Raw genomic sequence first — 115343 nt, 5'->3', positions numbered from 1 at the left:
AGATCTGACCGCAGAACAAGCGGCTGAGCGACTGCGTGCGGTCAGCGACATCCATTTTCGCGAATCCGGAGTGTAAATAATGAGTCTGAAAGAAAAAACACAATCTCTGTTTACAGAAACGTTTGGCTACCCTGCCACCCATACTATTCAGGCACCGGGTCGTGTAAACCTGATCGGCGAACATACCGATTATAACGACGGCTTCGTTTTGCCCTGCGCCATCGACTATCAAACCGTCATCAGTTGCGCGGCGCGCGACGATCGAAAAGTACGCGTCATCGCCGCTGATTACGACAATCAGGTTGATGAGTTCTCTCTCGATGCGCCGATTATCGCCCACGATAGCCAGCAGTGGTCAAACTACGTGCGTGGCGTGGTAAAACATCTGCAAAAGCGCAATAACGCCTTTGGCGGCGCGGATCTGGTGATCAGCGGTAACGTCCCGCAGGGTGCAGGCTTAAGCTCTTCTGCCTCACTGGAAGTCGCTGTTGGTACGGTATTCCAGCAGCTCTATCATCTGCCGCTCGACGGCGCGCAGATTGCCCTGAATGGCCAGGAAGCTGAAAACCAGTTTGTCGGTTGTAACTGCGGCATCATGGATCAGCTGATCTCCGCGCTTGGCAAGAAAGATCATGCGCTGCTGATCGACTGCCGTACGCTGGGCACCAAAGCCGTTTCTATGCCTGAGGGCGTAGCGGTGGTGATCATCAACAGCAACTTTAAACGCACGCTGGTCGGTAGCGAATACAACACCCGTCGCGAACAGTGTGAAACCGGCGCGCGTTTCTTCCAGCAGCCAGCGCTGCGTGATGTCAGCCTCGAAGCGTTTAACGCTGTCGCCCACGAGCTGGATCCGATTGTTGCCAAACGCGTGCGCCACGTCATCACGGAAAATGCGCGTACCGTTGAAGCCGCGCAGGCACTGGAAAAAGGCGACCTGCTGCGCATGGGCCAGCTGATGGCGGAATCTCACGCCTCAATGCGCGATGACTTTGAAATCACGGTGCCGCAAATTGATACGCTGGTAGAGATTGTCAAAGCGACCATCGGTGATAAAGGCGGTGTGCGGATGACCGGCGGCGGCTTCGGCGGCTGCATCGTGGCGCTGATCCCGCAAGATTTGGTTCCTGCCGTTCAGCAGGCTGTCGCCGCACAGTACGAGGCAAAAACCGGTATTAAAGAAACATTCTACGTCTGCAAACCTTCACAAGGAGCCGGACAATGTTAAACGAAATCCCCGTGCAGGCTCCGGACGGTCAACCGTTTCGCCTGCTCACCCTGCGCAATGACGCAGGGATGGTAGTCACGCTCATGGACTGGGGGGCTACCCTGCTCTCTGCGCGTATTCCGCTTAGCGATGGTAGCGTGCGCGAAGCATTACTCGGCTGCGCCAGCCCGGAACAATACCCGGAACAGGCTGCATTTCTGGGGGCTTCGATTGGCCGCTACGCGAACCGTATCGCCAACAGCCGCTATACCTTTGCTGGCGAAACCGTTGAATTACTGCCGAGTCAGGGCAATAACCAACTGCACGGCGGGCCGGACGGTTTCGACAAACGTCGCTGGCAGATAGTCAATCAGAATGACCGTCAGGTGCTGTTCGCCTTAACGTCTGACGATGGCGATCAGGGCTTCCCAGGCCATCTTTGCGCCACCGCGCAGTATCGCCTGACTGATGATAATCGTATTTCGATAACTTATCGTGCCACGGTCGATAAACCCTGCCCGGTGAATCTGACGAATCACGTCTATTTTAACCTCGACGGCGATAAAACGGATGTGCGTCAGCATAAGCTGCAAATTCTGGCGGACGAGTACTTACCGGTTGACGAAATGGGTATCCCGCATGATGGACTGAAATCCGTCGCCGGTAGCACGTTCGATTTCCGCACCCCTAAAATCATCAGTAGCGAATTTCTGGCCGATGACGATCAGCGCAAGGTGAAAGGTTACGATCACGCCTTCCTGCTTCAGGCACAGGGCAACGCGCGTACGCCGGTCGCTCAGTTGTGGTCACAGGATGAAAAACTGCAGATGGTGGTCTACACCTCGGCCCCGGCATTGCAGTTTTACTCCGGTAACTTCCTCGGTGGTACGCCTTCCCGCGGGCCAGAGGCCTACGAAGACTGGCAAGGCCTGGCGCTGGAAAGTGAATTTCTGCCGGACAGCCCGAACCACCCTGAGTGGCCACAGGCGGATTGCTTCCTGCGTCCGGGTGAAGAGTATGCCAGCGTGACGGAATATCAGTTTATTCCAGCCTGATGTCGTCCTCAATGTAAAATGCCCGGCGATGTAAACCGCCGGGTAATTCATCACAGATCGCGATAGGTTCCCAGCCGGAATCCCAACTCCACCACTGCACGTTGCAGTGCAGGCGAAGTCAGTACCTCCAGTTCATCCAGTCGCGGAAAACAATAACTGCTGGCCATGCCTGTTTTGTCGATAAAAGCAGGATGACACATCAGCTCGACAGATTGTTCATCACCCAGTGTTGCCCGTCTTAGCGCTTCAAGAACGAAGCGATCAGAGACATTTTCAGCATAAAAATCATTGATAAAGCGTTCAACTCCGCGTACCCCTTGTACCGGGATATTTTGCTGCCGAATCGCCTGCCAGTCGAGGCGTACTGGTACGCCTTTTTTACGAGCAAAATCTGACACATGCTGCCAAACCTGAGGAATAAAATGGACATGATGATGGCTATCAATATGGGTTGGCTGACGCCCAAAAAGCGAGACAAAGCGATCAAACTGCTGGTGTAATTCAGCCACAATATCCTCATCCGCCAGTGAGCCCTGTTTTGCTACCTCCCACACCCATTTCCCTAAATGACCTTCTCTCACCAGGGAAGGCATCGCGGACAGTGGCCTGCCATAACTGAGAACAAAATGTAAACCAACACCTAGCAAGGGATAATCAGCGCTGATCTCCGCCGCATGTTCGATACCCCCGGCATTCATCATTGCTGTCGTTGAGGTAACTAAGCCATGGCGATGTGCCTCAATAATGCCGTAATTTACCCCCGGGCTTAGTCCAAAATCATCGGCATTAACAATCAATAATTTCATCATGTCGCTGGTCCTTTGGTTGATTGTCTGGTTGCAGGAATAAGTGAAAAGCATCAGCAAACTGGGGCAAATACTGTTGATTAGCCAGCAGCATTTCCCGCGCCAAAACTTCAGCGCCCAGGTCTGAATTCACCAATGGATTGAGATTCAACGCCAGCAAAATGTCGTTAAACTGACCGCTCAGGGAAGCATGTGAAGCAGCGATTTCAAACGCTTTTATGGTGTGGATCAACCCCAGTACTTTCTCATCAAAATGCGTAATACGCGGGTGCGGTGTAGCGCCATGCTTACCCAGCAAACAGGTCATTTCTACAGCCCAATCCGCTGGGATATTATCAATATGTCCATGATGCGGTACATTAATATAATGTTCAGTTTGCTTATCGTTATAAATAGCATTAATTACTTCGCAAGCCGCATCTGAATAGTAAGCTCCCCCACGGGCTTCAAGTTCCGCAGGTTTAGTATCCAACTGAGGATTTTTATAGATTTCAAATAGCTGTTTTTCCAACTTCTGAACTATCTGTGCGCGAACGTTACCTTTGTAATACTCACCTATTTCTATCGCCAACATCTCTTTATGTTTGAAATAATAGAGAAGATATGAACACGGTAGTAAATTAAGTGAACGCAACAAACCTTCACTAAACGGTAGACTATAAATATTTTTGACTGAACTGCCGCCAATCGTTCCCGAAGCAACCCGTTCCATTACCTCAGCAAAACGTGATTGCCCATTTACCCAAACATCACGAATGAAAACCAAATGATTCAACCCAAACAGATCAAGAGAAACGTCATCTTGTTTGGTTAACGCCAATAGATCTTCTAACAACATCCGCATTCCTATCGGGACATTGCAGACACCAATAAAACGTTTAAAATCGGTATAGCGATATACAGCTTCTGTTACCATTCCTGCAGGGTTGGTAAAGTTAATAATCCAGGCCTGAGGACAAATATTCTGTACATCTTGCACAATATCTAAAATAACAGGTATTGTACGTAGCCCCTTGAATAGCCCACCGGCACCATTGGTCTCTTGCCCCAGATACCCCTGTGACAACGGTATACGCTCATCCTGTTCACGTGCTTTTAGCTGCCCAACTCGAAATTGTGTAGTAACAAAATCCGCATTATGTAACGCTTCCTGCCGGTTAAGACTTTTATGGATGGTCATCGGCACGCCCGCCTTCGCCACCATACGCTGGCATAACGCGAAAATGATATCGAGTTTGGCTTGACCTTCTTCAACATCCACCAGCCATAACTCGCTGACAGGTAACTCGTGATAGCGCTTAATAAATCCATCGAGCAATTCCGGAGTATAGCTACTGCCTCCCCCAATGGTGACTACTTTTAATTTTTTCATTTCGACTCCTGAAAGCAGTCTCCTGCAATCTGTTGTTATTTACTTAACTCACTAGCGCCTGATACCAAAAGTGCTAATGATTGGTGTTGACCAACTGCCTGCGATAATTACCCGGCGTAAATGATGTCAATTTTTTAAAATTATTAATAAAAATCCCTGGACTACTGAAACCTGCTTCAAAAGCAATATCCGTCACAGAAAAATTAGTTGTCTCCAACTGCTTCTTACAATAATCAATACGAATATCATTAATTATTTGCCCAGGTGTTTTCTGGTAATAACGATTTGTTGCACGCGTAAGATACGATTGGGTTTTTCCGGAGAGTCTGACCATGTTATTTAATGCCTGATCTGCAAACATTGATTTTTTGTGCATTTCTCTTATCAGTTGAGATAACCAGCCGGGCACGGAATCTGACCGTGGATTGTCTTCATAATGCTGTAGCCGATTGACGATATAAAAAGTAAGTAATTTATTGAATTCATCGCACTCGCTCTGATGTACGCCCAACGTTGATAATGTAGATTCTATGCAGGTCAAAAATGCATTTGACATCGTATAACGTTGTGATGCCACAAAACATGAGGGCAGCATATTCAAATAATGTTCATCAAAATAGCACTTACTGACTCCCATATTTAAAATGCGAGTAACACCGTAATCATAAAAAGTTTGATGATATGACCCCACAGGAATAAACACAAAATCACCACGCTCCATTATAACGTGTTTACCATTAATCTCCTGACAACAACTTCCCGTCAGCACAAGGGTAAACTCATAATAATCATGCTGGTGTAATCCACTAATACTCTCCGTTTTATCAAGGATAAAGAAGTAAAAGTCCTTACCCTTTAAAAACTGATTTTCATGAACAGTGTTAATTTCCATGGTAGTTCCTCATTAAAACTTCAAAGCATTAGCGATATCTTCCTCGCTCTCTTCCTCATCAATAACGTTTTGCGCTTTATTAGCAATAACAACAAATGGCAGATAAATTATCGTTGCCATGGCAAGATTCACTAATGCCATAATCAAAGCGGCAACACTACCATTTGAATTGAAAAATGCTCCCAGTCCAGGCGGCATCGTCCACGGTGCAAAGTTTGTGGATGGAGGGATAATACCTAATGAATACACCAGCAGGGTGATTCCCGCCAGGATTGGCTGAATAAGCACAAAGGGGATCATCAACACTGGATTCATAATGATTGGCAAGCCAAACAAAATAGGCTCGTTAATATTAAAGAGTCCCGACGGCAGCGCCATTTTGGCCACCTGACGATAATCCGCACGGCGCGAGGCAATAAAAATGGCAACAATCAGACCAAGCGTCGCTCCCGTTCCCCCAAGGTAAACATACGATTCCAGCATTGGGCCTGTCCAAAAGTGGAAGCTTTTACCCGCGGCCAGTGCTGCATCGACAGAACCAAAATGGGTGTAGGTCTCCATGTTTTCCATTCCCCACGGGCCGAGGATACCGCTATTCAGCGCAGTTAGCGCCAGGCCTCCGTGCACGCCGAAAAACCAGAGTAATGAATTAAATATGACATATGCCCATCCCACAATACTGCCAAGTGACGCCAGTGGAGTGGAGATCGAATTAATAATCACCTGGTGGAAATGGGTACCCGCCAGAGAAAGCCCCCATGACATGAGCCCCATAATTAAAAGAATGATGAAACCGGGGAGCAAAGCAGTAAATGAACGAGAGACTGACTCCGGTACGCTATCGGGTAGCTTGATAACCCATTGACGGCGGATAATAAAAGCAAACATCTCAGCAACGACCAAACCTATTACAATCCCTGAGATAATATTCGCGCCGCCAAGCCAGTTTGCGCCAATGGCACTCGCCTGCTCTACGGTAAATGGTGTTACGGTCATAAAAGACGCGATTGATAATAAGCCAGCGGCCAGAGCATCGACTTTACGCTCTTCAGCAAGTGCCATACCAATAAAAAATGGTGTCATTAATGACATTATCCCCAGCGTGCCGTTATAAACGCTGCCACCAATGACTTTTAATTGTTCCAGAGAAACAATTGTTCCTCCATCCAGTCGCACCCCCATTGACCAGAAGAATGATCCTTCACCAAAATTAAGTAGCACATTGTTAATAAGAACAAACATTGCCCCAACCAGCGTTAAAGGCATTAACCTGATAAAGCCATTTTTAATGGCATTGACATGTACCTGTTTTCCCAGTTTTACGGCAACAGGTAAGATCACCCTTTCCAGAGAGCTTATTGCACCTGACATGATAAATATCCTCAAATATGAAATCTGATAAGGAAATGAATTATTGTGAAATTCTTTGACGGAAAATTAATCGTTCGAACATTTACTCAGAAATTATGAATAGCATACTTGAAGACATTCAAAGGCAGTAATGAGTAAGGTACTTGAATTCCGTTTGATTGACTTTTTGGTATGAGGATTTTCACATTTTGAACAATTTTCAGGCTCTGCATTCACTGAAAATCTCGCCCCTTTTCTCTCAGGTGCTCAGTCACTCACCTTGCTCTCCCTACATAACCTCTCATTTACATGTTTCTTACATTAATGACTAATTTTCGCTATTGTATAAGGATAAGCATTGCCGCTGACGGATTACGGCAATATAATGAGAATTATTATCATTCGATATGATTTATAGGAGTGAATGTATGGCTGTAACTAAGCTGGTTCTGGTACGTCACGGTGAAAGTCAGTGGAACAACGAAAACCGTTTTACCGGTTGGTATGATGTTGATCTGTCCGAGAAAGGCGTGGGCGAAGCAAAAGCGGCAGGAAAACTGCTGAAAGAGGAAGGCTACAGCTTCGATTTTGCTTATACCTCTGTGCTGAAACGTGCCATCCACACCCTGTGGAACGTACTGGACGAACTGGATCAGGCCTGGCTGCCGGTTGAGAAATCCTGGAAACTGAACGAACGCCATTACGGTGCGCTGCAGGGTTTGAACAAAGCAGAAACCGCGGAAAAATACGGTGATGAGCAGGTTAAGCAGTGGCGTCGCGGCTTTGCGGTTACCCCGCCGGAACTGACCAAAGACGACGAGCGTTATCCGGGTCACGATCCGCGTTATGCGAAGCTGACCGACAAAGAGTTACCAGTTACCGAAAGCCTGGCGCTGACTATCGATCGCGTTATCCCTTACTGGAATGAAACCATTCTGCCGCGCATGAAAAGCGGTGAGCGCGTAATTATCGCCGCTCACGGTAACTCTCTGCGTGCGCTGGTTAAATACCTGGATAACATGGGCGAAGATGAGATCCTTGAACTGAACATCCCGACCGGCGTACCGCTGGTGTATGAGTTCGACGAAAACTTCAAGCCGATCAAACACTACTATCTGGGTAACGCTGACGAGATCGCAGCAAAAGCGGCGGCCGTTGCGAACCAGGGTAAAGCGAAGTAATTTTCGCGGTAAGTTAAAGAAAAAGCGTGGATTTCTCCACGCTTTTTTTATTTCGACACGACCAGAAAATGTAGGCCGGATAAGACATCGCCCCATCCGGCAGTCTGCACCGGAATGCCTGATAGCACTACTCTTCTCAGGCCCAGGGGACTTGGTTAACCGCGACGCGCTTTTACCGCATCCGCCAGTTGACGCAACACCGCATCGGTATCTTCCCAACCAATGCATGCGTCGGTGATACTCTTACCGTAGGTCAGCGGCTCACCGCTATCCGGATTCTGATTACCTTCCACCAAATGGCTTTCGATCATCACGCCAATAATTGCTTTTTCGCCACCGGCGACTTGTCCGCAAACATCTTTCGCAACATCCATCTGCTTTTTGAACTGCTTGCTGGAGTTGGCATGGCTGAAGTCGATCATCACTTGCGCAGAGAGTCCTGCTTTGACCAGGCCTTCTTTCACGTCCGCAACGTGCTGGGCGCTGTAGTTCGGCTCTTTGCCACCGCGCAGAATGATATGGCAATCGCCATTACCACTGGTATTCACGATCGCTGAATGACCCCATTTGGTGACAGACAGGAAGCAGTGCGGTGCCCCTGCAGCGTTGATTGCATCAATCGCCACTTTGATGGTGCCATCGGTTCCGTTTTTAAAACCAACCGGGCAGGACAGACCCGATGCCAGCTCGCGGTGCACCTGAGATTCTGTTGTACGTGCCCCAATCGCGCCCCAGCTCATCAGATCGGCGAGATATTGTGGGGTGATCATATCGAGGAATTCACCCGCTGTCGGCAATCCGCTGTCGTTGATATCCAGCAGCAGTTTACGCGCAATGCGCAGCCCATCATTGATCTGGAAGCTGTTGTCCATGTGCGGGTCGTTGATAAGCCCTTTCCAGCCAACGGTGGTACGCGGTTTTTCAAAATAGACGCGCATGACGATTTCAAGCTCACCTTTTAACGCTTCGCGCAGCGCCAGCAGACGAGTGGCATACTCTTTGGCAGCTGCCGGATCATGAATAGAGCATGGCCCAATCACCACCAGAAGGCGATCGTCGCTCCCTTTCAGAATTTTATGAATCGCCTTACGGGCATGAGCCACCGTATTGGCGGCATTTTCAGTAGCGGGGAATTTTTCCAGCAGTGCGACTGGTGGTAATAACTCGTTGATCTCTTTAATGCGTAAATCGTCGTTCTGATAATTCATGATTATTCCAGCGTTGCCATACTTATATAAATGAATGCAATCCCTCCAATCTATATCTTCAGTCATAAAGTGTAAACGGGGTTTTACACTTTGGACGGATTAATCCTGGAATTGGCCAAAAAAACGCAATAAAGTAGCGAAAAACGAGATCCAAACTACAATTTCTAACTGTAACAGCTTTAATTTTCATAGATTTCAAGATTCTATGCTGGTTTTAATTTCCATAGCAAAACGATTAACCACATATTAATGATGTAACTGGCACATGCACTGTTGGAAGACGTTATCCGACATATCGACCTTAACAGGAGCATAATATGCATATGACAAAGCTGGCTTCACTCTTCCTTACCGCTACACTCAGCCTCGCCAGCGGCGCGGCACTGGCTGCTGAAAGCAACGCGCAGTCCAATAACGGTCAGGCAAATTCCTCGGCTGATGCAGGACAAGTCGCCCCAGACGCCCGCGAAAACGTGGCGCCAAATAATGTCGACAACAGTAACGTGAATTCAGGTGGCACAATGCTGCACCCGGACGGTTCATCAATGAACCATGAAGGGATGACCAAAGATGAGATGCACAAAAACACGATGTGTAAGGACGGTCGCTGCCCTGATGTGAATAAGAAGGTTGAGACCGGAAACGGCATCAACAATGATGTTGACACAAAAACTGATGGCACCACGCAGTAACGCTGAAATTAAAGCTAATAACGGGAGAGCAATAGCTCTCCTTTTTAATTTTATCATCCCAAAAACGGTATGATGGCATACAGTAAAGATGAGAATAACAAAGGGATGGCATAATGGCGCACGCACATACTCATACTTCCTCTGAGCAACCCAAGGACAATAATGCCCGCCGACTGATGTTCGCATTCTGCATTACAGCCGGATTTATGTTGGTTGAAGTGGTGGGTGGAATACTTTCTGGTTCACTGGCCTTGCTGGCCGACGCCGGGCATATGCTCACGGATGCTGCGGCGCTGCTTTTCGCGCTGCTGGCCGTCCGGTTTTCCCGTCGCCCGCCCACAATACGACACACCTTCGGCTGGCTGAGGCTCACGACGCTGGCCGCATTTGTTAATGCCATCGCATTGGTCGTTATCACCATTTTAATCGTCTGGGAGGCGATTGAGCGCTTCCAGACGCCTCGACCCGTGGCTGGCGGCATGATGATGGTTATTGCTATCGCGGGTCTACTGGCCAACGTGCTCGCTTTTTGGGTTTTACATCGCGGCAGTGAAGAGAAAAATCTGAACGTCCGCGCCGCGGCGCTGCATGTGATGGGCGATTTACTCGGCTCGGTCGGGGCAATCATCGCTGCGCTGATTATTATCTGGACGGGCTGGACACCCGCGGACCCAATTCTCTCGATTCTGGTTTCCGTGCTGGTGCTGCGTAGCGCCTGGCGATTGCTAAAAGATAGCGTTAATGAATTACTGGAAGGTGCCCCGCTGACGCTGGATATCGCCGCACTGCAGCGCCATCTCAGCCGGGATATCCCTGAAGTCCGCAACGTTCACCATGTCCATGTCTGGATGGTGGGCGAAAAACCGGTAATGACGCTGCATGTTCAGGTGATCCCGCCACACGATCACGATGCGTTGCTGGAGCGTATTCAGCATTTCCTTATCCATCACTACCAGATTGAACACGCCACAATCCAGATGGAGTATCAGCCGTGCAATGGGCCGGACTGTCACCTGTATCAGGGCGTGTCCGGCCATTCACATCATCACCATTAATGAGAAAGCGCGTGGGAACCCCGCTCACGCGCGCTGTTAATCCACATCCTGCTACCGTTCAGGGCGATAACCGTCAGGATCATATATTCCAGCGACATGGCATATACGCCTTGCAGGGCAAAGATCACCACGCTAATGACGTTAATGATCACCCAGAGCAGCCAGTTTTCAACGTATTTGCGCGTCATCAGGATCATCGCTGCAATCGACAGCACCATCATGCAGGAGTCCCAGAACGGGAATGCATCGGGTTGTAGTTCAGGCACAACAACATGTAATCCCAATGCCTGCATAATATTCACCGCAATGCCTGTCAGGAACGCAAAGACCGGATCGATATAGATCGACATCAGGCCGATCGCCACCACGCAAGCCGCCAGCCAGCCGATCGCTTTTGGAAGCGGTAGCCAGCGAATTTTCAGTTCCGCTTCATGCTGGTTGGTTTGCCGGGACCAGGCATACCAGCCGTAGATGTTTGCGGCAAAGAAGAAAACTTGCAGCAACAAGCTGGCATAGAGCTGGATCTGAAAGAAGATAATTGCAAACAGCGTGACGTTTATCAGACCGAAGAAGTAATTGCTGATTTTCTCAAGGCTCGCCAGGCCAATACACAGCAACCCGGCGATCGTTCCCACGGCTTCGATCCACGACAAATCGTAACCACCCGCGCCAATCGGAATATGTACCAGAATGTTCTGCGTGCTAAAAAAGTCCATCTTTTCCCCCAGAGCAAAAATAAATAATTACGCTCGAAGTGTAGCCGCAAATTCCAACATACGGTTTAACGGCAACAGCGCCCCTTCTCTCAGCGAGTCCTCAACATGTATCTCATGAGCCGCGCCGCCATGTTCCAGGCCCTCAGCAATCGCCTTCAGGCCATTCATCGCCATCCACGGACAATGCGCACAGCTGCGACAGGTTGCCCCCTCGCCAGCCGTCGGAGCTTCAAGCAGCTCTTTATCCGGAACGGCCTGCTGCATTTTGTAAAAAATGCCCCGGTCAGTCGCCACAATCAACTGCTTATGCGGTAACGATTTAGCCGCGTTGATGAGCTGGCTGGTTGAGCCAACCGCATCTGCCATATCAACGATAGACTGAGGGGACTCCGGGTGCACCAGCACCGCGGCATCAGGGTAAAGCCCTTTCATGCGTGTTAAAGCCTGGGTTTTAAACTCGTCGTGGACGATACAGGCCCCCTGCCAACAGAGCACGTCTGCGCCGGTCTGTTTTTGCACGTAGTTGCCCAGATGTCTGTCCGGAGCCCAGATGATTTTTTCACCTAAACTATCAAGATGTTCAATAAGTTCAACCGCGATACTGGAAGTCACGACCCAGTCCGCACGTGCTTTAACGGCAGCAGAGGTATTGGCGTAAACCACCACGGTACGATCCGGATGCGCGTCGCAAAATGCGCTGAACGCGTCAATCGGACAGCCCAGATCTAATGAACATTCCGCCTGTAAGGTCGGCATCAGGATGGTCTTTTCCGGGCTGAGAATTTTGGCAGTTTCTCCCATAAACCTCACGCCCGCAACCAGCAGCGTAGAGGCAGAATGCTTTGCACCGAACCGCGCCATCTCCAGAGAATCAGAAATACAGCCCCCGGTCTCTTCCGCTAACTGCTGAATTTCAGGATCGGTGTAATAATGCGCGACCATAACGGCATCACGCTCTTTCAGCAGGCGCTTGATTTTTTCACGATAAAATTGCTTTTCATCCACACTTAGCGGTACTGGCTTCGGCGGAAACGGATAAATTGCTGCTTCTGGATCAAACATCACGCTCATCTTGCTTTCTCGTTTCACTGGCTTAACGAAATAACCGATTAAAAGCGTGACGCACGCCATATTCGGTTTGATTTGTTTTGTATGCTAAACAAGATAGCGGATTGGCGCAGAAAAGTCACAATAATTGCGTGTGATGAATGCCGGATGGCGTCTGACGTCTTATCCGGCCTACAGGAGTAGTGTCGTCTGTAGGCTGAAAAGCAAAGGACATCAGGCAATCTTATAAATCGCAGATAGCAAAAAGGCGCCTTTAGGGCGCCTTTTTACACTGGTGGGGCGTGCAGGATTCGAACCTGCGACCAATTGATTAAAAGTCAACTGCTCTACCAACTGAGCTAACGCCCCCGTATGGGGTTTACTGCTTCAATTATTCAGGATGGTGGGTCGTGCAGGATTCGAACCTGCGACCAATTGATTAAAAGTCAACTGCTCTACCAACTGAGCTAACGACCCGCTCGGATGTCACCTGAAAAATTCTCTACTCGACACCAACATAACAATTGATATGGCGGCGTGCAGGATGACTCGACTTCGTCTCGCCCTAACGGGCCGTTGCTAAAGCAACGTTATCCTTCACGTTTAACACCTAAGTACAATGTTAAAGTTGGTGGGGCGTGCAGGATTCGAACCTGCGACCAATTGATTAAAAGTCAACTGCTCTACCAACTGAGCTAACGCCCCGAGTGGTGGGTGATGACGGGATCGAACCGCCGACCCCCTCCTTGTAAGGGAGGTGCTCTCCCAGCTGAGCTAATCACCCGATACTACGCTGGATACTGCATTAAGTGGTGGGGCGTGCAGGATTCGAACCTGCGACCAATTGATTAAAAGTCAACTGCTCTACCAACTGAGCTAACGCCCCACTTTTTTCGCCGCTTTCGGGCTGTTTGATATCCCTTGGCAACGGCGGCATATATTACTGATTTCAGATTTTAGCGCAACAAAAATTTCGATGTAAATAACTCAACTGCTTAGGAATCACACGACACGACCAGAAATAACACGATTTCTGGTCGCATGGTGGTCATTACATCGCGCCAAGGCGTTTTTGCGCTTGTTTCGCGCCATCAGTGCCAGGATATTTAGTGATAACCTGCTGATAAACCGCTTTAGCTTTTGCTGTGTCACCTTTGTCCTGCATGATGACGCCGACTTTATACATCGCGTCTGCAGCCTTAGGTGATTTTGGGAAGTTTTTAACTACCGAAGCAAAATAGAACGCAGCATCATCTTTTTTACCCTTGTTGTAATTCAACTGACCCAGCCAGTAATTCGCATTGGGCAGGTAAGTCGAGTCCGGGTACTTTTTGATGAAGTTCTGAAATGCTTCAATTGCGTCATCCTGGCGGGATTTATCCTGCACCAGAGCAATCGCTGCATTGTAATCGGTATTCGCATCGCCAGTTTGCACGGGAGCCCCTGACGTTGCTGCAGCTCCCGCATCAGGTGCAGGGGTTGCCGCCCCACTCTGATCGCCACCTGTAGACTGTGCCGCAGGCGCACTACCGCTGCCAAGATTATTCATCTGCAGCAATATCTGCTTCTGTCGCTCAACAACCTGATTCAGCTGATATTGATTTTCCTGAATTTGACCACGCAGTGAATCGATATCGGACTGATTATCGGAGAGTTGTTGCTGGAGTTGGGTTAAAAGCTGACTGTGAGCGTTAGAAATACGCTCGAGTTGAGTGACACGGTCTTCGACCGAGCCTGAGCCGACACTACTGATTGGCGCCTGTGCAAAAGCGGCCCAGGGGGCCGCTATGCCAACCAGTAACGACAGACTCAACAGGTGATGTCTGAAGTTACTGCTCATGCAATTCTCTTAGTAAACCAGTACGGCGCGACGGTTTTTGGCGTAAGCCGCTTCGTCATGACCCAGTACTGCAGGTTTTTCTTTACCGTAAGAAACGATGGAGATCTGGTCAGCAGAAACGCCTTTACCCTGCAGGTACATCTTAACGGCGTTCGCACGACGCTCACCCAGGGAGATGTTGTACTCAGGAGTACCACGTTCGTCCGCATGACCTTCTACGGTGACTTTGTAAGACGGGTTGCTACGCAGGAAGTTAGCGTGAGCATCCAGCATTGCAGCGAAGTCAGAACGGATATCGTACTTGTCGAGATCGAAGTAAACGATGTTGTTCTGCTGCAGCTGTTGCATCTGAAGACGCGCTTGCTCTTCAGAAGACATGTTGCCGCTGCCGTTTGCATCCATACCAGTGCCGGCACCCAGCATGCCTTCGCTGCCGTCATTGCTGGCGTTCTTGTTAGAAGAACACGCTGCAATAGCCATAACAGGCAGAGCAATCATCAGCCCTTTCAGCACTTTGTTCAGTTGCATTTCAATGATTCCTTTATTAATCAATTATTTATTATCACAGATACGGCGACCAGGCAGGGAATTTAACCTGACCATCAGTTGCCGGAAGACGCGCTTTGAAACGCCCATCTGTAGAAACCAAATTCAGCACGGATCCCATCCCCTGAGAAGAGCTGTAGATTACCATAGTGCCGTTAGGTGCCAGACTTGGCGTTTCATCCAGGAACGTTGACGACAGGACTTGTACGCCACCCGCTACCAGATCTTGTTTGGCAATGTGCTGCTGACCATTGGCTGAGCTTACCATTACCATAAACTTACCGTCGCTGCTCACATCCGCATCCTGGTTTTGCGAACCTTCCCAGGTAATACGCTGCGGAGCACCGCCGTTGACGTTAACTTTATATACCTGCGGACGACCGGCCTGGTCAGAGGTAAAGGCCAGGTTTTGGCTGTCCGGGAACCAGGTAGGTTCCGTGTTATTGCTGCGACCATCCGTCACCTGACGGATCTGACCGGAACCAATGTCCATGACATACAGGTTCAGGCTACCGGTTTTAGACAGGGCAAACGCCAGTTTGCTGCCATCCGGAGAAAACGCAGGTGCACCGTTGTGACGTGGGAACGACGCTACCTGACGAACCGCGCCATTAGACAACGTCTGAATAACCAGCGCAGAACGACCGCTTTCGAAAGTGACGTACGCCAGTTTTGAACCGTCCGGAGACCATGCCGGAGACATCAGCGGCTGCGGAGAACGGTGTACCACGAACTGGTTGTAGCCATCATAGTCGGATACACGTAATTCGTACGGGAACTGGCCGCCGTTCGTCTGAACAACATAAGCGATACGGGTACGGAATGCACCTTTAATACCGGTCAGTTTTTCAAACACTTCGTCACTTGCAGTATGGCCCGCGTAACGCAACCACTGCTTGTTCACTTTATAGGTGTTCTGTGCCAGTACGGTACCCGGTGCGCCACCGGTATCTACCAGTTGATAAGCAACGCTGTAGGAACCATCCGGATTAGGCGTAACCTGACCTACTACCACGGCATCAATACCCAGCGCAGACCATGCGGCAGGTTGAACTTCCTGTGCGGTACCCGGCTGCTGCGGCAGGCGAGAACGGTCTAACGGATTAAATTTACCGCTGTTACGCAGGTCAGCGCCTACGATACCACTGATATCTTCAGGTGCAGCACCCGGCCCTGCCCACTGGAAGGGGACAACACCAATCGGGCGTGCCGAGTCCACCCCCTGGGTGATCTCGATACGTACTTCTGCGTGCAGCACCGCTGCCCACAGCATCAGAAAACCAAATGCTACTCGTAATGCCTGCTTCATCATATCTCCCTTATCTGGACGGAAAGCCCACGATAATTTAGCAGAATGTTAACAAACTCAAATACACAAAACTACCAGAACGCTGTCTCAACCTTAGACCGTTTCCCCTGAATTCTCAGGGACGTTATTACAGTTTAAAGTCCAGCTTGGCATCTTTTACTTTTTCATAAACAGCCTGGCTAGGCGGTTTAGGAATTCTGGCTGTTTTCGCAGCCGTCAGCGCAGCCTGACACAATGCCGGATCTCCGCCCTCTTCGGTCACATCCAGTAACAGACCATCGGGTGCTAACTTGATATGTAATACGCAAGATTTACCCGCATACAAATCGGCACCATACAGACGGCTCTGGATCGCATTACGAATTTGAGATGCGTAAGCACTGATATCAGCGCCAGATGCACCGCCATTTGCACCACTTGTACCACTATCTTTCGCCGGTTGACCGTTTCCTTTCGCTCCACCACCCGATTTCGGTGCATTCTTACCGGAGCTTAAGTCGCCCAACAAGTCGTCAACGCCAGAGGCTGCAGCTGCTTTTTCGGCCGCAGCCTTTTTCGCAGCCGCCGCTTTATCTGCCGCAGCTTTCTTATCGGCAGCGGCTTTCTCGGCTGCAGCTTTTTTATCTGCTGCTGCTTTTTCCGCTGCGGCTTTCTTATCAGCCGCAGCCTTTTCAGCAGCGGCAGCTTTCGCGGCAGCGGCTTTTTCTGCTTTCTCTGCAGCAGCTTTCTCGGCTGCTGCTTGCTTAGCGGCTTCAGCCTGAGCTTTCTTCGCAGCGTCTGCGGCAGCCTTAGCAGCTTGTGCTTCGGCAATTTTCTTCGCATCAGCGGCGGCTTTAGCGGCTTCAGCCTCTGCTTTTTTCTGTGCGTCCGCAGCGGCTTTCTTCGCGGCATCTGCCGCTTGTTTCGCCTGAGCATCTGCTTTGGCCTTCGCGTCTGCAGCAGCCTTCGCCGCAGCTTCTTCAGCCTGTTTCTGTTGCTCTTGCGCTTTCGCGGCGGCGGCTTCGGCCTGTTTCTGCTGTTCCGCCTGTTCGCGCACTTTTTCCTGCGCGGCTAAACGTTCTTTTTCAAGTTGCTTCAGTCGCTCTTGCTCGGCCGCCTGCTTCTCGCGAAGCTCTTCAGCTTGCTGCTGCGCCTGTTTTTCACGCTGCTCTTCTGCACGTTTAGCACTTGCCTGCTGTTGCTGCTGCCTGTCGTACTGTTGCACAACGGCGCCAGGATCGACCATAACGGCGTCGATGGACGAACCGCCACCGCCGCCGGCTGAAGCATCAATGTGCTCATCGAACGAACTCCAGATCAGCGCTGCAAATAAAATGACATGCAGCACCGCTGAAATAATTATCGCCCTTTTGAGCTTGTCGTTTTGTTCGGTTGCCTTTGACACTCTCGGTTCCCAAAAAACTGTTCGCCTGTTACGCGCTATCTTTCAAGCCAGCAAAACGCAGTCATCAGATTGGCTGCGTCATCAAGCCAACCGATTTTACGCCTGCACTGTGTAACAAGTTCAGCGCTTTAATTATTTCATCATAAGGCACGTCTTTCGCACCACCGATTAAAAAGACCGTTTTCGGATTGGTCTGCAGGCGACTTTTCGCTTCCGCGATAACCTGCTCCGGCGGCAGTTGATCCATACGATCTTTCTCAACGACCACGCTGTATTGCCCTATCCCGGAAACTTCAATAATGACCGGCGGTTCGTCGTTACTGCTGACAGCTTGCGATTCGGTCGCATCCGGCAGGTCAACTTCCACACTCTGCGTAATAATCGGCGCGGTTGCCATAAAGATCAGCAACAGCACCAGTAGTACGTCGAGCAGCGGTACAATATTGATTTCGGACTTGAGTTCGCGACGACCTCGTCCACGCGTTCTGGCCATGGCTTACCCCTTGTTGCTCTCGCTAACGGTAAACGCCTGGCGGTGCAGAATCGCGGTGAACTCTTCCATAAAGTTGTCGTAATTCAGTTCCAGCTTGTTCACGCGCTGATTCAGTCGGTTGTAAGCCATAACCGCCGGGATTGCCGCAAACAGACCGATAGCCGTTGCAATCAACGCTTCCGCGATACCCGGTGCGACCATTTGCAGCGTTGCCTGTTTTACCGCGCCTAACGCGATAAATGCGTGCATGATCCCCCAAACGGTACCGAACAGACCGATATACGGGCTGATGGAGCCGACGGTGCCAAGGAATGGAATATGCGTTTCCAGCGTTTCCAGTTCACGGTTCATCGAGATACGCATCGCACGGGATGCCCCCTCAACGACCGCTTCCGGCGCATGACTATTCGCCCGATGCAGACGCGCAAACTCTTTGAATCCGCTGTAGAAAATTTGTTCCGAACCCACCAGATTATCACGACGCCCCTGGCTTTCCTGATACAGGCGCGACAATTCAATGCCGGACCAGAACTTGTCTTCAAATGCTTCAGCTTCACGTGAAGCCGCATTAAGAATACGGGTCCGCTGGATAATAATGGCCCAGGATGCGATTGAGAAACCAATCAAAATCAACATGATAAGTTTAACCAGAAGGCTTGCCTTCAGGAACAAATCAAGGATATTCATGTCAGTCACTGCTTAAACTCCGCGACAATAGACTTGGGAAGCGCACGAGGCTTCATTTTGAGTGGATCAACGCAAACAATCAGAACTTCGGCTTCATTCAGCACGGTGTTCTCTGCGTTGACAATGCGTTGCGTGAAAACCAATGAGGTGCCACGCATTGACGTAATTTCGGTTTGGACTTCGAGCATATCGTCGAGCCGGGCAGGCGCAAAATACTCCAGCGTCATCTTGCGCACCACAAAGGCTACACGTTCGGCCAACAGGACCTGCTGACTGAAGTGATGATGACGCAGCATTTCTGTGCGTGCTCTTTCGTAAAAAGCGACGTAGCTGGCGTGGTATACCACCCCACCGGCATCGGTGTCTTCATAGTAGACACGAACCGGCCATCGAAACATATACTTGTTCATTCTTACTGCCTCTTTGTTGGCTTCGCCCACTCACACCGGTCGCTTAACTTTGTAGGCGCCTGGTGACTCGCGTTCTTGCCGCCGCGATGCTTCAAGAATGTCGTTGTATATCGCGCTGTATTCACTTTACATCCCGGTAATGCAATTAAGTTGCGTCCTGATGGTCCAGTGTCGCCACCGCACACAACTCCAGGGCACAACCTTAGGTTAATGCTTTCAAACTTCGCTACTATACGCGCGGGAATGGTGCTTTGGAATGGGGGAAAGTAAACGGAGAGTAAAAATTTATGGGCTTATGCAAGCCCATAAATATTTAAGGATGTTTCTTATTCAAAAGAAGAAGAAAATCAGACCAACAACCAGGACGATATCCGCGATTAGCGGGCAGAAAATGCCCTGCCAGTGTACGGCGCGAGGACGAAAACCAACGCCGTGAATGATGCCTGCGCAGACCGCCCACATCAGCAGGAGACCATGCCAGATTTCCAGCTCACTGGTTTTGGCCGCGAAACGTGACGGATCCCAGAATATGCAGCCAGCCAACACGATTGCCAGCACAAAGGAAAGCGCCCGCAAGGGGCGCTTATCCATCGCGTTATACTGCATCGCGATAATGTTGGTCATCAGCTATCTTCTTGTCCGGCTTTGCCTGATTCAACGTGCTCAAGCGCCAGCGCTGTGATTATCCCAAATGCACAGGCAAGAAGCGTTCCCAAAATCCATGCGAAATACCACATTTTAAGCTCCTTACTTAGTACAGAGAGTGGGTGTTGCTTTCAATATCTTCTTTGGTGATGCGACCGAACATCTTCCAGTAACACCAGCCGGTGTACAGCAGAATGATCGGAACGAACACACAAGCTACATACGTCATCAGATTCAGCGTCAGCTGGCTGGACGTTGCATCCCACATGGTCAGACTTGCGTTCATCATGGTGCTGGATGGCATCACAAACGGGAACATTGCGATACCAGCCGTCAGGATGATGCAGGCTAACGTCAGTGAAGAGAAGACGAACGCCCATGCCCCTTTCTCCATACGAGAAGTCAGGATGGTCAACAGCGGCAGAACCACGCCCAGTGCAGGAACCAGCCACAGGATAGGTGCATTGTTAAAGTTCACCATCCATGCGCCAGCCACGCGAGCCACTTCTTTGGTCAGCGGGTTAGAGGCGGCATGATGATCCAGTGCTGAGGTCACAACATAACCGTCAATACCGTAAATCACCCACACACCAGCCAGCGCGAAGCAGACCATAGTGACCAGTGCCGCAACCTGCGACGTTGCACGCGCACGCAGATGCAGTTCACCTACCGTACGCATCTGCAGATAGGTCGCGCCCTGGGTGATGATCATCCCAACACTCACGACACCCGCCAGCAGACCAAACGGATTCAGCAACTGGAAGAAGTTACCGGTGTAGTACAAACGCATGTAGTCGTCTACGTGGAACGGAACCCCTTGCAGCAGGTTGCCGAACGCCACGCCAATAACCAGCGGTGGAACGAAGCTACCAATGAAGATGCCCCAGTCCCACATGTTGCGCCAGCGCATGTCTTCAATCTTGGAGCGGTAATCAAAACCGACCGGACGGAAGAACAAAGACGCCAGTACCAGGATCATCGCCACATAGAAACCGGAGAACGCAGCGGCATACACCATCGGCCAGGCAGCGAACAGTGCGCCACCCGCGGTGATGAGCCAAACCTGGTTACCGTCCCAGTGCGGGGCGATGGAGTTAATCATAATTCGACGCTCGGTATCATTACGACCGAGGAAACGGGTGAGCATGCCCACCCCCATGTCGAAGCCATCAGTGACCGCGAAACCAATCAGCAGAATGCCAACCAGCAGCCACCAGATAAAACGCAATACTTCATAATCGATCATTTGACGACTCCTGTCTTAGCGTGCCGGCTGAGAAGTCACAGTGGACTGCTCGTAGTGATAACGACCGGTTTTCAGGCTACTCGGCCCAAGGCGTGCGAACTTGAACATCAGATACAGTTCAGCCACCAGGAACAGGGTATACAGGCCGCAAATCAACAGCATCGAGAAGATGAGGTCGCCAGCGGTCAGCGAAGAGTTCGCTACGGCTGTTGGTAACACTTCACCAATCGCCCACGGTTGGCGGCCGTACTCTGCAACAAACCAACCGGATTCAATGGCAATCCACGGCAGAGGAATCGCATACAGCGCGGTGCGCAGCAGCCATTTTTTCTCACCGATACGGTTACGAATCACGGTCCAGAAGGACACTGCGATGATTGCCAGCATCAGAATGCCGCACGCCACCATAATACGGAAAGCGAAGTACAGCGGCGCAACGCGAGGAATAGAATCTTTCGTTGCCTGCTGAATTTGCGCTTCGGTCGCGTCGGTGACGTTATCCGTATAGCGTTTCAGCAGCAGACCATAACCCAGGTCTTTCTTCATGCTGTTGAACTGGTCGCGAACGGCCTGATCGGTAGTACCCGCACGCAGTTCTTCCAGCAGTTGATACGCTTTCATCCCGTTACGGATGCGCTCTTCGTGCTGCACCATCAGGTCTTTCAGACCAATGACCGGTGTATCAACAGAGCGGGTGGCAATGATGCCCAGCGCATAAGGAATTTGAATCGCAAAATGGTTTTCCTGCGCATCCTGGTCCGGAATACCGAACAGGGTAAAGGAAGCCGGTGCAGGCTGCGTTTCCCATTCTGCTTCAATAGCAGCAAGTTTGGTTTTCTGCACGTCGCCCATTTCGTAACCGGATTCATCACCCAGAACGATAACAGACAGAATAGCAGCCATACCAAAGCTGGCGGCGATTGCAAAAGAACGTTTAGCAAACGCGAAGTCACGACCGCGCAGCATATAGTAGGAGCTGATCCCCAGAACGAACATCGCGCCACAAACATAACCAGATGCCACAGTGTGAACAAATTTCACCTGTGCTACCGGGTTGAGCACCAGTTCAGAGAAGCTCAGCATCTCCATGCGCATGGTTTCAAAGTTGAAATCCGCGGCGATTGGGTTTTGCATCCAGCCGTTCGCAACCAGAATCCACAGTGCGGACAGGTTAGAACCCAGGGCCACCAGCCAGGTGACGCACATATGCTGGACTTTACCCAAACGGTCCCAGCCGAAGAAGAACAGACCTACAAAGGTGGATTCGAGGAAGAAGGCCATCAAACCTTCGATCGCCAGCGGCGCACCGAAAATATCCCCTACATAGTGGGAGTAGTAAGACCAGTTAGTCCCGAACTGGAACTCCATGGTCAGACCGGTTGCCACACCCAGAGCGAAGTTGATACCAAACAACTTGCCCCAGAACTTGGTCATATCTTTATAAATCTGTTTGCCGGAAAGGACGTAGACCGTTTCCATGATGGCCAGCAAGAACGCCATACCTAGCGTCAGTGGCACAAACAGGAAGTGGTACATCGCGGTCAAGGCAAACTGTAAGCGCGACAGTTCGACTATATCTAACATCATGACTCCTTGCTCATCGCATGAAGACTCCGAGAGTGAACCCCGTTAGAAAGGGTCACACGCATGCCCCAATACAAATTTATCTGCTTCCCTCCGCCGCTGCTCTTTCTTCTCATTTGAAGAAAGGACAATGATGAAAGGTTACAAACATGTTAATAAAACACTCAAATTGATCCCGCAATTATATTACGCCGTAAAATCCTTACAATAAACAGGTTTTTATCGAGGTAAATTTGCATTTTTCGATAGTGATCAATTTATAGCTAATTTATCACTTTCAGACCAATTTGATCTGCAGCAATTTAACCTCTTTTGAGGTTGTTTACCAAGATTTAAACATTGATTTAAATCAATTTTCAAATTTAATGTTAATAGTGTTTAACAGTCAGGCGACTAGTGAACGCCATGTTAACGGTATGTTTTTCAATGAGTAATTGCCGTTACTACAAATGATAGGATATTTATTTAAATCTACACGATCTTTTAACCCGCCCGACTGACAAAATTGCCAGCAGATAAAGAGTCACTATTGCCGGGTAGCTCACAGTTTTTTGTTTAGCAAGTCATGGAATTGTTATTTCATACAAATTATTCATTTAAATTTTACTTATAATTAACACCAAGATGTAACTATCTCAAATGGAAGCGAAAGCGTCCCTCATTGACAGACGCATTGGGTTTGACGTCCTCAGCACAGCGCAGGCGTTTCGCTTAAAGCATCACTGAAAGTTATCACTCACTTCTCTTTTTCTCTTATGTGGCAACGTTTAAATATGCCACAAACAATTCATTATCATTTTTATCTTAAATTTAACAAAATATAATTATGTCATATAAGATTAAAAAATAAAAAACCGTTATCCCGTTCACAAGTTATTTAGTAAAGGTAATTTTTTAAATTATAAAAAATGACGCATAAATGAGGCGCACAACAAAATAAGATTTCGATCACAAACATGGCAAGTCATTTATTCGTCATTTTCATGGTAAATTAAAAAAAGCCGCAAAAACAACATTCAAACACCTGATAAACAAGGGTTTTTACAAATAAAAAATATAACAATCATTTTGCGCAGGATATTTTGAAAATAGATCAATTGCTTCCTTTTCCGCTTACACAGAAACTCCGACCCTATTAAGAGGTTGTCACAAGCCATGTTCTAAATATTAGAAAATAATTTTCACTTATTGACCATCAGCCCTACAGAGGATTACCCATGAAGAAATCTACACTTGTTATTGGCGTCATCGGTGCTGACTGCCATGCAGTAGGTAATAAAGTTCTGGATCGCGTTTTTACTGCTCATGATTTTCACGTAATCAACCTCGGGGTGATGGTGAGCCAGGATGAATATATTGATGCCGCGATTGAAACAGGCGCCGATGCCATCGTGGTGTCCTCTATCTACGGTCATGGCGACATTGACTGTCTCGGGTTACGTGAGCGCTGCATCGAACGCGGCCTCGGCGACATTCTGCTGTACGTCGGTGGCAACCTGGTAGTTGGTAAACATGACTTCGGCGATGTGGAAGTGAAGTTTAAGGAGATGGGTTTTAACCGCGTCTTCGCACCAAGCCACGACCTGGAAGATGTCTGCGCGCTTATCACCAATGATATTCGCCAACACAATGGCCTCGAGCAGCGTTGCCTGGAAGAGGCTATCTGATGCAAACAGTTTCTGTCGATATCGGCTCGACATGGACCAAGGCTGCCCTCTTCGCCTATGAAGGCGAGGAATTAACCCTGGTAAACCATGTCCTGACCCCAACCACCACACATCATCTGGCAGACGGTTTTTTTGCCAGCCTGAATCAGGTGCTGAACGTTGCCGATGCTCGCCCGTTACTGAAAAGTGGTGAAGTGCAGTTGAAATACTCCTCCTCGGCCAAAGGTGGACTCGCCGTTGCAGCAATGGGGCTGGTGCCTTCCATTACGCTGGAATCAGCAAAAGTTACCGCCCATTCGGCAGGAGCGAAAATCGCGCAATATTATTCGTACAAACTGAACCGGCATGACATCCAGGAGCTGGAATCATCACCGCCAGACATTCTGTTGTTTACCGGCGGTACAGACGGTGGCGAAGAAAGCTACGGCCTGGCGAATGCGCACGCGCTGGCAGGCTCAACGCTTGATTGCGCCATTATCTACGCCGGAAATCGGGACATTCAGGACGAAATACAAACGATTCTGGGACATAAAGATCTGACCACGGTAGACAACATTCTGCCTGATCTCGATCACCCAAATCCGTTTGCCGCGCGCCAGGCGATTTGCGATGTGTTCTTGTCACGCATTGTCAAAGGTAAAGGTCTGGACGTCATCGTCGGCGAAACCGGCGAAGAGCCAATGCCGACGCCATGGACGGTATATGAGTTAGTCAAAGCCATTAGCGATTACGACAGCGCATGGAAGGAATTCATGCTGATTGATATGGGCGGAGCCACCACGGATGTCTATTCGGCCAGCGCGAATACCCTCTCCCCCGATACCGTCCTGCATGGTGTTCCTGAACCGTTCGTCAAACGTACCGTTGAAGGCGACCTGGGAATGCGCGTTTCCGCCGTCGTGGTGGGAGAAAGTACGCAGGATATGGTGAAAGTCATCTTCGCCCAACAACCGCAGCGCGAGGAAGCGTTTTACCGCTACCTACGTCATCTGGTTGGGCAACCGGATTACCTGCCGCTCAGCGAGGAGGAGAAGTATTTCGACACCCTGCTGGCAGGTTTGTGCGTGGGCTATGCCGCTGAGCGCCACGCGGGCACTAAAAAGCAGGTTTGCACCTGCGTGGGTAACGTGGATTTACAGATGGGTCGCGATCTCACCACCGTACGCAAAGTCGTCGGTTCAGGGGGATGGCTCTCTCGCGCCAGCCAGTTCGATATCCATAGCTGGCTCAAATACCGGGAGCTGGACGACCAGGGTAAAAGAATTTTGTTACCGAATCAGTTTGAGTATTACCGCGATTCAAATGGCCTGCTCCCGCTACTGGCAAACGTCGCCAGGCTGTACCCGCAAGCCGCTGCTCGCACCAGCATTCAGTGTTTAACCCTATAAAACTTAAGGCAGCTACGAATGGAACTTCGAAATAAAAAATTGACCCATGACGAATTCATGACCGAAAGGCATCAGGTATTACAAACCTGGGAAACCGGCAAAGACGTTGAGAACTTCGAAGATGGCGTGAAGTACCAGCAATCAATCCCGGATAATAAGCGCTTCTCCCTTGCTCTGCTGAAGGCCGATCAGGAAGGGAAAACCCTGAGCCAGCCGCGCGCAGGCGTAGCATTAATGGATGAGCATATTGCGCTGCTCAAAACATTGCAGGAAGAGTGCGACCTCCTGCCGAGTACTATCGATGCCTATACCCGTCTGAACCGCTATGAAGAAGCCGCCGTCGGGATCCAGAAATCTATCGAAGCAGGTACTTCCAAGCTGAATGGTTTACCGGTCGTCAATCACGGGGTTGCTGCCTGCCGTCGTATGACTGAAGCGCTGGAAAAACCAATCCAGGTTCGTCACGGCACGCCGGATGCGCGCCTGCTGGCAGAAATCGCCATGGCCAGTGGCTTTACCAGCTACGAAGGCGGCGGCATCTCCTACAACATTCCTTACGCTAAACGTGTCACTCTGGAAAAATCCATCCGCGACTGGCAGTACTGCGACCGCCTGATGGGCATGTACGAAGAGAACGGTATTCGTATCAACCGTGAACCGTTTGGCCCACTGACCGGCACCTTGATCCCGCCGTTTATGTCCCACTCGGTGGCGATTATCGAAGGTCTGTTGGCTCTGGAACAAGGCGTGAAGTCAATTACCGTTGGCTACGGCCAGGTCGGTAGCCTGACGCAGGATATTGCAGCGATTCAGGCGCTGCGCGAACTTTCCCACGAATATTTCCATAACCACGGCTTTGACGATTACGAACTGAGTACCGTTTTCCACCAGTGGATGGGCGGATTCCCGGAAGATGAAGCAAAAGCCTTCTCCGTTATCGCCTGGGGCGCAGCGGTTGCCGGTATGTCAGGTGCCACCAAAGTGATCACCAAAAGTCCGCACGAAGCGTTCGGTATCCCAACGGCAGCAGCGAACGCCCAGGGTCTGAAAGCTTCGCGCCAGATGCTCAACATGGTCAGCGACCAGAAATTCCCGCAGTGCGCTGCCGTGGAGCAGGAAGTTGATCTGATTAAGAGCGAAGTCCGCGCGGTGCTGAAGAAAGTCTTCGAACTGGGCAATGGCGACATTGCGCGCGGTACGGTGCTGGCCTTTGAAGCAGGCGTACTGGATGTACCTTTCGCGCCCGCCGCCTGTAACGCCGGTAAGATCCTGCCTGTTCGCGATAACACAGGCGCCATCCGTATTCTCGAAGCCGGCTCCGTTCCGCTGCCGAAAGACATTCTCGCCCTGCACCACGACTACGTCGCAGAGCGCGCGCATTTCGAAGGCCGCAAGCCTTCTTTCCAGATGGTCATTGATGACATCAACGCCGTATCCCACAGTAAATTAATAGGAAGACCATAATGAAAATTAAACAGGCCCTTTTCACAGCTGGCTACTCCTCATTTTATTTTGACGATCAGCAGGCCATCAAAAACGGCGCCGGTCATGACGGGTTTATCTATACCGGCGCTCCGGTAACGCCTGGATTTACGTCTGTTCGTCAGGCGGGTGAATGCGTATCCGTACAGCTGATTCTGGAAAACGGCGCAGTAGCAGTGGGCGATTGTGCAGCGGTGCAATATTCAGGTGCAGGTGGACGCGATCCGCTGTTCCTGGCTGAAAACTTCATTCCGTTCCTTAACGATCACATCAAACCGCTGCTGGAAGGCCGTGACGTTGATTCGTTCCTGACCAACGCCCGTTTCTTTGACGAACTGCGTATTGACGGCCATCTGCTGCATACCGCCGTACGTTATGGTCTGTCTCAGGCGCTGCTCGACGCGGCGGCACTGGCTACCGGTCGTCTGAAAGCAGAAGTGGTTTGTGATGAATGGCAACTGCCGTGCGTCCCGGAAGCCATTCCATTATTTGGCCAGAGCGGCGACGACCGTTATATCGCTGTCGACAAGATGATCCTCAAAGGTGTGGACGTCCTGCCGCATGCGCTGATCAATAACGTAGAAGAGAAGCTGGGCTTCAAAGGCGAAAAACTGCGTGAGTACGTCCGCTGGTTATCAAACCGCATCCTGAGCCTGCGCACCAACGAAACCTATCACCCGACGCTGCATATTGATGTCTACGGCACCATCGGTCTGATCTTCGATATGGATCCGGTGCGTTGCGCCGAATACATCGCCAGCCTGGAAGCCGAAGCTCAAGGCCTGCCGCTGTACATTGAAGGCCCGGTAGATGCCGGTAACAAGCCGGATCAGATCCGCATGCTCACCGAGATCACTCAGGAGCTTACCCGTCTGGGTTCCGGCGTGAAAATTGTTGCGGATGAATGGTGTAACACCTATCAGGATATCGTGGACTTCACCGACGCGGGCAGTTGCCACATGGTGCAGATCAAGACCCCGGATCTGGGCGGTATTCACAACATCGTTGATGCGGTGCTGTATTGCAACAAACACGGAATGGAAGCCTATCAGGGTGGTACCTGTAACGAAACGGAAATCAGTGCGCGTACCTGCGTACACGTCGCGCTGGCTGCGCGTCCAATGCGCATGCTGATCAAGCCGGGTATGGGTTTCGATGAAGGTCTCAACATCGTGTTTAACGAAATGAACCGCACCATCGCGCTGTTGCAAACTAAGGATTAAGAGATGGCACGCACATTTAAGATCTTATCGCCTACGGCTATCCTGGGTTATGGCTTCCCGGAAGAAAGTTTTCGTAAAGCCATGGAAGAGTCACCGGATCTTATTGCTGTTGACGCAGGTTCCTCCGATCCAGGCCCCCACTATCTGGGGGCGGGTAAACCCTTTACCGACCGGGCCGGTGTGAAACGCGATCTGCGCTATATGATCGTGGCAGGCGTGAAGAACAACATCCCGGTAGTGATCGGCACGGCCGGTGGTTCTGGCGCAGCTCCGCATCTGGAGTGGTGTCGCCAGATAATCCATGAGATCGCACAGGAAGAAAAACTGTCCTTCTCAATGGCGTTAATCCCGTCTGATGTCGACAAAGAAATCGTTCATCAGGCGCTGGATAACGGCAAAATCACCGCGCTCGATTTTGTGCCTGAACTGACTCACGATGCAATTGAAGAGAGCACCTACATTGTCGCGCAGATGGGCGTCGAGCCTTTTCAGCGTGCGCTCGAAGCTGGCGCGCAGGTGGTTCTGGGCGGACGTGCCTACGATCCGGCCTGCTTCGCCGCGCTGCCAATAATGCAGGGCTTTGATGAAGGTCTGGCACTTCATTGCGGGAAGATCCTTGAGTGTGCTGCCATTGCTGCCACCCCTGGCTCCGGCTCAGATTGTGCGATGGGGATCATTGATGACAACGGCTTTACGCTGAAGGCGTTCAATCCCAAGCGTAAGTTCACTGAAACTTCCGCTGCGGCGCACACCCTGTATGAGAAGTCCGATCCGTACTTCCTGCCAGGACCAGGCGGCGTGCTGAACCTGAAAGCGTGCACCTTTACCCAGGTTAACGAGGGCGAAGTGTATGTCAGTGGTTCACGTCATGAAGAAACACCGTATGCGTTGAAACTGGAAGGCGCGCGTCAGGTTGGCTTCCGTTGCCTGACCATCGCCGGAACGCGCGACCCAATTATGATTGCCGGGATTGACACCATTCTCGAAGAGGTACAAGCAAGCGTGGCGCGTAACCTCTCACTGAATGACGACAGTATCCGCATGACGTTCCACCTGTATGGTAAGAACGGTGTGATGGGCAACCATGAACCGATGAAAACCGCCGGTCATGAGCTGGGGATTTTACTGGATGTCGTTGCGCCGACGCAGGATATCGCCAACAGCGTTTGCTCGCTGGTACGCTCTACCCTGCTGCACTACGGCTATGAAAATCGCATTGCGACTGCGGGCAACCTCGCCTTCCCGTTCTCGCCATCTGATATTCAAAGTGGACCGGTGTATGAGTTCTCGATCTATCACCTGATTGAAGCGAGCGATGCGCTGCGATTTGATTTCCACATTGAACAGGTGACGCCAGAAGGAGTTCAGGCATGAAACACTCAATTTGTTCACTGGCGCAGGTTATTCGCTCCAAAAACGCCGGACCGTACGAACTGGTTTTAGATATTTTATTTAAAACCAGGGAAGACTATCAGCGGGTAAAAGCCTGCGAGCAATTAACGCCGCAGCTTATTGCCAGTTTATATAATGTTGAACCTGACTTCATTCACAATATCGTGTGGTTCGATCCGGCGAATGCCGTAAAAATCGTCATGCCGCGCGATATTATTTCCGGCAACGTCGGTGACAATGATGTTTATGGTGCTCAGCAACACGCTCCATTATTAAGTATTGAGTTCGACTTGTAACAAAACACACAATAACAACCATTGGAGCACTGAATTCAGCGGTATCACAGTGCTTCGAATTATTCATGCGGTTGGTCACAACAGGCGTGCGTCTGAGCTGCTGTCCAGGCTCAGGCGCACGCCACCCTACACAATTCAAATTACCAGCCTTTATCCGATGGAGTACACATGAAGAAAATAAGTTTAACGAAGATGATCATATTAGGCCTGATACTCGGCATGATTGCCGGGGTGGCCATAAATAATATGGCCGCGGCTGAAACAGCAAAATCCTATGCAGCAGATATTTCTATTTTTACCACCATATTCTTACGCATGGTAAAAATGATTATCGCGCCATTGGTTATTTCAACTCTGGTTGTTGGTATTGCCAAAATGGGCGATGCCAAAACGCTGGGACGTATATTTTCGAAAACCTTCTTCCTGTTTATTTGCGCCTCTCTGGTGTCAATTGCACTGGGTCTGGTTATCGTTAACATCTTCCAGCCAGGCGCGGGGATCAACTTCGTGCCACATGACGTCGGGGCCGTTGCCGCCGTTCAGTCAGAGCCATTCACGCTGAAAGTGTTCATCTCGCACGCGGTACCGACCAGTATTGTCGATGCGATGGCGCGTAACGAAATTCTGCAGATCGTGGTGTTCTCAATTTTCCTCGGTTGCAGCCTGGCCGCAATTGGTGAAAAAGCCGAGCCTATCGTGAAGGTTCTGGATTCACTGGTACACGTGATGCTGAAGCTGACGGGCTACGTCATGCTGTTTGCACCACTGACCGTTTTTGCCGCTATTTCTGGTCTGATTGCCGAACGTGGTCTGGGTGTGATGGTCAGCGCCGGGATCTTCATGGGTGAATTCTATCTGACCCTGGGTATGCTGTGGGCAATCCTGATTGGCCTGTCAACCATGATAGTCGGGCCTTGCATCGCGCGTTTGACCAAATCAATCCTCGAGCCTGCACTGCTGGCCTTTACTACCTCCAGCTCAGAAGCCGCCTTCCCGGGCACCCTGGACAAGCTGGAAAAATTCGGCGTTTCTTCAAAAATCGCCAGCTTCGTTCTGCCTATCGGTTACTCCTTTAACCTGGTCGGCTCCATGGCGTACTGCTCATTTGCCACCGTCTTTATTGCTCAGGCATGCAACATTGAGCTGAGCATGGGCGAGCAAATTACCATGCTGTTAATCCTGATGCTGACCTCTAAAGGGATGGCGGGCGTACCGCGTGCATCAATGGTGGTTATCGCCGCAACCCTGAACCAGTTCAACATTCCTGAAGCTGGTCTGATCCTGTTGATGGGCGTCGATCCGTTCCTCGATATGGGTCGTTCTGCTACCAACGTCATGAGTAACGCAATGGGTGCTGCCATTGTAAGTCGCTGGGAAGGTGAACACTTCGGCCAGGGTTGTCGTGGCACTGCGCCAGTGAAGACCCCGGAACAAGAACGTCCGGTTACCGAAACAGAAGTCGCGTTGTCCTGATACGACGTTATTGCCGGATGGCGCTTGCGCTTATCCGGCCTGCATAACGTTTCACTATCCGTTGGCCGGATAAGGCGGTACACCGCCATCCGGCACCATGATGAGTACACCAACAGGATTGCACCATGACTAAAACTCTTCTCGGCGTGAGTATTTTTTCCTTCAGCGTTTTGTTCAGCGCAACGACTCTCGCGCAAACCACGCCGGATTACGCAAAGCTTATCGACCAGGCACATCAAAAATATAAAAGTAACCACGATGGAAAAGTCGCCGACTACATCCCTGCCCTGGCGACCTACAGCCCGAATAACTTTGCCATTACCATTGCCACGGTGGACGGCAAGATCTACCAGGTTGGCGATGTTAACAAACCCTTCCCCATGGAATCCCTGAGCAAAGTCTTCACCATGGCGCTCGCCATGGAACAGCACGGCCCTCAGGTGGTGCTGGATAAACTCGGGGCCAATGCCACTGGCATGCCCTTCAACTCCGGTTTAGCGGTTGAGCTGACCAAAGGCGCACCTGAGAACCCGCTGGTAAACGCCGGGGCGATGAGCACCGTTAGCCTGATTGAAGCTAAAGACAAAACCGATCGCTGGAACAAAATCCTCGACAACCTGAACGTCTGGGCCGACGCCACGCTCACGGTTAATGAGCCGGTCTTTAAATCCGAGATGGAAACCAACCAGCACAATCAGGCGCTGGCGAAGCTGATGGAATCCTATAACAGCTTCTATGGCAATACCGACGAAGCTGTCGAAATTTATACCCGTCAGTGCTCGGTGGATATCACCGTTGAGCAACTGGCCAAAATGGGGGCGGTACTGGCGAACAAAGGCAAATCTCCATTCAACGGCAAGCAGTTGCTGAATGAAAAATATGTTCCGCAGGTGCTGGCAGAAATGGCGATTGCCGGACTATACGACGGCAGCGGTAAATGGCTCTACACCGTGGGCATCCCGGCAAAAAGCGGCGTCGGCGGCGGAATGGTCGCCGTTGTCCCGGGCGAATATGCGATTGCCGTCTATTCTCCGCCGCTGGATGAAGCCGGTAACAGCGTTCGCGCCCAGAAAACGATCGAATATGTCGCCGAAGCGACAAAAGCCAATGTCTTTTTAGCGCATTAAGCAATTACGGATGGCGTGAGCGCCATCCGACATATTAACTAAAAGGTGAGATGTAAACATGTCTAAACCATTTGTCTGGCAGGAACTCTTTGTTCAGAGTAAAGATAATACCGAATATGAATTACTGAGTAACCAGCACGTTGCGGTAACGGAGTTAGACGGAGAGGAAGTGATTAAGGTTGCGCCAGAAGCGCTAACCTTATTAGCCCAGCAGGCATTTTATGAGGCTTCATTTTTCCTGCGCGCCGGACATTTAAAACAGATAGCCAGCATTCTGCACGATCCGCAGGCCAGCAGTAACGATAAGTACGTCGCATTGCAACTGCTACGCAATGCTGAGGTTTCGGCCAAAGGCGTCCTGCCCAACTGCCAGGATACCGGGACGGCAACCATTGTGGCCTGCAAAGGACAGCATGTCTGGACCGGCGGCGATGACGCAGAAGCATTAAGCAAAGGCGTGTACACCACCTTCACTGAAAACAACCTGCGTTACTCGCAAAATGCCCCGCTGGACATGTATACCGAGGTCAATACCCAGACTAACCTGCCGGCGCAAATCGACATCAGCGCCACGCCGGGTAACGAATACCGTTTCCTGTTCGTCAACAAAGGCGGCGGCTCTGCTAACAAAGCGGCGCTGTTCCAGGAAACCAAATCTATTCTGCAGCCGGAAAAGCTCACCGCGTTTCTGATCGAAAAAATGAAATCACTGGGTACAGCCGCCTGCCCGCCGTATCACATCGCTTTCGTCGTTGGAGGCTTGTCCGCCGACCAGACGCTGAAGGTTGCCAAACTGGCTTCAACTAAATATTACGATAACCTGCCCACCAGCGGGAACGAACTGGGTCAGGCATTCCGCGATACAGCGCTGGAAGCCGAGCTGCTCAACGCCAGCCGCGAGTTTGGCATCGGCGCGCAGTTTGGCGGCAAATACTTTGCCCACGATATCCGGGTGATCCGCCTGCCACGCCACGGCGGCTCCTGCCCTATCGCCATGGCTCTCTCCTGCTCAGCCGACCGCAACATCAAGGCCAAAATCAACAAACACGGAATCTGGCTGGAGAAACTCGAGCATAATCCGGGCAAATTTATTCCCGATTCACAGCGGGTAGAAAATAGCGCCCAGACCGTACAACTGGATCTGAATCGTCCGTTGCGCGAGATCCTGCAAGATCTCACCACTCTGCCAATTGGGACGCGTTTATCGTTAACCGGCCCGATTGTTGTGGCTCGCGATATCGCGCATGCCAAAATCAAAGAGCGCCTGGATAACGGCGAACCAATGCCAGATTACATGAAAAACCATATCGTCTATTACGCGGGCCCGGCTAAAACCCCCAGTAATCTGGCCTGCGGTTCGCTAGGTCCCACAACCGGCGGGCGCATGGACGGTTACGTCGATGCTTTCCAGGCCGCGGGCGGCAGTCTGATCATGTTGTCGAAAGGCAACCGCAGCGCGCAAGTCACGGATGCGTGTCGCAAACATGGTGGTTTTAACCTTGGCAGCATTGGCGGCGCCGCAGCCTTGTTGGCGCAGCAGTACGTGAAGAGCCTGCACTGCCTTGAATATCCCGAGCTGGGAATGGAAGCGGTGTGGATGATGGAAGTTAAAAATATGCCGGCCTTCGTATTAGTGGATGATAAAGGCAATAACTTCTTTAGCCAGTTTGAGCAGCAGCATCGCTGCGCAACCTGTCCGGCAGGACATTAAGGAGTCACCATGGAAGCGCGAGCCAATAATGACAGACACCGCCAGCGTCAGCAGAAACTGAAAGAACAGGTTGATACCCGCGTGGCGGCGGCAACGGAGAAGAAAGGGATCCTGATTGTCTTCACCGGCAACGGTAAAGGAAAATCCACCGCAGCCTTTGGTACGGCAACGCGCGCGGTTGGTCACGGAAAAACCGTTGGCATCGCGCAGTTTATTAAAGGCCAGTGGGATAATGGCGAGTACAACACGCTGCAACCGCTCGGTGTCGAATTTCATATTATGGGCACCGGATTTACCTGGGAAACCCAAAATCGGCAAGCGGATATCGAGGCAGCAACGGTAGTCTGGCAGGAAAGTAAGCGCATGCTGGCTGATCCGCAGTACGATCTGGTGGTGTTGGATGAGCTTACTTACATGCTGGCTTACCACTATCTGGACACCCAGGAGGTTATCAGCGCCATCGAAAATCGCCCTGCGGAACAAAGCGTCATCGTGACCGGGCGCGGATGCCATGCGCTGTTACTGGAACTGGCCGATACGGTCAGTGAAATTCGCCCGGTCAAGCACGCGTTTGACCGCGGGATTCAGGCACAGATTGGAATCGACTGGTAGCCGTTCTTTTGCCGGATAACGATGCTAACGCGTCTTATCCGGCCTACCAATCGTTGTAGGCCTGATAAAGCGCAAACCACCATCAGGCAGCCGACACCACGGACTTACTGAGCAACCAGTTACGAAATGTCTGTAAATGCGCAGACTCCGATTTCTCTTCACGCCACGTCATAATGAAACGGTTTCCGGTGCGCATTGGAACATCGCAAGGAATGACCATATCACCATTATCCAGATCGTGCTGAATGGCAAAACGAGGAAGCAGCGCAACCCCCAGATTAGAACGGACCGCCGCAATCAACATCGACAACAGATCAAATCTCGGGCCTTTATTTACCAGCGGACTGCTGACGTTGGACAGCGCAAACCATTCCTGCCAGCCTTTGATTCGCGTACTCTGGTGCAACAGCGGGTATTCGTTCAGCAGTTCGTGGACTGACAGTTTCCGTTCCGGTTCAGCCAGCAGACAGCGGCTGCATACTGGCAGAATTTCCTCTTCAAACAGGTACTCAACCTCTGACCACGGTGAGTAGAAATCTTCGCGCATAATTGCCGCATCATACTCACGATTAAGAAAATCACCGATATTCGCCAGCGAATGGATGTTCACAATAATATCAGGATTGAGTTTGTTAAACTCGCGCAGGTTGGGGATCAACCAATGCGTACTGAACGTCGGATTTACCGCCAGCTCAATAACCTGTACGGTCGGTTGCCAGGTCATTATTGTGGTCGTATCGCGCTCGAGTTTATTTAACGTTTCTTTAACGATACTTAAATAGTGTTTGCCGGCCGCATTTAAAAAAATGCGTTTTTTGGCATGATTAAATAGCGCGGTATTAAGAAAATCCTCCAGTGCATTCACCTGGCGGAAAACAGCACTTTGTGTTAACGCCAACTCTTCAGCTGCCCTGGTATAACTTTCGTGACGCGCAACCACTTCAAAAGTTACCAGCAACTCCGTCTTGGGTATTTTTCCTCTCATAACCTCTTCCATATGCAGCGTACAAAAATAGTTTAATTTATAAAAAATAATTCAAGGCACCCAGATAAGCACCGAGAGTTATATTTTATTTTCTCCATTGATGTCATTGATCCAATCCATGATTTGCTCACACTGATGGCGGATAAATATTAACCAATAATACTCAAGCACAACAATAAACACAATTTAAATAAGGTTAAACTTAAGTAAATAGTGCCAATAAGTTCTTAATAATTTTTCAAGTCTTCTTGTTTATTGCAGAAAAAACTTTGCGAGATTAATCAATATTATCCACGCGCTAATCCTGGATAATTTCACGTTATAACTTACGGGCAAACGACTGCTTTTAATCATTTATTGATGTCGTTTGTGCCATTTTTTGACAGACGTGATAAAGGACACATTGTGAAAACTTTCGGAAAGGTCTGGCTCGTTGGAGCAGGTCCTGGTGATATTTCATTACTGACCCTCAAAGCAATGATCTGCATTAAACAGGCCGACGTCATTATTTACGATCGGCTGGTCAATCCTAAAATTTTAGAATGGGCATTACCTGACTGCCTGCTTATCAATGTCGGCAAAAATCCAGGATTCCATTGCGTTCCCCAGGATGAAATCAACGCACTGCTGGTCCAGTATGCCCAAACACACCACAACATTGTGCGCCTCAAAGGTGGCGATCCGTATGTATTTGGCCGTGGGGCTGAAGAAGTTGAGGATCTGGTTGAAATGGGCATCCCTTTTGAAGTTGTACCGGGTATTAGTTCTACGATTGGCGGCCTGACCTATGCCGGTATCCCGGTGACGCATCGCGATTTTGCCTCCGGCTTTCACGTGGTGACTGGCCACACGCGGGAAGGCAATCAGCAGCAGGACTGGCGTCAACTGGCGAAACTTAATGGCACGTTGGTCATCGTCATGGGTATCGCCAATCTGGCGTTTATCTGTGAAGAGTTGTTGATGGGCGGGAAATCAGCAGACACGCCCGCCGCACTAATTATGTCCGCGACCCGAGAAAATCAACGCCGCCTGACCTGCACGCTCGGTTCATTATTGAGCAAGGCGCAGGAAGCGAATATTGTTCCACCGGCGCTGATTGTAATCGGAGATGTGGTGACCCTGAGCGATCGACTCTCTTTTATACCTGAAGCCATCACGCTGCCAGACAATCTTTACTGCGAAAGTCTGGCGTGACGAAAAGACTGGGGCGACGTTTGATGCGCCGCCCGGAAAACGCGGCAAAAGTAACTGGTTTGCGCGTATTGCAATTTCCTGGCAATACTGTCTATGGAATGAACCGGATCGTGTAATAACTCCCCTGCTTTTTGCATTTTTTTCTGACTCACCCAGGTTTTAAAATTAACACCCTGGCGTTTCTTGAAAAACCGGCTGAAATAGTTCGCGCTTAAGCACACATGAGCCGCGACAGATTCCAAAGACAATTCACCATACAAATTCTCGTCAATATAACGCAGCGCCGCCATAAGTTTTTTCTCGTGACGTGAAGGCTCAGTGAAATAATGATGAGCGTAACGGGTTGCCGGAACAACAATCTTCTCAGAGATCAATTGTTCTTTCTCAAAATTATCAACAATAAAACTTAACAAATTTGCTGACGCCACCAGTACATTATTATCCACCATCGCAGACTGGCCCCACTCAGCTTTAATTTCGGGGTTATTAATCCATGAGTTTTTGTTATCAATAGCGATAGTTTTATATTCCTGATACTTTACCCGCACCTGCCCGCAGATAATAAAACCGTAAAGGTTTCCCTCATGAATTAATGGCATCGAGAACAGGCTTAGCCCTGCATGACAGGTGAGTATTCTGGGTTTAAGCTGTTTTAATGCCTCAAAAGCACAGTACTTGTCGCACTTTTGGCAACCTGCTCGATAGCGCTCATCCGCACGCATTAATGTGCAAAACGAATTAAAATTATGACATTCAGACAACGCTATACCGTTAATATCAACGACGACTGTGGCTAACCCAGTGGCTCGGGAGAAGAGTTCTGCGATAGAGAAAAAACGGTGTAAATAGTCATCCTGGATTTTCAGCGGCACGTTATCCTCCGGCATTAACAATATTAAGGCCGCTAATATGCAAAAATTAGCCTCAGGAAAGAATGATGCTTACCGCAAAAAATAATCTCATTTGTGCAGATGATTATGATCAATTGGCAAGAAAATTATAGCGACCACGATAATACTCTGCAGCACACCGCGACTTCGCTTTCTCAAAGATTAACGAATCTTCACACTCTCTTGTGAGACTCTTTTCGCAACACTCAACACCTAACTTCATTATTTTCAATAAATTACCCGTTTTTAATCTGAATTGATGATGTGCTTATTTGTGATAATCATCATGTGAATGTGAAAGGCCCTCCTGAATAATATGTTCAATTAGCAAACAATCTGAACGGAGTTGATCCATGGCCGTCACCACAGGCGTTATCGCCGACGATTTTACCGGCGCAACGGACATTGCAAGCTTTATGGCGCAGCAGGGGTGGCGCGTCGCGCTTCTGCCCGGTATGCCCGATACCGCGCAATGCTGGAATGAAGAGGTTGACGCTATCGTCATCTCGCTGAAAAGCCGCTCATTACCCGCAGAACAGGCCGTCGCCCAATCCCTGTCCTGTGCCCGCTGGCTGAAACAAAATGCAGGTGTCCGCCAGATTTATTTTAAATATTGTTCGACGTTTGACTCCACGCCAACAGGCAATATTGGCCCGGTCAGCGATGCATTGATGAACGACCTGCAGGTTCCGCTGATCGTCCACTGCCCTGCTCTGCCGCAAAACGGACGCACGGTGGTGCATGGTCATCTTTTTGTACACGGCATACTGCTTAACGAATCCGGGATGGAAAAGCATCCGCTCAATCCAATGAACGATGCCAGCCTGCCGCGTCTGCTGAGCGCGCAAACGCCAGGCGCGGTTGGTTGCATCAACCTCACGACCCTGCGTCAAGGTGTGGAAGCGGTCACTTACGCCCTGGCCCAACTTCAGGCTGAAGGTACGCGTCACGTTATCGTCGATACGCTGGATGAAGCAGATCTCAACACGCTGGCGCAAGCTCTCCATGCCAGCCCTCTGTTAGCCGGAGGCTCCGGGCTCGGCGGCGCGCTGGCCGCCTGCACCGGAGGCCAGCAATCCATGCCGCCGGACTCTTTTCCACTGCCTGCCAAAACGGTGGTGTTCTCCGGTAGCTGTTCGGCAATGAGCAATCGTCAGGTTAATCGCTACAAGGCCGCGGCAGCGTCTCATTTGCTTGATGTGTCCCGCTGCCTGTCTGATGCCGAACGCTACACCGATGAACTGAGCGCCTGGGCGATGACGCATATCAGCGACCCATTAGCGCCATTGATATACGCCACCCAGCCGCCAGACGTACTCAAACGTATTCAACAGGAGCACGGCGAACAGGCCGCCAGCCAGGCAATCGAACACGCTTTTGCCCGGCTGAGTTCAAAGCTACGAACTGCGGGTGTAAACACCTTTATCGTCGCGGGCGGAGAAACCTCCGGCACCGTTGTGGAAGCCTTGCAGGTGAAGCGTCTGTCCGTCGGCAAAGCCATTGCGCCAGGCGTACCGTGGGTATTTTCCTCCGGTCTGGCGCTGGCGCTGAAGTCAGGCAACTTTGGTGACGACGATTTCTTTTTTACTGCCCAGGAGTACGCATTATGAATTCGGTGAGTGAACACCAACTGCGCGAACTACTCGTCCACTATGGCCGTTCCCTGTTTATGCGCGGTTACAGCAGCGGCGGTTCCGGCAATCTTAGCGTCAAAATGCCGGATGGCGGCTATCTGGTGACCCCGACCAACTCTTGTCTGGGCGAGCTTGATCCTGCCACGCTAAGTCGGCTGGATGCCAACGGCGTTCATCTTAGCGGCGACAAACCCTCAAAAGAGGTGCCCATGCATCTGGCGTGGTATCGACATCGGCCATCCTGCGGCGCGGTCGTGCACCTGCATTCTCCATGGCTGACCGCGCTCTCCTGCCTGCCGTGCACCACGCCGAAAAACTGCCTGCCGCCGTTAACACCGTACTATGTGATGCGTGTCGGGCAGTTACCGCTGCTGCCCTATTTCAAGCCTGGCCATGAAGGCATTGCCAGCGCACTGAGTGAAATCGCGGCAGACCATACGGCCGCGCTGCTGGCCAATCACGGGCCGGTAGTAAGCGGTCGCTCGCTGCGTGAGGCGGTGTTTAACGCCGAAGAACTGGAAGACAGCGCCCGCATCTGGCTGACGTTAAAACCGCTTGGCTATGTTCCGCTCTCAGAAGAAGCGGTGGCCGAACTTGAACATTCCCGGCAAGCGTGAGGTGACATAATGATCCCCGAGCAACGACGTGATTTTATCTACCGCTACGTGCACGAAAAAAATGCCGCCTCATTTAATGAACTGGCAGATTTGATGAGCGTGTCGCATATGACCGTGCGTCGCGACATCCAGTTGCTGGAAGAAGAAGGCAAAGTTATTGCCATTAACGGCGGAGTGAAGCTCAATAACCTGCTGAAATCCGAGCTGCCATGGCGGGAAAAAGCCGAGTTGAATCATGACGTGAAACGTAAAATGGGCCAGCTCGCCGCCATGCTCATTGAGCCCGGACAAACGCTGTATCTGGATGCCGGAACGTCGTTGTTTGAAGTGGCGAAAGCGGTCGCCGCCAGCCACTGTTTCAATCTGACGGTAGTAACCAACGATTTTTCCATCAGCCACTATCTGATGGATATGCCGCACATAACGCTCTATCACACCGGTGGTCTGGTGGATCAGCGTAACCGCTCATGCCTTGGAAAAAGCGCCGCCAGTTTTCTGCGCACCATTAATATTGACGTGGCGTTTCTGAGCTCCTCATCGTGGGATACCGAACGCGGCATGTCGACGCCGAGCGAAGGGAAAGCTTCGGTTAAAGAAGCGGTACTCACCGTTTCCCGGCGTCGGGTGCTGGTCTGCGACAGCAGTAAGTTTGGCAAATACGGCATGTTCCATATCTGTGGGCTGGAACAGTTAACCGACATTATTTCTGATAACCGGTTACCGGAAAACGCCCAGCAAACTCTTGCCAGCCAGGGCGTTAAGCTGCATCTGGTTGATAACCGGGAGGGTGCGCGCCATGCTGAAGTTAGCGGCTAACCTCGACTGGTTGTTTACAGATTTACCGATAGCGGCGCGATTTGCGGCGGCGCAGGCGGCTGGTTTTCGCGGCGTTGAAGGGCTATTTCTCTGGCAGCACCCGCTGGCGCATTTGCACGCTGCACAGCGGGAAACATCCCTGCCGGTGGTGCTGATGAACGCACCGGCGGGTAACTGGGCACAAGGTGAGCGGGGACTAGCCGCACAGCCCGGTCGAGACCAGGAATTTCACCATAGCCTGAACGTGGCGCGTGATTACGCCACGGCGCTGGGCTGTCGTCGGGTTCACGTTATGGCCGGTTCGCGCTGCGACGATCTGACGCTTCACGCTCAGCGCACTCTCCTGGCCAACCGGCTGCGTATCGCCTGCGATATGATGGCTGAAGCGGAAATCGATGTGCTGATTGAACCGTTAAATTCGCAGGATATGCCCGGTTATTTTATTGACAGCTTTCCGTTGGCCGAATCTATTATTCAAGAGGTTGGCAAAAAAAATATCGGTTTACAGTTTGATATTTACCACTGTCAGAAAATTCATGGCAATGTGGCAAAAAATATTGAACGCTACTTCACCTTAATTAAACATTTTCAAATTGCTTCTGTCCCCTATCGCCATGAACCGGGAACAGGTGAATTAAATGAAACATGGCTATTCGATTTTATTAGAAAAATGAATTACCAGGGCTGGATTGGCTGTGAATATCAACCATCAACATCAGGGCCCGACTCATTAAACTGGATAACGCCTTACCTATAATTTAAATATCTCTGTACCGGAGGGAAATATGTCGGATACTGTTATTATTTCGCTGGCACCCGTTGCCGCGGATTGCCCCAGAGTTATACCCGCAGAACTGGCGCAGGAAATACTCGCCAGCGTAGAGCATGGCGCGTCCATCGTGCATTTACACGTTCGCGATAAACAGGGTCGCCTGACGCCGGATACCACCGATTTTCAGGCGACCATTGATAGCGTCATGCGCCATTCAGACCTGATTATTCAGGCATCTACCGGCGGCGTCTCTTCAATGTCCATCGCCGAACGCTGCGCGCCACTCTCCTGCCCCGGCGTAGAGATGGCTTCGCTGAACGTCGGTTCCGTCAACCTCGGAGATGCGGTGTACTTTAATCCCGGTCCGGACGTGGAATATTGCTCCCGGCAAATAGTCGAGCGCAATATTATTCCCGAGTTTGAAGTTTTTGAAATTGGCATGATTAATAACATCCTGAACCTTGAAGATAAAATAAAATTCCAAAAACCCATGCTCTTTAATATCGTCCTCGGCCATCGCGGCAGTACGCCAGCAACCATTGACGCTTTAATTGCTCTGCGTAGCATGATCCCGCGCGATGCCTTATGGGGTATTACTCATTTTGGCAGAAAGAATTTCGATATTATTGCCGCCGCCGTCGGCATGGGAGCCAGTGAAGTACGAATCGGCTTTGAGGATAGCTATTATTTAAGCGCTGAAGAAAAAGCACAGCATAATTACCAGCAGGTTGCCAAACTCGCCACGCTCATTCGCAGCATGGATAAAAAAGTCGCCACGCCAGAAATTGCGCGGCACATGTTATCTATTCCATCCCGGCAGCAATAACAACAGCAAGGACATTTCAACATGACTATGACCACTGTTATTCACAAAACCGGACTCGGTATCAGCGTTGCGGGCGCGGCGCTGGCGATTATCGGTGCGCTAATCCAGTCCGCGGCGCTCTGGCAGCCCGGGCTGGTGATGTTCACCGCCGGATTCGCCGCCGGTGCAGGCTACTGGCCGGGTCTACGCAGCTATCAATTTACGCTATGGATCATCGCCGGATTTGTCGCCGCCATGACCTGGTCTACGGATCTGATCGTCTGGGGCGGTTTCAATATCACCCATAAATGGATCGTGTTCCTCGTCATTCAGGCCACCATGTTTAGCATGGGCACTAAGCTAACGATCCAGGATTTTATTGACGTCGCCAAAATGCCGTGGGCGGTGTTTATTGGCACCTTCTGCCACTTCGTCATCATGCCTCTGCTCGGCCTGAGCATTACGCTTATCTTTAACTTTCCGCCTGAGGTGGCGGTCGGGATTCTGCTGATTGGCGCCTGCCCAAGCGGACTCTCCTCTACCGTCATGGTCTATATCGCGAACGCCAACCTGGCGCTGGCGGTCTCGATCGCCGCAGTCTCAACGCTGGCGGCGACGGTGATGACGCCGCTGTGGGTTAATCTGCTGGCGGGGTCGATGATCGATATCCAGCTCACCGCAATGGTAATGGATGTGGTGAAAATCGTATTGATCCCCATCGGCGCGGCAATTCTGCATGACTATCTGAAAACCTATGCGGGCGTGCGCGGACGCCGTGTCGTCCAGATGCTGGCCGGGATCGGCGCTCTTTGGCTGCTGTATATGATTGCTGGCGGCTGGGACGCGCTGTTTGGTCACGCCAGCGCCGACGCGCAAATGTACGCGGTGGTGCTCAACTTCGTGGCAGGCGGTCTCGTCTGGGCATTGTTCTACAACTGGCTGTATGGCCGCGTGGCGGGCGTGAAGAAAATCATGCCGACCATCTCAATGATGGGGATCATTTTCTTTACGACCACCGCAGCCGCAGCCGGGCGCGAGAACCTGGTGCAGGTCGGCTTCCTGCTCTGCTTCGCCATGTTGATGCATAACCTCGGCGGCTTCCTGATTGGCTATCTGATGAGCCGCTGGATCTTCCGCATGGACGTACAGTCTGCCCGCACCGTAGCCTTTGAAGTCGGCCTGCAAAACGGCGGCATGGCGTCCGGGCTTGCCGCAGCGATGGGCAAACTGGCAACGGTTGGCCTGGCCTCGGCGGTGATGACTCCACTTGGCAACGTCAGCGGCTCGCTGCTCGCGAACTACTGGCGCAAGAAAGACGCCAGACAGGCGCAGGCCGCCGCAGCCAAAGATCCCGTTCAACCCGCTTGCGAAAATCTGTCAAAAGGATAATCACGATGACAACTCTCACTCTGGGGCATGCCCTGCGCGCCGTGGCCTCTGCGCTCGACCTCGCCGAAACATGTTACGCAAAACGCCCGTTAAGCGTGGCCGTATGCGATGCCAATGGCGAACTACTCAGCTTTGCGCGGATGGATAACGCCAAACTGTTAACCATCGAGTTAACCCAGCGCAAAGCACGCACCAGTAGCCGCCTGGGCTGTACCACACAGGCATTTTTACAGCGACTGCAGAAAGAGCAACTGGATATTGGTTATTTTGCCGACCCGCTGTTTACGGCGCTGCCGGGCGGGATCCCGATTCTGCACCAAGGAAAATGCCTTGGGGCCGTCGCGGTAGGCGGTTTATCCGCGCAGGAAGATCATGATGCGGCGCTGGCCGTCGCGGAAACGTTACTTAAGGAGATTGCCCAATGAAAAAGGTCGCCATGCTGCATACCAGTGCCGCCACGCTTACGATGATGCAACAACTGATTACCGACATCATGCCGGATGTGGAAGTCATGCACCTGGTGGAAGAATCCATGATCAAGCAGGTAATGAAGGCCCAGGGCGTGACGCCCAATATTGCCGCCCGCATCGCCGACTATGTGCATATTGCCGAAAAGGCGGACTGCGATATCTTTATTACCGCCTGCTCCTCAATTGGTACTGCGGTGGAGCAATGCCAGTTTATGACCCCACTGCAGCTCGCGCGCATTGACTGCGCAATGGTGGAAGAGGCGATTGAAAAAGGTGAGCGGATCGCCGTACTGGCGACCGTGGCAACCACGCTGAAGCCAACGCTGGATTACGTACAGCGCAAAGTGCAGCAGAGCGGTAAATCGCGAACCATCACGCCTATATTAATGGAGGAGGCATTCCACGCGCTGCTGGCGGGAGACATGGATACTCATGACCGTATCGTCAGTGAAGGGTTACAGAGCGCCTTTACCCAGGCGGATGTTGTGATGCTGGCGCAAGCCTCGATGGCGCGCGTTTTACAGCAGCTCCCTTCCCCGCCGGTGCCGGTAATGACCTCGCCGGAAAGCGGAATTCGCTGGTTGAAAACACTGGCATCATCCTGATAGCGGCCGGTCAGCGCCAGCATAAGATTGCTGGCGCTGACTCATCACTTCTTTCAGGCCAGTTTCAGACTAAACGTCCGCGACTGCCCTGGCCGAAACACGCCGTTAATTCCCTTCGTATCGCTCTGCTCGCCAGCGGGTATTTCATCCATCCCGGTTTCGCGGCAATGCATTACGCTTTGGCTAAACGACACGGCGGCATCGCAGCTGACGCTGTCAGAGGGATTAAATAAACGCAGGATGATTTCATCTCTGTCCTCTGCTTTTTTTAACGCGCTAAGCTGACAGCCGACCGGTGACATACTCAACAGGCTGTAGCTATCGGGAACAGTAAACGCTGCTTTGTTGAGCTTCATCGCATCCCACGGGATTTTGTTATAACACTGGACAGGCGTCAGCCAGGCACGCGCCTGCTGAGCCAGGCCAACGTTAAGCGGCGTCCCGCTATAACTAAACAGGCAAAAGCGCCCGTGCAGCACGCCGCGCATCTGGGAATCCGGTACCGCCATTTTTATGCCTGACGGCCTGCCGGGACGCAATAAGAGATCCTCTTTTCCGAGTAAGCCGACGCCACGGAGCAGCGTGAGGGCAAACGTTTTTTTCTCCTCACCCACTACCTCAAATTCACGCAATCCTTCGCTAAACACCGCGAGTCCATGACGCCCCTCCTGCAGCGCGGCGTAGTTGAGCAGATTCCAGACCGGCACCGGCGCTTCTTTCCATCCCTCAGCCTGCCAGTTGGCCATCGCTTCATCGTGAACAGGCCGTAGCAGTGAACCAAACTGGGTATCAGCCAACACGTCATTAGTGTGAAATGGCGTGGGGATAAGCACCCGAATTCGGTGATCGTCAGCCTGATTGTCAATGCGAATATCAACCTCAATCCGCCGGCTGTTATGGCTCAGCGTAACACCTATTTCGATGCTAACTTCACCATTGCGCTGACGTGACGCGCGCGCCTCCAGATCCGCCGGAACCGCCATCCGATAGCGAATGATTGCCCGGTCTTGCCATCCCTCGCGGATAATTTCATGCTCAAACGCAACGCCCGCAGACGTGAGGCGCCAATCCTCGCGCGAGGGGGAGTAATCGTACTCATCCCCGTCGTCGGCGCTTTCTTCAATCTCCAGTACGCGTTGATAAACAATCCCTGAGTCCTTATCGCGTAGCTGTAGCGTTCCATCGTCATTGAGATCGATCAGCCAGAACGCGTTCTCCAACAGTGCCTGGGTCGCCGGAGCGGGTATCGCCTGACGGCCAGCAACGTGCGGTTCGATATACAGCGTGCAGTACCCCATCGAAGGTAGAATCTGGTTGAGCTGAATATCAAACTCCATAAACGGCTCGTAGTTGCCGTAATGGACGATTTGCCGGTCGATAAGACCAGGATCAAGCTCGTGCACGCCACGAATAAAATAAGGGATTTCATTTCCTCTGCCATCAAGCAGGCGGAACTGGCTGGCGCGAAGACGTACGGTCGTATTGATCACCGCCTCACGCGGCCAGGGCATCAGGTTGAACATCACCAGCTTGTCTTCTTCACTGTGCGCCATGTTGTCAGTGATTTTACGCAGGTAAAAACGAATCAAATTGTCGGCCATATCTTCGGCCAGCACGAAGCGTGAAACGATTTCACGATGCACTTTATCGCTACAACAACAGCCGATGCTGTCGTGGGCATGATTCTTTAAAATCTCTTTCCACATTTTCTCCAGCAGACCGTGGTGATATTCAAAACCTAAACTCCAGGCCAGCGTGGCGAGCGGTTCCAGCAGGTTAACGATTTTATTCTCAATACGCGCATGGATAATTTTGATATCCATTCGTGTGGAGCCAATCGTACGATGCACGCGCATATATTTACCGTCGATAAACTCGCCGTGCAGGGTAGCCAACGTCTCCCGATGCGCTTCGATATGAGCAAAAACCTCCTCGAAGCGGCTCATGACAAATTTTCGCTGCGGGTAGATTTCACGCAGTTTATCCATCACCGCAAAGATGTTTTGCTGTAACGGCATCTGGTCATGCCCGTTGGGTAATAGGATTTCTTTAGTCACCGAGGCGTTCTCCAGCACCTCGAAGTAGCCGTCAAGTCGCTTCCGCAGCCCGGCCTCATCCTCGGGTAAGTACTTACCAATCGCATAGCCCAGCGGCAACACCTGTGTCGTGACCTGGCTACCGTCAGCGCTTTGCCATAAAAATTCGGTTTTATCGGTGCCATGACGTTCAGAGCACCCACGCCAGAACAGAGCCCGGTTGATACCAAAACCATTATAAATATGCGGCATCTGCCCGGACATCCCAAATGAATCAGGTAGATAACCTATTTTCATCGGTTCGCCAAAGGCCATACAATCGCGGATGCCGTACATCAGATTGCGGACAATTGACTCACCGGAAACGAGGGTCGTATCCGTTTGCGTGTACCAGGGGCCGATAATAAGCTTCCCGGCCTGCACCAGCGCTTTAACCCGCTGCCGGTTTTCAGGTTTCACCGCAAAATAGTCTTCCAGCACCGCCGTTTGACCATCCAGCACGTAATATTTGTACTCTGCATCCTGCTCAAGGCGAGTCAGGATCTCTTCCATATTGTTAACCAGCAAAATACGCGACTCTTCGGTGGTGAAGTACCACTCACGGTCCCAGTGCATATGCGGCGTAATGTGAACGCGAGATACTGCTTTCATCGTCATTTCCTGTTGAGTAAGTGCTTACGGCATCACGCTATCGGTGACGTATTTCCCCTGTTTAACCGCTTGACGACGCCAGAGCAGTAAAATCGCCGTGGAGATAATCGTTCCAATCAGCGCAGCGCCAAACCAGCCCGCGGCGGCCATCACCGCGCTTAGGTCTGCGGGGATAAGTAAAAAGAGCGAGAAAATCCCGGCACCTGGGGTCGAAAGCCCAATCCCCATGGCCCCAACGATGGCTCCGGTCGCCATCGACCCCATCACTAAAGAGCCAATCACCCGAATCGGGTCCTCAATCGCCAGCGGAATCGCGCCTTCGGTAATCCCGGCAAGGCCGAGCAGCCAGGTGGATTTACCGGTCTCAATCTCAAACTGTTTGAACAGGCGTGGCGCCAGCATGGTTGAGGCGGTGACGGTAAAAGCAGAAACCATTTTTACCGAAGCGAAAATGGCGTAGGGACCGAATACGCCGTTGGCCATCGCGCCCAGACAAAAGGCATACGCCGCTTTATTGACCGGACCGCCAAGATCAAACGAACACATAAAGCCCAGGATCATACCGAGCAGTAGCGCGTTGGTGCCTGATAACCCATTTAGCCAGGCCGTCAGCGAGGTATTGATCCAGGCGACAGGCTCGCCAATCACAAACAACATCAGGCTACCCGCGCCCAACGTGCCAATCACCGGATAGAGGTAGAACGTTAAAAAGCCATTGAATTTGCTGCTTAAACGCAGATGCTGTTTCACCCAACGCATGAGATAACCGGCAATCAGGCCACCGGCAACACCGCCAAGAAAACCCGAGCCGATTAAGTTCGCCGCCAGACCCGCCGCAAAGCCTGGAGCCAGCGCTGGTTTATCCGCCAGCGAATACGCGGTATAGGCCGACAGTACCGGAACCATCAGCGTGCCCAGCATCCCGCCGCCGAGTTGGCGATACATCCACAGCCAGGACTTCTCTAAGCTGTACACATCCTGTAGGCCGAAAATCTGTGCAATCAATACCGCCACCGCCAGTACCGTCCCTCCGGCGACGATTAACGGCACGGCAAACGAAATTCCGCTCAGCAGTGCTTGTTTCAGGTCGGTTTTCAGCCCCTTTTTCACCTCTGTCTGTGGCTGAGAAACACGCTGGCTTTGCAGAGGCTCCAGCGCTAACGCCTGTTCAATCAGCGCTTTTGCGTGGCGCAACGGTTCGGCAACCGGAACGGAGATCGCCGGGATACCGTTGAAACGTTCACTTTCTTTAATAGCGACCTCTGCGGCGAAAATGCAGGCGCGCGCATCATTCAGTTGTTGAGCCGTTAAGCGGTCTTCAATGCCATTGGCCCCCTGTTTTTCCACCACCACGTTAACGCCCATTTGCCGACCGGCTTTCTCCAGATACTCAGCCGCCATATAGGTATGCGCAATCCCCGCCGGACATGCGGTAACGCAAACAATCGTTGGCGCATCCGCCGTCGCCACTGCGGCCTGCGGCGGTGTTTCGACCACTAACGCCGCCAGCACCGCTTCGGCGCTGGTCGCCGCCATCACGCGAGCACGCAGACCCTCATCCGCAAGGCAGGTGGTCAGTTCGGTCAGGATTTGGATATGAGTTGAACCGGCTTCATCTGGCGGGATCGCCAGCAAAAAAATAAGTTCAACAGACTCCGGGCCATCAATACCTTCCCAGTCCATCGGTTCACTCAGCGTCGCCACCGCGAAAGCCGCCTCTTTCACGGCCGACGATTTACCGTGCGGTACCGCCAATCCTTCGCCAAGCGCCGTAGGTCCCAGCGATTCGCGGTGAAAAACTTCCGCCAGATAAGCGTCGGCATCGGTGATTTTGCCTAATTCGGTCAGCCGCTGCGTAAGTTGGCGAATGGCATCGTCACGATCGGTAAATCTCGCCTGCACACAGACTGCGCGAGGGTGGGACAGTATTGTCAAATTCATCATGGTCCTCAGAGGATTGTCATTATTATGTGCCGCGATTGTCGCAGACAAAACAATACCTTTACGTGATCAATTTCACTAACGAGACAATATTTGTATTTAATTTGTATTATTTACTATTGATAAAATGTACGCATAATTTGTCTTGAATATCTGACTTTATTGCCGACAAAAGCGAAAAGAGATGAGCAAAAAACCGATGTACCGCCAGATAGCCGACGTTCTGCGCGAACAAGTTGCAAAAGGTGAATTAAAACCAGGTGATGCACTTCCCACAGAATCTACGCTACAGAGCCGTTTCGAGGTCAGCCGCGTGACCATCAGGCAAGCACTCAAGCTGCTGACGGAACAGAATATTATCGAGAGCATTCAGGGCAGCGGTTGGTATGTGAAAGAGGAGCGCGTCAATTACGACATTTATCAGCTCACCAGTTTTTATGAGAAGCTTGCCGACCGTCAGGTTGAAACGCACAGCGAAGTGAAGGTCTTTGAGGTCATTCCAGCAGGAGAGATGCTGGCCGAGTGGCTACAGCTGGCGGCTGAAGATAAAGTCTGGCATGTAAAACGGGTTCGTTTTATTAAGCAGAAAGCCGTTACCCTCGAAGAGACATGGATGCCGCTCGCCCTCTTTCCCGATCTCACCTGGGAGGTGATGGAAAATTCTAAATATCACTATATAGAACAGATCAAAAAGATGGTTATCGATCGCAGCGAGCAGGAACTGATCCCGGTTATTCCGGATGAGGATACTGTAGAAATGCTGGGCATGCCGCAGGGGAAACCGGTGCTGGAGAAAATCTCTCGCGGGTTTCTGCTCGATGGACGCGTTTTTGAATACAGCCGCAACACCTTCAAAAGCGACGATTATAAATTTACGCTGGTGGCAAAACGACGCCATTAAAAAAGGCCATCATCAGATGGCCAACCATGTCGAAACGGGACCAGCCCTTGACTATGCAGAGAGTCAGGGCTGTTTTTTTCTTACTTAATCACTGTTTTCAGCGCTTCGCCGATATCGGCCAGGCTACGAACGGTTTTCACGCCAGCGGCTTCCAGCGCAGCGAATTTCTCATCCGCCGTACCTTTACCACCTGCGATGATCGCACCAGCATGACCCATACGTTTACCTTTCGGCGCAGTCACACCCGCGATGTAACCCACAACCGGCTTGGTCACATGATCTTTAATGTACGCCGCCGCTTCTTCTTCCGCGCTACCGCCGATCTCACCGATCATGACGATCGCTTCGGTCTGCGGATCTTCCTGGAACAGCTTCAGGATATCGATGAAGTTAGAGCCTGGGATCGGGTCGCCGCCGATACCCACACAGGTAGACTGACCAAAACCGTAGTCGGTGGTCTGCTTAACCGCTTCATAGGTCAGCGTACCGGAACGAGAAACGATACCGACTTTACCAGGCTTGTGAATATGGCCCGGCATGATGCCGATTTTACATTCGCCAGGGGTGATAACACCTGGGCAGTTCGGGCCAATCATGCGTACGCCAGCTTCATCCAGCTTCACTTTCACAGTCAGCATATCCAGCGTTGGGATACCTTCGGTGATGGTGATGATAAGCTTGATGCCAGCATCAATAGCTTCCAGGATGGAGTCTTTGCAGAACGGAGCCGGAACGTAGATAACGGTGGCGGTTGCGCCGGTCGCTTCTACTGCTTCACGTACGGTGTTGAACACCGGCAGACCCAGATGCGTGGTGCCGCCTTTGCCCGGCGTAACACCGCCGACCATTTGCGTACCGTAAGCAATCGCTTGTTCAGAGTGGAATGTCCCCTGGCTACCGGTGAAGCCCTGGCAGATAACCTTGGTATCTTTATTAATTAAAACTGACATTATTTCCCCTCCACTGCGGCAACAACCTGCTGAGCTGCATCCGTCAGACTTTTCGCTGCAATAATATTCAGGCCGCTATCAGCCAATTTTTTCGCGCCGAGTTCAGCGTTGTTACCTTCAAGACGTACCACGACCGGAACGTTAACGCCCACTTCTGCTACCGCGCCGATGATACCGTCCGCGATCAGGTCGCAGCGTACGATACCGCCGAAGATGTTAACCAGTACGGCTTTAACATTGTCGTCAGAGAGGATAATTTTGAACGCTTCGGTTACACGCTCTTTGGTCGCACCGCCGCCAACGTCAAGGAAGTTAGCCGGTTCGCCGCCGTGCAGTTTAACGATGTCCATGGTGCCCATTGCCAGGCCCGCGCCGTTAACCATACAACCGATGTTGCCGTCCAGAGCGACGTAGTTCAGTTCCCACTGTGCGGCCTGTGCTTCACGCGGATCTTCCTGAGACTGATCGCGCATTTCACGCAAGTCAGCCTGGCGGAACAGCGCGTTGCCGTCAGCGCCCAGTTTGCCGTCGAGGCAGATCAGATCACCCTGCTTGGTCACCACCAGCGGGTTGATTTCGATCAGCGCCAGATCGCGCTCAAGGAAGATAGTCGCCAGACCCATGAAGATCTTGGTGAACTGCTGAACCTGTTTTCCTTCCAGACCCAGTTTGAACGCCAGTTCACGACCCTGATAAGGCATCGGACCGGCCAGCGGATCGAGCGCTACTTTGTGGATCAGGTGCGGCGTTTCTTCCGCCACTTTTTCAATTTCCACGCCGCCTTCGGTAGAGGCCATGAAGACCACGCGACGGGAACTACGGTCAACAACTGCGCCGAGGTAAAGTTCTTTACCAATGTCGGTCGCTGCTTCAACCAGAATCTGATTTACCGGTTGACCATGGGCGTCTGTCTGGTAAGTGACCAGACGTTTACCCAGCCAGTGTTCAGCAAAAGCGCGAATGTCTTCTTTGCTGTTCACAACCTTCACACCGCCCGCTTTACCACGGCCACCAGCGTGAACCTGACATTTCACTACCCACGGGCCTGCGCCGATTTTAGATGCAGCTTCTTCAGCTTCACGCGGAGTAGTACAGGCATAACCCACCGGTGCCGGTAAGCCATAGCGGGCAAAAAGTTGTTTTGCCTGATATTCATGTAAGTTCATGTGTTCTGTCCATCCTTCAGGTAATCGTTATCTTTTACCCGTAGGCCTGATAAGCCTCCAGACCTACGGGGCAGGTGATACTCTTATTTACTACACGTCCAGCAGCAGACGCGTCGGATCTTCCAGCAACTCTTTAATGGTTACCAGGAAGCCTACTGACTCACGACCATCGATCAAACGGTGGTCATAAGACAGCGCCAGATACATCATCGGCAGGATTTCAACCTTGCCGTCTACGGCCATCGGACGATCTTTGATGGCATGCATACCCAGGATGGCGCTCTGCGGTGGGTTGATGATCGGGGTAGACATCAGGGAACCGAACACGCCACCGTTAGTGATGGTGAAGTTACCGCCCGTCAGATCGTCGACCGTCAGCTTGCCGTCGCGACCTTTAACTGCCAGCTCTTTAATATTTTTCTCGATGTCAGCCATACCCAGCAGATCCACATCACGCAGGACCGGCGTGACCAGGCCACGCGGCGTGGAGACCGCCATGCTGACATCAAAGTAGTTGTGGTACACCACGTCATCACCGTCGATGGACGCGTTCACTTCCGGATAGCGTTTCAGCGCTTCAACAACCGCTTTCACGTAGAAAGACATAAAGCCCAGACGGATACCGTGACGTTTCTCGAACGCGTCACCGTACTGCTTACGCAGATCCATGATTGGCTTCATGTTGACTTCGTTGAACGTGGTCAGCATGGCGGTGGAGTTTTTCGCTTCCAGCAGACGCTCAGCTACGCGTTTGCGTAGACGGGTCATCGGAACACGTTTTTCGCCACGAGCGCCCAGTTGAGCCTGTGGTGCAGGCGCGGCGGCCGGCGCTTTGGCTTCTGCTTTCGCAGCCGGTGCTTTGGCCAGATGCTTTTCAACATCTTCACGCGTGATACGACCACCGACGCCGGTGCCATTGATGGCGCTGGCTTCGAGATTATGCTCACCCAGCAGGCGACGGATCGCCGGGCTCAGGGCATCGTTGTTCTGTTCAGCAAGAGATGCCTGCTGGCGTTGTGCCGGAGTAGAATCTTTCTCTTCAGACTTGGCGCTGGTCTCTTTGCCAGAGCTGTTGCCTTCACGCAGGCGACCGAGGATCTGGCGAGAAGTGACGGTTGTCCCTTCATCTTCCAGAACCGCATCAAGAATACCGTCCGCTGATGCCGGTACTTCCAGTACCACTTTGTCAGTTTCGATTTCTACCAGTACTTCATCACGACGTACTGCATCGCCCGGTTTTTTGTGCCAGGTTGCAACCGTTGCATCCGCTACGGATTCAGGCAGGTCGGGAACAAGAATATCTACGCTACTCATTATTTATCCTTTATTTAATCGACGTTCAGCGCGTCATTAACCAGATCTTGTTGCTGCTTCTGGTGAACGGACATATATCCTACTGCCGGAGAGGCAGAGGCCGGGCGACCTGCATAACGCAGAGCTGACCCAAATGGAATTACTTCACGGAAATGATGCTGGCTGCAGTACCATGCGCCCTGGTTGAGCGGCTCTTCCTGGCACCAGACAAAATCATGTACATGAGCAAACGGTTTCAGCGCTTCCTGCACCGCTTTATGCGGGAACGGATAGAGCTGTTCGATACGCACAATGGCGACATCTTTTTGGTCGTTCTTGCGGCGTTGCTCCAGCAGGTCGTAATAAACCTTACCAGAACACATCACGACACGCTTCACGCCTTTAGGATCAAGTTCATCTACTTCGCCAATGGCTGGCAGGAAGGTGCCATTTGCCAGTTCGTCCAGCGTGGACACCGCCAGCGGATGACGCAGCAGCGACTTCGGTGACATCACTACCAGCGGACGACGCATTCCGCGCAGCGCCTGACGACGCAGCATGTGGTAAACCTGTGCCGGGGTAGACGGGACGCAAACCTGCATGTTTTGCTCAGCGCAAAGTTGCAGATAACGTTCCAGACGCGCGGAGGAGTGCTCCGGGCCCTGACCTTCATAGCCGTGTGGCAGCAGCATAACCAGACCGCACATACGGCCCCATTTCTGCTCGCCGGAAGAGATGAACTGGTCGATAACCACCTGCGCACCGTTGGCGAAGTCACCGAACTGCGCTTCCCAGATAGTCAGGGTGCGCGGTTCTGCCGTGGCATAACCGTACTCGAATGCCAGCACCGCTTCTTCAGACAGCACGGAGTCCCATACGCGGAACGTGCCCTGGCCGTTATGCACATGCTGCAGCGGAGTGTACGTTGAACCATTCGCCTGGTTATGAATCACCGCATGACGGTGGAAGAAGGTTCCGCGGCCAGAGTCTTCACCCGACAGACGTACCGGAATACCTTCATCAACCAGCGTGGCGTAAGCCAGATTCTCTGCGCCACCCCAGTCGAACAGCTTCTCGCCTGCGGCCATGGCCTGACGGTCGCCGTAAATCTTGGCAACACGCGACTGCATTTCCACCGCTTCAGGCACGGTGCTGATGCGTTTTGCCAGCTCCTGCAGACGCTTCATCTCAACTTTGTTCGGGTAGTTTTCATCCCATTCGTGGTTGAGGTACGGCGACCAGGTGAAGGAGTGCATATTCATTGGACGCCACTCTTTCACCACGCATTCGCCTGCGTCCAGCGCGTCACGATACAGATTGACCATTTCGGTCGCATCTTCCAGCGTAGCGACGTTGTCCGCTTCCAGCTTGTCAGCGTAGATTTTGCGCGGGGTCGGATGCTTTTTGATTTTCTGATACATCAGCGGCTGGGTTGCGCTTGGCTCGTCGGCTTCGTTGTGGCCGTGACGGCGGTAGCACACCAGATCGATAAAGACATCGCGTTTAAAGGTATTACGGAAATCCAGTGCCAGACGCGTTACGAAAGCGACCGCTTCCGGGTCATCCGCGTTCACGTGGAAAATCGGCGCCTGAACCATCTTACCGATGTCGGTGCAGTATGGTGTAGAACGTGCATCTAGCGGGTTAGAGGTGGTGAAGCCCACCTGGTTGTTGATAACGATGCGAACGGTACCGCCCACTTCGTAACCACGCGCTTTCGACATGTTCAGGGTTTCCTGAACCACGCCTTGCCCGGTTACTGCCGCATCACCATGAATAGTGATTGGCAGCACTTTATTGCTGCTCGGCTCGTCCAGACGATCCAAGCGTGCACGTACGGAACCGATAACCACCGGGCTAACGATTTCCAGGTGCGACGGGTTAAACGCCAGCGCCAGATGCACCAGACCGCCTTCGGTTTCGATATCTGATGAGAAGCCCATGTGGTACTTCACGTCACCGGTACCGAGGTGTTCTTTATGTTTGCCCGCAAATTCGTCGAATAGATCCTGCGGCTTTTTACCCAGCACGTTAACCAGGACGTTCAGACGACCACGGTGCGCCATACCCAGTACCACTTCACGGGTACCGCTGTTACCGGCGTGGCGGATCATCTCTTTGAGCATTGGGATTAACGCATCACCGCCTTCCAGTGAGAAGCGTTTCGCGCCCGGGAACTTCGCGCCCAGGTAGCGTTCCAGACCTTCCGCTGCGGTCAGTTCGCTGAGGAAGCGTTTCTTCTCTTCACTACTGAACGCAGTACGACCAGACTCGATACGCTGCTGAAGCCAGCGTTTTTCTTCGGTGCTGGTGATGTGCATATACTCGGCGCCAATCGGGCCGCAGTAGGTTTGTTTCAGCGCGACAACCAGGTCGCTCAGCTTCATCGTGTCTTTGCCACCGGCAAAAGAACCCACGTTAAAGCTTTCCTGGAAATCCGCATCGGTCAGATCGTGGAAGGAGGGATCCAGATCGGCCACATTTTCTTGCTGCCACAGTCCCAGCGGATCGAGATTCGCATGCTGATGACCGCGGAAACGATAGGCGTTAATGAGCTGCAGGACTTTAACCTGCTTCACATTGGCATCAGGGTCGGAAATAGAAGAAGAGTAACGTGGGGTAATCAACGCCTGTCGACGGAAATAATCACGTGTTTTTGAGTGGAGTTGATCCGGTTTGACTCCGGTACCAGGTAACTGCTGGAACGTCGAACGCCAGTTAGCATCTACCGAGTCAGGGTCGGTTAAGAAGTCTTCATAGAGCTGTTCTATCCAGCTCTGGTTAGAACCAGAGAGGTAAGAAGAGTCCAACCAGGCTTTCAAAGCGCTGTTCTGCATCGTGATCCCTTAAGCATTTGTATGCTTATTTCGCCGTGGATACTACCACGCACACCGATGTGCGTGCCGGGGTTCACTTGTTGCGGACTGTCGTGTCATCTGCGTCCGCTAAGGAACCTTTAAAAACTGTCTAATAATCGTCGTCGTTCAGGCTGCGATTATTGCTATCAATGTGGCAGTTTTTAGAGGTTTCCCTGCACGGCCGGGGAATCTCTTCCCCGGCAACTACAACTACTTATGCACTACGTTTGAGCAGCATCGACTTAATATGACCGATGGCGCGCGTCGGGTTCAGCCCTTTAGGACATACGCTGACGCAGTTCATGATGCTATGACAGCGGAATACGCTGAAAGCGTCACTTAAACCTTCCAGACGGCTGTCGGTCTCGGTATCGCGGCTATCAATTAAGAAGCGATACGCGGCCAACAGGCCTGCCGGGCCAATAAACTTGTCCGGGTTCCACCAGAATGATGGGCAGGACGTTGAGCAGCATGCACACAAAATACATTCATACAGCCCATCGAGCTTCTCACGCTGCTCTGGCATTTGTAAATGCTCACGAGCCGGAGGATTTTTCCCATTATTCAACAAGTAAGGCTTAATCTTCTCATACTGTGCGTAGAATTGCCCCATGTCTACCACCAAATCGCGCACAACCGGTAAACCTGGCAGCGGGCGAATGACAATTTTCTTGCCCGGCTGATTTAGCGCAGAAATAGGTGTGATACAGGCCAGTCCATTTTTGCCGTTCATGTTCAGACCGTCGGAGCCGCAGACCCCTTCACGGCATGAGCGACGAAACGACAACGACGGATCTTTTTCTTTCAGCTGCATCAACGCATCCAGCAGCATCATGTCGCGCCCTTCTTCCGCCTCCAGGGTGTAATCCTGCATGCGCGGAGCGTCGTCAACATCCGGGTTATAGCGATAAACTGAAAACTCGAGTTTCATTGTCCTGTCTCCGCATTAATAAGTACGAATCTTCGGCGGGAATGCCGGGCGCAGCTTCGGTTCCATATTGACTTGACGTCGCGTCATGGATTCCGACTCTGGCAGGTACAGGGAATGGCACAGCCAGTTTTCGTCATCACGTTCCGGGAAGTCGAAGCGGCTATGCGCGCCACGGCTTTCGGTACGGAAGTTTGCAGATACTGCAGTGGCGTACGCGGTCTCCATCAGGTTATCCAGCTCCAGACACTCAACGCGCTGGGTGTTGAACTCGCTGGAGGTATCGTCCAGACGGGCATTTTTCAGGCGTTCGCGAATCGCTTTCAGCTCTTCCAGGCCCTTCGCCATCGCATCGCCTTCGCGGAATACCGAGAAGTTATGCTGCATACATTCTTGCAGCGCTTTACGAATTGCCACCGGGTCTTCACCGTTACGGTTACCGTTCCAGCGATTCAGACGCGCCAGAGAAGCGTCGATTTCATCTTCGGTTGCATCCAGCAGGTCACCCTGCTCTGCGATAGATTCCTGCAGATGCAGACCCACGGCACGACCAAATACCACCAGGTCAAGCAGAGAGTTGCCGCCCAAACGGTTAGCACCGTGAACCGATACGCAGGCGATTTCACCGACGGCAAACAGCCCTGGGATCACCACATCTTCGCCCTGCTCATTCACGGTCAGCGCCTGGCCGGTGACTTTGGTCGGAATACCGCCCATCATATAGTGGCAGGTTGGGATAACCGGGATCGGCTCTTTCACCGGGTCAACGTGAGCAAAGGTACGGGACAGTTCGAGAATACCCGGCAGACGGGACTCCAGCACTTCTTTACCCAGGTGGTCGAGTTTCAGTTTGGCGTGCGGCCCCCACGGACCGTCGCAGCCGCGACCTTCGCGGATTTCGATCATGATGGAACGCGCCACCACGTCACGACCCGCCAGGTCTTTCGCATTCGGGGCATAACGCTCCATGAAGCGCTCACCGTGTTTGTTCAGCAGGTAGCCACCTTCACCACGACAGCCTTCTGTTACCAGAACACCCGCGCCAGCGATACCGGTTGGGTGGAACTGCCACATCTCCATATCCTGCACCGGCACGCCAGCGCGGATAGCCATACCGACGCCGTCACCGGTGTTGATGTGGGCGTTGGTGGTGGACTGATAAATACGGCCAGCACCGCCGGTCGCCAGCACGGTTGCGCGGGCTTTGAAGTAAACCACTTCACCGGTTTCAATACACAGCGCGGTACAACCAACAATCGCGCCATCGGCATTTTTGACCAGATCCAGCGCATACCATTCGGAGAAGATGGTGGTGTGGTTTTTCAGGTTCTGCTGATACAGCGTGTGCAACAGCGCATGGCCGGTACGGTCTGCCGCTGCCGCGGTACGTGCCGCCTGCTCGCCGCCGAAATTCTTCGACTGGCCGCCAAACGGACGTTGATAAATTGTGCCATTATCGAGGCGAGAGAACGGCAGCCCCATGTGGTCCAGCTCCAGAATCGCTTCCGGACCGGTTTTACACATATATTCAATAGCGTCCTGGTCACCAATGTAGTCCGACCCTTTGACGGTGTCATACATGTGCCATTCCCAGTTATCCTCATGGGTATTACCGAGCGCAACGGTGATGCCACCTTGCGCAGATACGGTATGGGAACGGGTTGGGAACACTTTGGAGAGCAGCGCACAGGTCTGACCGCTCTGGGAAATTTGCAGCGCCGCGCGCATACCTGCGCCGCCGGCACCAATCACAACAGCATCAAATTCTCTGACTGGCAGTTTCATTACACACCCCACACCACAACAAATCCATAAATGACGTAAACCACCAGCGCAACGACGATAGCCAGTTGCAGAATCAGGCGCACGGCCAGCGGTTTAACGTAGTCGGTCAACACCTGCCACATGCCGATCCAGGCATGAATCAAGATGGAGAAAAGAGCCAGCAGGGTGAAGACTTTGGTGAATGCCGATGAGAAGAAACCGGTCCAGACTTCAAACGTCAGTTCGCCGCTGGTGGCGAAGAAGCCGACCATATAGATGATGTATAACGTCAGAACGATAGCGGTAGCACGGACCAGAATGAAGTCATGTACGCCGTTGCGTCCTAATGCGGAGGCGTTGCTTACCATACGAGGACTCCTGCGAGAAGTGAAAGCACGACAATGATAACGAAACAAATTTTGGCGGAACGTGTCCCTGCTTCGAGGGTTTCTTCGATATAGCCAAAATCCATCAACAGATGGCGAATGCCCATTACGGCGTGATATGCCAGCGCAATCAGGATCCCCCACAGAATTAACTCCACAAAGAAGTTATTCATAATGGATGACGCCGCGAGGAAACCTTCAGGGGAGGAAAGGCTGGTACCCAATAACCACAACAGAATCCCGACCGCCACGAAGGTGATCACTCCGGATACGCGATGGAGAATGGACGCTATCGCCGTGATTGGGAACCGGATCGTTTGTAGATCCAGATTGACAGGTCTTTGTTTTTTCACATTTCTTATCATGAATAACGCCCACATGCTGTTCTTATTATTCCCTTTGGACTTCGGGTACAGAAGATGAAGACACCTGTAGCCTGAAAGACGACGGGATTTCCTTCCTCCGGTCTGCGTGCGGGTCAGACAGCGTCCTTACTATAACTACGCGTCATATAAAACACTGCTTCCAGATGCTAAAACGACACGTTACAACGCTGGTTGGCTCGGGATTGCAGGGTATTCCGGAGACCTGGCGGCAGTATAGGACGTTCACAAAATCATTACAATTAACCTACATATAGTTTGTCGGGTTTTATCCCGAACAGTGACATAGGTCACGATAACAACATTATTTTAATTTTTAACCATCTAATTTGACAATCATTAAACAAAGTTGTTACAAACGACACCAGAAAAAGCATATAATGCGTAAAAGTTATGGGGTCACTCTTTCACCGGACATTTAGTTATGTAACAGTGTGGAAGTATTGACCAATACAGTCAGGACAGTTATTAGTGATAGACAGGTTTAATAATTCGGATTGCTAAGTTCTTGATTTGCAGTTTATTCGCCATGAAAAGACCGTTTTACCTGCAAGCGCCCATAGCTCTGTACCCAGGTTATCCCCTCTTTCGCAGAGCGGCGAGCCAAATAACAAACTGGTAACGGTTCATTGATGTACGAAGGCAAATGTGAGTTCCAGCAGTCTTAAGCAATAAGGCGCTAAGGAGACCGTAAATGGCTGATACTAAAGCAAAAATCACTCTAAATGGTGACTCTGCTATTGAACTGGATGTGCTGAAAGGTACGCTCGGTCAAGATGTTATTGATATTCGTAGTCTTGGCTCAAAAGGGATGTTTACTTTTGACCCAGGTTTCACCTCTACCGCATCCTGCGAATCCAAAATTACTTTCATCGACGGTGACGAAGGTATTTTGCTGCATCGCGGCTTCCCGATTGATCAGTTGGCGACCGAGTCGAACTATCTGGAAGTGTGTTATATCCTGCTGTACGGCGAAAAACCGACGCAGGAGGAGTACGACGAGTTCAAAACCACAGTCACTCGCCATACCATGATCCACGAACAGATCACCCGCCTGTTCCACGGTTTCCGCCGCGACTCTCACCCGATGGCCGTTATGTGTGGTGTTACCGGGGCGCTGGCTGCGTTCTACCACGACTCGCTGGATGTGAATAATCCGCGTCACCGTGAAATCGCCGCCTTCCGTCTGCTGTCCAAAATGCCGACCATGGCAGCGATGTGCTACAAATATTCCATCGGACAGCCGTTCGTGTACCCGCGTAATGACCTCTCCTACGCCGGTAACTTCCTGAACATGATGTTCTCCACGCCGTGCGAAAAATACGAAGTGAATCCGATTCTGGAACGCGCAATGGACCGTATCTTGATCCTGCACGCTGACCACGAACAGAACGCCTCAACCTCTACCGTTCGTACCGCCGGTTCTTCTGGCGCTAACCCGTTTGCCTGCATCGCGGCCGGTATTGCTTCCCTGTGGGGACCCGCACACGGCGGCGCAAACGAAGCTGCGCTGAAAATGCTGGAAGAAATCAGCTCTGTTAAACACATTCCGGAATTTGTTCGCCGCGCGAAAGACAAGAATGATTCCTTCCGCCTGATGGGCTTTGGTCACCGTGTTTATAAAAACTATGACCCGCGCGCCACCGTCATGCGTGAAACCTGCCATGAAGTACTGAAAGAACTGGGCACCAAAGATGATCTGCTGGAAGTGGCGATGGAACTTGAACACATTGCGCTCAACGACCCGTACTTCATCGAGAAGAAACTCTACCCGAACGTAGATTTCTACTCCGGCATTATCCTGAAGGCGATGGGTATTCCGTCTTCCATGTTCACCGTTATCTTCGCCATGGCGCGTACCGTGGGCTGGATTGCACACTGGAACGAAATGCACACCGACGGCATGAAAATCGCTCGTCCGCGTCAGTTGTACACCGGCTACGACAAGCGCGATTTTAAGTCTGATATTAAGCGTTAATTGTCTGCCGGATGGCGCCAGCGCCTGTCCGGCTTACAGCCATTAATTCTCCCGGGTCGGACAAGGCATTGAAGCCACAATCCGACCTTTTTTTTGATGCATATTATTTTATTCTCATCATGCTTTCTCTATGATTTACTGAGATTTCCGTCATTTCACTCAGGAGCATGGGATGCCTGTTTTGCAGTGGAGCCTGTTGTTTCTGCTATCGCTCCTTCTTTCCCTGTTCTTTTTGTTTATACACCTTCCAGGACCGCTGCTGCTCGGTTCGATGATCGTCGGCATCATATTCAGTATGCGCGGCATCTCACTGCACCCTCCCCGCTGCACATTTCTTGGCGCGCAGGCGATTCTCGGCTGCATGATTGCCCAAAACCTGACTGGCTCAATCTTGACGACCCTTACGGCCCACTGGCCGATGGTGATTATCATCCTGCTGGCGACCCTTATCAGCAGCGCGGTAATCGGCTGGCTGCTGGTTCGCTACAGTAACCTACCGGGAAACACCGGTGCATGGGGCTCGTCACCTGGCGGTGCGGCGGCAATGGTGGCGATGGCGCAGGAATATGGTGCCGACATCCGGCTGGTGGCGTTTATGCAGTATCTGCGCGTACTGTTAGTGGTTGGTGCGGCGGCACTGGTCACCCGAGTGATGATGGGCGACCAGGCCCAAACGGTCAGTGAGCAAATCGTCTGGTTTCCGCCGCTGAGCAGCAATCTGTTCAGTACCCTGGCGCTGGCCGCCGTTGCCGGTACGGCCGGGCGTCTATTGCGTATTCCCTCTGGCGTCATGTTGCTACCGATGTTGGCAGGCGCATTGCTGAATGCTGGTGGCGTGATGGCGATCGAACTGCCGGAATGGTTGCTGGCGATTGCCTATATGGCCATCGGCTGGCAAATCGGCCTGGGTTTTGACAAGCAGATCTTTTTAATGGCGTTGCGCCCCTTACCGCAAATCCTCTTGTCCATTTTTTCACTGATGGCGATCTGCGCCGCTATGGCCTGGGGACTGGCGCATTACATGCAGATAGATTTTCTTACCGCCTATCTGGCGACCAGTCCAGGCGGCGTAGATTCTGTTGCGGTGATTGCCGCGGGGAGTCACGCCGATATGGCGCTGATCATGGCGATGCAAACCCTGCGGCTATTCAGTATTTTATTGACTGGCCCGGCGGTGGCGCGGTTTATTTCGCTACACGCGCCAAAGCATCCCGCTTAGTGCTGACATCCCGGACACCAGTAAAAGGGTCGTGAAGAGAGCGTCGTTTTTTCGATGATTCCGCCACAGCGCTCACAGGCTTCACCATCCCGGTGAAAGACCTTAAAGCGAAACAGCGCACCGTGATGTTTGTTCTCATCCACCAGCCCGCGGGTGTTATAGGACAAACGAGGAATATCAAGCAGCGCATGCGCCAGCGCATCCAACTGCTCATCTCCGAGCATCGACGCTTTATGCTGCCCGGTCAGCCCTACCTGCCAGAGAATCTCTACCCGCAGGTAGTTACCTAATCCCGCCAGAAACGCCTGGTCCAACAGCAGGCCAGAAAACTGGCGATTGCGAAAACGCGGGGATAGCAGACGCGCTTTCACGTCATCGGGCGTTAAACGTAAATCCAGGACGTCCGGCCCAACCCGTTGCAGGAACGGGTGGGTAGCGAGCTGTTCCGGCGTCAGCATGTCGATATCAGAGGCGCTATAGAGCAGAATAGTTTTGTCATGTGTTTGCAACCTGACACGCAGTACCCGCGAAGTCTGCGGTATTTTTCCGGTATCCACTACTCGCCACACGCCATAGAGCTGATTGTGGCTGTACAGCGTCAATCCATTAGAAAAATGGGTCAGCAATGCTTTACCCCGCGTTTCAAGCTGGGTAACACTCTGCCCAATCAGTTGAGATTGATACGGTTTTAGCTGCTCAAAGGCAAACCAGACATCGGTCAGGGGTTTGCCTTTGACTGCCGCCTCCAGGTTATCCGCCGCGCGGCGGATCTCCGGGCCTTCAGGCATAATACTGTCCTTTTTTAATGTGTTGCACCGCCCGTCACTGCGATATCACTCTCCACCTGCAACGCGGTGGCAATCGCAACTTCCAGCGCCCGGCGCACCGTGTCCGCTGCCATACTTGGCGCCCCGGGGTGCTGTGCAGCCTGTTGCGGCAAATAAGGGATATGAATAAATCCTCCCTTCACCGCCGGAACGTCACGTAGTTTATGCAGTAGGCCATACATCACGTGGTTACAAACGAAAGTGCCCGCGGTCTGGGAAACCGAAGCCGGAATTCCCGCGTTGCGCATGGCAACAACCATCGCTTTGATCGGCAACGAACTAAACCACGCCGCCGGACCATCGGCCACAATCGGCACATCTACCGGCTGTTGACCCTGATTATCCGCAATACGCGCATCGTCAACGTTGATCGCCACGCGCTCCACGGTGATATCCGTGCGCCCACCCGCCTGCCCCACCGCCAGCACCAGTGATGGCGACAGCGCGTCAATCGCACCATTGAGTACGGCAAGAGACTCGCCAAAGACGCACGGCAGTTGGCGGGCAACGACGCGGCATCCGCCGATGATAGCATTGTCGAGGCCCGAGACCACTTCCCAGGAAGGGTTAACTGACTCGCCGCCAAAGGGTTCAAATCCCGTGATGAGTACTGTTTTCATCCTGTCTCCTTACAAGAACATCAGGAAATACATCAGGAACACGTTGACCAGCAACAGCAGTATGCCGGTTGGCACCTGCGCTTTAATCACCGCGTTTTTATCCGGCAGCTCCAGCAGCGCTGCAGGAACAATGTTAAAGTTTGCCGCCATCGGCGTCATTAACGTCCCGCAATAGCCAGAGAACATACCAATTGCCGCCATTACTGCCGGATTGCCGCCGTGCTGCAGCACGAGGATCGGAATACCAATTCCAGCGGTCACGATCGGGAAAGCGGCAAACGCATTGCCCATGACCATCGTCAGCAATGCCATGCCGAGGGTGTACACCGCCACTGCGATAAAGCGGCTATCCACCGCCAGGTATTCTTGCGTTAGCCAGGAAATACCGCTGCCTACGCCCGCTGCCGTAAACAACAGCCCGAGCGTGGCCAAAATCTGCGGCAGGATGAACGCCCAGCCGATGGAGTCCAGCAGACGGCGCGCCTCCTGAATCGGTTGGTGAACCCGCTCATGGGTCATTTTTATCGCCATCGCCAGACCAATCAACGAGCCTGCGGTCATGGAAAAGAGCGTCACCAGCGTGGCGTGATTACCCGGCCCAAACAGCGCATCCTGTAAGCCCGGAATATGGTTGAACATCAGCACGCCAATAACCGTTACCACCGGAATTGCCAGCGCCGGGAAAAACAGGCGATTACCCAGACGACTGGCGCTTTCTTCGCGCTGTTGCTGCGTTCGTTGATGGTAGCTTCCAAGCTTCACGCCGCCAAAACCGGCGATCAGGGCCAGCACGACCACCGCAACGCCAACGGCAATATGCACCGTGCGTTTGTCGCCAAACAGCGAATATGTCCAGTCGCCAAGCAGAAACAGTACGCCGTATATGCCCCAAAACAGGCCGGTGGTGAAGCGACGCGGGTTCGCTTTGTCCTGCCAGGACATCAGCGCCACAATCAGTAATACCGCTCCCGCCAGCCAGTAGAGATAGCTTTGTTGAAAATTCATTTCGCTTCCCCTTTCGCTGCGGCATTCGCTTTCGCCACCTCACGTTGCAAATAGCTATCCAGACGCCACAGACGCGTACCGTGGATCAGGAATGCACAAATTGCCGTAGGGATCCCCCACAAGGCAATATGCAGCGGTTCGGTCTGGATCCCACCAGACTCCAGCATAAAGTTGTGCATAAAAATGATGGCGCCGAAGGCAACAAAGATATCTTCACCGAAGAACAGTCCGACGTTATCGGTCGCAGCTGACATGGCGCGCAGACGATAGCGTACCGCCCCAGGTATCTCGCCGTGATTTTTCTCTGCGGCCCCTTCCGCCATCGGCGCCAGCAGCGGACGCACCATCTGCGGATGCCCCCCCAGACTGGTCAACCCTAACGCAGCGGTCGCTTCGCGAATGAACAGATAGACAATAAGCAGACGGCCACTGGTGGCGCTGCGGATTTTTGCAATCCACGCCTGAGCACGCTCTTTGAGTCCGTGGCGTTCCAGCAGGCCAATCACCGCCAGCGGGATCAGCAGGATAAATGGCAGGTTGCGGGTGTTAAGAAAACCTTCACCCAGCTTCTCAAGGATAGTGGCGATCGGCATATGCGCCGCCAGCCCCGTGACGATCCCGGCAATAATGACCACCAAGACCGGGTTAAAACGTAAAAGAAATCCGACCACGATGACGGCGATCCCCGTCAATGGCCAGAGAGAAATTACCTCTCCCATAATTCAGACCTGTATATGTTGTTGTGTAATATATTATTGTTTTATATGAATAAATTTATGCGCTAATTTGAATATTGCATGCATTGAATGCGGCTCGCAAGCGACGGGCAAAAGCGAGTGCGTGCTCACCATCCCCGTGAATGCATACCGTCTGGGCTGTCACGCTCGCCCACGTTCCACTCTGGCTTTTTACTCTGCCGGATTGCACCATTTCTAGCGTTTGCGCCAGCGCCTGCTCTTCATCCTCAATCAATGCGCCCGGTTGGCTGCGCGGCACCAGACTGCCATCCGCCTGATAACCCCGATCGGCAAAAACCTCCTGACGTGTTACCAGACCATAGCGTTCTCCGGCACGAATCAGTTCGCTTCCCGCCAGCCCTACCAGAACCAGCGACGGATCGCAGGCATACACCGCTTGAGCAATAGCATCCGCCAACTGAGGATCTTTCGCCGCCTGGTTATAAAGCATACCGTGCGGTTTAACATGACGCATTACGCCGCCCTGCGCACGCGTGATGGCAGCCAGCGCACCAATTTGATACAGCGTCTGCGCATACACCGTTTCCACAGGCAGGGTCATGGCGCTACGGCCAAAATTTTCCCGATCCGGAAAACTCGGATGCGCGCCTATCGCTACACCATTTTTAAGCGCTTCGCGCACGCTTAAAAGCATCGTCTGCGCATCACCGGCGTGAAACCCACAGGCGATGTTGGCTGATGACACCAGTTGCAGCAGCGCTGCATCGTTAGGGCATCCCTCACCGAGGTCTGCGTTGAGATCAATTTTCATTGTTAAGTCGCCATGTTAACTGTTCCAGATAACGCTGCCGATCCTGGCGCGCCTTAAGCGCTTCCTCCAGCGAACACTGCACAAAATGAATCGGCTGGCCGAGCGGGATCTGCGCCAGATGATACATATCTGCTTCGATGATACAGGCGATACGCGGATAGCCGCCCGTCGTCTGAGCATCGTTCATCAGCACGATGGGCTGACCATTATGCGGAACCTGCACTACGCCAGGGAGCAAACCATGCGACAATAGCTCGCGATCGGTCGTGCGCGTCAGCGACTGCCCCTGCAAGCGATACCCCATACGGTTGCTTTGCGGACTCAGCTGCCACGGGGAGCGCCAGAAAGAAGCCTGCGATACTTCGTCAAACTCCTGGTATTCAGGCCCGGGGAGCGCACGAATGTGGTTGCCCCACATCAGCTGTTTTACGCCCTGCGGCCCGCTGAATTGCCGGGTCGATGCGCCAATTGGCAGCCGATCGCCATCGCGCAGCAGACGCCCTTCCAGCCCGCCAATTCCGACTTTGAGATCGGTACTGCGCGACCCCATTACTTCGGGCACATCAAAACCGCCCGCTACCGCCAGATAGCTGCGCATGCCGTGATGTGGACGTTTTAGCGTCAGACGCTGCCCGGCTTTCACCGGCAGCCGCCATCCGCTCCATACGGGAGTACGATCCAGGTGCGCTTCACATCCCGCTCCGGTCAGGGCAAACCAGCCATCGGTTTCAAATTCCACCACCAGTTGCCCCAGTGTGATTTCCAGCGCAGCGGCATTCGCATCATTACCCACCAGCAGATTAGCAACGTTCAGCGCCGGTTTATCCAGCGCGCCACAGTGACTGATTCCGGATTGACGAAAACTATGGCGTCCCCCGTCCTGTACTGAGGTGTACATGCCAGCGCGAATGATGTTTAACATATCCCCTCCTTCTGCGGGACAAAACGCACGGTATCGCCAGCCCGTAACAGAATCGGCTCCTGCCGTTTTGGATCAAATAACGCAACGGAGGTACGGCCAATCAATTGCCATCCACCTGGCGTGGAAAGCGGATAGACCCCCGTTTGGGATCCGCCAATACCCACAGAACCTGCCGGAACAAGCAGACGCGGTTCCGCACGCCTCGGAGTATGGAGCGGTTCAGGTAAGCTCCCGAGATAGGGAAATCCCGGCTGAAAACCGATAAACCACACCACATAATCAACCGACGCATGAAGTTCGACGACCTGCTTGTCGCTTAATCCACTGTGCCGGGCGACCTCAGCCAGATCGGGGCCGAACTCACCGCCATAGGTCACGGGAATTTCAATAAAGCGCGAGTCCGGCTCCAGCGCCTCACTCTCTTCCCACCAGCGCTGCAGGCGTTCAATCGCATCCAGCGCCAGCGTTTTCGGGTCGCGCAGGGTAACCGTGATATTGTTCATTCCCGGAATAGCTTCCAGCACATTCGGGGCATCAACCAGACGCTGGGCCAGACGCCAGATGCGTTTCTGAGTCGCCAGCGTAATGGGAGGTTCCAGCTCAAGAACCACCGCACTTTCACCTAACAGATAACAACGCGCTCGCTGCACTTTCGTCCCTCTTTATTACGCTGGATTAGGAATATCGATAAAGGTTACGTCCAGATCGGTATTTTCATTCAGCCATTCGCTCAATGCGCGAATGCCGCCGCGTTCGGTCGCATGGTGACCAGCAGCATAAAAATGCAACCCCTGCTCGCGGGCTGAGTGAATGGTTTGCTCTGAAACTTCACCGGTGATAAAGGCATCGACACCAAACCGGGCTGCGCTATCAATGAAACTCTGACCGCCCCCTGTACACCAGGCGACGCGCTGAACTTTTTCCGGCCCGGTATCACCGCACCATAACGGTTTACGGCCTAAACGCGCTTCAATCCACGATGCCAGCTCCAGCCCCGGAACCGGCATGGAGAGTTCTCCCCATGGCACCAGCGGCTCGATTTCACCCATGACGGTGATCCCCAACAGCGCTGCCAGCTGCGCGTTATTACCCAGTTCCGGGTGAGCATCCAGCGGCAGGTGCCAGCCATACAGGTTGATATCATTTTCCAACAGCGTTTTCAGACGATGGCGCTTCATACCGCGAATAACCGGAGATTCGCCTTTCCAGAAATAACCGTGATGAACGATGACCGCATCCGCCTGCAGGCGTACCGCCTCGTCCAGTAACGCCTGACTTGCGGTCACGCCGGTCACGATTTTATGCACCGTCTCTTTGCCCTCAACCTGCAAACCATTCGGCGCATAGTCGCTAATGGCGGCGCTGTTCAGTTTGTCGTTGATCAGTTGTTCCAGTTCGGTGTTTTTCATCATCGTCCTCGTAGTCATAAATTCTGCCTGCCCAATCAGCAACACAGCTTAGGTTAAAATAGCGTCCCGGCTTGCGTTCGTCGATAGACATTTCACTGACACATCAAGAAACAATCACACCCGATTTGAACGCAATTTGCTTACCCCCACGCGATCTAATTCATGTATATTTATGCAATCAGACAGCATATTGCAAAAATAATCAGATCTGTATCAAAGTTAAAACTTTAAGGAAACACACTCGCGCAGCACGTTCAGCCTGTCGCGAGGCATTTACTTCGAGAAAATAATGAATAAACAAGCATCTCAACCACGGGCGATTTATTACGTCGTTGCGCTACAAATTTGGGAATACTTCAGTTTTTACGGCATGCGTGCATTGCTGATCCTGTATCTCACTAACCAGCTTAAGTACGACGATAATCACGCATATGAACTGTTCAGCGCCTACTGCTCGCTGGTCTACGTCACGCCCATACTTGGGGGATACCTGGCAGATAAAGTGCTCGGCAATCGAATGGCGGTGATGATCGGCGCATTTTTAATGGCAGTGGGGCATCTGGTATTGGGCGCCAGCGAAATGGCCCCGGCGTTCCTTTATTTGTCGCTAGCGATTATTGTCTGTGGCTACGGTCTGTTTAAATCCAACATCAGTTGCCTGTTAGGCGAGTTGTATCAGCCTGAAGACCCTCGCCGTGACGGTGGATTCTCTCTGCTCTACGCTGCCGGTAATATTGGTTCAATCATCGCGCCCATTGCCTGCGGCTACGTGCAGGAAGAGTACAGCTGGGCGATGGGCTTTGCGCTGGCGGCGATTGGCATGCTGGCGGGGCTGGTGATTTTCGTATGCGGTAATCGCCATTTCGCCCATACCACCGGCGTCAACAAGGCCGTCTTGTGTGCGAAAAAATATATGCTGCCAAACTGGGCCTGGTTGTTAGTTCTGCTGGTTGCAGCACCGCTGCTGATTACCGTTCTGTTCTGGAAAGAGTGGTCCGTTTACGCACTGATCGTTGCTACTGTTATTGGTCTGGCGGTTCTGGCGAAGATTTACCGCCAGGCGCAGACCCAGAAACAGCGCAAAGAGCTGGGGCTTATCGTTACATTGACCTTCTTCAGTCTGTTGTTCTGGGCCTTTGCTCAACAGGGCGGCAGTTCGATTAGCCTGTATATCGACCGCTTCGTTAACCGAGATATTCTGGGATATTCCGTCCCTACCGCGATGTTCCAGTCGGTTAACGCCTTTGCCGTTATGCTGTGCGGTATCGTGCTGGCCTGGGTGGTCAAAGAAAGCGTTAGCGGTAATCGTACCGTACGTATCTGGGGTAAATTTGCCCTTGGCCTCGGTTTAATGAGCGCCGGATTCTGTATTCTGACCTTGAGCGCCCGCTGGTCTTCGGCTTACGGTCACTCTTCCATGCCGCTGATGGTATTGGGGCTGGCGGTCATGGGCTTTGCCGAGCTGTTTATCGATCCGGTGGCTATGTCTCAGATTACACGTATCGAGATCCCAGGAGTGACCGGCGTATTAACGGGTATTTACATGCTGCTTTCCGGGGCCATCGCCAACTACCTGGCCGGCGTTATCGCCGATCAAACCTCACAAGGTTCGTTTGACTCAGCGGGCGCTATCAACTATTCCATCAATGCATATATTGATGTCTTTAGCGAAATAACCTGGGGCGCGCTGGCCTGTGTGGTGCTGGTACTGCTGATTTGGCTGTACCAGTCGCTGAAGTTCAGAAATCGTTCGCTGGCGGTAGAGTCCTGAGTTTACAGGCCCGATGATGTAATAAGATTCGGGCCTGTTTTTCTGGAGATTATGCATGGTTTACAGCCAAATCCGCTTCTGAAACACCGGTCACCAGTTTTACCATTTCGCGTTCTATTCCCTGTTCCAACATGGTTTGCGCTATACGTAATGCCGCTTCTTGTTTTCCTTGTTGTAGCCCTTGTTGTAGACCTTCCTGTAATCCATCTAACCGTAACCGCTCTGCAATAGTCATCAGCCTCTCCTTGTGTTGGGGGATCCGTTGTGCCATCTCTTGCATAAACTCATTAAAGCGAGATTCATCGCCAGATTGTAGAATGTAATTAAACATCGCCTGTAATTGCGTGTCATTAGCGCATCCAGTAAGTAGCAGCGTGGTCAGTTGCTCTACCAGCCCCATCAAATCCCGCCGACGGATATGTTTTTGCATTAATTCCAGCAGCGCCATTCGCCTGTGAGCCATGATCTCATCATCGGGTACTACCGTTATGTCCACCAACGGAAATGCGCTGGAATAAAGTTGTCTTGCCGCCACGGAGTCGGCAAAGGCATCCAGCCAGCACAACGAGTACGGATAGGGGCTTCGGCAGCCATGATAAAACAGCATCGGTATCACCAGCGGCAGTTCCTTATGCCCTGCGTCCAGATGGCGCTGCATCGCCGCCATCGCATAACGCAACAGACGAAAAGCCATATGCGGCTCGGCTGAACTTTGATGCTCTAAAACCACATAGACATAACCGTCGCCGTCGCGAGTGTGCAAAGACCAGAGCACGTCGGAGTAGCGCGAACGTAAATCCGCTTCAATAAAGCTTTCTGACTCCAGCTTCAGCGAATTCAAATCGCAAAGCGTCCGCAGTTCAGCTGGCAGGTGAATGTCGAGAAAATCCCGCGCAGTTTCGGGATGATGTAAAAACGTTTTAAACACCGCATCGTGCGGTGTGGATGTCGTTGGCGTTGTCATTAATTTCCGTCATCTGAATGAAGATGACGGAAATTTACTGCTGAGGGAAAACTTATGCAGCAGGGTATTCACGGTACTGAGAGCACGTTTCAGCGCTAATAACTCCCGACTGCAACATGTTCATTCTGCTGGAAGGCATTACGCAGAAATCCGTCACATACTTATCCCTTGCGCGCCACCTCATAGGCCGCCAGCGTCGCCAGTCTTGCTTGTTTATGATCGACAATCGGACGAGGATAGTTAAGCGTAACCTGCGCTTTTTCAGCCCACGTCCACGGATCATGAATGGCTTTACCCGGCACATCGCGCAGTTCCGGCAGCCACTGGCGGATAAACTCGCCGTCGCGATCAAATTTTTCGCCCTGAGTCGTGGGGTTAAAGATACGGAAATACGGTGCGGCGTCGGTCCCGGTTGAGGCCGCCCACTGCCAGCCGCCGTTATTGGCCGCCAGATCGCCATCGATCAGTTGCGACATAAAATATTGCTCGCCTTTACGCCAGTCGATCAGTAGATCTTTCACTAAAAAACTGGCCGTAATCATGCGTAATCGATTATGCATCCAGCCCGTGGCGTTGAGCTGACGCATCGCCGCATCAACAATCGGGTATCCCGTGTTCCCTGTTTGCCAGGCTTGCAAATGTGCAGGATTATTCTGCCATTGCACGCGATCGGTCCAACGGATAAACGGTTGATGCCGACACAGCGCCGGATGGTAAGTCATCAGATGACGATAAAATTCACGCCAGATAAGTTCGTTCAGCCAGACGCTGCCTTCCCCTCCTTCAAGCGCCTGCGGCTGCTCCGCGAGCAGTCGATTCAGGCACTGGCGCGGCGACAATCCCCCTGTCGCCAGGCTCGCGGATAATCGACTGGTACCGTCAACCGCGGGGAAATCACGCCGTTGCTCATATTCTCTCGCGGCCTGCTGGCAAAACTGGCGTAATTGCGCGATAGCCAGTTTTTCTTCTGCCACAAACCGCTGCGTATCAAAATCTTGCTGCGGATAGCTCAGCGTTATTGATGTTAACGGAGCGTCAAGAGCGCCGCTTTCTCTCACCTTCGGCGCACTAACGCATTCTGGAACACCCTCTTTAATCCGCTTCAGCCAGGCATTTTTAAACGGTGTAAAGACTTTATACATTTCGTGATTGCCGGTCATGACCGCCCCCGGAGGCAAGATCACGCTATCGTCAAACCCTTCACACACCACATGGGGTAGTACCTTCTCAACGGCGACATCACGCTGACGTTCGTTTATTTCGTATTGATAGTTATAAAACAATCGGCTGACGCTATGCTGTGCGCAGACGTTTTTGACGGTTTCCACGCTGGCCGCAAAATCTGCGACTTCATCAAACAGAAGCGGGATGCCTTTTTCCGCCAGCGCCGTCTGCAACGCATTCAACTGCGCACTCACAAATGCCGCCTGACGTGGGGCCATTTCGTGCGCCTTCCACTGCTCAGGAGTAGAGATATATAGCGCGATGACCTGCGCAGTACGATCCCGACAAGCCGCCGCCAGCGCGAGGTTGTCATGCAGACGTAAATCACGTCGAAACCAGACCAGATGGGTGGTCATAATACTCCCGGATATAAATTAATCATTGCCACTCGTTATCTATTACACCGACAAGTGTAGACGTCGGCGCATAAAAAAAACCGCCACATTACTGTGAGCGGTTTTCTTGAGCAAGAACGATAACTTAGTAGAAATCGCAGGTGGCTTTTTCAGCCTGCTCCATCCACACCGGTTTATCACTGGTTTTAGACCAGACGCGGTGCAGGTAGCTGTAAAAACGAGCGCGGTCTTTCCAGAACAGCATGACCGGTAGCGCCAGCACGCCCGCCACTACGGCAAAGGTACGGCGCAAGAAAACAATGTGTGCTGGATATTCTTTATAAAAGTCCATAATCCTCTCCCATATATCTGTTCGGTGAATAGCACCGGAAAAATAAACTTGGTTAACTGATGAAAATAATACCGCCTTGTGTGTAATTTTGCTACTCATCCGACCACTTATTTTTATCTATTGATGCTCCGTTTAGCTTAAAACTGTAATTAAGTTACATAAAAGTTAAATTAATACTAACCATTAGTTAAATAATGGTTTTTGCCATTTTTATACTTTTTTTACACCCCACCCGCTGATTTTTGCGAAATCTTTGCAAGCAAAAACCTACGCTCTGGTTATCACATTTATGCCACTGGAGGTGCACTGTGAGTGCAGGCGTGATAACCGGCATTGTGCTGGTCTTTTTATTATTAGGTTACCTGGTCTATGCCCTGATCAATGCGGAGGCGTTCTGATGGCGGCCCAAGGATTTTTACTCATTGCCAGTTTCTTGCTGGTGCTATTTGTCATCGCCAGACCGTTGGGATTTGGGCTGGCTCGACTGATCAACAATACGCCCCTGCCGGGTCTGGTTGGCGCGGAGCATTTACTCTGGCGCGGTCTGGGCATCTCGCAGCAGGAGATGAACTGGCGGCAGTATCTGCTGGCTATCCTTGCTCTCAATGCGCTGGGCCTGCTGGTCCTGTTTTCGATGCTGATGGCGCAAAACCTGCTACCGTTAAATCCCCAACAACTGCCAGGGCTTTCGTGGGATCTGGCGCTCAACACGGCGGTGAGTTTTGTCACTAATACCAACTGGCAATCCTATGCTGGCGAAACCACCTTAAGCTATTTCAGCCAGATGGCCGGGTTGACCGTGCAGAATTTCCTGTCTGCGGCGACCGGAATTGCGGTGATTTTTGCCCTGACCCGCGCTTTCACACGCCAGAGTATGAACACGCTGGGCAACGCCTGGGTCGATCTGGTTCGCATTACGCTGTGGATCCTCGTCCCTATTGCGTTGCTCATTGCCCTGTTCTTCATTCAGCAAGGTACGTTGCAAAACATATTGCCTTATCAGCCCATCACCACCCTTGAAGGGGTGAAACAGCTGCTGCCAATGGGGCCAGTCGCCTCACAGGAAGCGATTAAGATGCTCGGCACTAACGGAGGGGGATTCTTTAACGCTAACTCATCGCATCCGTTTGAAAACCCAACCGCACTGACCAATCTGGTACAGATGCTGGCTATTTTCTTAATTCCCACCGCGCTGTGTTTTGCCTTTGGTGATGTAGTGGGCGATCGTCGTCAGGGGCGGACCTTACTGTGGGCCATGTCATTGATTTTTGCGGTCTGCGTTGCCGTCGTGATGTGGGCCGAAGTTCAGGGCAACCCGCACCTGATGGCATTCGGTGCCGACAGCAATATCAACATGGAGGGCAAGGAGAGCCGCTTTGGCGTGCTGGCCACGAGTCTCTTTTCCGTCGTCACCACAGCAGCATCCTGCGGGGCTGTCGATGCGATGCATGACTCCTTTACCGCACTGGGCGGCATGGTACCTATGTGGCTGATGCAGATTGGTGAAGTGGTCTTCGGCGGTGTGGGTTCAGGTCTGTACGGCATGCTGCTGTTCGTGCTGCTGGCGGTATTTATCGCCGGGTTAATGATTGGCCGTACGCCGGAGTATCTGGGTAAGAAAATCGACGTGCGCGAAATGAAAATGACCGCGCTGGCGATTCTGGTCACCCCTACGCTGGTCCTGCTCGGGACAGCGATCGCCATGATGAGCGATGCCGGGCGCAGCGCCATGCTTAATCCAGGTCCTCACGGCTTTAGTGAAGTCCTGTATGCCGTGTCGTCTGCCTCGAACAACAACGGTAGCGCCTTTGCCGGATTAAGCGCCAATAGCCCGTTCTGGAACTGCCTGCTGGCCCTGTGCATGTTCTTCGGTCGCTTCGGCGTGATCATCCCCGTGATGGCTATTGCCGGGTCGCTGGTCAGTAAAAAGATCCAGCCAGCAAGCCCAGGCACGCTACCTACCCACGGCGCGCTGTTTGTCGGGTTGTTAATCGGTACGGTGTTACTGGTTGGCGCTCTCACCTTTGTTCCTGCCCTGGCGCTTGGCCCGGTCGCAGAATACCTGTCATTACACTGAGTGATGCGGAGCACATTACTATGAGTCGCAAGCAACTGGCGCTGTTCGAACCCTCTCTGGTCGCACAGGCGCTGATGGACGCCGTGAAAAAATTAAGCCCACATACCCAGTGGCGTAACCCGGTGATGTTTATCGTCTGGCTGGGCAGTTTGTTAACGACCCTGTTAACGGTGGCGATGGCAACAGGTCATATGCAGGGCAGCCCGTGGTTTACCGGCGCGATAAGTCTGTGGCTGTGGATTACCGTTCTGTTCGCCAACTTCGCTGAGGCGCTGGCGGAAGGTCGCAGTAAAGCTCAGGCTAATAGCCTAAAGGGAGTCAAAAAAACCGCCTTCGCCCGCAAACTTCGCGAACCCAAATACGGCGCGGCAATGGATCACGTTCCTGCCGATGATTTACGGAAAGGGGATATCGTGCTGGTGGAAGCTGGCGATATTATCCCATGTGACGGCGAGGTCATTGAAGGTGGTGCATCAGTAGATGAAAGTGCCATTACCGGTGAATCCGCGCCTGTGATTCGTGAATCCGGTGGCGATTTCGCCTCCGTCACCGGCGGGACCCGCATCCTCTCCGACTGGCTGGTTATCGAATGCAGCGTAAACCCCGGTGAAACGTTCCTCGACCGGATGATCGCCATGGTTGAAGGCGCGCAGCGGCGTAAAACGCCCAATGAAATCGCCCTGACGATCCTGCTGATTGCCCTGACCATTATCTTTTTGCTGGCGACCGCCACGCTATGGCCGTTTTCCGCCTGGGGTGGTAGTGCGGTCAGCATCACGGTGCTGGTTGCCTTGCTTGTGTGTTTGATCCCTACAACGATAGGCGGACTGCTCTCAGCGATTGGTGTCGCCGGGATGAGCCGCATGCTGGGCGCGAATGTCATCGCTACCAGCGGACGTGCAGTAGAGGCGGCAGGTGACGTAGACGTACTGCTGCTGGATAAAACAGGCACCATTACGCTGGGTAACCGTCAGGCTTCGGATTTTCTGCCCGCCCACGGCGTGGACGAAAAAACGTTGGCCGACGCCGCACAGCTTTCATCGCTGGCCGATGAAACGCCGGAAGGCCGCAGCATCGTGATCCTGGCAAAACAGCGCTTTAATCTGCGTATTCGCGACGTGCAATCGCTACACGCTACCTTTGTGCCGTTTACCGCCCAAAGCCGGATGAGCGGCATCAACATCGACAACCGAATGATCCGCAAAGGGTCGGTCGATGCCATTCGTCGGCACGTTGAAGCCAACGGCGGCCACTTTCCCGCCGATGTGGAGCAGAAGGTCGAAAGCGTCGCTCGCCTTGGCGCAACGCCGCTGGTGGTTGCCGAAGGCTCCCACGTACTGGGCGTGATTGCGCTGAAAGATATTGTGAAAGGCGGGATCAAAGAACGTTTTGCTCAACTGCGCAAAATGGGGATTAAAACGGTGATGATCACCGGCGATAACCGCCTGACCGCCGCCGCGATCGCCGCTGAGGCCGGAGTGGATGACTTCTTAGCTGAAGCCACGCCGGAAGCCAAGCTGGCGCTGATTCGTCAGTATCAAGCGGAAGGTCGTCTGGTGGCAATGACCGGCGACGGAACCAATGACGCACCTGCCCTGGCGCAGGCCGACGTTGCGGTCGCCATGAACTCTGGAACCCAGGCAGCGAAAGAAGCAGGTAACATGGTGGATCTCGACTCCAACCCCACCAAACTGATTGAAGTAGTGCACATTGGTAAACAAATGCTGATGACGCGCGGTTCGCTGACCACTTTCAGTATTGCCAACGACGTCGCGAAGTATTTCGCTATTATCCCGGCCGCCTTCGCCGCCACCTATCCGCAGCTCAATGCGCTGAACGTGATGGGACTGCATTCGCCAGACTCGGCTATCCTCAGCGCGGTTATCTTTAACGCGCTGGTTATCGTCTTTCTGATCCCACTGGCGCTAAAAGGCGTGAGCTACAAACCTTTGTCCGCATCCGCGATGTTGCGCCGCAATTTGTGGATCTATGGTTTGGGCGGTTTGGTTGTGCCGTTTATCGGTATCAAAGCGATTGATTTACTGCTGACCCTGCTGGGTCTGGTGTGAGGTTTCAGATGAGTGGATTACGTCCTGCATTATCAACATTGATTTTCCTGATGCTTATCACCGGCGGGGCTTACCCGTTGCTGACGACCGCGCTGGGGCAGTGGTGGTTTCCCCACCAGGCTAACGGTTCGCTTCTTAGCGAAGGTCAGGTTGTTCGCGGCTCTGAGCTCATCGGGCAACATTTTACCGCTGCCGGTTATTTTCAGGGGCGTCCGTCTGCCACAGCTGAAATGCCCTATAATCCAATGGCTTCAGGCGGCAGTAATATGGCAGCCAGCAACCCGGAACTGGATAAACAGCTGCAAAGCCGGATTGCCGCACTGCGTGCCGCCAACCCGCAGGCCAGTCCTGCCGTCCCGGTAGAGCTGGTAACGGCTTCTTCCAGCGGGCTGGATAACAACCTGACGCCAGCCGCGGTGGCCTGGCAAATTCCCCGCGTGGCGCAGGCTCGCAACCTCAGCGTTGAAGAGGTTACGCGGTTGGTTGCACAATATACGCACAAGCCGTTGGTCAGTTTTATCGGTCAGCCGGTGGTGAACCTGGTGGAACTTAATTTAGCGCTGGATAAGCACTGAGAAAAAGGACATGCATAACGAACCCTTACGCCCCGACCCCGATCGCCTGCTGGAGCAGACCACGGCCCCGCACCGGGGAAAACTGAAAATTTTCTTCGGTGCCTGTGCTGGCGTCGGCAAAACCTGGGCCATGCTGGCAGAGGCCCAGCGACTGCGGGCGCAAGGGTTAGATGTGCTGATTGGCGTGGTGGAAACCCATGGACGCAAAGAGACCGCCGCGCTGTTGGACGGCCTCAGCATCCTGCCGCTAAAGCGACAGGCGCGTCACGGCCGCCATATCAATGAGTTCGATCTCGACGCGGCGCTGGCCCGCCGTCCGGCGCTCATTTTGATGGATGAACTGGCGCACAGTAATGCGCCAGGCTCACGGCATCCTAAGCGCTGGCAGGACATTGAAGAGCTGCTGGAAGCCGGGATTGATGTTTTTACTACCGTTAACGTGCAGCATCTGGAAAGTCTCAATGACGTGGTCAGCGGCGTTACCGGCATTCAGGTTCGTGAAACCGTACCCGACCCTTTTTTCGATGCCGCCGACGATGTGGTGCTGGTCGATCTCCCCCCCGACGATTTGCGCCAGCGCCTGAACGAAGGCAAGGTTTATATCGCCGGTCAGGCAGAAAGAGCAATTGAGCATTTCTTTCGCAAAGGTAATCTGATCGCGCTACGTGAACTTGCCCTGCGCCGCACGGCTGATCGGGTAGACGATCAGATGCGCGCCTGGCGAGGACGTCCGGGAGAGGAGAAAGTCTGGCATACCCGCGACGCTATTTTACTGTGCATTGGGCACAATACCGGCAGCGAAAAACTGGTACGCGCCGCCGCACGTCTGGCGGCGCGTCTCGGCAGCGTCTGGCATGCGGTGTATGTCGAAACGCCCGCGCTGCATCGACTACCCGAAAAACAACGCCGCGCAATTTTAAGCGCTCTGCGGCTGGCTCAAGAGTTAGGCGCAGAAACAGCCACCCTTTCCGACCCCGCCGAAGACAAAGCGGTCATCCACTATGCCCGTGAGCATAATCTGGGAAAAATTGTGCTCGGGCGTCCGACTACCCGTCGCTGGTGGCGTAGCGATTCCTTTGCCGACAAACTCGCTCATCGCGCACCGGATCTCGACCTGATGATTGTTGCGCTCGATGAGCCCCCTTCACGCCCTGTGCTGCAAACGGCAGATAGCCGCACCTTTAAGGATAAATGGCGGGTACAAATTCAGGGTTGTGTAGTTGCCGTTGCGCTGTGCGCCATCATTACGCTAATCGCCATGCAGTGGCTAATGGCCTTTGACGCCGCCAACCTGGTGATGATCTATTTATTGGGTGTGGTGGTTATCGCACTCTTTTACGGACGCTGGCCGTCAGTGCTGGCAACCTTTATTAACGTCGCCAGCTTCGATCTCTTCTTTATTGCCCCACGCGGGACGCTGGCCGTTTCAGACGTTCAGTACCTGCTCACCTTTGCCGTAATGCTAACGGTAGGGCTGGTTATTGGTAATCTGACCGCCGGGGTGCGTTATCAGGCGCGGGTTGCGCGTTATCGTGAACAGCGTACGCGTCATTTGTATGAGATGTCGAAAGCGCTGGCCGTCGGTCGGAGTCAGATGGATATCGCCGCCACCAGTGAACAGTTTATCGCTTCAACGTTTCAGGCCCGCAGCCAGGTTTTACTGCCCGGTGAGAACGGCAAGCTGGCCCCGCTCACCCATCAACAGGGCATGACGCCGTGGGATGACGCCATTGCCCAATGGAGCTTTGACAAAGGGCAACCGGCCGGTGCAGGCACCGACACGTTACCGGGCGTGCCATATCAGATTTTACCGTTAAAAAGCGCCGATAAAACGCATGGGCTGCTGGTGGTCGAACCGGGAAATTTACGCCAGCTTATGATCCCCGAACAGCAACGCCTGCTGGAAACCTTCACTCTACTGGTAGCCAGTGCGCTGGAGCGCCTGACGCTGACCGCCAGCGAAGAGCAGGCGCGGTTTGCCAGCGAGCGCGAAAGCATTCGCAACGCCCTGCTCGCTGCTCTGTCCCACGATTTGCGCACGCCGTTGACGGTGTTGTTCGGTCAGGCGGAAATCTTAACACTGGATCTGGCCAGCGAGGGATCGCCGCACGCGCGCCAGGCCAGTGAGATTCGCCAGCACGTTCTGAATACTACCCGACTGGTTAATAACCTGCTGGATATGGCGCGAATTCAGTCTGGCGGCTTTAATCTTAAGAAGGAGTGGTTAACGCTGGAAGAGGTGGTCGGCAGCGCCCTGCAGATGCTGGAGCCCGGTCTCTCTGCCCCAATAAATCTGTCGTTACCTGAACCGTTAACACTGATTCACGTCGATGGTCCGCTCTTTGAACGGGTGCTGATTAATCTGCTGGAAAACGCCGTCAAATACGCGGGGCCACAGGCGCAAATCGGTATTGATGCCAGCGTCGATGGCGCACATCTGCAACTGGACGTCTGGGATAATGGGCCGGGTATTCCGTCGGGTATGGAACAGCGCGTTTTTGACAAATTTTCCCGGGGGAATAAAGAGTCATCGGTGCCCGGCGTTGGGCTGGGGCTGGCAATTTGTCAGGCTATTGTGGACGTGCACGGCGGTACTATTTCGGTCCACAATCGCGCGCAGGGAGGAGCCTGTTTTCGTGTTACACTGCCCCAGGAAATCCCCCCTGAACTTGAAGATTTTCATGAGGATATGTGACGAACGTACTGATTGTTGAAGATGAACATGCCATTCGCCGCTTTCTGCGCACCGCGCTGGAAGCCGATGGCCTGCGTGTATATGAAGCGGAAACGCTGCAACGTGGTCTGTTGGAAGCCGCCACGCGAAAACCCGATCTCATCATTCTCGATCTCGGCCTGCCGGACGGCGACGGCATTGATTTTATTCGCGACCTGCGGCAATGGAGCGCGATTCCGGTGATTGTGCTTTCAGCCCGCAGTGAGGAAAGCGATAAAATTGCTGCGCTGGATGCCGGTGCCGATGACTATCTCAGTAAACCCTTTGGTATTGGCGAGCTACAGGCGAGATTGCGCGTGGCATTGCGTCGCCACGCCAGCGGTGCGTCTCCCGAACCGGTGGTACATTTTTCCAACGTCAAAGTGGATATTGCCGCGCGCCTCGTTCACCGTGGTGACGAGGAAATTCATTTGACGCCGATTGAGTTTCGTCTGTTAGCGGTTCTGCTAAATAATGCCGGGAAGGTACTGACGCAACGCCAGTTGTTAAATCAGGTTTGGGGACCAAACGCCGTCGAACACAGTCATTATCTACGTATTTATATGGGACACCTGCGCCAGAAGCTGGAACAGGACCCGGCCCGTCCGCGTCATTTTCTGACCGAAACCGGAATTGGCTATCGGTTTATGCCGTGAATTCTTATTCATTTTTTCTGATTAATTAATAAATATATTTTTCATTACTCACTCCACTGCATAATACTTATTATGCAGCCAGTAGAATATTGTAAAAAAATAATAAAATACAAATAAATAACATATAAACAACAAAACAGCATCTTGTCCCGCACTATGCATAAATGGCGACTAAATATTTTATAAACGATCGTTTTTTATTGATCTTCTTCACAGTTCATAGCCATTTCCTGGATAAAATACCCGCACCTTCCACTTATCCAGTAAAGGTAACTAAAATGGAAAATAATAGCCGTACAATGCCACATATAAGGCGAACAACGCATATTATGATGTTTGCCCACCGCAACAGTTTCGACTTTCATTTCTTTAATGCCCGTTAGTCTTCCGACTAAGGGCACTCAAGTATACAGGTCTTCCTGACTCTCTGTATCGCAGGCTAACGCCTGTATCCGCAGTGCTCTCCCTGCATAACCCTGTATTACCTGTGACCGGACCGGTTAGGGTTTATTGCATCTTCAAAAAAGCAATTTACTGATTTATTTATCAGCGGTATGACTTTGCTTTTTTTTCCGGAGTTATCAATTTCTCATTTGAGAAATTGAGGACCTGCTATTACCTAAAAATAAAGAGATGAAAATGTCAGAATTAAAAATTGCCGTAAGCCGTTCCTGTCCTGATTGTTTTTCTACGCAGCGTTCTTGCGTAAATATCGATGAAAGTAATTTTATTGATGTTGCTGCTATCGTATTATCCATCAATGATATTGAACGTGGAAAACTCGATGAAATTGACGCCACCGGCTATGGGATTCCTGTTTTTATCGCCACCGAAAATGAAGAACGTGTTCCATCTGAACATCTGCCGCGCATCTCAGGTGTATTCGAATGTAATGAAGCCCGTACCGCCTTTTATGGCCGGCAGTTAGAAACCGCCGCCAGCCATTATGAAACGCAGTTACGTCCGCCGTTCTTCCGTGCGCTTGTCGACTATGTCAATCAGGGCAACAGCGCCTTTGATTGTCCTGGTCATCAGGGAGGCGAGTTTTTCCGTCGCCATCCTGCGGGTAATCAGTTTGTCGAATATTTCGGCGAAACACTTTTCCGCTCCGATTTGTGTAATGCCGATGTCGCAATGGGTGATCTGCTGATTCACGAAGGCGCTCCCTGCATCGCACAACAGCACGCAGCTAAAGTTTTCAACGCGGATAAGACCTACTTTGTACTGAACGGGACCTCCTCATCGAACAAAGTGGTGCTTAACGCATTGCTCACCCCAGGCGATCTGGTGTTATTCGACCGCAACAACCACAAGTCAAACCACCACGGCGCGTTATTGCAGGCCGGGGCAACGCCGGTATATCTGGAAACTGCGCGTAACCCGTACGGCTTTATCGGCGGGATCGACGCGCACTGCTTTGAAGAAGGCTATCTACGTGAACAGGTGAGTGAAGTTGCGCCACAACGTTCGAAAGATGAGCGTCCATTCCGTCTGGCCGTGATTCAGTTAGGTACCTACGACGGCACAATCTATAACGCCCGTCAGGTGGTGGATAAGATCGGTCATCTGTGCGACTACATCCTGTTTGACTCCGCGTGGGTTGGCTATGAGCAGTTTATTCCGATGATGGCCGATTGCTCTCCGCTGTTGCTGGATCTTAACGAAAATGACCCCGGCATTCTGGTCACCCAGTCAGTGCACAAACAACAGGCAGGCTTCTCTCAGACTTCGCAGATCCACAAAAAAGACAGCCATATTAAAGGCCAGTCTCGCTACGTGCCTCATAAACGAATGAATAACGCGTTCATGATGCACGCCTCCACCAGCCCGTTCTATCCGCTCTTTGCCGCACTGGACATCAACGCCAAAATGCATGAAGGCGTCAGCGGGCGCAACATGTGGATGGACTGCGTCGTCAACGGAATTGATACTCGTAAGTTGATCCTGGAAAACTGCCACCATATCCGCCCGTTCGTGCCGGAGATAGTAGAAGGTAAACCGTGGCAGGCTTATCCCACCGCTGAAATCGCCAGCGACCTGCGTTTCTTCCATTTTGTCCCCGGTGAACACTGGCATGCCTTTGAAGGGTATGCCGAACACCAGTACTTTGTGGATCCATGCAAATTGCTGCTCACCACTCCGGGTATTAATGCGCGTAACGGCGAATACGATACCTTCGGCGTTCCGGCTACCATTCTGGCTAACTTCCTGCGCGAAAATGGTGTGGTGCCCGAAAAATGCGACCTCAACTCCATCCTGTTCCTGCTGACCCCCGCAGAAGATATGGCGAAGTTGCAGCAGCTTGTCGCCCTGCTGGTACGTTTCGAAAAACTGCTGGAAGCCGATGCCCCGCTAGCCGAGGTTCTGCCCTCGATCTACAAGCAGCACGAAGCCCGTTACGCCGGTTACACCCTGCGCCAACTGTGCCAGGAGATGCACGATTTGTATGCGCGTCACAACGTGAAGCAGCTCCAGAAAGAGATGTTCCGTAAGGCTCATTTCCCGCGCGTCAGCATGAATCCCCAGGATGCCAACTATGCATATCTGCGTGGTGAAGTTGAACTGGTGCGTCTGCCGGACGCTGAAGGTCGCATCGCGGCAGAAGGCGCGCTGCCTTATCCTCCGGGCGTACTGTGTGTGGTTCCGGGTGAAATCTGGGGCGGTTCAGTATTACGTTACTTCAGCGCACTGGAAGAAGGAATCAATTTACTACCGGGCTTTGCGCCTGAACTCCAGGGTGTCTACATCGAAGAACACGACGGTCGTAAACAGGTGTGGTGCTACGTGATTAAGCAACAAAGCGCGCAACACGCTCTGTTGAAAGGGGAAATGTTATGAGCAAAGCCAAATCCAACAAAATGGGCGTCGTCCAGCTCACTATCCTGACCATGGTTAATATGATGGGATCCGGAATCATCATGTTGCCCACCAAGCTTGCGGAAGTCGGTACCATCTCGATCATCTCGTGGCTGGTGACTGCTGTCGGTTCAATGGCGCTGGCCTGGGCCTTCGCAAAATGCGGTATGTTCAGCCGTAAATCCGGTGGTATGGGGGGTTACGCTGAATACGCCTTTGGCAAATCCGGTAACTTTATGGCGAACTACACTTATGGCGTTTCGCTGTTAATCGCCAACGTGGCTATCGCCATCTCCGCCGTTGGCTACGGTACCGAGCTGTTTGGCGCCACACTGACACCGGTGCAGATTGGCCTGGCAACCATTGGTGTACTGTGGATCTGTACCGTGGCTAACTTTGGCGGGGCGCGCATTACCGGGCAGATTAGCAGCATCACCGTTTGGGGCGTCATTATTCCGGTTGTCGGTCTGTGTATCATCGGCTGGTTCTGGTTCAGTCCGACGCTGTACGCTAACTCCTGGAATCCACACCACGTCCCGTTCTTCACGGCTGTCGGTTCTTCCATTGCGATGACCTTGTGGGCTTTTCTGGGTCTGGAATCGGCCTGCGCCAACGCTGAAGTGGTAGACAACCCGGAACGCAACGTGCCCATCGCCGTATTGGGCGGTACGCTGGGCGCGGCGGTGATTTACATCATCTCCACCAACGTGATAGCCGGGATTGTGCCGAATATGGATCTGGCTAACTCTACAGCACCGTTCGGTTTAGCCTTTGCACAAATGTTCACCCCGGAAGTCGGTAAGGTGATCATGGCGCTGATGGTGATGTCCTGCTGCGGTTCACTGCTGGGCTGGCAGTTCACTATCGCTCAGGTATTCAAATCGTCGGCTGATGGGGGTTACTTCCCTAAAATCTTCTCCCGCGTGACTAAAGTAGACGCGCCGGTTCAGGGGATGCTGGCTATCGTGATCATCCAGAGTGGTTTATCACTGATGACTATCAGCCCGTCACTGAACAGTCAGTTCAACGTGCTGGTCAACCTGGCGGTGGTGACGAACATCATTCCGTATATTCTGTCGATGGCCGCGCTGGTAATTATTCAAAAAATGGCGAATGTTCCGTCGTCGAAAGCGAAACCGGCAAACTTCGTGGCGTTTGTTGGCGCATTGTACAGCTTCTATGCGCTCTACTCCTCTGGCGAAGAAGCAATGCTTTATGGTTCTATCGTGACCTTCCTCGGCTGGACGCTGTATGGCCTGGTATCACCGCGTTTTGAACTGAAAAATAAGCATAGTTAAATCCTGGCATAAAAAAGCCCGGTAGCGCTAACGCTTACCGGGCCTACAAAACGCGTCAGTACAAACAATACTTACGCGTTTTTCAGCACTTCGCTGACAATCTCAACGGCTTCTTTTTCGATCTGCTTGCGATGTTCTTCACCAAGGAAGCTCTCGCAGTAGATTTTATAGGCGTCTTCAGTACCTGACGGACGCGCAGCAAACCAGCCGTTGTCAGTCATCACCTTCAGACCGCCGATAGAAGCACCGTTACCCGGTGCCGCCGTCAGACGTGCCGTGATCGGGTCGCCCGCCAGCGTGCTGGCACTCACCATTTCCGGAGACAGCTTAGACAGCGCCGCTTTCTGCGCGGAGGTCGCGCTTGCCTGCAGGCGGTTGTAGCTTGGCGCGCCGAAGCGGGCAGCCAGTTCGTTGTAGTGCTCTTGCGGATTCTTACCGGTCACTGCGGTAATTTCTGCCGCCAGCAGGCACATGATGATGCCGTCTTTGTCGGTCGACCACGGTGTACCGTCAAAGCGCAGGAAAGAAGCGCCCGCGCTCTCTTCACCACCAAAGCCAAAGCTGCCGTCAAACAGACCGTCAACGAACCATTTAAAGCCAACCGGAACTTCGACCAGTTTACGCCCTAAATCATTCACTACGCGGTCAATCATCGCCGAAGAGACCAGCGTCTTACCGACGGCAACGTCTTTGCCCCACTGCGGACGATGCTGGAACAGGTAGTTGATCGCCACTGCCAGGTAGTGGTTCGGATTCATCAGGCCCGCCGGGGTGACGATACCGTGACGGTCATAGTCCGGATCGTTGGCAAAGGCCAGATCGAACTTGTCACGCAGCGCCAACAGTCCCGCCATCGCGCACTCGGAGGAGCAGTCCATACGGATTGCGCCATCTTTGTCGAGATGCATAAAGCGGAAAGTCTGATCAACGTGATCGTTAACGATAGTCAGGTTCAGGTTGTAGTGCTTGGCAATACGCTTCCAGTATTCGATACCGGAACCGCCAAGCGGATCGACGCCCAGCGTCAGGCCCGCTTTCTGGATCGCCGCCATGTCGACGATGTCGGCCAGTCCTTCAACAAACGGCTGAACCAGGTCCTGCTCTTTTACATGACCAGATGCCAGCGCAGCATCCAGCGACATACGCTTCACGCCTTGCAGACCGTCAGCCAGCAGAGCGTTAGCCCTGTCTTCCACCACTTTGGTAACGTTAGTATCTGCCGGACCACCGTTTGGCGGGTTGTATTTAATGCCACCATCTTCCGGCGGGTTGTGGGATGGCGTGATCACAATGCCGTCAGCCAGCGGGCCGCCTTTTTTGTTATGGACCAGGATAGCATTCGACACGGCAGGGGTTGGCGTAAAGCCGTTATTTTCCTGCACGATGACGTCCACGCCGTTCGCTGCCAGCACTTCCAGTACAGAGATAAAAGCCGGTTCAGACAGCGCGTGGGTATCCTTGCCCACGTAGCACGGGCCAGTGATCCCGTTTTTCGCACGTTCTTCAGCAATCGCCTGAGCGATAGCCAGAATATGCGGCTCGTTAAAACTATGACGACCTGCACTGCCGCGATGTCCGGACGTACCGAACTTGACGGCGTGCTCAGCGTTCCCTGCCGTTGGTTTCAGTACATAGTACTGTGCCGTCAGTTGGGCGACGTTAATCAAATCACTCTGTTGCGCAGGTTGACCTGCACGGTTGTGGATTGCCATTGCCTGGTCCTTCTAATGCAAGGATTAAATTGTTCCGCAAACCTTTTCAATCAATTCCGCAGGGAATTGCATTGACTGCATGATGTGCTCAACCATGCTGCATTTACGGCCGGTATTGGTATTGGTGATCACCCAGTACGGCGTGCCTGGCACGTGTTTCGGTTTGGTTTGATTACCATTTTTCAGCAGCGTCTGTTCATCTGCTGCAAAATAAACGCGCGTACGACCATGCAACGATTCCGTTGCTTCGGCGAACGCGTTTTGATCCAGTGAATAGAGTGTAGACAGCACCAGCATAAAGCGATTTACTGCTTTCTTCTGCTCCGCATATTCGTCGGACAGCAGCAGTTCACGCATCGCGCGCACTTTATCTTTTACGGGGTTAACCGGCTTCGCTTCCACGACAGCTTGCACAGCGCGGACTTCTTTTACTACCGGAGTGACAGGCTGTGATGCGGCGGAAAACTTCAACATACGCCGTAAAATGTCGGATGCGCTCTCGCCGATATGCTTGGTGTGGCTGGCAATATAGCTATAGAGTTCATCATCAACTTCAATCGTTTTCATCTTAATCCAGTGCAGTGTTTAGCTGAATACAAGTTGTTGGGGTCAACACGCGTAGTGTAAAGGCAAATCCCAACAGCGGATAGCGTCAAGCCTGGTGGCTAGCAAAACTCAGAGTAACCGTAGTTGTTGCAGCCATGTGGCAGAATGGTCAACATGATACCCTAACCCGTGAGTGTGAAAAAAAGAACTTTGCCATGAAATTGAATATCCGAGCGCAATCTGCGCAAAACCTGCACAATAATTCTCCCATCGTCCTGGTGCACGGCCTGTTTGGCAGTCTGGATAACCTGGGGATCCTGGCGCGCGATCTGGTGGCCGATCACGATATCATCCAGGTTGATATGCGAAATCATGGCCTCTCCCCGCGTTCACCTGAGATGAATTATCCGGCCATGGCGCAAGATCTGCTGGATACGCTGGACGATCAACAGATCGAAAAGGCGATCTTTATTGGTCACTCGATGGGGGGCAAAGCCGTCATGGCGTTAACCGCGCTGGCCCCGGAACGTGTCGAACGGTTGGTAGCCATCGACATTGCCCCCGTTGACTATCATGTTCGCCGTCACGATGAGATTTTTGCTGCCATTAACGCAGTAACTGACGCGCAGTCCTCTTCGCGTCAGCAGGCGGCGAGCGTCATGCGCCAGCATCTGCAAGAGGAAGGCGTGATCCAGTTTCTGCTCAAATCCTTCGTCGACGGCGAATGGCGCTTTAATGTTCCCGTGCTGTGGGAGCAATATCCTCATATTGTCGGCTGGGAGACCATCCCGGCGTGGGAACACCCGGCGCTGTTTATCCCCGGTGGCAACTCACCTTATGTAACCGAAGCGTATCGCGAACAACTGCTGGCGCAATTCCCGCAGGCTCGGGCGCACGTTATTGCAGGCGCGGGCCATTGGGTGCATGCGGAAAAACCGGAGGCGGTACTGCGCGCCATCCGTCGTTATCTGAGCGAACAGGCTAACTGATTAAAAACTCAGCGTCTGCGCGTGATTACGCGCGTGGGCGTTGGCGTGTCTCCCCTGCTGATGTATTATGGCGGGCTATCCATCCGGGCAGACGCCTGGCTGATTGTTTCCCCGAAGTCACCAAGATCATGGCCAAAGAACAAACGGACCGTACGACATTAGATCTGTTCGCGCAGGAGCGTCGCCCGGGACGACCCAAAACTAATCCGCTCTCGCGTGATGAACAGTTACGTATTAACAAACGTAATCAGCTTAAACGCGATAAAGTTCGCGGGCTTAAGCGTGTCGAACTGAAACTGAACGCTGATGCTGTTGACGCTCTGAACGAGCTGGCCGAGGCGCGCAACATGAGTCGCAGTGAACTCATCGAAGAGATGCTGATGAACCAACTCAGCGCATTGCGCGGTCAGGCTTAGTCTGAATTTCTGCTCTAAATCATAAATCGTGTAGCACAGAGTGCAGTCCTGCGTGTTTGCTGTTTCCGCATGCCTGACTGTTCTGCTATGATTGCCCTTATCCGTGGGCAATGCGCCACCACCATTTCAATAAGTTTCAAGAGGTTATTTTACTCATGGCAATCACTGGCATCTTTTTCGGCAGCGACACCGGTAACACCGAAAACATCGCAAAAATGATTCAAAAACAGCTTGGTAAAGACGTTGCCGATGTACATGACATTGCAAAAAGCAGCAAAGAAGACCTCGAAGGGTATGACATTTTGCTGCTCGGCATTCCAACCTGGTACTACGGTGAAGCGCAGTGTGACTGGGACGATTTCTTCCCTACCCTCGAAGACATTGATTTTAACGGCAAGCTGGTTGCATTGTTCGGCTGCGGCGACCAGGAAGATTACGCAGAATATTTCTGCGATGCGTTGGGTACAATTCGCGACATCATCGAACCACGCGGCGCAACCATCGTTGGTCACTGGCCAACGGCGGGTTATCACTTTGAAGCGTCCAAAGGCCTGGCGGACGACGACCACTTTGTGGGTCTGGCCATTGATGAAGATCGCCAGCCTGAATTGACCGCCGAACGCGTAGAAAAATGGGTTAAGCAGATCTCTGAGGAGCTGCACCTCGACGAAATCATCAATGCCTGATTTTGTGTGGCGCGGATTTCCATCTGCGCCACATCAATAGATAAAACCAATCAAAATAATTGCTACAAATTTGTAACTTTTTCGTCTGACCCTGTACAATGGCCGGATGCCAATCGGGTATTGCACAGTGTGTTTGTCGGCGATACCACGTTTTGATTAACAATATATGCCAGAGACTTGCAGTTTTCATTTAGCCATGGCAGTTCTATAATGAATCGCATTATCTCAAGTGCAATTTCTGTCACTTCTGTTAATGAAGTGAATCGTTTAGCTACAGGACAGATTCCGCATGACTGACAACAATACCGCATTAAAGAAGGCTGGCCTGAAAGTAACGCTTCCTCGTTTAAAAATTCTGGAAGTTCTTCAGGAACCGGATAACCATCACGTCAGTGCGGAAGACTTATACAAACGTCTGATCGATATGGGTGAAGAAATTGGTCTGGCGACCGTGTATCGCGTGCTGAACCAGTTTGATGATGCCGGTATCGTGACCCGCCATAATTTTGAAGGTGGTAAATCCGTCTTCGAACTGACTCAACAGCATCATCACGATCACCTCATCTGCCTCGACTGCGGCAAAGTGGTCGAGTTCAGCGATGATTCCATCGAGGCGCGCCAGCGTGAGATTGCGGCTAAACATGGTATTCGTTTAACCAACCATAGCCTCTATCTTTACGGTCACTGCGCGGAAGGCGATTGCCGCGAAGATGAGCATGCTCACGACGGTAAATAATGTGATGCTTTCTGAAAAGCCAACCATTCGGTTGGCTTTTTTTATGGGCATTATCACCCCTTTTCCCCTTCCCTCCACTCCTGTGTTGCTTTAATGTAAAATCTATAGTCCCTTCCCGGAGAGTCGAAATGGAACTTCGCCAGCTACGCTATTTTGTTCGCATTGTAGAAACCGGCAGCATGGGTAGCGCGGCGCTCGATCTCAATATTGGGGTTTCGGCACTCAGCCAGCAAATGTCCCGCCTGGAAAACGAACTCGCTATTCGCCTGCTGCAGCGCACCTCGCGTGGCGTTACGCCCACCAGCGCCGGACTGGCTTTTTACTCCCAGGCGCAGCTGGCGCTCCGCCACGCAGACGATGCAATCCTCGCCGCGCGAGAGTCCCGGCTTTCCGGGCACGTCAGCGTCGGTATGGCCCCCAGTACCGCTTCCGTTCTCGGCATGCCTTTTATTAACGCCATGCGGGAAAGCTATAGTGATGTCCGCCTGCATGTGGTGGAAAGCCTCTCTGGCAACCTGGAACGGATGATTAATACCCGCCAGATTGATCTGGCCGTGGTATTTCAAAAAGAAAAGCTCCTGCGCTGGAGCGCCAGACCGATTCTCGAAGAGCGCCTGTTTTTGATTGGGACTCATGCCTTACTGGCCGATATTGCCGATGACAATATTGCGCCAGCCCAGTTGGCAAGTATCCCATTGATAATGCCCAGCCCAGGCCACGGTCTGCGCGGCAGGCTGGAAGCAATTTGTCAGGAACACGCACTGCGCATTGAGATCGCCACAGAAATTGATGGTCTGGCGCTGCTAATGCGCGCCGTTCGCAGTGGAATCGGCGCTACTCTCCAGCCCGGCGCGGCGATTTCCCATCTCGATAAAGAGACGCTAAGAGTGATCGGCGTCCATAATCCAATACTGAGTCGCCCCAACTTTCTGGTCAGCCTTTCTGATGATGAGCTCACCCCCGCGGGCCTCGCCGCCCGCGTGGTGCTAACGAAAGTGATGCATCAACTGGTGGAAGCAGGAAGCTGGCCAGGCGCCATCCTTTACAATAACTAAAGCCCTCTTTAGCACTTCGTCATAGCGCCCGCACAAGCTGTACGTATACATTTCAATTACAAATTTAACAATTAGTTAAATGGTAATGGAGTATACGATGGTTGATGTTCTGGTGATTGGCGGTGGCAATGCCGCGTTATGTGCTGCCCTAACCGCCCGGGAGCAAGGAGCTTCGGTACTCCTGCTCGAAGCGGCTCCACGGGAATGGCGCGGGGGAAATTCTCAACACACACGTAATCTGCGCTGTATGCATGACGCGCCGCAGGATGTGCTGGTGGAAAGCTATCCTGAAGAGGAGTTCTGGCAGGATTTGCGGCGCGTCACCGAGGGAAATACTAACGAAGCCCTGGCGCGTCTGGTGATCCGCACCTCTTCACAATGCCGCGACTGGATGCGCCAACACGGCGTTAATTTTCAACCTCCTCTCTCCGGTGCTTTACACGTAGCGCGAACCAACGCCTTTTTTATGGGGGGCGGGAAAGCCCTCGTGAATGCCTATTATCGCAGCGCAGAAAAGTTAGGCGTGCAAATCCGCTATAACACACCAGTGCAGGCGCTTGAACTGCATAATGGTGAGTTTGTGGCAGCGCTGGCAGGCGAAGAGCGCATAACCGCTAAGTCCTGCGTGCTTGCCGCTGGCGGATTTGAGTCAAACCGCGAATGGCTGCGCGAAGCCTGGGGAGAGAACGCCCGCGGCGAGTGGCCTGCGGATAACTTCCTGATTCGCGGCACGCGCTTTAATCAGGGCGTACTGCTTAAATTTATGATGGATGCCGGGGCGGACATCATCGGCGAACCCTCCCAGTCACACTGCGTAGCCATTGATGCCAGAGCGCCATTATATGACGGCGGGATTTGCACCCGCGTGGACTGCGTTTCACTCGGCATAGTAGTCAACCGTGACGCAGAACGTTTTTATGATGAAGGCGAAGATTTCTGGCCCAAACGCTACGCCATCTGGGGACGCCTGGTCGCCCAACAGCCAGGGCAGATTGGCTATTCCATTATCGACAGTAAAGCCATCGGCCACTTTATGCCACCGGTATTCCCCGGCGCACAGGCGAATACGCTGGCGGAGTTGGCGCATCAGTTGGGGCTGGATACCGAACGCTTTACCCACACCGTGACGGCGTACAACAACGCCTGCCAGCCAGGTCAGTTCGACCATACCATCCTGGACAACTGCGCGACGAAGAAGTTAACCCCCGCGAAAACACACTGGGCGCGACCGCTGGACCAGCCACCTTACTACGGCTATGCCCTGCGGCCAGGAATCACCTTCACCTATCTTGGGTTAAAAGTGAACGAACGCGCTGCCGTACACTTTGCCGGGCAGCCAAGCCGCAACCTGTTCGTCGCCGGAGAGATGATGGCGGGCAACGTGTTGGGCAAGGGTTACACCGCTGGCGTGGGCATGTCGATCGGGACAACCTTTGGCCGCATTGCCGGAAAAGAAGCCGCGCTGGCAGCACGTAAGGAGGCACGTCATGAAGCAGCTTGAGAAACTGATCATCGAAGCACAAATTATCACCGAGCCGGAAGCAGAAGTTGAACGTGTGATGCAGGTCTGTAACGCCTGCCGCTATTGTGAAGGTTTTTGCGCCGTGTTCCCGGCAATGACTCAGCGCCTGGAATTCGGTAAAGCGGATATCAATTATCTGGCTAACTTGTGCCATAACTGCGGCGCCTGCCTGCACGCGTGTCAGTATGCCCCACCTCATGAATTTGCCATCAACGTACCGAAGGCGATGGCGGAAGTGCGGCTCGAAACCTATCAGCACTACGCGCAACCCGCCGCCTTTGGCGCGCTTTATCGTCGCGCAGGCGTCACCGTGACGCTGGCACTGGTTTTCGGTCTGATCCTGTTTTTACTCCTCACCATGAGTTTAAAGGGCTCGTTATTCCATCCTCCGCTGGCCGGGGATTTTTATCAGATTTTCCCGCATAACCTGCTCGCATGGATGTTTGGTTCGGTATTTATTCTGGCGATAGGTCTGCTGATGGCGGGTGTTCTGCGCTTCTGGCACGAAATCTCTCCGGGTGTACCGCGTTCCGCTGAAATTGCTGAAGCCTCGCACAATGCGCTGACGCTGAAGTATCTCGATGGTGGGCATGGCAAAGGTTGTAACGAAGCAGATGATGCCTTCACCCTGATGCGCCGCCGTTTCCATCACTTCACCTTCTACGGTTTTATGCTCTGCTTTGCCGCCACCGTGGTGGCAACGGGCTATCACTACTTTGCAGGTATAGAAGCGCCCTATCCGTTCTTCAGCGTTCCGGTAATGCTGGGCACGTTGGGCGGCATTGGCCTGGTTGTCGGCCCGGCTGGCTTGCTATGGCTCAATTTTAAGCGCTCACCGCTGCATGGCGACGCTCGGCAAAAACCGATGGATCGCGGTTTTATTTTGCTGCTGCTCCTGACCAGTCTGACCGGTTTAGCGCTGCTGGCGGGAAGAGACACCTCCTGGATGGCTATTTTGCTCGCCATTCACCTCGGCGTGGTCATGGCGCTCTTTCTGACCATTCCTTATGGAAAATTTGCCCACGGATTTTACCGCTGCGCAGCCTTACTCAAGTGGGCGATTGAGAAACGGCGCGGCAAACAGGCGGGGGTCGCAGGCGACTAACCCGCAAACTCTTACCTCTATAAATATTATGATAAGACAGTGGAGCAAACCCAATGACACAACAACCATCGCGCACCGGAACTTTCGGCGCAATACTGCGGGTAACCAGCGGTAATTTCCTCGAACAGTTTGACTTTTTTCTGTTCGGTTTTTACGCCACCTATATCGCAAAGACCTTCTTTCCTGCAGAGAGTGAATTTGCCGGGCTAATGTTAACTTTCGCCGTGTTTGGTTCAGGTTTCTTAATGCGGCCTGTTGGCGCAATAGTGCTGGGTGCTTACATCGACAGAATTGGTCGCCGTAAAGGACTGATGGTGACGCTGGCGATTATGGGCTGCGGTACCCTGCTGATTGCCCTGGTACCTGGTTATCACAGTATTGGTCTGCTGGCCCCTGTCCTGGTATTACTCGGCCGATTATTACAGGGCTTTTCTGCAGGGGTGGAGCTGGGCGGCGTCTCGGTTTATCTTTCTGAAATCGCCACCCCTGGCAATAAAGGCTTCTACACCAGCTGGCAGTCCGCCAGTCAACAGGTCGCCATTGTGGTGGCAGCTCTGATTGGTTACGGCCTGAACGCCACCCTGGGACACGATGAGATCTCTGAATGGGGCTGGCGTATTCCATTCTTTATTGGTTGCATGATTATTCCTTTGATCTTCGTGCTCCGCCGCTCGCTTCAGGAAACAGACGCCTTTTTACAACGTACGCACCGTCCCGACACCAGGGAAATTTTTACTACCATCATCAAAAACTGGCGTCTCATCGCTGCGGGTACGCTGCTGGTGGCGATGACCACAACGACGTTCTACTTTATTACCGTCTACACACCGACCTACGGTAGGGCTGTACTTCACCTGAGCGCTCGCGACAGCCTGATCGTCACCATGCTGGTCGGTATTTCTAATTTTATCTGGCTGCCGATTGGCGGGGCGATTTCTGACCGAATTGGTCGTCGTCCGGTGTTGATGGGGATTACCATCCTTGCACTGATCACCACCTGGCCGGTTATGCACTGGCTCACCGCCGCGCCAGATTTCACGCGCATGACGCTGGTCCTGCTTTGGTTCTCGTTCTTTTTTGGTATGTACAACGGGGCAATGGTCGCCGCACTCACCGAGGTGATGCCTGTCTATGTGCGTACGGTGGGCTTTTCACTGGCATTCAGTCTTGCCACGGCGATTTTTGGCGGCCTTACGCCAGTCATCTCCACAGCGCTGGTCCAGCTAACCGGGGATAAAAGCTCACCGGGGTGGTGGCTGATGTGTGCGGCACTTTGCGGGCTCGCCGCCACGGCAATGCTGTTTGTCCGGCTGAGTCGGAGTTATCAACCGGTGGAATATAAACCCTGAAATGCAAACGGGCGGAAAACTCTCCGCCCGTTGTCTGTTTCATTTTTCGATTTACTGCGCAGTATTCTTGCTACGAATTTCCTGCCAGACCTTGTCGCAATCAGCATTAACGGACTGACCATTACCCGTGCGCGTAGCCTGGATGCACTGCTGATAATCCAGTACGCGTACGCTTTCTTCATTGGCAAACTGCTGATGCTGCTTTTCTTTCTTCAGCACATTCAACACGCTTTGGCAGGCTTCGATTTTCTCCGGCGATCCTTGCGCGGTAGTAATGCACGCGCTGTAGGCTTCTTTCAGACGGCTGTCTTCTTTTGGTGCCGGGGATTGCGCGCAAGCCACCAGCCCGGATGCCATAACAGCGATGAGTATCAGTTTTTTCATAGCACTTTCCTCAACGATGCGGCAGGCGCCCGGCCTGCCGCTGTTGGCATTAGAAGATGGTGAACGGAGCAATAACGATGAATTTCACGTCACGCTCATCCTGGAAGATGTTGCCGTAACCACCGCCCCAGCTCGGAATGTCTGAATGGTTGTCGTACTGGGTGAAGTGCAGTTTAAACATGGTGCCCTTCGCACGCCCCTCTTGCAGGGTATAGACCGCATCCAGGCTGTAAGAAGATTCTTCGATAGTCCGGTTTTTGTCGTAATACGCATCCGGATTGATCTGCCAGGTTGATGGCTTGGCATCCCATGCGTAAACGTAGGACGCGCCCACTGCCCAGCCCGGCAAATTCCAGTTCTTCAGGTCATACATTGCGCCGAAGAAGACAGCCTTTTCGCCGTTGGCGTTGAAGTCGGAACGGTTATCCCACCAGATATCCAGGCGACCGTTTGATGAGGCGTAGGTCGGGGTCATACGCTGCAGGAAGTACCCCTGCTGCCCGTCCGCTTTAACCCAGGTCCCTTCCAGACGCAGGTCAACCACTTCCGCCACTTTGTAGCCAAAGGTCAGCGCCTGCAGCCAAGCCGTACCATCATAAATATCGTTCACGGTGCGATCGTCAACTTTGTCGCGCGCGCCGTAGAATTGGTAGCTGGTGGTAAACGGGTTACCGCCTAAATCGAATTTATAGCTGGCTTTTGCGAAGTACTGATCGACGTAGCCTTCAGACTGACCAAATGCGGCTTCCAGCAACAGGTTATTTTTGAAGTCATATTTCGCGCCGATTGAGTGCAGATAATCTACGCTGGTCTTTTTATCAGCCTGATAGAATTTATCGACTTCAGTGTGCCATGGTGCTTTATATTCGTTGGCCCACATATAGGAGAAGCTCAGTGCACCAGCATCACCATAGTCGAAGTTGGCTCCGGCTTCAGCACCCTGATAGGTACCTGGCATAAAGCTCCAGTGCGGAGCCAACAGAGTCTGTCCGGTTGGTTGAATGTAACCAGCGCGCGCCCAGGTTGGGCCGAATTTAAATTTGGCTGCTGCTTTATAAAGGCTAATTCCGCTCTTATCGCCGGAGTAATCTTCATCATAGCCTTTATTTTTTGACGAGAATGCAATTTCGTTTGGATGGCCGCTTTCGCTACTTTCGTTCATTTCAATAGCGGTAAATGCTGCGATATCAATACCAAACATATCAGCCGCATAACCGGACTGGAAGTCGAGGTTAGCGTTCCAGGTGGAGTGAGAAAGGTTGGTTTTGTATTTGTCGTGATCGGTCACATCTTTACGGTCACGCTCACGCTGCCAGTAATAGATGCCGCCGGTTAAGGTTGAGTCATCAATAAACCCTTCGGCGTGTACCTGGGGAGCGACAACGAAACCCGACATTGCTGTGATACCGGCGATAGCCAGCGCCAGCGTACTACGTTTGCCACTAAACGTACGCATATGTTAATCCTCTTTGACGTATAACCCTTCGTTTTTCAAGCTGCATCGGTGTTGGCTTTACTCGGCCTTTGGCCTCGCCCCTTCGGGGACAGCGCACGCGCTGCGTCTCCGCCTTGATGCAACTCGAAATCCATTGGGTATAAAATGCTGCCGACAAAAGCGGACAGCGAAAAAACAAAAATTAAAAAAGTAGCGCTGAGAAAACCTCAGTGACTACAATGAATAGACTATTTTTCGCGACGCGAATTATCAATCTCTTTCTGTAACGAGTATGTAATAGTATGAGCAACCGCACATATTTTCTTGTTTTCTGTTACATTTTGCTTTGGGAGTAAAAAAATTCACAAAAACAAGAAAAAATACTTTATATACATATAGATATCTTCAATTTTATTATTATATATATAATTCCACCCCTAATAATTGTCTTTGCATTCGCAAAACAAATTAATTCTCGAACGTCATTAATTCGCTCTGCAAACAGAACGTTCGAGCTCCTGAATTCACTCTCCGTCGTTGATGTGACCGTCCTCGGATTTTCCACACAAATACACTCACTTTATAAGGTTTTTATTGACAGCTACCGGGTGTCCCATTATTCAAAGATGCAGGTTATACGTATAAGTTGATAAATAAATGACAAAACGCATCACGCAGAAAGACGTTGCTGCCCTGGCTGGCGTTTCACAGGCGGTGGTATCCGTGGTACTCACCAAAGGAAATCACACCTATCCACACGAGACAGTGAGCCGGGTTGAGCAAGCGGCTAATCAGCTGGGATATATACCGAACCGTTTTGCACAAGCGCTGAAAACCAATAAAACCATGTCGATCGCCTGCATCGTGCCGGATATCGCCAACCCTTTTTATGCCTCGCTCGTCCGTGGCGTTCAGTCGGTGACGGATAGGTATCACTACGATGCGATCGTGGCCAGCACCGATGGATTACGGGAAAGAGAGCTGCATTTTTTGCGCTGGTCAGCGCAGGGGCGGGTCGACGCCGTGGTGGGGACATTTTTTAACGTCGGGATGAAAGATTTTGCCCCGTATCTTCAGGCAGGGATCCCGATTGCACGTATTGAAGCCAGAATGAAAAAAAACGGCCCGCTACCGCTGCATAATGTTTATATCGACAACGCCGCTGCCGCGCGCAGTGCCGTCGAATATCTGCTGGCACAGGGGCACCGAAATATCACGATGATCGCCAGCGCTGGCGGTCCTGAGCCTGCCAGAGTGGAAGGATATCGCCAGGCGATGACCCAGGCCGGCCGCCTTCCGCGCATCAAAATTCTGCCAGGTTTTAACGAACAGAGCGGCTATCAGATCGCGATGCAGCTGATTAATGACGGTACGCTCCCGGATGCGATTTTCGCCGCCAACGATTTAATGGCTATCGGCGTGATGCGTGCCGCAAGGGAGAAAGGCATCACGATCCCGGAGCAGCTTGCGGTGATGGGGTTCGATGATATTCCCGCCGCCGGGCTGGTGACCCCTTCCCTGACCACTATCGCCCAGTACCCGGAGCAGCTTGGGCAAAAAGCGGCCGCCCTCCTCCTGGCGCAAACCGATATCACCGTACCGCTCCAGGGCAGTACCACAGAAATGCCCTGGGGCCTGGTAAAAAGAGAATCCGCCTGAACGGCTGATAAAACACCACACAAGGATCAAACAGATGGAATTGCCTTCAGATTATGAGTCGCGCGTTTATGCAGGGGTGTTAGGGAAATTAATCGGCGTCTACCTTGGCCGCCCTTTCGAAGGGTGGACCTACGAAAAAATTATGCAGGAGCTGGGGCCGATCCAGTATTACGTCCACGAAAAATTTAACCGTCCGCTGGTTGTCACCGACGATGATGTCGCCGGAACCTTTACCTTTATCCGCGCACTGGAAGATTATGCCCTGCCGCCGGCTCTGAGCGCGGAACAGATGGGGCACTGCTGGCTTAATTACATCATTGATAAGCGCACCATCCTCTGGTGGGGCGGCAACGGTAATTCGACGGAACACACCGCCTGGCTGAATCTCAAAAAAGGCATTCCGGCTCCGCTAAGCGGAGCCATTGCGACCAACGGGAAAACGATTGCCGAACAGATTGGCGCACAAATCTTTATTGATAGCTGGGCGCTTGTCGCACCGGGACAACCCCGTCTGGCGGCAGAACTTGCCAAAAACGCCGCCAGCGTGAGCCATGACGGTGAAGCGGTGTATGCCGCTATGCTCTGGGCGGCGATGGAATCACAGGCCTTTATCTGCCAGGAGATCGAACAGCTTATTGACGTCGGATTATCCGTGATCCCGGCAGAGTCGCAAATAGCCCAGCTGGTTGGCGATATCCGTCGCTGGCGACGGGAAGATAACGACTGGCAGACGACCCGCCAGCGAATCGACGACAACTATGGCTATCACAAATATCCCAGCAATTGCCACATCATCCCTAATCATGCGCTGATGATTATGGCGATCCTTTACGCGCCGGACGACTTCCAGCAGGCCCAGTGCATTGTCAATACGTCAGGATGGGACACTGACTGCAATGCGGGGAATGTCGGCTGTCTGTCCGGCATTATGCTGGGACTCCAGGGTATTGACGCAGGCCCGGACTGGCGCGGGCCGCTGGCGGACAGAATGCTGATCTCCTCAGCCGACGGAGGGTTCTCCATAAACAACGCCGTGCGGATCACCGATTTCCTGGTCGGGCTGGGACACCAGATTGCCGGTCTGCCGCGCCCTGAAGCCAAAAAATCCGGCGCGCAGTACCATTTCTCACTACCGGGCAGCGTGCAGGGTTTCCGCTGGCTTAATGAAGAAAATGCGGCCGCGGTTGAAGTTAAGAATGAGGCGCACCTGGGGCGGCAGATGTTGAGTCTGCACTATCGCCATCTTGCGCCCGGACTTCACGCCAGCGTGACCACGCAAACCTTTACCCCGCCTGAAATCGTGGAAATGCGCAGCTACGATTTAATGGCTACCCCACTTATCTACCCAGGTCAGCGTCTTCAGGCCACCCTGATTGCGCCACCGGATAACACATCCGCGTTAAACGTGCGGCTCTGCTACCGGGTTTATGATGACAACAATCAGCTGACGCCCCAGTACGGCGACGCGCAGAGCATAGCCCCGGGTGAATCGCTAACGCTGGCGTTGGATCTCCCGGACTGCCAGGGCCAACCGATCGGCGAGATTGGCGTAACAATCAGCACAGATGCCCGCGTTGCCCGCGGTCGCCTGCTCATCGACAGTATGCGCTGGGATGGCACACCTGAGCTGACCCTGCGTAAACCCACAGGGGAAAATAATTTCTGGTGGCGGGCCTGGGTAAACGGCGTGGATCTCTTTTCACGCCACTATCCCACCAGCTTTCGCATCTCCAAAGAGTACGACGAGGGATTGATTATTCACGGAACGCGGCAGTGGGATAACTACCGCGTTCAGAGTGACATTACGCTGCATTCAGGGGAGTACGGCGGTCTGGCTTTTCGGGTGCAGGGGATGAGGCGCTATTACGCCGCACGCATCCTGCGCGACGGAAAATTACAGATCGTCCGCGTGCGCGACACCAGCACCAAAGTTCTGGCAGAAGCGGCTTTGTCCGACGTGTACGAGCGCCCTGTGTCGTTCGATATCAGCGTCAACGGGCAGATTATCTCCGCGACCGTTGACGGTAAAACGCTGCACGTGGAGGACGCTGAACGCGAAGCCTTGATGGATGGCGGGATCGGTTTACTGATTTGTGCAGGTGCGCTGTCGACGGACGCTATCCATATCAGCGCCAGTTGTTAATTAACGGAAATGGACGACAACAAGGGATTAAAAATGAACATACCAAAAACAATGCTGGCGCTGATAACCGCCGTGTTGCTTTCAGGCTGTGAGGATAAACCGCAGCAGGTGACCATCGAATTTATGCACTCCGCCGTTGAGCAGGAGCGCCAGACCGTCATTGCCGGGATCATCAACCGCTTTCAGCAAGAGAATCCGGATATTATTGTGAAGCAGGTTCCCGTCGAAGAGGATGCCTATAATACCAAAATCATTACCCTTGCCCGCTCAGGATCACTGCCGGAGGTCGTCGAGGTCAGCCATGACTATGCCAAAGTCATGGATAAAGAGCAGCTTATCGACCACAAAGCGGTGAAAACGCTGATCGACAAGCAAGGTGAAAGCGCCTTCTACGACGGCGTGCTGCGCATTGTTCGCACCGAAGACGGAACGGCCTATACCGGGGTGCCGATCAGCGCCTGGCTACAGGGAGTCTGGTATCGGAAATCGGTACTGGCTAAAGCGGGAATCAACGAACCCAAAAACTGGACGCAACTGCTGGAAGCGGCACGCAGGCTGACCGACAGCGCCAGTAAAAAATATGGCATCGCGCTGCCGACGGCTGAAAGCGTCATGAGCGAACAAACCTTCTCTCAGTTCGCACTTTCAAACGGTGCCAATGTGTTCAACGCAAACGGCGACATCACGGTTAACTCAGCGGAAATGCAGGCCTCGCTGAACTATTATCGCGAACTGGCCCGCTATACCATGCCCGGCTCGAACAACGTAACAGAGATCAAAGACGCCTTTATGAACGGCACCGCGCCGATGGCGGTCTATTCGACCTACATCCTGCCAGCGATTTATCAGGATGGTTCACTGGCGGATTTAGGCTTTGTCGTGCCGAGCGAAAAATCACCTGCCGTATTTGGCGTTATCACATCATTAACGCTCACAGCCGGTCAGACTGAGGCAGAAACGAAAGCCGCCGAAAAATTTGTCAGCTTTATGGGACAGGCGCAGAACGCGGCTGACTGGGTATTGATGTCGCCGGGGGCGATGCTGCCGGTGACGAAGGCCGCCGCGCAAAACGTCAGTTGGAAGGACAACCCTGCCGTCAAAGTCTTTGGAACTCTCCCTGAACAGCTGATTGCCCAGTACCCGAATATGCAGGTCTTTGGATCGGTCGGCGAGAAGAACTTTACGCGGATGGGGGATATTACCGGCTCCATGATCCTCAGTGAAATGGTCAATCAGGCGACGGTGGGTAAGCAGGAGACATCGGTGGTGCTGGAACGCAGCCAGCAGCGGGTTCAGGCGTTAATGCAGCATAAGTAAAACAGAAAAATCCGCCTCAAACGTCGCGTTGGCGGCGTTTGAGGCAGTGTGGCAGGAATTACTCGCCGACTTTAGCCCACGTATCACGCAGACCTACAGTGCGGTTAAATACCAGCTTGTCAGCCGTTGCATAGCGGCTGTCCAGGCAGAAGTAGCCTTCACGCTCAAACTGGAACGCTTTACCTGCAATCGCAGCCTGCAGTGACGGCTCACCGTAGCCCTGCTTAATGACCAGCGATTCCGGGTTGATAACGGACAGGAAGTCTTCCGCCGCACCTGGGTTTGGCACGCTAAACAGACGATCGTACAAACGGATTTCAATCGGCAGCGCATGGGACGCGCTCACCCAGTGAATAACACCTTTTACTTTACGGCCATCAGCCGGATCTTTGCTCAGGGTGTCAGCATCGTAGGTGCAGAAAATGGTGGTGATATTCCCTTCTGCATCTTTCTCTACACGTTCAGCCTTGATCACGTAAGCATTACGCAGACGTACTTCTTTGCCCATCACCAGACGCTTGTACTGCTTGTTCGCTTCTTCGCGGAAGTCTGCGCGATCGATCCAAATTTCACCGCTAAACGGCACTTCACGGCTGCCCATTTCCGGTTTGTTCGGATGGTTAGGCATGGTAACCAACTCACTTTCGCCCTGCGGGTAGTTTTCGATAACCAGTTTCACCGGATCGATAACTGCCATCGCGCGCGGGGCGTTTTCGTTCAGATCTTCGCGAATGCAGGACTCCAGAGAAGCGATCTCAATGGTGTTATCCTGCTTGGTCACGCCAATGCGTTTGCAGAACTCACGAATAGCGGCAGCAGTATAACCACGACGACGCAGGCCAGAAATCGTCGGCATACGCGGATCGTCCCAGCCTTCAACGTGCTTGTCGGTCACCAGCAGGTTCAGCTTGCGTTTGGACATCACGGTGTATTCCAGATTCAGGCGCGAGAATTCGTACTGGCGCGGGTGAACCGGAATGGTGATGTTGTCCAGCACCCAGTCGTACAAACGACGGTTATCCTGGAACTCCAGCGTACACAGTGAATGCGTAATGCCTTCCAGCGCATCGCTGATGCAGTGGGTAAAATCGTACATCGGGTAGATGCACCACTTGTTGCCGGTCTGGTGGTGTTCGGCGAACTTAATACGGTACAGCACCGGATCGCGCATCACGATAAACGGCGAAGCCATATCGATTTTCGCGCGCAGGCAGGCTTTACCTTCTTCAAAACCACCGGTACGCATTTTTTCGAACAGAGCCAGGTTCTCTTCGACGCTACGATCGCGGAACGGGCTGTTTTTACCCGGCTGCGTCAGGGTGCCGCGGTATTCGCGGATCTCCTCCGCTGACAGTTCATCAACGTACGCCAGGCCTTTATTAATAAGTTCAACCGCATAGGCGTGAAGCTGATCGAAGTAATCCGAAGAGTAGCGAATATCGCCAGTCCAGTGGAAACCTAACCATTCAACGTCGTTTTTAATCGACTCAACGTACTCGATATCTTCTTTAACCGGGTTCGTATCATCAAAACGCAGGTTGCACTGGCCCTGGTAATCTTGCGCAATGCCAAAGTTCAGACAAATGGATTTCGCGTGGCCAATGTGCAGATAGCCATTTGGCTCCGGCGGAAAACGTGTATGGATAGTGGTGTGCTTACCACTGGCCAGATCTTCATCGATGATCTGACGAATAAAGTTACTCGGGCGGGCTTCAGCCTCACTCATCGTGGATTCCTCAAAGCGTAAACAACGTATAACGGAACATGATCTTATAAGCGACGTCAGGAGACAACTATTTGTTGCACAAAAAAGGTGTTTCAACAGGATATATGTGGATATTTGCTGCAAAAAAAAGCGGCGGAGGAATATCCCCCGCCGCTTAAGGCACTTAACTCACTTTACTCAGGAGCAGTTATTTACCTTTAATCTCATACAGTGGTGTTTGACCAGCAACCACATGACCTTCGGCTTTAATGACCAGAGCACCGAAATCATCGCTGTTGCTGCACACAACCGGGCTAATCATGGAACGTGCGTTGGCGTTCAGGAACTCCAGATCCATTTCCAGAATCGGTTGACCTGCAGTCACTTCCGCACCTTCTTCAACCAGACGCTTAAAGCCTTTACCTTCCAGCGCTACTGTATCGATACCCATGTGGACCACGATTTCCGCGCCTTTAACGGTTTCCAGACAGAACGCATGGTTAGTGTTGAAGATTTTCACGATGGTACCGGCAGCCGGAGCAACCACGATTTTATCCGTTGGCTTCACCGCCACACCGTCGCCTACAGCTTTGCTGGCGAAGGCTTCATCAGGTACCTGCTCCAGCGCAACCACGTCACCGGTAATCGGAGAAACTAAAGTTTCAACGGTTACAGCGTTCGCTACAGCTTGCGGTTTAGCAACCGGAGCCGCTGCTGCTGGCGCACTTTCACCAGACGCTGCAGCCACCGGGCCACGCGCAACTACTTTCTTCATTTCGTCGCCGATAGATTCGGCCTTCGCACCCACGATGACCTGGATAGTTTGCTTGTTCAGCTTAACCACTCCAGATGCGCCTAAACGTTTACACATCGCATCATTTACGCGACCGGAGTCGGCAACGGTCAGACGCAGACGAGTGATACAGGCATCAATCGCTTTCAGGTTATCGGTACCGCCAACTGCTGCAATGTAGTTGGTTGCCAGTTGAGCCAGACCTTCTTCAGTGTTGCTGTTCGCTTCTTCAGTAACGATATCGTCTTCTTTATCTTCACGGCCCGGCGTTTTCAGGTTAAACATACGAATAACCGCGCTGAACAACACAAAGTAAATGACGAAGAACACCAGGCCCATCACGACCAGCATCCAGACGTTCTGACTCGCCGCCGGCAGGTTGTACATCAACACGTAGTCGATAGCACCTGCGGAGAAGGAGAAGCCCGCGTGGATCCCCAGCAGTGTTGCAACGAACAGGCTGATACCCGTTAACAGTGCGTGCAGGAGGTACAGCAATGGCGCCAGGAACATGAACAGGAATTCCAGCGGCTCGGTAACACCGGTCAGGAACGCGGTGATCGCAACGGACAGCAGCATACCGCCAACCATCGGACGACGTGCTTTCGGAGCGGCGAAGTACATTGCCAGCGCCGCACCCGGCAGACCAAACATCATGATCGGGAAGAAGCCAGACATGAACATACCCGCAGTGCCGTCACCCGCGTAGAAGCGGTTGATGTCACCGTGGAATACGGTACCTGCAGCGTTAGTGAATTCACCAATCTGGAACCAGGCGATGGTGTTCAGCACCTGATGCAGACCGGTTGGGATCAGCAGACGGTTGATGAAACCAAAGATACCGGAACCCAGCGCGCCAGCGCCTACGATCCACTCACCTCCCGCATGGATGGCGTTCTGCACCGGCGGCCACACGTAGCCGAAGATAGCAGCCAGCACCAGACAGAAGAAGCCAGTGGCGATCGGCACGAAGCGTTTGCCGCCAAAGAAGCTCAGGAAGTCAGGTAGTTTGATACCAGACCAACGGTTATATACCGCACCGCCGACCAGACCAGTGATGATACCTGCCAGCACGCCCATGTTGATGGCCGGGTTAATGGTAACCATTGCTTTGGTCAATATGAAATAACCAACCGCACCCGCCAGCGCTGCAGCACCCGCGCTGTCTTTTGACCAACTGGAAGCCACACCGATAGCGAAAATTAACGCCAGGTTATCAAAGATGGCCCCACCCGCTTGCGCGATGAAGGGTACGTTAAGTAAATCTGGTTGGCCGAATCGCAGCAGCAGTGCCGCGACTGGCAGCACAGCGATGGGGAGCTGTAACGCCCTACCCAGCCGCTGGAAAAAACCTAAAATATTCATTTTATTCCCCCTACGAGACCCCGATTAGGCTTCTTTGAAGCCATATTTTTATTGTGCGACCATTCCTGACAGCAAGATTCTGGAACAACAATATTAACCATTCATCTACATTCAGAGTGTGTGAAAATTTAATTCGTATCGCAAATTAAATGCGTGTTTTTTGTGATTCCAGTCACCAAATATCGTTATTAACCCTCCCTTCCACTGGCTAACTACGAAAACTTATTTTATCATTCAAAAAATCGAAACGGATTGATCCTTACCGATGCAAAACCAGGTTACGCTTAATACTGCACAGAGACTCAATCCGCCAATTGCTTACATTTACTTTTGAGGTGAAGAATGAGACTGATCCCCCTGAATACCGCTGAACAAGTCGGCAAATGGGCTGCTCGCCATATCGTTAACCGTATTAACGCGTTCAAACCAACGGCTGATCGTCCGTTCGTTTTGGGCCTGCCGACTGGCGGTACTCCGCTGACAGCCTACAAAGCATTGGTTGAAATGCACAAAGCGGGCCAGGTAAGCTTCAAGCATGTTGTAACGTTCAATATGGACGAATATGTTGGCCTGCCGAAAGAGCATCCGGAAAGCTACCATAGCTTCATGCATCGCAACTTCTTTGATCACGTTGATATTCCAGCAGAAAACATCAACCTCCTCAATGGTAACGCACCGGATATTGATGCAGAATGCCGTCAGTATGAAGAAAAAATCCGTTCTTACGGTAAAATCCACCTGTTTATGGGCGGCGTAGGCAACGATGGTCACATCGCGTTCAACGAACCAGCCTCTTCTTTGGCTTCCCGTACCCGCATCAAAACGCTGACTCACGACACGCGTGTTGCGAACTCACGCTTCTTTGACGGCGACGTAAGCCAGGTGCCTAAATATGCGCTGACCGTTGGCGTGGGCACCCTGCTGGATGCCGAAGAAGTGATGATCCTGGTACTGGGCCACCAGAAAGCGCAGGCGCTGCAAGCCGCCGTTGAAGGCAACGTTAACCATATGTGGACCATCAGCTGTCTGCAGCTGCATCCGAAAGCCGTTGTGGTCTGCGATGAGCCTTCCACCATGGAACTGAAAGTGAAGACGCTGAAATACTTTAACGAGTTAGAAGCGGAAAATATTAAAGGTCTGTAATTGATGTCTCCGCCCTGTCGATAAGTTGCAGGGCGGCATTTTTTGAAATCGGGGGTCGGAATGTATGCTTTAACCCAGGGCCGGATTTTTACCGGTCACGAAATTCTTGATGACCATGCGATTGTTGTCGCCAATGGCCTGATTGACAGCGTTTGCCCACTGGCTGAGTTACCGTCAGGAATTGAACAGCGCTCACTGAATGGGGCCATTGTTTCCCCCGGTTTTATCGATGTACAGCTAAACGGCTGCGGCGGCGTACAATTTAACGATACGGCAGAAGCCGTGACCGTTGAAACGCTGGAAATCATGCAGAAAGCCAATGAAAAATCTGGCTGCACCAGCTACCTGCCAACGCTTATCACCACCAGCGATGACCTGATGAAACAAGGCGTTCGCGTCATGCGTGAATACCTGGCGAAACACCCGAATCAGGCACTAGGACTTCATCTGGAAGGCCCGTGGCTGAATCTGGTGAAAAAAGGCACCCATAATCCGGGATTTGTCCGTCAACCGGACGCTGCGCTGGTTGATTTCCTGTGCAATAATGCCGATGTGATCACCAAAGTAACGCTGGCGCCAGAAATGGTCCCGGTAGAGGTCATTACCAAACTGGTGAATGCGGGTATTGTGGTTTCTGCGGGTCACTCAAATGCAACGGTAAAAGAAGCAAAAATCGGGTTCCGCGCAGGCATCACCTTTGCGACGCATCTGTTCAACGCGATGCCGTACATTACCGGTCGCGAACCTGGTCTGGCGGGCGCTATTCTTGATGAAGCCGATATCTACTGCGGTATCATCGCCGATGGCCTCCACGTTGATTACGTTAACATTCGTAATGCCAAACGCCTGAAAGGCGACAAGCTGTGCCTGGTCACCGACGCAACCGCACCAGCAGGTGCAAACATTGAACAGTTCATTTTCGCTGGCAAAACAATATACTACCGTAATGGATTGTGCGTTGATGAGAACGGTACACTGAGCGGCTCATCATTAACCATGATTGAAGGCGTACGCAATCTGGTCGAACATGCGAATATCGCTCTCGACGAAGTCTTACGTATGGCAACGCTCTACCCTGCTCGCGCCATTGGCGTCGACAAACAACTCGGCAGCATCGCGCCAGGCAAAGTAGCCAACCTGACTGCGTTCACGCACGATTTTAAAATTATCAAGACCATCGTTAATGGCAACGAGGTCGTTACTGAGTAAGAGAAAGAATGACACCAGGCGGACAAGCTCAAATAGGTAATGTTGATCTCGTAAAACAGCTTAACAGCGCGGCGGTTTATCGCCTGATTGACCAGCATGGGCCAATCTCGCGAATTCAAATTGCCGAGCAAAGCCAGCTTGCCCCCGCCAGCGTAACGAAAATTACGCGTCAATTGATTGAACGCGGGCTGATCAAAGAAGTCGACCAGCAGGCCTCCACCGGGGGCCGCCGCGCTATCTCTATCGTCACCGAAACCCGCAATTTCCACGCGATTGGCGTACGCCTGGGCCGCCACGATACTACGCTCACGCTCTATGATATGAGCAGTAAAGTGGTCGCTGAAGAGCATTATCCCCTCCCGGAGCGCACCCAGGAAACGCTCGAGTATGCGCTGCTCAACACCATTGCCACCTTTATTGAGAACTGCCAGCGGAAAATCCGCGAGCTGGTTGCGATTTCCGTCATTCTGCCAGGCCTTGTTGATCCTGAAAGCGGCGTCATCCGCTATATGCCGCACATTCAGGTCGAAAACTGGGGGCTGGTCGAAGCACTCGAAAAACGCTTTAAGGTCACCTGCTTTGTCGGTCACGATATTCGCAGTCTGGCGCTGGCCGAGCACTATTTCGGGGCAAGCCAGGATTGCGAAGACTCCATTTTGGTGCGTGTTCACCGCGGAACCGGGGCGGGAATCATCTCCAATGGCCGAATTTTTATTGGTCGCAATGGCAACGTGGGTGAGATTGGCCATATTCAGGTAGAGCCGCTGGGTGAGCGCTGTCACTGCGGTAATTTCGGCTGTCTGGAAACAATTGCCGCCAATGCCTCTATTGAACACCGCGTGCAGAATTTATTGAAACAGGGTTATCCAAGCCGACTCACGCTGGATGATTGCGGCATTAAAGCCATCTGTAAGGCGGCTAATAAAGGCGATAACCTGGCATCAGAAGTCATTGAGCACGTTGGTCGTCACCTGGGTAAAACCATCGCCATCGCCATCAACCTGTTTAACCCACAAAAAATCGTCATTGCGGGCGAAATTACCGAGGCTGATAAAGTGCTGCTGCCTGCTATAGAAAGCTGTATCAACACGCAGGCGTTGAAAGCGTTTCGCCAAAATTTACCGGTGGTTCGTTCCACGCTGGATCACCGCTCAGCCATTGGCGCCTTTGCGCTGGTGAAGCGTGCGATGCTCAACGGTACATTGCTGCAACGTTTGCTGGAAAGCTAATACCAAGCTGCCTCTGCGTTAGCTGCATCTGCTCACCTCAGTCACTTACTTCAGTAAGCTTCCGGGGTTCTCAGACTTGTGCCGCCTTGATGCAACTCGAATGATTTAGTGTATTTTGTGTATAGTAATGCCTTCTTTTTTTGATGTCGGATTGTCCATGGCCATTAAGAATGTAATTTGTGATATCGACGGCGTGCTGATGCACGACAATGTTGCCGTACCGGGTGCGGCAGAATTTCTGACTGGGATCCTGGAAAAAGGCCTGCCGTTAGTTTTGCTGACTAACTATCCTTCACAGACCGGACAGGATTTGGCAAACCGCTTCGCCACCGCGGGTGTGAATGTCCCTGATAGCGTCTTTTATACTTCCGCCATGGCTACCGCTGATTTTCTTCGCCGCCAGGAAGGGAAAAAGGCTTACGTGGTAGGTGAAGGTGCGTTAATTCACGAGCTGTATAAAGCCGGGTTTACTATTACTGACGTGAACCCCGATTTTGTGATTGTTGGCGAGACGCGATCCTATAACTGGGACATGATGCATAAAGCGGCATATTTTGTGGCCAACGGCGCGCGTTTCATCGCCACAAACCCGGATACTCACGGACGCGGCTTTTATCCCGCCTGTGGTGCGCTGTGCGCCGGTATCGAAAAAATCTCTGGCCGCAAGCCGTTTTATGTGGGCAAACCCAGCCCGTGGATTATTCGCGCGGCGCTCAACAAAATGCAGGCGCATTCGGAAGAGACCGTTATCGTTGGCGACAACCTGCGTACCGATATTCTGGCGGGCTTCCAGGCGGGTCTCGAAACCATCCTGGTATTGTCTGGCGTTTCGACGCTCGACGACATTGACAGCATGCCGTTCAGACCAAGCTGGATTTACCCGTCCGTTGCGGAAATTGATGTGATTTGATGCGTAAGCCGGATAAGACGCCCCCGCGTCATATCCGGCCAGAAGAAATCCTTCCATTTAATAAAACCGCCATAAAATTATCGATTCATTAATAAACCCGTCTATTCTGTAATCTTTTTTCACCAATCCACAATGACCATTGCGTTTTTTATTTTCTGACCCGTAATTCACTTGCGCCCTCTCCAGCTTTGCGGCATTTTCTTTATCAAGCAAACATAAAAAGCATCACGCAACAGGTTAACGGAGAAGGTTATGTGTTCTATTTTTGGCGTATTCGATATTAAAACTGACGCAGTTGAACTGCGTAAAAAAGCCCTGGAATTGTCTCGTCTGATGCGCCATCGCGGCCCGGACTGGTCGGGTATTTACGCCAGTGATAACGCCATTCTGGCGCACGAACGTCTGTCCATCGTCGACGTCAACGCCGGTGCTCAGCCGCTGTACAACGTGAAGAAAACGCATATCCTGGCGGTTAACGGTGAAATTTATAACCATCAGGCGCTGCGCGCTGAATACGGCGATCGCTATCAGTTCCAGACCGGTTCCGACTGCGAAGTTATCCTTGCGCTGTATCAGGAAAAAGGCCCAGAGTTTCTGGATGACCTGCAAGGCATGTTTGCTTTTGCTCTGTACGACAGCGAGCAGGACGCTTATCTGATCGGTCGCGATCATATCGGGATCATCCCGCTGTATATGGGTTACGACGAGCACGGTAACTTCTACGTTGCGTCTGAAATGAAAGCCCTGGTTCCCGTGTGTCGCACGATCAAAGAATTCCCGGCCGGTAGCTATTTATGGAGTAAAGATGGCGAAATTCGTCAGTACTACCAGCGCGACTGGTTTGAATACGATGCGGTAAAAGACAACGTTACCGATAAAAACGAGTTGCGTCAGGCACTGGAAGATGCAGTGAAAAGCCACCTGATGTCAGATGTTCCTTATGGTGTATTGCTGTCCGGCGGTCTGGATTCATCCGTCATTTCCGCAATCACCAAAAAATACGCCGCGCGTCGTGTTGAAGATCAGGAGCGTAGCGAAGCCTGGTGGCCGCAGTTGCACTCCTTCGCCGTAGGCCTGGAAGGCGCTCCGGACCTGAAAGCCGCGCAAGAGGTGGCGAACCATCTGGGTACTGTGCACCATGAGATCCACTTCACCGTGCAGGAAGGTTTGGATGCTATCCGCGACGTGATTTATCACATCGAAACTTACGATGTTACGACGATTCGCGCCTCGACCCCGATGTACTTAATGTCGCGTAAAATTAAAGCGATGGGCATTAAAATGGTGCTGTCGGGCGAAGGTTCTGACGAAGTATTTGGCGGCTATCTCTATTTCCACAAAGCACCAGATGCAAAAGAGCTGCACGAAGAGACCGTGCGTAAGCTGCAGGCGCTGCATATGTTCGACTGTGCCCGTGCCAACAAAGCTATGTCGGCCTGGGGAGTGGAAGCTCGCGTGCCCTTCCTGGATAAGAAATTCCTTGATGTGGCGATGCGCATCAACCCGCAGGACAAAATGTGCGGCAACGGCAAAATGGAAAAACATGTTCTGCGTGAATGTTTTGAATCCTACCTGCCAGCAAGCGTTGCATGGCGCCAGAAAGAGCAGTTCTCCGATGGTGTCGGTTACAGCTGGATTGATACCCTGAAAGAGGTGGCCGCTGAGCAAGTTTCTGACCAACAACTGGAAACCGCCAGCTTCCGTTTCCCTTACAATACGCCATCTTCTAAAGAAGCGTATTTGTACCGTGAGATTTTCGAAGAGCTGTTCCCGGTTGCGAGCGCTGCGGAATGTGTGCCTGGCGGGCCGTCTGTTGCCTGTTCTTCTGCCAAAGCAATCGAATGGGATGAGGCGTTTAAAACCATGAACGATCCTTCTGGTCGTGCGGTTGGCGTACATCAGTCCGCTTATAAATAAGTTAATCCTTAGAAAAGGGCCCTGCGGGGCTCTTTTTTATGTCTATTTTCTGTGCAAAAAAACAATTAATAACTAATAATTGCCGAATATTGCGTCATGCTGTTCGCAACCTAACCAAACAGTCACATTCCAGCTATTTTCAATGAAAAAGGGGTTGACGCTTCAAGGCTCAATACGCATAATGCGCCCCGCAACGCCGATAAGGTTACGCGAAAAAAAGATGGCTACGTAGCTCAGCTGGTTAGAGCACATCACTCATAATGATGGGGTCACAGGTTCGAATCCCGTCGTAGCCACCATCTTTTTTGCGGGAGTGGCGAAATTGGTAGACGCACCAGATTTAGGTTCTGGCGCCGCAAGGTGTGCGAGTTCAAGTCTCGCCTCCCGCACCATTCACCCGTAAGCGTTGCACGGATGGGGTATCGCCAAGCGGTAAGGCACCGGTTTTTGATACCGGCATTCCCTGGTTCGAATCCAGGTACCCCAGCCATTTTTTCTTCGATGTAGCGGTTCACCGCAACGGTCATTGGGGTATCGCCAAGCGGTAAGGCACCGGTTTTTGATACCGGCATTCCCTGGTTCGAATCCAGGTACCCCAGCCATCGAAGAATATGATAATATCTGGCTACGTAGCTCAGCTGGTTAGAGCACATCACTCATAATGATGGGGTCACAGGTTCGAATCCCGTCGTAGCCACCATATTAAGGACGTATCGACTCGTTCGGTAAATCCAAAAAATTGTTGGGGTATCGCCAAGCGGTAAGGCTCTGGTTTCTGATACCAGCATTCCGAGGTTCGAATCCTCGTACCCCAGCCAATTTCAAAAAGCCGTCCATTCTGTGGATGCACCCGTTGGGGTATCGCCAAGCGGTAAGGCTCTGGTTTCTGATACCAGCATTCCGAGGTTCGAATCCTCGTACCCCAGCCATATTAAAAAAGCTCGCTTCGGCGAGCTTTTTGCTTTCCTGCATTTATTACCTGATGGCGTTATGCTTACCAGGCCTACAACGTTCTCTGTAGGCCTGCCTGAATTACAATCCTAACGCGTACTTGAGTGCCTGGCGTTTCAACATACCGGCGCGCTCTGCGGCCATTAGCCCAAGATTAC

General features: G+C 52.3%; 103 protein-coding genes, 12 tRNA genes and 1 pseudogene (2 of these 116 cut by a window edge). 63 read left to right on the top strand and 53 right to left on the bottom strand.

Annotated features, from left to right (window positions below; all coding sequences use genetic code 11):
• The 3 genes in view from galT to galM are tightly spaced (at most 3 nt apart) and all read left to right on the top strand, a layout consistent with a single transcriptional unit that may run on beyond the window.
• Window positions 1–76, top strand: partial view of a galactose-1-phosphate uridylyltransferase gene (gene galT / locus OGV52_RS05250; RefSeq protein WP_287108172.1) — the 3' portion only. 971 nt of this gene lie to the left of the window's left edge; only the last 76 of its 1047 coding nucleotides appear in the window; its start codon lies beyond the left edge, outside the window; the stop codon is at window positions 74–76.
• 3 nt (window positions 77–79) lie between these two features.
• The gene (galK, locus tag OGV52_RS05245) at window positions 80–1228 is read left to right on the top strand and encodes a galactokinase (RefSeq protein ID WP_047359465.1); all 1149 of its coding nucleotides are present in this window, start codon (window positions 80–82) and stop codon (window positions 1226–1228) included.
• Complete coding sequence (gene galM / locus OGV52_RS05240; RefSeq protein WP_019076309.1) at window positions 1222–2262, top strand: galactose-1-epimerase; 1041 nt, start codon at window positions 1222–1224, stop codon at window positions 2260–2262. Before galK ends, galM begins: the two co-directional genes overlap by 7 nt.
• A gap of 50 nt (window positions 2263–2312) precedes the next feature.
• Here the strand turns inward: galM and chbG are convergent, their stop codons facing one another.
• The 4 genes from chbG to chbC form a co-directional block, all read right to left on the bottom strand.
• A complete protein-coding gene (gene chbG / locus OGV52_RS05235) occupies window positions 2313–3071 on the bottom strand; it encodes a chitin disaccharide deacetylase (protein ID WP_141874991.1) in 759 nt (252 codons plus the stop codon).
• A complete protein-coding gene (locus OGV52_RS05230) occupies window positions 3049–4440 on the bottom strand; it encodes a 6-phospho-beta-glucosidase (protein ID WP_286455108.1) in 1392 nt (463 codons plus the stop codon). The genes chbG and OGV52_RS05230 overlap by 23 nt, the downstream gene beginning before the upstream one ends.
• 73 nt (window positions 4441–4513) lie before the next feature.
• Window positions 4514–5332 carry a transcriptional regulator ChbR gene (chbR, locus tag OGV52_RS05225; protein ID WP_047497788.1) on the bottom strand — a complete coding sequence of 273 codons (819 nt, stop codon included), beginning with the start codon at window positions 5330–5332 and terminating at the stop codon, window positions 4514–4516.
• A gap of 12 nt (window positions 5333–5344) precedes the next feature.
• A complete protein-coding gene (chbC, locus tag OGV52_RS05220; protein ID WP_141874990.1) occupies window positions 5345–6703 on the bottom strand; it encodes a PTS N,N'-diacetylchitobiose transporter subunit IIC in 1359 nt (452 codons plus the stop codon).
• A gap of 407 nt (window positions 6704–7110) precedes the next feature.
• Between chbC and gpmA the strand changes: the two genes are divergently transcribed.
• Window positions 7111–7863: a 2,3-diphosphoglycerate-dependent phosphoglycerate mutase gene (gene gpmA / locus OGV52_RS05215; protein ID WP_003022999.1), complete on the top strand. Its 753-nt coding sequence runs from the start codon at window positions 7111–7113 to the stop codon at window positions 7861–7863.
• Window positions 7864–8018: 155 nt separating this feature from the next.
• On the opposite strand, the gene aroG is transcribed toward gpmA, so the two are convergent.
• Window positions 8019–9071, bottom strand: coding sequence for a 3-deoxy-7-phosphoheptulonate synthase AroG (aroG, locus tag OGV52_RS05210; RefSeq protein WP_016152319.1), 1053 nt, complete (start codon window positions 9069–9071; stop codon window positions 8019–8021).
• Between the two features lie 317 nt (window positions 9072–9388).
• On the opposite strand from aroG, the gene OGV52_RS05205 reads away from it, so the two are divergent.
• On the top strand, window positions 9389–9763 hold the full coding sequence (locus OGV52_RS05205; protein ID WP_016152318.1) for a YbgS-like family protein: 375 nt from the start codon (window positions 9389–9391) through the stop codon (window positions 9761–9763).
• A 113-nt stretch (window positions 9764–9876) separates the two neighbouring features.
• Entirely contained in the window at window positions 9877–10818 is a 942-nt protein-coding gene (zitB, locus tag OGV52_RS05200) for a CDF family zinc transporter ZitB (RefSeq protein ID WP_103766042.1), read from the top strand.
• Here zitB and pnuC read toward each other — a convergent pair.
• The 18 genes from pnuC to cydA all read right to left on the bottom strand — a co-directional run bounded on the left by pnuC (window position 10815) and on the right by cydA (window position 22725).
• The gene (pnuC, locus tag OGV52_RS05195) at window positions 10815–11534 is read right to left on the bottom strand and encodes a nicotinamide riboside transporter PnuC (protein ID WP_047497780.1); all 720 of its coding nucleotides are present in this window, start codon (window positions 11532–11534) and stop codon (window positions 10815–10817) included. The two genes, zitB and pnuC, sit on opposite strands and share 4 nt — an antisense overlap.
• A 27-nt stretch (window positions 11535–11561) precedes the next feature.
• Window positions 11562–12605 (bottom strand): quinolinate synthase NadA, encoded by a 1044-nt coding sequence (gene nadA, locus OGV52_RS05190; RefSeq protein ID WP_016152315.1) that lies wholly within the window; start codon window positions 12603–12605, stop codon window positions 11562–11564.
• 269 nt (window positions 12606–12874) lie between these two features.
• Window positions 12875–12950, bottom strand: a tRNA-Lys gene (locus OGV52_RS05185).
• A 32-nt stretch (window positions 12951–12982) separates the two neighbouring features.
• A tRNA-Lys gene (locus OGV52_RS05180) sits at window positions 12983–13058 on the bottom strand.
• A gap of 152 nt (window positions 13059–13210) precedes the next feature.
• Window positions 13211–13286 (bottom strand) — tRNA-Lys (locus OGV52_RS05175).
• A 3-nt stretch (window positions 13287–13289) separates the two neighbouring features.
• Window positions 13290–13365 (bottom strand) — tRNA-Val (locus OGV52_RS05170).
• 26 nt (window positions 13366–13391) lie between these two features.
• A tRNA-Lys gene (locus OGV52_RS05165) sits at window positions 13392–13467 on the bottom strand.
• A gap of 165 nt (window positions 13468–13632) precedes the next feature.
• Window positions 13633–14421 carry a cell division protein CpoB gene (cpoB, locus tag OGV52_RS05160; protein ID WP_016156016.1) on the bottom strand — a complete coding sequence of 263 codons (789 nt, stop codon included), beginning with the start codon at window positions 14419–14421 and terminating at the stop codon, window positions 13633–13635.
• Between the two features lie 9 nt (window positions 14422–14430).
• Entirely contained in the window at window positions 14431–14949 is a 519-nt protein-coding gene (gene pal / locus OGV52_RS05155; RefSeq protein ID WP_003022983.1) for a peptidoglycan-associated lipoprotein Pal, read from the bottom strand.
• Window positions 14950–14983: 34 nt separating this feature from the next.
• Window positions 14984–16276 carry a Tol-Pal system beta propeller repeat protein TolB gene (gene tolB, locus OGV52_RS05150; protein ID WP_287108249.1) on the bottom strand — a complete coding sequence of 431 codons (1293 nt, stop codon included), beginning with the start codon at window positions 16274–16276 and terminating at the stop codon, window positions 14984–14986.
• 127 nt (window positions 16277–16403) lie between these two features.
• Window positions 16404–17660, bottom strand: coding sequence for a cell envelope integrity protein TolA (tolA, locus tag OGV52_RS05145; protein WP_016152313.1), 1257 nt, complete (start codon window positions 17658–17660; stop codon window positions 16404–16406).
• A gap of 64 nt (window positions 17661–17724) precedes the next feature.
• Entirely contained in the window at window positions 17725–18153 is a 429-nt protein-coding gene (gene tolR, locus OGV52_RS05140; protein WP_003022978.1) for a colicin uptake protein TolR, read from the bottom strand.
• 3 nt (window positions 18154–18156) lie between these two features.
• The gene (gene tolQ, locus OGV52_RS05135) at window positions 18157–18849 is read right to left on the bottom strand and encodes a Tol-Pal system protein TolQ (protein ID WP_016152312.1); all 693 of its coding nucleotides are present in this window, start codon (window positions 18847–18849) and stop codon (window positions 18157–18159) included.
• Window positions 18846–19250: a tol-pal system-associated acyl-CoA thioesterase gene (gene ybgC, locus OGV52_RS05130; protein ID WP_003831439.1), complete on the bottom strand. Its 405-nt coding sequence runs from the start codon at window positions 19248–19250 to the stop codon at window positions 18846–18848. The genes tolQ and ybgC overlap by 4 nt, the downstream gene beginning before the upstream one ends.
• A 330-nt stretch (window positions 19251–19580) precedes the next feature.
• Complete coding sequence (gene ybgE / locus OGV52_RS05125) at window positions 19581–19874, bottom strand: cyd operon protein YbgE (RefSeq protein WP_016152311.1); 294 nt, start codon at window positions 19872–19874, stop codon at window positions 19581–19583.
• Window positions 19874–19987, bottom strand: a complete 114-nt coding sequence (gene cydX, locus OGV52_RS05120; protein ID WP_003022970.1) for a cytochrome bd-I oxidase subunit CydX — start codon at window positions 19985–19987, stop codon at window positions 19874–19876. Before cydX ends, ybgE begins: the two co-directional genes overlap by 1 nt.
• Before the next feature lie 14 nt (window positions 19988–20001).
• Complete coding sequence (gene cydB, locus OGV52_RS05115; RefSeq protein WP_016152310.1) at window positions 20002–21141, bottom strand: cytochrome d ubiquinol oxidase subunit II; 1140 nt, start codon at window positions 21139–21141, stop codon at window positions 20002–20004.
• Window positions 21142–21156: 15 nt separating this feature from the next.
• The gene (gene cydA / locus OGV52_RS05110; protein ID WP_016152309.1) at window positions 21157–22725 is read right to left on the bottom strand and encodes a cytochrome ubiquinol oxidase subunit I; all 1569 of its coding nucleotides are present in this window, start codon (window positions 22723–22725) and stop codon (window positions 21157–21159) included.
• Window positions 22726–23942: 1217 nt separating this feature from the next.
• Here cydA and glmS point away from each other — a divergent pair.
• The 10 genes and pseudogenes from glmS (at window position 23943) to cobO (ending at window position 35096) form a co-directional block, all read left to right on the top strand.
• Complete coding sequence (gene glmS / locus OGV52_RS05105; RefSeq protein ID WP_016152308.1) at window positions 23943–24392, top strand: methylaspartate mutase subunit S; 450 nt, start codon at window positions 23943–23945, stop codon at window positions 24390–24392.
• Window positions 24392–25780, top strand: a complete 1389-nt coding sequence (gene glmL, locus OGV52_RS05100) for a methylaspartate mutase accessory protein GlmL (protein WP_181220656.1) — start codon at window positions 24392–24394, stop codon at window positions 25778–25780. Before glmS ends, glmL begins: the two co-directional genes overlap by 1 nt.
• A gap of 18 nt (window positions 25781–25798) precedes the next feature.
• On the top strand, window positions 25799–27244 hold the full coding sequence (locus OGV52_RS05095; protein ID WP_047497775.1) for a methylaspartate mutase subunit E: 1446 nt from the start codon (window positions 25799–25801) through the stop codon (window positions 27242–27244).
• Window positions 27244–28485 carry a methylaspartate ammonia-lyase gene (locus OGV52_RS05090; RefSeq protein WP_016152305.1) on the top strand — a complete coding sequence of 414 codons (1242 nt, stop codon included), beginning with the start codon at window positions 27244–27246 and terminating at the stop codon, window positions 28483–28485. Before OGV52_RS05095 ends, OGV52_RS05090 begins: the two co-directional genes overlap by 1 nt.
• 3 nt (window positions 28486–28488) lie before the next feature.
• Window positions 28489–29859 carry an acyclic terpene utilization AtuA family protein gene (locus tag OGV52_RS05085; RefSeq protein ID WP_016156013.1) on the top strand — a complete coding sequence of 457 codons (1371 nt, stop codon included), beginning with the start codon at window positions 28489–28491 and terminating at the stop codon, window positions 29857–29859.
• The gene (locus tag OGV52_RS05080; RefSeq protein WP_016152303.1) at window positions 29856–30173 is read left to right on the top strand and encodes a DUF4387 domain-containing protein; all 318 of its coding nucleotides are present in this window, start codon (window positions 29856–29858) and stop codon (window positions 30171–30173) included. Before OGV52_RS05085 ends, OGV52_RS05080 begins: the two co-directional genes overlap by 4 nt.
• A gap of 168 nt (window positions 30174–30341) precedes the next feature.
• Window positions 30342–31623 (top strand): annotated as a pseudogene (locus OGV52_RS05075) (dicarboxylate/amino acid:cation symporter); the annotation flags it as partial.
• A 148-nt stretch (window positions 31624–31771) separates the two neighbouring features.
• Window positions 31772–32773, top strand: a complete 1002-nt coding sequence (glsA, locus tag OGV52_RS05070) for a glutaminase A (protein WP_016152301.1) — start codon at window positions 31772–31774, stop codon at window positions 32771–32773.
• A 58-nt stretch (window positions 32774–32831) separates the two neighbouring features.
• Window positions 32832–34484, top strand: coding sequence for a class I fumarate hydratase (locus OGV52_RS05065; protein ID WP_235116603.1), 1653 nt, complete (start codon window positions 32832–32834; stop codon window positions 34482–34484).
• 9 nt (window positions 34485–34493) lie between these two features.
• Complete coding sequence (gene cobO, locus OGV52_RS05060; protein WP_016156012.1) at window positions 34494–35096, top strand: cob(I)yrinic acid a,c-diamide adenosyltransferase; 603 nt, start codon at window positions 34494–34496, stop codon at window positions 35094–35096.
• Between the two features lie 82 nt (window positions 35097–35178).
• Here the strand turns inward: cobO and OGV52_RS05055 are convergent, their stop codons facing one another.
• Entirely contained in the window at window positions 35179–36081 is a 903-nt protein-coding gene (locus OGV52_RS05055) for a LysR substrate-binding domain-containing protein (protein WP_047359471.1), read from the bottom strand.
• A gap of 405 nt (window positions 36082–36486) precedes the next feature.
• On the opposite strand from OGV52_RS05055, the gene cobA reads away from it, so the two are divergent.
• Entirely contained in the window at window positions 36487–37275 is a 789-nt protein-coding gene (gene cobA / locus OGV52_RS05050; protein ID WP_131348074.1) for a uroporphyrinogen-III C-methyltransferase, read from the top strand.
• Here the strand turns inward: cobA and OGV52_RS05045 are convergent.
• Window positions 37254–38147: a PocR ligand-binding domain-containing protein gene (locus OGV52_RS05045; RefSeq protein ID WP_141874985.1), complete on the bottom strand. Its 894-nt coding sequence runs from the start codon at window positions 38145–38147 to the stop codon at window positions 37254–37256. The genes cobA and OGV52_RS05045 overlap by 22 nt on opposite strands.
• Window positions 38148–38518: 371 nt before the next feature.
• Between OGV52_RS05045 and otnK the strand changes: the two genes are divergently transcribed.
• The 8 genes from otnK to OGV52_RS05005 are packed head-to-tail and all read left to right on the top strand — an operon-like array spanning window position 38519 to window position 45273.
• A complete protein-coding gene (gene otnK / locus OGV52_RS05040; RefSeq protein ID WP_287108170.1) occupies window positions 38519–39775 on the top strand; it encodes a 3-oxo-tetronate kinase in 1257 nt (418 codons plus the stop codon).
• Window positions 39772–40416 carry a 3-oxo-tetronate 4-phosphate decarboxylase gene (gene otnC / locus OGV52_RS05035; RefSeq protein WP_016152294.1) on the top strand — a complete coding sequence of 215 codons (645 nt, stop codon included), beginning with the start codon at window positions 39772–39774 and terminating at the stop codon, window positions 40414–40416. The genes otnK and otnC overlap by 4 nt, the downstream gene beginning before the upstream one ends.
• A gap of 9 nt (window positions 40417–40425) precedes the next feature.
• Window positions 40426–41232: a DeoR/GlpR family DNA-binding transcription regulator gene (locus tag OGV52_RS05030; RefSeq protein WP_046274719.1), complete on the top strand. Its 807-nt coding sequence runs from the start codon at window positions 40426–40428 to the stop codon at window positions 41230–41232.
• Window positions 41213–41989: a hydroxypyruvate isomerase family protein gene (locus OGV52_RS05025; RefSeq protein WP_216404208.1), complete on the top strand. Its 777-nt coding sequence runs from the start codon at window positions 41213–41215 to the stop codon at window positions 41987–41989. Before OGV52_RS05030 ends, OGV52_RS05025 begins: the two co-directional genes overlap by 20 nt.
• A gap of 28 nt (window positions 41990–42017) precedes the next feature.
• A complete protein-coding gene (locus tag OGV52_RS05020; RefSeq protein WP_049269273.1) occupies window positions 42018–42830 on the top strand; it encodes a beta-keto acid cleavage family enzyme in 813 nt (270 codons plus the stop codon).
• A gap of 21 nt (window positions 42831–42851) precedes the next feature.
• Window positions 42852–44198 (top strand): bile acid:sodium symporter family protein, encoded by a 1347-nt coding sequence (locus OGV52_RS05015; protein ID WP_049281826.1) that lies wholly within the window; start codon window positions 42852–42854, stop codon window positions 44196–44198.
• Window positions 44199–44203: 5 nt separating this feature from the next.
• Window positions 44204–44623 carry a GlcG/HbpS family heme-binding protein gene (locus OGV52_RS05010; RefSeq protein ID WP_016152289.1) on the top strand — a complete coding sequence of 140 codons (420 nt, stop codon included), beginning with the start codon at window positions 44204–44206 and terminating at the stop codon, window positions 44621–44623.
• Window positions 44620–45273: an aspartate/glutamate racemase family protein gene (locus OGV52_RS05005; protein ID WP_019076296.1), complete on the top strand. Its 654-nt coding sequence runs from the start codon at window positions 44620–44622 to the stop codon at window positions 45271–45273. The genes OGV52_RS05010 and OGV52_RS05005 overlap by 4 nt, the downstream gene beginning before the upstream one ends.
• Window positions 45274–45326: 53 nt before the next feature.
• Here the strand turns inward: OGV52_RS05005 and mngB are convergent, their stop codons facing one another.
• Together mngB and mngA are read right to left on the bottom strand one after the other, a co-directional pair.
• On the bottom strand, window positions 45327–47960 hold the full coding sequence (gene mngB, locus OGV52_RS05000; protein WP_287108168.1) for a mannosylglycerate hydrolase: 2634 nt from the start codon (window positions 47958–47960) through the stop codon (window positions 45327–45329).
• Window positions 47961–47984: 24 nt separating this feature from the next.
• The gene (gene mngA / locus OGV52_RS04995; RefSeq protein WP_049281830.1) at window positions 47985–49901 is read right to left on the bottom strand and encodes a PTS 2-O-a-mannosyl-D-glycerate transporter subunit IIABC; all 1917 of its coding nucleotides are present in this window, start codon (window positions 49899–49901) and stop codon (window positions 47985–47987) included.
• A gap of 184 nt (window positions 49902–50085) precedes the next feature.
• Here mngA and OGV52_RS04990 point away from each other — a divergent pair, with 184 nt between their 5' ends.
• Window positions 50086–50802 (top strand): GntR family transcriptional regulator, encoded by a 717-nt coding sequence (locus tag OGV52_RS04990; RefSeq protein WP_019076293.1) that lies wholly within the window; start codon window positions 50086–50088, stop codon window positions 50800–50802.
• Between the two features lie 80 nt (window positions 50803–50882).
• Here OGV52_RS04990 and sucD read toward each other — a convergent pair whose 3' ends face one another.
• From sucD to sdhC, 8 genes are all read right to left on the bottom strand, one after another.
• Window positions 50883–51752 carry a succinate--CoA ligase subunit alpha gene (gene sucD / locus OGV52_RS04985; protein ID WP_003022929.1) on the bottom strand — a complete coding sequence of 290 codons (870 nt, stop codon included), beginning with the start codon at window positions 51750–51752 and terminating at the stop codon, window positions 50883–50885.
• Window positions 51752–52918, bottom strand: coding sequence for an ADP-forming succinate--CoA ligase subunit beta (sucC, locus tag OGV52_RS04980; RefSeq protein ID WP_003022927.1), 1167 nt, complete (start codon window positions 52916–52918; stop codon window positions 51752–51754). Before sucC ends, sucD begins: the two co-directional genes overlap by 1 nt.
• A 90-nt stretch (window positions 52919–53008) precedes the next feature.
• Complete coding sequence (gene odhB, locus OGV52_RS04975) at window positions 53009–54232, bottom strand: 2-oxoglutarate dehydrogenase complex dihydrolipoyllysine-residue succinyltransferase (RefSeq protein WP_016156001.1); 1224 nt, start codon at window positions 54230–54232, stop codon at window positions 53009–53011.
• 14 nt (window positions 54233–54246) lie between these two features.
• A complete protein-coding gene (sucA, locus tag OGV52_RS04970) occupies window positions 54247–57048 on the bottom strand; it encodes a 2-oxoglutarate dehydrogenase E1 component (protein WP_016152283.1) in 2802 nt (933 codons plus the stop codon).
• Window positions 57049–57283: 235 nt separating this feature from the next.
• Window positions 57284–58000: a succinate dehydrogenase iron-sulfur subunit SdhB gene (sdhB, locus tag OGV52_RS04965; protein ID WP_003022921.1), complete on the bottom strand. Its 717-nt coding sequence runs from the start codon at window positions 57998–58000 to the stop codon at window positions 57284–57286.
• Window positions 58001–58015: 15 nt separating this feature from the next.
• The gene (gene sdhA, locus OGV52_RS04960; protein WP_003022919.1) at window positions 58016–59782 is read right to left on the bottom strand and encodes a succinate dehydrogenase flavoprotein subunit; all 1767 of its coding nucleotides are present in this window, start codon (window positions 59780–59782) and stop codon (window positions 58016–58018) included.
• A complete protein-coding gene (gene sdhD, locus OGV52_RS04955) occupies window positions 59782–60129 on the bottom strand; it encodes a succinate dehydrogenase membrane anchor subunit (protein ID WP_005122550.1) in 348 nt (115 codons plus the stop codon). The genes sdhA and sdhD overlap by 1 nt, the downstream gene beginning before the upstream one ends.
• Window positions 60123–60527, bottom strand: a complete 405-nt coding sequence (gene sdhC / locus OGV52_RS04950; protein WP_016152282.1) for a succinate dehydrogenase cytochrome b556 subunit — start codon at window positions 60525–60527, stop codon at window positions 60123–60125. Before sdhC ends, sdhD begins: the two co-directional genes overlap by 7 nt.
• 437 nt (window positions 60528–60964) lie before the next feature.
• Here sdhC and OGV52_RS23505 point away from each other — a divergent pair, with 437 nt between their 5' ends.
• The 3 genes from OGV52_RS23505 (at window position 60965) to OGV52_RS04940 (ending at window position 63727) form a co-directional block, all read left to right on the top strand.
• Window positions 60965–61018, top strand: coding sequence for a hypothetical protein (locus OGV52_RS23505; protein ID WP_418135082.1), 54 nt, complete (start codon window positions 60965–60967; stop codon window positions 61016–61018).
• Between the two features lie 206 nt (window positions 61019–61224).
• Window positions 61225–62508: a citrate synthase gene (locus OGV52_RS04945; protein ID WP_016152281.1), complete on the top strand. Its 1284-nt coding sequence runs from the start codon at window positions 61225–61227 to the stop codon at window positions 62506–62508.
• Between the two features lie 172 nt (window positions 62509–62680).
• Window positions 62681–63727 (top strand): AbrB family transcriptional regulator, encoded by a 1047-nt coding sequence (locus OGV52_RS04940; RefSeq protein ID WP_235116607.1) that lies wholly within the window; start codon window positions 62681–62683, stop codon window positions 63725–63727.
• On the opposite strand, the gene nei is transcribed toward OGV52_RS04940, so the two are convergent.
• From nei to ybgI, 8 genes are read right to left on the bottom strand one after another with little or no spacing between them, the layout of a single operon-like run.
• On the bottom strand, window positions 63724–64515 hold the full coding sequence (gene nei, locus OGV52_RS04935) for an endonuclease VIII (protein WP_047497737.1): 792 nt from the start codon (window positions 64513–64515) through the stop codon (window positions 63724–63726). The two genes, OGV52_RS04940 and nei, sit on opposite strands and share 4 nt — an antisense overlap.
• A 14-nt stretch (window positions 64516–64529) precedes the next feature.
• Window positions 64530–65174 (bottom strand): pyroglutamyl-peptidase I, encoded by a 645-nt coding sequence (gene pcp, locus OGV52_RS04930; RefSeq protein WP_046274712.1) that lies wholly within the window; start codon window positions 65172–65174, stop codon window positions 64530–64532.
• Window positions 65175–65183: 9 nt separating this feature from the next.
• Window positions 65184–66179, bottom strand: coding sequence for a DUF979 domain-containing protein (locus OGV52_RS04925; protein ID WP_016152277.1), 996 nt, complete (start codon window positions 66177–66179; stop codon window positions 65184–65186).
• Window positions 66176–66898, bottom strand: coding sequence for a DUF969 domain-containing protein (locus tag OGV52_RS04920; protein WP_003831395.1), 723 nt, complete (start codon window positions 66896–66898; stop codon window positions 66176–66178). Before OGV52_RS04920 ends, OGV52_RS04925 begins: the two co-directional genes overlap by 4 nt.
• A 55-nt stretch (window positions 66899–66953) precedes the next feature.
• The gene (pxpA, locus tag OGV52_RS04915) at window positions 66954–67688 is read right to left on the bottom strand and encodes a 5-oxoprolinase subunit PxpA (RefSeq protein WP_053388605.1); all 735 of its coding nucleotides are present in this window, start codon (window positions 67686–67688) and stop codon (window positions 66954–66956) included.
• A complete protein-coding gene (pxpC, locus tag OGV52_RS04910; protein WP_047497731.1) occupies window positions 67678–68610 on the bottom strand; it encodes a 5-oxoprolinase subunit PxpC in 933 nt (310 codons plus the stop codon). The genes pxpA and pxpC overlap by 11 nt, the downstream gene beginning before the upstream one ends.
• Entirely contained in the window at window positions 68604–69260 is a 657-nt protein-coding gene (pxpB, locus tag OGV52_RS04905) for a 5-oxoprolinase subunit PxpB (protein WP_046274709.1), read from the bottom strand. Before pxpB ends, pxpC begins: the two co-directional genes overlap by 7 nt.
• Before the next feature lie 15 nt (window positions 69261–69275).
• Window positions 69276–70019: a radiation resistance protein YbgI gene (gene ybgI, locus OGV52_RS04900; protein WP_016152273.1), complete on the bottom strand. Its 744-nt coding sequence runs from the start codon at window positions 70017–70019 to the stop codon at window positions 69276–69278.
• A gap of 289 nt (window positions 70020–70308) precedes the next feature.
• Here ybgI and dtpD point away from each other — a divergent pair, with 289 nt between their 5' ends.
• On the top strand, window positions 70309–71790 hold the full coding sequence (dtpD, locus tag OGV52_RS04895; protein ID WP_287108166.1) for a dipeptide permease DtpD: 1482 nt from the start codon (window positions 70309–70311) through the stop codon (window positions 71788–71790).
• Between the two features lie 49 nt (window positions 71791–71839).
• Here the strand turns inward: dtpD and OGV52_RS04890 are convergent, their stop codons facing one another.
• The 3 genes from OGV52_RS04890 to OGV52_RS04880 form a co-directional block, all read right to left on the bottom strand.
• Entirely contained in the window at window positions 71840–72754 is a 915-nt protein-coding gene (locus tag OGV52_RS04890; protein WP_181220667.1) for an Rpn family recombination-promoting nuclease/putative transposase, read from the bottom strand.
• A gap of 161 nt (window positions 72755–72915) precedes the next feature.
• Entirely contained in the window at window positions 72916–74334 is a 1419-nt protein-coding gene (gene phrB, locus OGV52_RS04885; protein ID WP_287108164.1) for a deoxyribodipyrimidine photo-lyase, read from the bottom strand.
• Window positions 74335–74458: 124 nt separating this feature from the next.
• The gene (locus OGV52_RS04880; protein WP_003022870.1) at window positions 74459–74665 is read right to left on the bottom strand and encodes a YbfA family protein; all 207 of its coding nucleotides are present in this window, start codon (window positions 74663–74665) and stop codon (window positions 74459–74461) included.
• A 308-nt stretch (window positions 74666–74973) separates the two neighbouring features.
• Between OGV52_RS04880 and kdpF the strand changes: the two genes are divergently transcribed.
• The 9 genes from kdpF (at window position 74974) to potE (ending at window position 86909) form a co-directional block, all read left to right on the top strand.
• Complete coding sequence (gene kdpF / locus OGV52_RS04875) at window positions 74974–75063, top strand: K(+)-transporting ATPase subunit F (RefSeq protein WP_001670793.1); 90 nt, start codon at window positions 74974–74976, stop codon at window positions 75061–75063.
• Window positions 75063–76742 (top strand): potassium-transporting ATPase subunit KdpA, encoded by a 1680-nt coding sequence (gene kdpA / locus OGV52_RS04870; RefSeq protein WP_046274707.1) that lies wholly within the window; start codon window positions 75063–75065, stop codon window positions 76740–76742. The genes kdpF and kdpA overlap by 1 nt, the downstream gene beginning before the upstream one ends.
• Window positions 76743–76762: 20 nt before the next feature.
• Window positions 76763–78811, top strand: a complete 2049-nt coding sequence (gene kdpB, locus OGV52_RS04865) for a potassium-transporting ATPase subunit KdpB (protein WP_016152268.1) — start codon at window positions 76763–76765, stop codon at window positions 78809–78811.
• Between the two features lie 8 nt (window positions 78812–78819).
• The gene (gene kdpC, locus OGV52_RS04860) at window positions 78820–79386 is read left to right on the top strand and encodes a potassium-transporting ATPase subunit KdpC (protein WP_287108163.1); all 567 of its coding nucleotides are present in this window, start codon (window positions 78820–78822) and stop codon (window positions 79384–79386) included.
• A gap of 10 nt (window positions 79387–79396) precedes the next feature.
• Window positions 79397–82081 (top strand): two-component system sensor histidine kinase KdpD, encoded by a 2685-nt coding sequence (gene kdpD / locus OGV52_RS04855; protein WP_153690612.1) that lies wholly within the window; start codon window positions 79397–79399, stop codon window positions 82079–82081.
• Window positions 82078–82755: a two-component system response regulator KdpE gene (gene kdpE, locus OGV52_RS04850; RefSeq protein ID WP_049269245.1), complete on the top strand. Its 678-nt coding sequence runs from the start codon at window positions 82078–82080 to the stop codon at window positions 82753–82755. Before kdpD ends, kdpE begins: the two co-directional genes overlap by 4 nt.
• Window positions 82756–83033: 278 nt before the next feature.
• Complete coding sequence (gene speFL / locus OGV52_RS04845) at window positions 83034–83138, top strand: leader peptide SpeFL (RefSeq protein ID WP_114149115.1); 105 nt, start codon at window positions 83034–83036, stop codon at window positions 83136–83138.
• 256 nt (window positions 83139–83394) lie between these two features.
• A complete protein-coding gene (gene speF / locus OGV52_RS04840; protein ID WP_047501716.1) occupies window positions 83395–85593 on the top strand; it encodes an ornithine decarboxylase SpeF in 2199 nt (732 codons plus the stop codon).
• Window positions 85590–86909 (top strand): putrescine-ornithine antiporter, encoded by a 1320-nt coding sequence (gene potE, locus OGV52_RS04835; RefSeq protein ID WP_016155987.1) that lies wholly within the window; start codon window positions 85590–85592, stop codon window positions 86907–86909. Before speF ends, potE begins: the two co-directional genes overlap by 4 nt.
• 71 nt (window positions 86910–86980) lie before the next feature.
• Here the strand turns inward: potE and pgm are convergent, their stop codons facing one another.
• Window positions 86981–88621, bottom strand: a complete 1641-nt coding sequence (gene pgm / locus OGV52_RS04830) for a phosphoglucomutase (alpha-D-glucose-1,6-bisphosphate-dependent) (protein ID WP_016152262.1) — start codon at window positions 88619–88621, stop codon at window positions 86981–86983.
• Between the two features lie 24 nt (window positions 88622–88645).
• The gene (gene seqA / locus OGV52_RS04825; RefSeq protein WP_016152261.1) at window positions 88646–89188 is read right to left on the bottom strand and encodes a replication initiation negative regulator SeqA; all 543 of its coding nucleotides are present in this window, start codon (window positions 89186–89188) and stop codon (window positions 88646–88648) included.
• A gap of 194 nt (window positions 89189–89382) precedes the next feature.
• Between seqA and ybfF the strand changes: the two genes are divergently transcribed.
• The 9 genes from ybfF (at window position 89383) to OGV52_RS04780 (ending at window position 97025) form a co-directional block, all read left to right on the top strand.
• Window positions 89383–90156, top strand: a complete 774-nt coding sequence (ybfF, locus tag OGV52_RS04820; protein WP_047415163.1) for an esterase — start codon at window positions 89383–89385, stop codon at window positions 90154–90156.
• 128 nt (window positions 90157–90284) lie between these two features.
• A complete protein-coding gene (gene ybfE, locus OGV52_RS04815; RefSeq protein WP_003022842.1) occupies window positions 90285–90572 on the top strand; it encodes a LexA regulated protein in 288 nt (95 codons plus the stop codon).
• Window positions 90573–90727: 155 nt separating this feature from the next.
• Window positions 90728–91258 carry a flavodoxin FldA gene (fldA, locus tag OGV52_RS04810; protein ID WP_003022839.1) on the top strand — a complete coding sequence of 177 codons (531 nt, stop codon included), beginning with the start codon at window positions 90728–90730 and terminating at the stop codon, window positions 91256–91258.
• A 210-nt stretch (window positions 91259–91468) separates the two neighbouring features.
• Window positions 91469–91555, top strand: coding sequence for a ryhB-regulated fur leader peptide (locus OGV52_RS04805; protein WP_049259739.1), 87 nt, complete (start codon window positions 91469–91471; stop codon window positions 91553–91555).
• Window positions 91548–91994 carry a ferric iron uptake transcriptional regulator gene (fur, locus tag OGV52_RS04800; protein ID WP_003022836.1) on the top strand — a complete coding sequence of 149 codons (447 nt, stop codon included), beginning with the start codon at window positions 91548–91550 and terminating at the stop codon, window positions 91992–91994. The genes OGV52_RS04805 and fur overlap by 8 nt, the downstream gene beginning before the upstream one ends.
• A 128-nt stretch (window positions 91995–92122) precedes the next feature.
• Window positions 92123–93049 (top strand): tricarballylate utilization LysR family transcriptional regulator TcuR, encoded by a 927-nt coding sequence (gene tcuR, locus OGV52_RS04795; protein ID WP_047501718.1) that lies wholly within the window; start codon window positions 92123–92125, stop codon window positions 93047–93049.
• Between the two features lie 97 nt (window positions 93050–93146).
• Complete coding sequence (gene tcuA, locus OGV52_RS04790) at window positions 93147–94550, top strand: FAD-dependent tricarballylate dehydrogenase TcuA (protein WP_047415161.1); 1404 nt, start codon at window positions 93147–93149, stop codon at window positions 94548–94550.
• The gene (gene tcuB, locus OGV52_RS04785; protein WP_287108161.1) at window positions 94537–95676 is read left to right on the top strand and encodes a tricarballylate utilization 4Fe-4S protein TcuB; all 1140 of its coding nucleotides are present in this window, start codon (window positions 94537–94539) and stop codon (window positions 95674–95676) included. The genes tcuA and tcuB overlap by 14 nt, the downstream gene beginning before the upstream one ends.
• A gap of 53 nt (window positions 95677–95729) precedes the next feature.
• The gene (locus OGV52_RS04780) at window positions 95730–97025 is read left to right on the top strand and encodes an MFS transporter (RefSeq protein WP_287108159.1); all 1296 of its coding nucleotides are present in this window, start codon (window positions 95730–95732) and stop codon (window positions 97023–97025) included.
• Between the two features lie 51 nt (window positions 97026–97076).
• On the opposite strand, the gene OGV52_RS04775 is transcribed toward OGV52_RS04780, so the two are convergent.
• Together OGV52_RS04775 and chiP are read right to left on the bottom strand one after the other, a co-directional pair.
• A complete protein-coding gene (locus tag OGV52_RS04775; protein WP_016155980.1) occupies window positions 97077–97409 on the bottom strand; it encodes a ChiQ/YbfN family lipoprotein in 333 nt (110 codons plus the stop codon).
• A gap of 49 nt (window positions 97410–97458) precedes the next feature.
• Complete coding sequence (gene chiP, locus OGV52_RS04770; protein ID WP_016152254.1) at window positions 97459–98865, bottom strand: chitoporin ChiP; 1407 nt, start codon at window positions 98863–98865, stop codon at window positions 97459–97461.
• A gap of 636 nt (window positions 98866–99501) precedes the next feature.
• Between chiP and OGV52_RS04765 the strand changes: the two genes are divergently transcribed.
• Genes OGV52_RS04765 through OGV52_RS04755 form a run of 3 tightly spaced genes read left to right on the top strand, consistent with a single transcriptional unit; the run spans window position 99502 to window position 103963 of the window.
• Complete coding sequence (locus tag OGV52_RS04765) at window positions 99502–100503, top strand: LacI family DNA-binding transcriptional regulator (protein WP_287108158.1); 1002 nt, start codon at window positions 99502–99504, stop codon at window positions 100501–100503.
• A gap of 34 nt (window positions 100504–100537) precedes the next feature.
• On the top strand, window positions 100538–102646 hold the full coding sequence (locus tag OGV52_RS04760; protein ID WP_287108157.1) for an ADP-ribosylglycohydrolase family protein: 2109 nt from the start codon (window positions 100538–100540) through the stop codon (window positions 102644–102646).
• Window positions 102647–102679: 33 nt separating this feature from the next.
• On the top strand, window positions 102680–103963 hold the full coding sequence (locus OGV52_RS04755) for an ABC transporter substrate-binding protein (protein WP_141874973.1): 1284 nt from the start codon (window positions 102680–102682) through the stop codon (window positions 103961–103963).
• Window positions 103964–104021: 58 nt separating this feature from the next.
• Here the strand turns inward: OGV52_RS04755 and glnS are convergent, their stop codons facing one another.
• Window positions 104022–105689: a glutamine--tRNA ligase gene (glnS, locus tag OGV52_RS04750; protein ID WP_016152250.1), complete on the bottom strand. Its 1668-nt coding sequence runs from the start codon at window positions 105687–105689 to the stop codon at window positions 104022–104024.
• Between the two features lie 187 nt (window positions 105690–105876).
• Window positions 105877–107826 carry a PTS N-acetyl glucosamine transporter subunit IIABC gene (gene nagE / locus OGV52_RS04745; protein ID WP_016152249.1) on the bottom strand — a complete coding sequence of 650 codons (1950 nt, stop codon included), beginning with the start codon at window positions 107824–107826 and terminating at the stop codon, window positions 105877–105879.
• A 342-nt stretch (window positions 107827–108168) separates the two neighbouring features.
• On the opposite strand from nagE, the gene nagB reads away from it, so the two are divergent.
• From nagB to OGV52_RS04685, 12 genes are all read left to right on the top strand, one after another.
• Complete coding sequence (gene nagB / locus OGV52_RS04740; protein ID WP_003022803.1) at window positions 108169–108969, top strand: glucosamine-6-phosphate deaminase; 801 nt, start codon at window positions 108169–108171, stop codon at window positions 108967–108969.
• A 60-nt stretch (window positions 108970–109029) separates the two neighbouring features.
• Window positions 109030–110178: an N-acetylglucosamine-6-phosphate deacetylase gene (gene nagA, locus OGV52_RS04735; protein WP_032931096.1), complete on the top strand. Its 1149-nt coding sequence runs from the start codon at window positions 109030–109032 to the stop codon at window positions 110176–110178.
• A gap of 8 nt (window positions 110179–110186) precedes the next feature.
• Window positions 110187–111407, top strand: coding sequence for a DNA-binding transcriptional regulator NagC (gene nagC / locus OGV52_RS04730; protein WP_287108156.1), 1221 nt, complete (start codon window positions 110187–110189; stop codon window positions 111405–111407).
• A gap of 157 nt (window positions 111408–111564) precedes the next feature.
• Window positions 111565–112317: a ribonucleotide monophosphatase NagD gene (nagD, locus tag OGV52_RS04725; RefSeq protein WP_005121413.1), complete on the top strand. Its 753-nt coding sequence runs from the start codon at window positions 111565–111567 to the stop codon at window positions 112315–112317.
• A 252-nt stretch (window positions 112318–112569) separates the two neighbouring features.
• Complete coding sequence (gene asnB, locus OGV52_RS04720; RefSeq protein WP_003835552.1) at window positions 112570–114234, top strand: asparagine synthase B; 1665 nt, start codon at window positions 112570–112572, stop codon at window positions 114232–114234.
• Between the two features lie 222 nt (window positions 114235–114456).
• Window positions 114457–114533, top strand: a tRNA-Met gene (locus tag OGV52_RS04715).
• An 8-nt stretch (window positions 114534–114541) separates the two neighbouring features.
• Window positions 114542–114626 (top strand) — tRNA-Leu (locus OGV52_RS04710).
• Window positions 114627–114649: 23 nt separating this feature from the next.
• A tRNA-Gln gene (locus OGV52_RS04705) sits at window positions 114650–114724 on the top strand.
• A gap of 37 nt (window positions 114725–114761) precedes the next feature.
• A tRNA-Gln gene (locus OGV52_RS04700) sits at window positions 114762–114836 on the top strand.
• Between the two features lie 21 nt (window positions 114837–114857).
• Window positions 114858–114934, top strand: a tRNA-Met gene (locus OGV52_RS04695).
• A 43-nt stretch (window positions 114935–114977) separates the two neighbouring features.
• A tRNA-Gln gene (locus tag OGV52_RS04690) sits at window positions 114978–115052 on the top strand.
• Window positions 115053–115088: 36 nt separating this feature from the next.
• Window positions 115089–115163 (top strand) — tRNA-Gln (locus OGV52_RS04685).
• A 103-nt stretch (window positions 115164–115266) separates the two neighbouring features.
• On the opposite strand, the gene ubiF is transcribed toward OGV52_RS04685, so the two are convergent.
• On the bottom strand, window positions 115267–115343 hold the 3' end of the coding sequence (ubiF, locus tag OGV52_RS04680) for a 3-demethoxyubiquinol 3-hydroxylase (RefSeq protein WP_287108154.1). It continues 1099 nt past the right edge of the window; the window shows 77 of its 1176 coding nt (coding positions 1100–1176); the start codon falls outside the window, past its right edge; it ends in the stop codon at window positions 115267–115269.

Source organism: Citrobacter sp. Cb041 (genome assembly GCF_030336655.1).
Classification (GTDB): domain Bacteria; phylum Pseudomonadota; class Gammaproteobacteria; order Enterobacterales; family Enterobacteriaceae; genus Citrobacter; species Citrobacter braakii.
This window is presented reverse-complemented; position numbering and strand designations above follow the sequence as displayed.

What these genes read in the sequence shown, in the direction of transcription:
- cydX (WP_003022970.1), bottom strand. Translation starts at nt 19,987, where the DNA reads ATGTGGTATTTCGCATGGATTTTGGGAACGCTTCTTGCCTGTGCATTT.
- odhB (WP_016156001.1), bottom strand. Translation starts at nt 54,232, where the DNA reads ATGAGTAGCGTAGATATTCTTGTTCCCGACCTGCCTGAATCCGTAGCG.
- glsA (WP_016152301.1), top strand. Translation starts at nt 31,772, where the DNA reads ATGACTAAAACTCTTCTCGGCGTGAGTATTTTTTCCTTCAGCGTTTTG.
- ybgC (WP_003831439.1), bottom strand. Translation starts at nt 19,250, where the DNA reads ATGAACAAGTATATGTTTCGATGGCCGGTTCGTGTCTACTATGAAGAC.
- aroG (WP_016152319.1), bottom strand. Translation starts at nt 9,071, where the DNA reads ATGAATTATCAGAACGACGATTTACGCATTAAAGAGATCAACGAGTTA.
- nadA (WP_016152315.1), bottom strand. Translation starts at nt 12,605, where the DNA reads ATGAGCGTGATGTTTGATCCAGAAGCAGCAATTTATCCGTTTCCGCCG.
- OGV52_RS04880 (WP_003022870.1), bottom strand. Translation starts at nt 74,665, where the DNA reads ATGGACTTTTATAAAGAATATCCAGCACACATTGTTTTCTTGCGCCGT.
- chbC (WP_141874990.1), bottom strand. Translation starts at nt 6,703, where the DNA reads ATGTCAGGTGCAATAAGCTCTCTGGAAAGGGTGATCTTACCTGTTGCC.
- OGV52_RS04920 (WP_003831395.1), bottom strand. Translation starts at nt 66,898, where the DNA reads ATGGGAGAGGTAATTTCTCTCTGGCCATTGACGGGGATCGCCGTCATC.
- cydA (WP_016152309.1), bottom strand. Translation starts at nt 22,725, where the DNA reads ATGTTAGATATAGTCGAACTGTCGCGCTTACAGTTTGCCTTGACCGCG.
- tcuR (WP_047501718.1), top strand. Translation starts at nt 92,123, where the DNA reads ATGGAACTTCGCCAGCTACGCTATTTTGTTCGCATTGTAGAAACCGGC.
- kdpC (WP_287108163.1), top strand. Translation starts at nt 78,820, where the DNA reads ATGAGTGGATTACGTCCTGCATTATCAACATTGATTTTCCTGATGCTT.
- pgm (WP_016152262.1), bottom strand. Translation starts at nt 88,621, where the DNA reads ATGGCAATCCACAACCGTGCAGGTCAACCTGCGCAACAGAGTGATTTG.
- nagD (WP_005121413.1), top strand. Translation starts at nt 111,565, where the DNA reads ATGGCCATTAAGAATGTAATTTGTGATATCGACGGCGTGCTGATGCAC.
- speFL (WP_114149115.1), top strand. Translation starts at nt 83,034, where the DNA reads ATGGAAAATAATAGCCGTACAATGCCACATATAAGGCGAACAACGCAT.
- asnB (WP_003835552.1), top strand. Translation starts at nt 112,570, where the DNA reads ATGTGTTCTATTTTTGGCGTATTCGATATTAAAACTGACGCAGTTGAA.
- OGV52_RS04760 (WP_287108157.1), top strand. Translation starts at nt 100,538, where the DNA reads ATGGAATTGCCTTCAGATTATGAGTCGCGCGTTTATGCAGGGGTGTTA.
- potE (WP_016155987.1), top strand. Translation starts at nt 85,590, where the DNA reads ATGAGCAAAGCCAAATCCAACAAAATGGGCGTCGTCCAGCTCACTATC.
- OGV52_RS05095 (WP_047497775.1), top strand. Translation starts at nt 25,799, where the DNA reads ATGGAACTTCGAAATAAAAAATTGACCCATGACGAATTCATGACCGAA.
- OGV52_RS04890 (WP_181220667.1), bottom strand. Translation starts at nt 72,754, where the DNA reads ATGACAACGCCAACGACATCCACACCGCACGATGCGGTGTTTAAAACG.
- OGV52_RS04925 (WP_016152277.1), bottom strand. Translation starts at nt 66,179, where the DNA reads ATGAATTTTCAACAAAGCTATCTCTACTGGCTGGCGGGAGCGGTATTA.
- ybgE (WP_016152311.1), bottom strand. Translation starts at nt 19,874, where the DNA reads ATGACCAACATTATCGCGATGCAGTATAACGCGATGGATAAGCGCCCC.
- phrB (WP_287108164.1), bottom strand. Translation starts at nt 74,334, where the DNA reads ATGACCACCCATCTGGTCTGGTTTCGACGTGATTTACGTCTGCATGAC.
- glmS (WP_016152308.1), top strand. Translation starts at nt 23,943, where the DNA reads ATGAAGAAATCTACACTTGTTATTGGCGTCATCGGTGCTGACTGCCAT.
- sdhB (WP_003022921.1), bottom strand. Translation starts at nt 58,000, where the DNA reads ATGAAACTCGAGTTTTCAGTTTATCGCTATAACCCGGATGTTGACGAC.
- sucC (WP_003022927.1), bottom strand. Translation starts at nt 52,918, where the DNA reads ATGAACTTACATGAATATCAGGCAAAACAACTTTTTGCCCGCTATGGC.
- OGV52_RS05030 (WP_046274719.1), top strand. Translation starts at nt 40,426, where the DNA reads ATGATCCCCGAGCAACGACGTGATTTTATCTACCGCTACGTGCACGAA.
- ybfE (WP_003022842.1), top strand. Translation starts at nt 90,285, where the DNA reads ATGGCCAAAGAACAAACGGACCGTACGACATTAGATCTGTTCGCGCAG.
- OGV52_RS04805 (WP_049259739.1), top strand. Translation starts at nt 91,469, where the DNA reads ATGAATCGCATTATCTCAAGTGCAATTTCTGTCACTTCTGTTAATGAA.
- galK (WP_047359465.1), top strand. Translation starts at nt 80, where the DNA reads ATGAGTCTGAAAGAAAAAACACAATCTCTGTTTACAGAAACGTTTGGC.
- nagB (WP_003022803.1), top strand. Translation starts at nt 108,169, where the DNA reads ATGAGACTGATCCCCCTGAATACCGCTGAACAAGTCGGCAAATGGGCT.
- glmL (WP_181220656.1), top strand. Translation starts at nt 24,392, where the DNA reads ATGCAAACAGTTTCTGTCGATATCGGCTCGACATGGACCAAGGCTGCC.
- nagC (WP_287108156.1), top strand. Translation starts at nt 110,187, where the DNA reads ATGACACCAGGCGGACAAGCTCAAATAGGTAATGTTGATCTCGTAAAA.
- OGV52_RS05010 (WP_016152289.1), top strand. Translation starts at nt 44,204, where the DNA reads ATGACAACTCTCACTCTGGGGCATGCCCTGCGCGCCGTGGCCTCTGCG.
- OGV52_RS04940 (WP_235116607.1), top strand. Translation starts at nt 62,681, where the DNA reads ATGCCTGTTTTGCAGTGGAGCCTGTTGTTTCTGCTATCGCTCCTTCTT.
- OGV52_RS05055 (WP_047359471.1), bottom strand. Translation starts at nt 36,081, where the DNA reads ATGAGAGGAAAAATACCCAAGACGGAGTTGCTGGTAACTTTTGAAGTG.
- OGV52_RS05085 (WP_016156013.1), top strand. Translation starts at nt 28,489, where the DNA reads ATGGCACGCACATTTAAGATCTTATCGCCTACGGCTATCCTGGGTTAT.
- pxpC (WP_047497731.1), bottom strand. Translation starts at nt 68,610, where the DNA reads ATGTTAAACATCATTCGCGCTGGCATGTACACCTCAGTACAGGACGGG.
- dtpD (WP_287108166.1), top strand. Translation starts at nt 70,309, where the DNA reads ATGAATAAACAAGCATCTCAACCACGGGCGATTTATTACGTCGTTGCG.
- pal (WP_003022983.1), bottom strand. Translation starts at nt 14,949, where the DNA reads ATGCAACTGAACAAAGTGCTGAAAGGGCTGATGATTGCTCTGCCTGTT.
- fldA (WP_003022839.1), top strand. Translation starts at nt 90,728, where the DNA reads ATGGCAATCACTGGCATCTTTTTCGGCAGCGACACCGGTAACACCGAA.
- mngA (WP_049281830.1), bottom strand. Translation starts at nt 49,901, where the DNA reads ATGAATTTGACAATACTGTCCCACCCTCGCGCAGTCTGTGTGCAGGCG.
- gpmA (WP_003022999.1), top strand. Translation starts at nt 7,111, where the DNA reads ATGGCTGTAACTAAGCTGGTTCTGGTACGTCACGGTGAAAGTCAGTGG.
- ybfF (WP_047415163.1), top strand. Translation starts at nt 89,383, where the DNA reads ATGAAATTGAATATCCGAGCGCAATCTGCGCAAAACCTGCACAATAAT.
- sucD (WP_003022929.1), bottom strand. Translation starts at nt 51,752, where the DNA reads ATGTCAGTTTTAATTAATAAAGATACCAAGGTTATCTGCCAGGGCTTC.
- kdpD (WP_153690612.1), top strand. Translation starts at nt 79,397, where the DNA reads ATGCATAACGAACCCTTACGCCCCGACCCCGATCGCCTGCTGGAGCAG.
- chbG (WP_141874991.1), bottom strand. Translation starts at nt 3,071, where the DNA reads ATGATGAAATTATTGATTGTTAATGCCGATGATTTTGGACTAAGCCCG.
- seqA (WP_016152261.1), bottom strand. Translation starts at nt 89,188, where the DNA reads ATGAAAACGATTGAAGTTGATGATGAACTCTATAGCTATATTGCCAGC.
- cobO (WP_016156012.1), top strand. Translation starts at nt 34,494, where the DNA reads ATGGAAGCGCGAGCCAATAATGACAGACACCGCCAGCGTCAGCAGAAA.
- OGV52_RS05065 (WP_235116603.1), top strand. Translation starts at nt 32,832, where the DNA reads ATGTCTAAACCATTTGTCTGGCAGGAACTCTTTGTTCAGAGTAAAGAT.
- OGV52_RS05015 (WP_049281826.1), top strand. Translation starts at nt 42,852, where the DNA reads ATGACTATGACCACTGTTATTCACAAAACCGGACTCGGTATCAGCGTT.
- OGV52_RS05090 (WP_016152305.1), top strand. Translation starts at nt 27,244, where the DNA reads ATGAAAATTAAACAGGCCCTTTTCACAGCTGGCTACTCCTCATTTTAT.
- nagA (WP_032931096.1), top strand. Translation starts at nt 109,030, where the DNA reads ATGTATGCTTTAACCCAGGGCCGGATTTTTACCGGTCACGAAATTCTT.
- OGV52_RS04945 (WP_016152281.1), top strand. Translation starts at nt 61,225, where the DNA reads ATGGCTGATACTAAAGCAAAAATCACTCTAAATGGTGACTCTGCTATT.
- zitB (WP_103766042.1), top strand. Translation starts at nt 9,877, where the DNA reads ATGGCGCACGCACATACTCATACTTCCTCTGAGCAACCCAAGGACAAT.
- OGV52_RS05005 (WP_019076296.1), top strand. Translation starts at nt 44,620, where the DNA reads ATGAAAAAGGTCGCCATGCTGCATACCAGTGCCGCCACGCTTACGATG.
- OGV52_RS05205 (WP_016152318.1), top strand. Translation starts at nt 9,389, where the DNA reads ATGCATATGACAAAGCTGGCTTCACTCTTCCTTACCGCTACACTCAGC.
- tolB (WP_287108249.1), bottom strand. Translation starts at nt 16,276, where the DNA reads ATGAAGCAGGCATTACGAGTAGCATTTGGTTTTCTGATGCTGTGGGCA.
- OGV52_RS05080 (WP_016152303.1), top strand. Translation starts at nt 29,856, where the DNA reads ATGAAACACTCAATTTGTTCACTGGCGCAGGTTATTCGCTCCAAAAAC.
- chbR (WP_047497788.1), bottom strand. Translation starts at nt 5,332, where the DNA reads ATGGAAATTAACACTGTTCATGAAAATCAGTTTTTAAAGGGTAAGGAC.
- OGV52_RS05025 (WP_216404208.1), top strand. Translation starts at nt 41,213, where the DNA reads ATGCTGAAGTTAGCGGCTAACCTCGACTGGTTGTTTACAGATTTACCG.
- tcuA (WP_047415161.1), top strand. Translation starts at nt 93,147, where the DNA reads ATGGTTGATGTTCTGGTGATTGGCGGTGGCAATGCCGCGTTATGTGCT.
- sdhD (WP_005122550.1), bottom strand. Translation starts at nt 60,129, where the DNA reads ATGGTAAGCAACGCCTCCGCATTAGGACGCAACGGCGTACATGACTTC.
- tcuB (WP_287108161.1), top strand. Translation starts at nt 94,537, where the DNA reads ATGAAGCAGCTTGAGAAACTGATCATCGAAGCACAAATTATCACCGAG.
- OGV52_RS05020 (WP_049269273.1), top strand. Translation starts at nt 42,018, where the DNA reads ATGTCGGATACTGTTATTATTTCGCTGGCACCCGTTGCCGCGGATTGC.
- galM (WP_019076309.1), top strand. Translation starts at nt 1,222, where the DNA reads ATGTTAAACGAAATCCCCGTGCAGGCTCCGGACGGTCAACCGTTTCGC.
- cpoB (WP_016156016.1), bottom strand. Translation starts at nt 14,421, where the DNA reads ATGAGCAGTAACTTCAGACATCACCTGTTGAGTCTGTCGTTACTGGTT.
- OGV52_RS04765 (WP_287108158.1), top strand. Translation starts at nt 99,502, where the DNA reads ATGACAAAACGCATCACGCAGAAAGACGTTGCTGCCCTGGCTGGCGTT.
- OGV52_RS05230 (WP_286455108.1), bottom strand. Translation starts at nt 4,440, where the DNA reads ATGAAAAAATTAAAAGTAGTCACCATTGGGGGAGGCAGTAGCTATACT.
- otnC (WP_016152294.1), top strand. Translation starts at nt 39,772, where the DNA reads ATGAATTCGGTGAGTGAACACCAACTGCGCGAACTACTCGTCCACTAT.
- fur (WP_003022836.1), top strand. Translation starts at nt 91,548, where the DNA reads ATGACTGACAACAATACCGCATTAAAGAAGGCTGGCCTGAAAGTAACG.
- mngB (WP_287108168.1), bottom strand. Translation starts at nt 47,960, where the DNA reads ATGAAAGCAGTATCTCGCGTTCACATTACGCCGCATATGCACTGGGAC.
- sucA (WP_016152283.1), bottom strand. Translation starts at nt 57,048, where the DNA reads ATGCAGAACAGCGCTTTGAAAGCCTGGTTGGACTCTTCTTACCTCTCT.
- glnS (WP_016152250.1), bottom strand. Translation starts at nt 105,689, where the DNA reads ATGAGTGAGGCTGAAGCCCGCCCGAGTAACTTTATTCGTCAGATCATC.
- chiP (WP_016152254.1), bottom strand. Translation starts at nt 98,865, where the DNA reads ATGCGTACGTTTAGTGGCAAACGTAGTACGCTGGCGCTGGCTATCGCC.
- speF (WP_047501716.1), top strand. Translation starts at nt 83,395, where the DNA reads ATGTCAGAATTAAAAATTGCCGTAAGCCGTTCCTGTCCTGATTGTTTT.
- otnK (WP_287108170.1), top strand. Translation starts at nt 38,519, where the DNA reads ATGGCCGTCACCACAGGCGTTATCGCCGACGATTTTACCGGCGCAACG.
- sdhC (WP_016152282.1), bottom strand. Translation starts at nt 60,527, where the DNA reads ATGTGGGCGTTATTCATGATAAGAAATGTGAAAAAACAAAGACCTGTC.
- OGV52_RS04775 (WP_016155980.1), bottom strand. Translation starts at nt 97,409, where the DNA reads ATGAAAAAACTGATACTCATCGCTGTTATGGCATCCGGGCTGGTGGCT.
- pxpA (WP_053388605.1), bottom strand. Translation starts at nt 67,688, where the DNA reads ATGAAAATTGATCTCAACGCAGACCTCGGTGAGGGATGCCCTAACGAT.
- OGV52_RS04990 (WP_019076293.1), top strand. Translation starts at nt 50,086, where the DNA reads ATGAGCAAAAAACCGATGTACCGCCAGATAGCCGACGTTCTGCGCGAA.
- cydB (WP_016152310.1), bottom strand. Translation starts at nt 21,141, where the DNA reads ATGATCGATTATGAAGTATTGCGTTTTATCTGGTGGCTGCTGGTTGGC.
- kdpB (WP_016152268.1), top strand. Translation starts at nt 76,763, where the DNA reads ATGAGTCGCAAGCAACTGGCGCTGTTCGAACCCTCTCTGGTCGCACAG.
- ybgI (WP_016152273.1), bottom strand. Translation starts at nt 70,019, where the DNA reads ATGAAAAACACCGAACTGGAACAACTGATCAACGACAAACTGAACAGC.
- pcp (WP_046274712.1), bottom strand. Translation starts at nt 65,174, where the DNA reads ATGAAAACAGTACTCATCACGGGATTTGAACCCTTTGGCGGCGAGTCA.
- OGV52_RS04755 (WP_141874973.1), top strand. Translation starts at nt 102,680, where the DNA reads ATGAACATACCAAAAACAATGCTGGCGCTGATAACCGCCGTGTTGCTT.
- nagE (WP_016152249.1), bottom strand. Translation starts at nt 107,826, where the DNA reads ATGAATATTTTAGGTTTTTTCCAGCGGCTGGGTAGGGCGTTACAGCTC.
- sdhA (WP_003022919.1), bottom strand. Translation starts at nt 59,782, where the DNA reads ATGAAACTGCCAGTCAGAGAATTTGATGCTGTTGTGATTGGTGCCGGC.
- kdpA (WP_046274707.1), top strand. Translation starts at nt 75,063, where the DNA reads ATGGCGGCCCAAGGATTTTTACTCATTGCCAGTTTCTTGCTGGTGCTA.
- nei (WP_047497737.1), bottom strand. Translation starts at nt 64,515, where the DNA reads ATGCCTGAAGGCCCGGAGATCCGCCGCGCGGCGGATAACCTGGAGGCG.
- pnuC (WP_047497780.1), bottom strand. Translation starts at nt 11,534, where the DNA reads ATGGACTTTTTTAGCACGCAGAACATTCTGGTACATATTCCGATTGGC.
- tolR (WP_003022978.1), bottom strand. Translation starts at nt 18,153, where the DNA reads ATGGCCAGAACGCGTGGACGAGGTCGTCGCGAACTCAAGTCCGAAATC.
- OGV52_RS04780 (WP_287108159.1), top strand. Translation starts at nt 95,730, where the DNA reads ATGACACAACAACCATCGCGCACCGGAACTTTCGGCGCAATACTGCGG.